This is a genomic window from Spirochaeta lutea, from assembly GCF_000758165.1.
Taxonomy (GTDB): domain Bacteria; phylum Spirochaetota; class Spirochaetia; order DSM-27196; family Salinispiraceae; genus Spirochaeta_D; species Spirochaeta_D lutea.
This window is the reverse complement of sequence record NZ_JNUP01000072.1, coordinates 40,496-155,191: the sequence shown is the minus strand read 5'-3', so window position 1 is coordinate 155,191 and position 114,696 is coordinate 40,496. Positions and strand designations below refer to the sequence as shown.

Annotated in this window: 111 protein-coding genes and 2 tRNA genes (1 of these 113 running past the window's edge); 96 read left to right on the top strand and 17 right to left on the bottom strand. The window is 53.2% G+C overall.

The annotated features are described in order from the left end of the window. Nucleotides 1-550: the start of a polysaccharide biosynthesis/export family protein gene (locus DC28_RS14360; protein WP_081942241.1), read on the bottom strand. It extends 986 nt beyond the left edge of the window; 550 of the gene's 1,536 nt are visible here — the first part of the coding sequence; the start codon lies at nt 548-550; its stop codon lies off the left edge, out of view. 56 nt (nt 551-606) lie between these two features. Between DC28_RS14360 and aroB the strand changes: the two genes are divergently transcribed. Continuing rightward, on the top strand, nt 607-1,671 hold the full coding sequence (gene aroB / locus DC28_RS14355) for a 3-dehydroquinate synthase (protein WP_052078949.1): 1,065 nt from the start codon (nt 607-609) through the stop codon (nt 1,669-1,671). Between the two features lie 57 nt (nt 1,672-1,728). Here aroB and DC28_RS14350 read toward each other — a convergent pair whose 3' ends face one another. The 3 genes from DC28_RS14350 to hisS all read right to left on the bottom strand — a co-directional run bounded on the left by DC28_RS14350 (nt 1,729) and on the right by hisS (nt 7,461). Continuing rightward, nucleotides 1,729-4,233 carry a helicase-related protein gene (locus tag DC28_RS14350; protein ID WP_037550201.1) on the bottom strand — a complete coding sequence of 835 codons (2,505 nt, stop codon included), beginning with the start codon at nt 4,231-4,233 and terminating at the stop codon, nt 1,729-1,731. 5 nt (nt 4,234-4,238) lie between these two features. After that, on the bottom strand, nt 4,239-6,038 hold the full coding sequence (locus DC28_RS15950) for a GGDEF domain-containing protein (protein WP_052078948.1): 1,800 nt from the start codon (nt 6,036-6,038) through the stop codon (nt 4,239-4,241). A 115-nt stretch (nt 6,039-6,153) separates the two neighbouring features. After that, a complete protein-coding gene (gene hisS, locus DC28_RS14340) occupies nt 6,154-7,461 on the bottom strand; it encodes a histidine--tRNA ligase (RefSeq protein WP_037550199.1) in 1,308 nt (435 codons plus the stop codon). A 136-nt stretch (nt 7,462-7,597) separates the two neighbouring features. Here hisS and DC28_RS14335 point away from each other — a divergent pair, with 136 nt between their 5' ends. After that, complete coding sequence (locus DC28_RS14335; protein WP_037550196.1) at nt 7,598-8,140, top strand: peroxiredoxin; 543 nt, start codon at nt 7,598-7,600, stop codon at nt 8,138-8,140. Nucleotides 8,141-8,148: 8 nt separating this feature from the next. Continuing rightward, the gene (locus tag DC28_RS14330) at nt 8,149-8,742 is read left to right on the top strand and encodes a carboxymuconolactone decarboxylase family protein (protein ID WP_202962983.1); all 594 of its coding nucleotides are present in this window, start codon (nt 8,149-8,151) and stop codon (nt 8,740-8,742) included. 2 nt (nt 8,743-8,744) lie between these two features. On the opposite strand, the gene DC28_RS14325 is transcribed toward DC28_RS14330, so the two are convergent. Both DC28_RS14325 and DC28_RS14320 read right to left on the bottom strand, forming a co-directional pair. Then, nucleotides 8,745-9,425: an aminotransferase class IV gene (locus DC28_RS14325; protein ID WP_156104708.1), complete on the bottom strand. Its 681-nt coding sequence runs from the start codon at nt 9,423-9,425 to the stop codon at nt 8,745-8,747. Beyond that, nucleotides 9,388-10,548, bottom strand: a complete 1,161-nt coding sequence (locus tag DC28_RS14320) for a chorismate-binding protein (RefSeq protein ID WP_052078947.1) — start codon at nt 10,546-10,548, stop codon at nt 9,388-9,390. The genes DC28_RS14325 and DC28_RS14320 overlap by 38 nt, the downstream gene beginning before the upstream one ends. A 100-nt stretch (nt 10,549-10,648) precedes the next feature. Between DC28_RS14320 and pcnB the strand changes: the two genes are divergently transcribed. Further along, on the top strand, nt 10,649-11,908 hold the full coding sequence (gene pcnB, locus DC28_RS14315) for a polynucleotide adenylyltransferase PcnB (RefSeq protein ID WP_052078946.1): 1,260 nt from the start codon (nt 10,649-10,651) through the stop codon (nt 11,906-11,908). 343 nt (nt 11,909-12,251) lie between these two features. Here the strand turns inward: pcnB and DC28_RS14310 are convergent, their stop codons facing one another. Together DC28_RS14310 and DC28_RS14305 are read right to left on the bottom strand one after the other, a co-directional pair. Further along, complete coding sequence (locus DC28_RS14310; protein ID WP_037550191.1) at nt 12,252-13,439, bottom strand: tetratricopeptide repeat protein; 1,188 nt, start codon at nt 13,437-13,439, stop codon at nt 12,252-12,254. Between the two features lie 316 nt (nt 13,440-13,755). Further along, nucleotides 13,756-14,646 (bottom strand): peptide ABC transporter ATPase, encoded by an 891-nt coding sequence (locus DC28_RS14305; RefSeq protein WP_052078945.1) that lies wholly within the window; start codon nt 14,644-14,646, stop codon nt 13,756-13,758. 67 nt (nt 14,647-14,713) lie between these two features. On the opposite strand from DC28_RS14305, the gene DC28_RS14300 reads away from it, so the two are divergent. The 8 genes from DC28_RS14300 (at nt 14,714) to DC28_RS14265 (ending at nt 23,096) form a co-directional block, all read left to right on the top strand. Beyond that, entirely contained in the window at nt 14,714-15,193 is a 480-nt protein-coding gene (locus DC28_RS14300) for a divergent PAP2 family protein (RefSeq protein ID WP_037550186.1), read from the top strand. A gap of 12 nt (nt 15,194-15,205) precedes the next feature. Then, nucleotides 15,206-16,747: a hypothetical protein gene (locus DC28_RS14295; protein WP_037550183.1), complete on the top strand. Its 1,542-nt coding sequence runs from the start codon at nt 15,206-15,208 to the stop codon at nt 16,745-16,747. After that, nucleotides 16,748-18,094 carry a 4Fe-4S dicluster domain-containing protein gene (locus tag DC28_RS14290; RefSeq protein WP_037550180.1) on the top strand — a complete coding sequence of 449 codons (1,347 nt, stop codon included), beginning with the start codon at nt 16,748-16,750 and terminating at the stop codon, nt 18,092-18,094. Nucleotides 18,095-18,096: 2 nt separating this feature from the next. Continuing rightward, entirely contained in the window at nt 18,097-19,212 is a 1,116-nt protein-coding gene (locus tag DC28_RS14285) for an RnfABCDGE type electron transport complex subunit D (protein ID WP_037550178.1), read from the top strand. Further along, nucleotides 19,209-19,760 carry a hypothetical protein gene (locus DC28_RS14280; RefSeq protein ID WP_037550176.1) on the top strand — a complete coding sequence of 184 codons (552 nt, stop codon included), beginning with the start codon at nt 19,209-19,211 and terminating at the stop codon, nt 19,758-19,760. The genes DC28_RS14285 and DC28_RS14280 overlap by 4 nt, the downstream gene beginning before the upstream one ends. Continuing rightward, nucleotides 19,760-20,383 (top strand): hypothetical protein, encoded by a 624-nt coding sequence (locus DC28_RS14275; protein ID WP_037550174.1) that lies wholly within the window; start codon nt 19,760-19,762, stop codon nt 20,381-20,383. Before DC28_RS14280 ends, DC28_RS14275 begins: the two co-directional genes overlap by 1 nt. After that, nucleotides 20,380-20,949: a hypothetical protein gene (locus DC28_RS14270; RefSeq protein WP_037550172.1), complete on the top strand. Its 570-nt coding sequence runs from the start codon at nt 20,380-20,382 to the stop codon at nt 20,947-20,949. Before DC28_RS14275 ends, DC28_RS14270 begins: the two co-directional genes overlap by 4 nt. Before the next feature lie 92 nt (nt 20,950-21,041). Continuing rightward, nucleotides 21,042-23,096 carry an alpha-amylase/4-alpha-glucanotransferase domain-containing protein gene (locus DC28_RS14265; RefSeq protein ID WP_081942239.1) on the top strand — a complete coding sequence of 685 codons (2,055 nt, stop codon included), beginning with the start codon at nt 21,042-21,044 and terminating at the stop codon, nt 23,094-23,096. Nucleotides 23,097-23,130: 34 nt separating this feature from the next. Here DC28_RS14265 and DC28_RS14260 read toward each other — a convergent pair whose 3' ends face one another. Next, nucleotides 23,131-24,501 (bottom strand): fibronectin type III domain-containing protein, encoded by a 1,371-nt coding sequence (locus tag DC28_RS14260; RefSeq protein WP_156104707.1) that lies wholly within the window; start codon nt 24,499-24,501, stop codon nt 23,131-23,133. A gap of 37 nt (nt 24,502-24,538) precedes the next feature. Here DC28_RS14260 and DC28_RS16615 point away from each other — a divergent pair, with 37 nt between their 5' ends. The 12 genes from DC28_RS16615 (at nt 24,539) to DC28_RS14205 (ending at nt 37,750) form a co-directional block, all read left to right on the top strand. Next, the gene (locus tag DC28_RS16615) at nt 24,539-24,703 is read left to right on the top strand and encodes a hypothetical protein (RefSeq protein WP_193382283.1); all 165 of its coding nucleotides are present in this window, start codon (nt 24,539-24,541) and stop codon (nt 24,701-24,703) included. Continuing rightward, a protein-coding gene (prfB, locus tag DC28_RS14255) for a peptide chain release factor 2 (RefSeq protein ID WP_408020238.1) occupies nt 24,632-25,760 on the top strand; the annotation gives its coding sequence in 2 pieces (ribosomal slippage) (nt 24,632-24,700 and nt 24,702-25,760; 1,128 coding nt in all). The genes DC28_RS16615 and prfB overlap by 72 nt, the downstream gene beginning before the upstream one ends. 130 nt (nt 25,761-25,890) lie before the next feature. Beyond that, entirely contained in the window at nt 25,891-26,289 is a 399-nt protein-coding gene (locus tag DC28_RS14250) for a response regulator (RefSeq protein WP_037550163.1), read from the top strand. A 53-nt stretch (nt 26,290-26,342) separates the two neighbouring features. Continuing rightward, a complete protein-coding gene (locus DC28_RS14245) occupies nt 26,343-28,028 on the top strand; it encodes a PEGA domain-containing protein (protein WP_162180251.1) in 1,686 nt (561 codons plus the stop codon). Between the two features lie 69 nt (nt 28,029-28,097). Continuing rightward, nucleotides 28,098-29,054 carry a signal recognition particle-docking protein FtsY gene (ftsY, locus tag DC28_RS14240; RefSeq protein ID WP_081942237.1) on the top strand — a complete coding sequence of 319 codons (957 nt, stop codon included), beginning with the start codon at nt 28,098-28,100 and terminating at the stop codon, nt 29,052-29,054. A 6-nt stretch (nt 29,055-29,060) separates the two neighbouring features. Next, nucleotides 29,061-30,266: a hypothetical protein gene (locus DC28_RS14235; RefSeq protein WP_037550157.1), complete on the top strand. Its 1,206-nt coding sequence runs from the start codon at nt 29,061-29,063 to the stop codon at nt 30,264-30,266. Next, the gene (locus tag DC28_RS14230) at nt 30,266-31,537 is read left to right on the top strand and encodes an ABC transporter permease (protein WP_037550154.1); all 1,272 of its coding nucleotides are present in this window, start codon (nt 30,266-30,268) and stop codon (nt 31,535-31,537) included. The genes DC28_RS14235 and DC28_RS14230 overlap by 1 nt, the downstream gene beginning before the upstream one ends. A 34-nt stretch (nt 31,538-31,571) precedes the next feature. Further along, nucleotides 31,572-32,255: an ABC transporter ATP-binding protein gene (locus DC28_RS14225; RefSeq protein WP_037550152.1), complete on the top strand. Its 684-nt coding sequence runs from the start codon at nt 31,572-31,574 to the stop codon at nt 32,253-32,255. Then, nucleotides 32,252-33,574 carry an ABC transporter permease gene (locus DC28_RS14220; RefSeq protein WP_037550149.1) on the top strand — a complete coding sequence of 441 codons (1,323 nt, stop codon included), beginning with the start codon at nt 32,252-32,254 and terminating at the stop codon, nt 33,572-33,574. The genes DC28_RS14225 and DC28_RS14220 overlap by 4 nt, the downstream gene beginning before the upstream one ends. A 9-nt stretch (nt 33,575-33,583) precedes the next feature. Further along, complete coding sequence (locus tag DC28_RS16575) at nt 33,584-34,030, top strand: hypothetical protein (protein WP_037550146.1); 447 nt, start codon at nt 33,584-33,586, stop codon at nt 34,028-34,030. After that, nucleotides 34,017-35,105 carry a hypothetical protein gene (locus tag DC28_RS14210; RefSeq protein ID WP_037550143.1) on the top strand — a complete coding sequence of 363 codons (1,089 nt, stop codon included), beginning with the start codon at nt 34,017-34,019 and terminating at the stop codon, nt 35,103-35,105. The genes DC28_RS16575 and DC28_RS14210 overlap by 14 nt, the downstream gene beginning before the upstream one ends. Nucleotides 35,106-35,107: 2 nt before the next feature. Next, on the top strand, nt 35,108-37,750 hold the full coding sequence (locus DC28_RS14205) for an ATP-dependent Clp protease ATP-binding subunit (RefSeq protein ID WP_081942236.1): 2,643 nt from the start codon (nt 35,108-35,110) through the stop codon (nt 37,748-37,750). An 80-nt stretch (nt 37,751-37,830) separates the two neighbouring features. On the opposite strand, the gene DC28_RS14200 is transcribed toward DC28_RS14205, so the two are convergent. Then, on the bottom strand, nt 37,831-38,814 hold the full coding sequence (locus tag DC28_RS14200) for a hypothetical protein (RefSeq protein ID WP_037550140.1): 984 nt from the start codon (nt 38,812-38,814) through the stop codon (nt 37,831-37,833). 70 nt (nt 38,815-38,884) lie between these two features. Between DC28_RS14200 and DC28_RS14195 the strand changes: the two genes are divergently transcribed. The 4 genes from DC28_RS14195 (at nt 38,885) to DC28_RS14175 (ending at nt 48,084) form a co-directional block, all read left to right on the top strand. Next, nucleotides 38,885-40,684, top strand: coding sequence for a DNA topoisomerase IV subunit B (locus DC28_RS14195; RefSeq protein ID WP_037550518.1), 1,800 nt, complete (start codon nt 38,885-38,887; stop codon nt 40,682-40,684). After that, entirely contained in the window at nt 40,684-42,594 is a 1,911-nt protein-coding gene (locus DC28_RS14190) for a DNA topoisomerase IV subunit A (RefSeq protein ID WP_037550137.1), read from the top strand. Before DC28_RS14195 ends, DC28_RS14190 begins: the two co-directional genes overlap by 1 nt. 505 nt (nt 42,595-43,099) lie before the next feature. Further along, complete coding sequence (locus DC28_RS14180) at nt 43,100-45,673, top strand: GH36-type glycosyl hydrolase domain-containing protein (protein ID WP_037550131.1); 2,574 nt, start codon at nt 43,100-43,102, stop codon at nt 45,671-45,673. Continuing rightward, entirely contained in the window at nt 45,673-48,084 is a 2,412-nt protein-coding gene (locus DC28_RS14175; protein WP_052078943.1) for a GH36-type glycosyl hydrolase domain-containing protein, read from the top strand. The genes DC28_RS14180 and DC28_RS14175 overlap by 1 nt, the downstream gene beginning before the upstream one ends. A 14-nt stretch (nt 48,085-48,098) precedes the next feature. Here DC28_RS14175 and DC28_RS14170 read toward each other — a convergent pair whose 3' ends face one another. Continuing rightward, complete coding sequence (locus DC28_RS14170; protein WP_037550128.1) at nt 48,099-49,289, bottom strand: ROK family transcriptional regulator; 1,191 nt, start codon at nt 49,287-49,289, stop codon at nt 48,099-48,101. A 235-nt stretch (nt 49,290-49,524) separates the two neighbouring features. Here DC28_RS14170 and DC28_RS14165 point away from each other — a divergent pair, with 235 nt between their 5' ends. From DC28_RS14165 to DC28_RS14115, 11 genes are all read left to right on the top strand, one after another. Further along, nucleotides 49,525-51,687: a methyl-accepting chemotaxis protein gene (locus DC28_RS14165; protein WP_037550124.1), complete on the top strand. Its 2,163-nt coding sequence runs from the start codon at nt 49,525-49,527 to the stop codon at nt 51,685-51,687. A gap of 23 nt (nt 51,688-51,710) precedes the next feature. Then, the gene (locus DC28_RS14160; RefSeq protein ID WP_037550122.1) at nt 51,711-53,735 is read left to right on the top strand and encodes a PPC domain-containing protein; all 2,025 of its coding nucleotides are present in this window, start codon (nt 51,711-51,713) and stop codon (nt 53,733-53,735) included. Nucleotides 53,736-53,746: 11 nt separating this feature from the next. Next, a complete protein-coding gene (locus tag DC28_RS14155) occupies nt 53,747-54,496 on the top strand; it encodes an RluA family pseudouridine synthase (RefSeq protein WP_238565830.1) in 750 nt (249 codons plus the stop codon). 12 nt (nt 54,497-54,508) lie between these two features. Beyond that, nucleotides 54,509-54,940, top strand: a complete 432-nt coding sequence (locus tag DC28_RS14150) for a response regulator (protein ID WP_037550119.1) — start codon at nt 54,509-54,511, stop codon at nt 54,938-54,940. Nucleotides 54,941-54,943: 3 nt separating this feature from the next. Further along, nucleotides 54,944-55,153 (top strand): hypothetical protein, encoded by a 210-nt coding sequence (locus tag DC28_RS14145; RefSeq protein WP_037550116.1) that lies wholly within the window; start codon nt 54,944-54,946, stop codon nt 55,151-55,153. Beyond that, entirely contained in the window at nt 55,116-56,696 is a 1,581-nt protein-coding gene (locus tag DC28_RS14140; protein WP_081942234.1) for a bifunctional metallophosphatase/5'-nucleotidase, read from the top strand. The genes DC28_RS14145 and DC28_RS14140 overlap by 38 nt, the downstream gene beginning before the upstream one ends. Further along, nucleotides 56,689-58,938 (top strand): sensor histidine kinase, encoded by a 2,250-nt coding sequence (locus DC28_RS14135; protein ID WP_037550111.1) that lies wholly within the window; start codon nt 56,689-56,691, stop codon nt 58,936-58,938. Before DC28_RS14140 ends, DC28_RS14135 begins: the two co-directional genes overlap by 8 nt. 173 nt (nt 58,939-59,111) lie before the next feature. After that, entirely contained in the window at nt 59,112-59,600 is a 489-nt protein-coding gene (def, locus tag DC28_RS14130) for a peptide deformylase (RefSeq protein ID WP_037550108.1), read from the top strand. Nucleotides 59,601-59,605: 5 nt separating this feature from the next. After that, nucleotides 59,606-60,586, top strand: a complete 981-nt coding sequence (gene fmt / locus DC28_RS14125; RefSeq protein WP_052078942.1) for a methionyl-tRNA formyltransferase — start codon at nt 59,606-59,608, stop codon at nt 60,584-60,586. Next, nucleotides 60,579-61,895 (top strand): PASTA domain-containing protein, encoded by a 1,317-nt coding sequence (locus DC28_RS14120; protein ID WP_052078941.1) that lies wholly within the window; start codon nt 60,579-60,581, stop codon nt 61,893-61,895. The genes fmt and DC28_RS14120 overlap by 8 nt, the downstream gene beginning before the upstream one ends. Continuing rightward, on the top strand, nt 61,896-62,957 hold the full coding sequence (locus DC28_RS14115) for a hypothetical protein (protein ID WP_037550105.1): 1,062 nt from the start codon (nt 61,896-61,898) through the stop codon (nt 62,955-62,957). A gap of 374 nt (nt 62,958-63,331) precedes the next feature. Here the strand turns inward: DC28_RS14115 and topA are convergent, their stop codons facing one another. Then, nucleotides 63,332-65,905, bottom strand: a complete 2,574-nt coding sequence (gene topA / locus DC28_RS14110) for a type I DNA topoisomerase (protein ID WP_037550502.1) — start codon at nt 65,903-65,905, stop codon at nt 63,332-63,334. Nucleotides 65,906-65,978: 73 nt separating this feature from the next. On the opposite strand from topA, the gene DC28_RS14105 reads away from it, so the two are divergent. Beyond that, on the top strand, nt 65,979-66,464 hold the full coding sequence (locus DC28_RS14105; protein WP_081942233.1) for a cytidine deaminase: 486 nt from the start codon (nt 65,979-65,981) through the stop codon (nt 66,462-66,464). Between the two features lie 7 nt (nt 66,465-66,471). Here DC28_RS14105 and DC28_RS15945 read toward each other — a convergent pair whose 3' ends face one another. Continuing rightward, the gene (locus tag DC28_RS15945; RefSeq protein WP_052078940.1) at nt 66,472-66,969 is read right to left on the bottom strand and encodes a SixA phosphatase family protein; all 498 of its coding nucleotides are present in this window, start codon (nt 66,967-66,969) and stop codon (nt 66,472-66,474) included. 2 nt (nt 66,970-66,971) lie between these two features. Beyond that, entirely contained in the window at nt 66,972-67,652 is a 681-nt protein-coding gene (locus tag DC28_RS15940) for an NAD(P)H-dependent oxidoreductase (RefSeq protein ID WP_052078939.1), read from the bottom strand. 284 nt (nt 67,653-67,936) lie between these two features. On the opposite strand from DC28_RS15940, the gene DC28_RS14090 reads away from it, so the two are divergent. The 5 genes from DC28_RS14090 (at nt 67,937) to DC28_RS14070 (ending at nt 72,360) form a co-directional block, all read left to right on the top strand. Then, nucleotides 67,937-68,245 (top strand): metal-sulfur cluster assembly factor, encoded by a 309-nt coding sequence (locus DC28_RS14090; protein ID WP_037550102.1) that lies wholly within the window; start codon nt 67,937-67,939, stop codon nt 68,243-68,245. A 162-nt stretch (nt 68,246-68,407) separates the two neighbouring features. Continuing rightward, nucleotides 68,408-69,202 carry a Fe-S cluster assembly ATPase SufC gene (gene sufC, locus DC28_RS14085; protein ID WP_037550099.1) on the top strand — a complete coding sequence of 265 codons (795 nt, stop codon included), beginning with the start codon at nt 68,408-68,410 and terminating at the stop codon, nt 69,200-69,202. Further along, nucleotides 69,195-70,622 carry a Fe-S cluster assembly protein SufB gene (sufB, locus tag DC28_RS14080; RefSeq protein ID WP_052078938.1) on the top strand — a complete coding sequence of 476 codons (1,428 nt, stop codon included), beginning with the start codon at nt 69,195-69,197 and terminating at the stop codon, nt 70,620-70,622. Before sufC ends, sufB begins: the two co-directional genes overlap by 8 nt. 10 nt (nt 70,623-70,632) lie before the next feature. Next, a complete protein-coding gene (gene sufD / locus DC28_RS14075) occupies nt 70,633-71,994 on the top strand; it encodes a Fe-S cluster assembly protein SufD (RefSeq protein WP_037550097.1) in 1,362 nt (453 codons plus the stop codon). A gap of 30 nt (nt 71,995-72,024) precedes the next feature. Next, entirely contained in the window at nt 72,025-72,360 is a 336-nt protein-coding gene (locus DC28_RS14070; RefSeq protein ID WP_052078937.1) for a non-heme iron oxygenase ferredoxin subunit, read from the top strand. On the opposite strand, the gene DC28_RS14065 is transcribed toward DC28_RS14070, so the two are convergent. Beyond that, nucleotides 72,328-73,314 carry a class I SAM-dependent methyltransferase gene (locus DC28_RS14065; RefSeq protein WP_037550095.1) on the bottom strand — a complete coding sequence of 329 codons (987 nt, stop codon included), beginning with the start codon at nt 73,312-73,314 and terminating at the stop codon, nt 72,328-72,330. The two genes, DC28_RS14070 and DC28_RS14065, sit on opposite strands and share 33 nt — an antisense overlap. 5 nt (nt 73,315-73,319) lie before the next feature. Beyond that, complete coding sequence (locus tag DC28_RS14060; RefSeq protein ID WP_081942231.1) at nt 73,320-75,569, bottom strand: fructose PTS transporter subunit IIA; 2,250 nt, start codon at nt 75,567-75,569, stop codon at nt 73,320-73,322. 66 nt (nt 75,570-75,635) lie between these two features. Between DC28_RS14060 and DC28_RS15935 the strand changes: the two genes are divergently transcribed. From DC28_RS15935 to DC28_RS14020, 8 genes are all read left to right on the top strand, one after another. Continuing rightward, a complete protein-coding gene (locus DC28_RS15935; protein WP_052078935.1) occupies nt 75,636-76,697 on the top strand; it encodes an L-threonylcarbamoyladenylate synthase in 1,062 nt (353 codons plus the stop codon). Nucleotides 76,698-76,860: 163 nt separating this feature from the next. Further along, nucleotides 76,861-78,345, top strand: a complete 1,485-nt coding sequence (murC, locus tag DC28_RS14050; RefSeq protein WP_037550092.1) for a UDP-N-acetylmuramate--L-alanine ligase — start codon at nt 76,861-76,863, stop codon at nt 78,343-78,345. Between the two features lie 51 nt (nt 78,346-78,396). Further along, nucleotides 78,397-79,263, top strand: coding sequence for a YicC/YloC family endoribonuclease (locus DC28_RS14045; protein WP_037550089.1), 867 nt, complete (start codon nt 78,397-78,399; stop codon nt 79,261-79,263). Nucleotides 79,264-79,309: 46 nt separating this feature from the next. Continuing rightward, on the top strand, nt 79,310-79,897 hold the full coding sequence (gene cmk, locus DC28_RS14040) for a (d)CMP kinase (RefSeq protein ID WP_052078934.1): 588 nt from the start codon (nt 79,310-79,312) through the stop codon (nt 79,895-79,897). Between the two features lie 55 nt (nt 79,898-79,952). Continuing rightward, entirely contained in the window at nt 79,953-80,318 is a 366-nt protein-coding gene (locus tag DC28_RS14035) for a response regulator (RefSeq protein WP_037550086.1), read from the top strand. Nucleotides 80,319-80,328: 10 nt separating this feature from the next. Beyond that, entirely contained in the window at nt 80,329-81,078 is a 750-nt protein-coding gene (locus tag DC28_RS14030) for a hypothetical protein (protein ID WP_037550084.1), read from the top strand. A 210-nt stretch (nt 81,079-81,288) separates the two neighbouring features. Then, nucleotides 81,289-81,780 (top strand): low molecular weight protein-tyrosine-phosphatase, encoded by a 492-nt coding sequence (locus DC28_RS14025; RefSeq protein WP_037550478.1) that lies wholly within the window; start codon nt 81,289-81,291, stop codon nt 81,778-81,780. Continuing rightward, nucleotides 81,764-82,729, top strand: coding sequence for a fructosamine kinase family protein (locus tag DC28_RS14020; protein WP_052078933.1), 966 nt, complete (start codon nt 81,764-81,766; stop codon nt 82,727-82,729). The genes DC28_RS14025 and DC28_RS14020 overlap by 17 nt, the downstream gene beginning before the upstream one ends. Before the next feature lie 45 nt (nt 82,730-82,774). On the opposite strand, the gene DC28_RS14015 is transcribed toward DC28_RS14020, so the two are convergent. Then, nucleotides 82,775-84,418 carry an ABC1 kinase family protein gene (locus DC28_RS14015; RefSeq protein ID WP_162180249.1) on the bottom strand — a complete coding sequence of 548 codons (1,644 nt, stop codon included), beginning with the start codon at nt 84,416-84,418 and terminating at the stop codon, nt 82,775-82,777. Nucleotides 84,419-84,568: 150 nt separating this feature from the next. Between DC28_RS14015 and DC28_RS14010 the strand changes: the two genes are divergently transcribed. The 43 genes from DC28_RS14010 to DC28_RS13810 form a co-directional block, all read left to right on the top strand. Beyond that, nucleotides 84,569-85,126 (top strand): hypothetical protein, encoded by a 558-nt coding sequence (locus tag DC28_RS14010; RefSeq protein ID WP_037550078.1) that lies wholly within the window; start codon nt 84,569-84,571, stop codon nt 85,124-85,126. Nucleotides 85,127-85,368: 242 nt separating this feature from the next. Next, on the top strand, nt 85,369-85,779 hold the full coding sequence (locus DC28_RS14005) for a SufE family protein (protein ID WP_238565829.1): 411 nt from the start codon (nt 85,369-85,371) through the stop codon (nt 85,777-85,779). Between the two features lie 54 nt (nt 85,780-85,833). Then, nucleotides 85,834-85,906, top strand: a tRNA-Thr gene (locus DC28_RS14000). A gap of 35 nt (nt 85,907-85,941) precedes the next feature. Beyond that, nucleotides 85,942-86,014 (top strand) — tRNA-Trp (locus DC28_RS13995). Between the two features lie 129 nt (nt 86,015-86,143). Further along, nucleotides 86,144-86,323 carry a preprotein translocase subunit SecE gene (gene secE, locus DC28_RS13990; RefSeq protein WP_037550075.1) on the top strand — a complete coding sequence of 60 codons (180 nt, stop codon included), beginning with the start codon at nt 86,144-86,146 and terminating at the stop codon, nt 86,321-86,323. An 83-nt stretch (nt 86,324-86,406) separates the two neighbouring features. Next, complete coding sequence (gene nusG, locus DC28_RS13985; RefSeq protein ID WP_037550072.1) at nt 86,407-86,961, top strand: transcription termination/antitermination protein NusG; 555 nt, start codon at nt 86,407-86,409, stop codon at nt 86,959-86,961. 169 nt (nt 86,962-87,130) lie between these two features. Continuing rightward, nucleotides 87,131-87,562, top strand: a complete 432-nt coding sequence (gene rplK / locus DC28_RS13980; protein WP_037550070.1) for a 50S ribosomal protein L11 — start codon at nt 87,131-87,133, stop codon at nt 87,560-87,562. A 1-nt stretch (nt 87,563) separates the two neighbouring features. Continuing rightward, on the top strand, nt 87,564-88,241 hold the full coding sequence (rplA, locus tag DC28_RS13975; protein ID WP_037550067.1) for a 50S ribosomal protein L1: 678 nt from the start codon (nt 87,564-87,566) through the stop codon (nt 88,239-88,241). Between the two features lie 18 nt (nt 88,242-88,259). After that, nucleotides 88,260-88,796 carry a 50S ribosomal protein L10 gene (gene rplJ, locus DC28_RS13970; protein ID WP_037550065.1) on the top strand — a complete coding sequence of 179 codons (537 nt, stop codon included), beginning with the start codon at nt 88,260-88,262 and terminating at the stop codon, nt 88,794-88,796. Nucleotides 88,797-88,925: 129 nt separating this feature from the next. Further along, nucleotides 88,926-89,303 carry a 50S ribosomal protein L7/L12 gene (gene rplL / locus DC28_RS13965; protein WP_037550063.1) on the top strand — a complete coding sequence of 126 codons (378 nt, stop codon included), beginning with the start codon at nt 88,926-88,928 and terminating at the stop codon, nt 89,301-89,303. A 148-nt stretch (nt 89,304-89,451) separates the two neighbouring features. Beyond that, nucleotides 89,452-92,937 carry a DNA-directed RNA polymerase subunit beta gene (gene rpoB / locus DC28_RS13960; protein ID WP_037550060.1) on the top strand — a complete coding sequence of 1,162 codons (3,486 nt, stop codon included), beginning with the start codon at nt 89,452-89,454 and terminating at the stop codon, nt 92,935-92,937. 70 nt (nt 92,938-93,007) lie between these two features. Beyond that, on the top strand, nt 93,008-97,240 hold the full coding sequence (gene rpoC, locus DC28_RS13955) for a DNA-directed RNA polymerase subunit beta' (RefSeq protein WP_037550059.1): 4,233 nt from the start codon (nt 93,008-93,010) through the stop codon (nt 97,238-97,240). A gap of 177 nt (nt 97,241-97,417) precedes the next feature. Beyond that, nucleotides 97,418-97,792, top strand: a complete 375-nt coding sequence (gene rpsL, locus DC28_RS13950; RefSeq protein ID WP_037550056.1) for a 30S ribosomal protein S12 — start codon at nt 97,418-97,420, stop codon at nt 97,790-97,792. Nucleotides 97,793-97,806: 14 nt separating this feature from the next. Continuing rightward, a complete protein-coding gene (gene rpsG / locus DC28_RS13945; protein WP_037550053.1) occupies nt 97,807-98,277 on the top strand; it encodes a 30S ribosomal protein S7 in 471 nt (156 codons plus the stop codon). A 457-nt stretch (nt 98,278-98,734) separates the two neighbouring features. After that, nucleotides 98,735-99,925 (top strand): elongation factor Tu, encoded by a 1,191-nt coding sequence (gene tuf / locus DC28_RS13940; protein ID WP_037550051.1) that lies wholly within the window; start codon nt 98,735-98,737, stop codon nt 99,923-99,925. A gap of 63 nt (nt 99,926-99,988) precedes the next feature. After that, nucleotides 99,989-100,297: a 30S ribosomal protein S10 gene (gene rpsJ, locus DC28_RS13935; RefSeq protein WP_037550048.1), complete on the top strand. Its 309-nt coding sequence runs from the start codon at nt 99,989-99,991 to the stop codon at nt 100,295-100,297. 31 nt (nt 100,298-100,328) lie between these two features. Continuing rightward, the gene (gene rplC, locus DC28_RS13930) at nt 100,329-100,952 is read left to right on the top strand and encodes a 50S ribosomal protein L3 (protein ID WP_037550046.1); all 624 of its coding nucleotides are present in this window, start codon (nt 100,329-100,331) and stop codon (nt 100,950-100,952) included. Between the two features lie 11 nt (nt 100,953-100,963). Then, entirely contained in the window at nt 100,964-101,617 is a 654-nt protein-coding gene (gene rplD, locus DC28_RS13925; RefSeq protein WP_037550043.1) for a 50S ribosomal protein L4, read from the top strand. Between the two features lie 17 nt (nt 101,618-101,634). After that, the gene (gene rplW / locus DC28_RS13920) at nt 101,635-101,919 is read left to right on the top strand and encodes a 50S ribosomal protein L23 (protein WP_037550041.1); all 285 of its coding nucleotides are present in this window, start codon (nt 101,635-101,637) and stop codon (nt 101,917-101,919) included. Nucleotides 101,920-101,933: 14 nt separating this feature from the next. Then, nucleotides 101,934-102,758 carry a 50S ribosomal protein L2 gene (gene rplB / locus DC28_RS13915; RefSeq protein ID WP_037550037.1) on the top strand — a complete coding sequence of 275 codons (825 nt, stop codon included), beginning with the start codon at nt 101,934-101,936 and terminating at the stop codon, nt 102,756-102,758. Between the two features lie 9 nt (nt 102,759-102,767). After that, nucleotides 102,768-103,049 (top strand): 30S ribosomal protein S19, encoded by a 282-nt coding sequence (gene rpsS / locus DC28_RS13910; protein ID WP_037550034.1) that lies wholly within the window; start codon nt 102,768-102,770, stop codon nt 103,047-103,049. Nucleotides 103,050-103,056: 7 nt separating this feature from the next. Then, the gene (gene rplV / locus DC28_RS13905; RefSeq protein WP_052078931.1) at nt 103,057-103,425 is read left to right on the top strand and encodes a 50S ribosomal protein L22; all 369 of its coding nucleotides are present in this window, start codon (nt 103,057-103,059) and stop codon (nt 103,423-103,425) included. A gap of 1 nt (nt 103,426) precedes the next feature. Next, nucleotides 103,427-104,128: a 30S ribosomal protein S3 gene (gene rpsC, locus DC28_RS13900; protein WP_037550029.1), complete on the top strand. Its 702-nt coding sequence runs from the start codon at nt 103,427-103,429 to the stop codon at nt 104,126-104,128. A 3-nt stretch (nt 104,129-104,131) separates the two neighbouring features. Beyond that, nucleotides 104,132-104,560, top strand: coding sequence for a 50S ribosomal protein L16 (rplP, locus tag DC28_RS13895; RefSeq protein WP_037550027.1), 429 nt, complete (start codon nt 104,132-104,134; stop codon nt 104,558-104,560). 1 nt (nt 104,561) lies between these two features. Then, nucleotides 104,562-104,777: a 50S ribosomal protein L29 gene (gene rpmC / locus DC28_RS13890; RefSeq protein ID WP_037550025.1), complete on the top strand. Its 216-nt coding sequence runs from the start codon at nt 104,562-104,564 to the stop codon at nt 104,775-104,777. Between the two features lie 3 nt (nt 104,778-104,780). After that, a complete protein-coding gene (gene rpsQ / locus DC28_RS13885) occupies nt 104,781-105,056 on the top strand; it encodes a 30S ribosomal protein S17 (RefSeq protein WP_156104702.1) in 276 nt (91 codons plus the stop codon). A 24-nt stretch (nt 105,057-105,080) separates the two neighbouring features. Continuing rightward, nucleotides 105,081-105,449 (top strand): 50S ribosomal protein L14, encoded by a 369-nt coding sequence (rplN, locus tag DC28_RS13880; RefSeq protein ID WP_037550020.1) that lies wholly within the window; start codon nt 105,081-105,083, stop codon nt 105,447-105,449. 9 nt (nt 105,450-105,458) lie between these two features. Beyond that, nucleotides 105,459-105,785 (top strand): 50S ribosomal protein L24, encoded by a 327-nt coding sequence (rplX, locus tag DC28_RS13875; RefSeq protein WP_037550018.1) that lies wholly within the window; start codon nt 105,459-105,461, stop codon nt 105,783-105,785. Next, entirely contained in the window at nt 105,785-106,336 is a 552-nt protein-coding gene (rplE, locus tag DC28_RS13870) for a 50S ribosomal protein L5 (protein ID WP_037550014.1), read from the top strand. The genes rplX and rplE overlap by 1 nt, the downstream gene beginning before the upstream one ends. Before the next feature lie 11 nt (nt 106,337-106,347). Next, on the top strand, nt 106,348-106,533 hold the full coding sequence (locus DC28_RS16310) for a type Z 30S ribosomal protein S14 (protein ID WP_081942229.1): 186 nt from the start codon (nt 106,348-106,350) through the stop codon (nt 106,531-106,533). 12 nt (nt 106,534-106,545) lie between these two features. Beyond that, nucleotides 106,546-106,944, top strand: a complete 399-nt coding sequence (rpsH, locus tag DC28_RS13865; protein ID WP_037550010.1) for a 30S ribosomal protein S8 — start codon at nt 106,546-106,548, stop codon at nt 106,942-106,944. A gap of 10 nt (nt 106,945-106,954) precedes the next feature. Beyond that, entirely contained in the window at nt 106,955-107,494 is a 540-nt protein-coding gene (gene rplF, locus DC28_RS13860) for a 50S ribosomal protein L6 (RefSeq protein WP_037550007.1), read from the top strand. A gap of 9 nt (nt 107,495-107,503) precedes the next feature. Beyond that, complete coding sequence (gene rplR / locus DC28_RS13855; protein ID WP_037549990.1) at nt 107,504-107,860, top strand: 50S ribosomal protein L18; 357 nt, start codon at nt 107,504-107,506, stop codon at nt 107,858-107,860. 10 nt (nt 107,861-107,870) lie between these two features. Then, nucleotides 107,871-108,377, top strand: coding sequence for a 30S ribosomal protein S5 (gene rpsE, locus DC28_RS13850; protein ID WP_037549987.1), 507 nt, complete (start codon nt 107,871-107,873; stop codon nt 108,375-108,377). 3 nt (nt 108,378-108,380) lie between these two features. Continuing rightward, on the top strand, nt 108,381-108,560 hold the full coding sequence (gene rpmD / locus DC28_RS13845) for a 50S ribosomal protein L30 (protein ID WP_037549985.1): 180 nt from the start codon (nt 108,381-108,383) through the stop codon (nt 108,558-108,560). Beyond that, entirely contained in the window at nt 108,560-109,030 is a 471-nt protein-coding gene (rplO, locus tag DC28_RS13840; RefSeq protein WP_037549982.1) for a 50S ribosomal protein L15, read from the top strand. The genes rpmD and rplO overlap by 1 nt, the downstream gene beginning before the upstream one ends. Further along, nucleotides 109,020-110,342 (top strand): preprotein translocase subunit SecY, encoded by a 1,323-nt coding sequence (gene secY / locus DC28_RS13835; RefSeq protein WP_037549981.1) that lies wholly within the window; start codon nt 109,020-109,022, stop codon nt 110,340-110,342. Before rplO ends, secY begins: the two co-directional genes overlap by 11 nt. 17 nt (nt 110,343-110,359) lie before the next feature. Then, on the top strand, nt 110,360-110,473 hold the full coding sequence (gene rpmJ / locus DC28_RS16305; RefSeq protein WP_081942228.1) for a 50S ribosomal protein L36: 114 nt from the start codon (nt 110,360-110,362) through the stop codon (nt 110,471-110,473). 10 nt (nt 110,474-110,483) lie between these two features. Continuing rightward, a complete protein-coding gene (rpsM, locus tag DC28_RS13830) occupies nt 110,484-110,849 on the top strand; it encodes a 30S ribosomal protein S13 (protein WP_037549979.1) in 366 nt (121 codons plus the stop codon). A gap of 20 nt (nt 110,850-110,869) precedes the next feature. Next, on the top strand, nt 110,870-111,250 hold the full coding sequence (gene rpsK / locus DC28_RS13825; protein ID WP_037549977.1) for a 30S ribosomal protein S11: 381 nt from the start codon (nt 110,870-110,872) through the stop codon (nt 111,248-111,250). A 56-nt stretch (nt 111,251-111,306) separates the two neighbouring features. Continuing rightward, on the top strand, nt 111,307-112,365 hold the full coding sequence (locus tag DC28_RS13820) for a DNA-directed RNA polymerase subunit alpha (RefSeq protein ID WP_037549974.1): 1,059 nt from the start codon (nt 111,307-111,309) through the stop codon (nt 112,363-112,365). After that, nucleotides 112,355-112,813 carry a 50S ribosomal protein L17 gene (gene rplQ / locus DC28_RS13815; protein ID WP_037549971.1) on the top strand — a complete coding sequence of 153 codons (459 nt, stop codon included), beginning with the start codon at nt 112,355-112,357 and terminating at the stop codon, nt 112,811-112,813. Before DC28_RS13820 ends, rplQ begins: the two co-directional genes overlap by 11 nt. 304 nt (nt 112,814-113,117) lie before the next feature. Further along, nucleotides 113,118-114,696: cache domain-containing protein (locus tag DC28_RS13810; protein ID WP_037549969.1), on the top strand; the 1,579-nt coding region annotated here is incomplete at its 3' end.

The following is a 114,696-nucleotide window of genomic DNA, read 5'->3' as shown; positions in this document are numbered from 1 at the left end:
GGTCCAGGGTTTGTTTTTGGCCGTTTCGCTGGAGCTCCAGGGTTCGGGTGGAAGAGGTTCCCGGAATAAGGCCGGCCCGCTGGAGTACCTCGTTGACCCGGGTGAGGGACGAGGCCGGAATCAGGCCCGATTGGCTCACGGCGCCGAAAACAAACACTTCGAAGAGGGCCGGAGCCCGGAGGGCGAAATCAACATGCACCGCAGGAACCTTCTGCTCTATCTGGGTGATTATCCGGCTGCGTATGTCACTGAAGGACCGGCCTTGGACATTCATGGTGCCGATAAAGGGCAGCTTGAGGGTGTGGTCCTCTTGGAGGATTAGATCGTAGGCGGATGAGTTGCTTGCCTCGCCGATGCTGGAACCGAAGTCGATGAGCAGGCGGTAAATATCTCCGGGAACGGGCTCAAAATCCTGGATATGCATGATACGCCGTTCCACAGCGGCGGAGAAGGCGCTCTGAGCATCGGAATCGGCCTGGGCTCCCAGGTGAAGGGAGCTAAGGAGGAGCATTAGAATCCCCCCAAAGACAAGGAAGCGGGTCATTTTCATGGTTGGAATAGTAGCAGACTGGCCCAGGGCGGTCAATTCGGCTATAGTCTTGGGTTATGGAGCATTTAGATTTTAATCTGGCGGGAAAGACCAGCCGGGTAGTATTTACGGATATTGCAGGCTGTTTGGAGGTTCCCGAGGACCTGCCACTGGTGGTAACGGATCAGAATGTCTATGACGTTCTGTCGAGTTCCTTTGATCAGGCGTACCGGGGTCTGGTGGTGAATCGGGGGGCGTATCTGTACCGGGTAGCCAGCGGAGAGAAGGCGAAGGAGTGGCAGAGTATTGCCGGGGTTCTTCAGCGAGGGTTTGATATCGGCCTCGGCCGGGATGCCCTGTTTATCGGTCTCGGAGGCGGGGTGGTTACGGACCTGACCGCCTTTGCAGCCTCGGTGTACATGCGGGGCTGCCGGGTTATTCTGGTTCCCACCACCTTGTTGGCCATGGTGGATGCCGCCTTCGGGGGTAAAACGGGTATGAACTTCGGGGGGTATAAGAACATGGTGGGGACCTTTTATCCCGCCGAAGAGGTACGGATTGCTCCGGAATTTTTACGCACCCTACCCGAGTCCGAATACCGGAGCGGCCTGGCGGAGGTCATTAAGAGCGCCTTACTGGATGATCCCCAGCTGCTGGAGATCCTCGAAGACCGTCATGACCAGGTCATGGCCCGTAATCCCGGGGTTCTTGACGAGCTGGTGCGCCGGAGCATCGCGGTGAAGGGCCGGATAGTGGAAGCAGACCTTACCGAAACGGGTATCCGGGCCTACCTGAATCTGGGTCATACCTTCGGTCATGCCCTGGAGGCGGTGACCGGATTCGGAACCTGGACCCACGGCGAGGCGGTGGCATGGGGGATCCAGCGGGCCATGCGTCTGGGTATCCTGCTGGGGGTCACCGATGAGCAGTACGCTCGGCGGGTGGAGGATGTGTTGAACCGCTACGGGTACCGCCTGGCTGCCCGGGGGGTAGATCCCGCCGCGCTCTTTGAAGCCATGAAACAGGACAAAAAGAAGCAGTCGGGGACGGTGCGGTTCGTTCTCCAGCGGCGGTTGGCCAAGACCATGGTGCAGCCGGTTCCGGATCCGGTGGTCATGCAGTGTCTCCGGGAGGGCTGCTAGGCGCCCCGAGTGTCTCATTTTGTGAAGGTGACGGCCAGTTGCGGATGCTCCTAGTGGTCAGCGCTCCTCCAGGAGGCTGGTGAGCCATCTATACCGGCTGTTGATGGTATCGATGATGGCCCGGTGTTCCCGGGGGTTCAGTTCGTCGGCCAGGGAATCCAGGCTGGCCAGGCTCTCGGTGAGGCCCTGGAGGATGTTCCGGGCCGGTTTGATCCAATAGGCCCCGGCGCCGTTGCTGTAGAGGGCCAGCATGCCCAGATCCTTGGACTTTTTTTTGATCGGCACGAGTTTTCCGATCAGGGCCAGCTGTTTTGCCGTCCGGTTTTGATCGGCGTAGAGCTGGAGATCCCCGGTTCCGTTGGCGCTGGTTAAAATGTCTTTAGGGGGATTCAAACGTCCGGCAATTCCGAGTACGGCAGATAGTTTTTCGGCCTGCATGATGCGGTACCGTCCCCAGGTGAGGGTGGTCCGGAGTGCCTGGTGCTGGGGCGGTAGGGTGTAGTTGGGATTTTCCGCCAGGCGGTGGGCATCTTCCCAGGGCAGAATGAGGATCTTCTTCTTCCCCTTGAGCTGCTGAAGCTGATAGATGCTTCCGCCCAGGACGACCTGCCAGGTGGTGTCACGGCTTTTACGGCTGTCCTGGGATCGGGCGCTCCGGGAATCGACCTGTTTATTTTTTTTGGCCAGGGCGGCCAGGGCCGAGGCCAGGTCGGGGTTGATCTCCGGGAGCCACTGGGCCTCCAGGGGGCTCACGGACCGGGCGAAGGTCCGGCTGGTTTTTACAATCTCCCCCGCCACGATATAGTCCGGGTTCTCCCGGAATAATACCGATCCCGGATGAATATCGATGTGATCCGCCGTAAGGCTGCGGTACCCGGATCGGCCGCTGCGGATACAGATGAATTGGATCAGCCCCTTGGATATTCCGCAGAGATACTGTTTTACCGGCCCTCCCGAGCCGATGGGCACCCCGAAATCGCTGACGATCTGACTCAACTGATCAGCGACATTCAAGATTTCATCCATGGTCTGCTGGTCCAGGTAGTAGCGTTCACAGAAGGTACTACGTTTTTTACTCTCCAGGTAGGCATAGTAGAGCTTGAGGTAGGTGAGAAAATCTCCCCCGGCCACCCGGAAACTGTGGTGTGCCCGGCGGGCCTCCATCTCTTCCCCCTGGGGCAGAAGGAAGGGATTTGAGGTCGTCAAAAAGGATGTGGCAATGATCAGCTCTTCCAGAACCGACGGGTAGCCTAGGATTCCTTCCACCAGGATTCTGCTATGCCGGGGCAGCAGGGGAAACCGGGCCATCATCTGGCCTGTTTTTGAGAGCTCGTTTTCCTCAGTCAGGGCATCCAGGAGGAAGAGGGTTTCAACTGCCCCTGCAATCCCCTGGGAGCCGGGGCTGGAGATAAAATCGAAGGAGGTGAAGTCCCGGATTCCCAGTTCTGCCATCCGGAGGACAACCTCGGATAGGTCGGTGCGGTAGATCTCTTCCTGGGTGTAGAGGGGACGGGATTCAAAATCCTCCCGGGTATACAGGCGGTAGCAGGTGCCCGGTTGGGTGCGGCCTGCCCGGCCCAGGCGCTGATTTGCCGATGCCTTGGATACGGGTTTCTCCACCAGGCTTGAGGTAAAACTGCGGGGGTTATAGTAGTTAATCTTTGCCAGCCCTGAATCGATGATGGTTGTTATGCCGTCGATGGTGATACTCGTTTCAGCGATATTCGTGGCTACCACCACCTTGGTTTTACCCTTGGCGGGAGGCGGAAATACCAGATCCTGTTCCTCCTTGGACAACCGGCCATAGAGGGGAATGATTTCGAGTTTTTTCCTAAAGGTTAGGCCGTACAGACGGTTGATCACATCCTTTATCGTCTTCTCGCCGCTTAGAAAAATCAGAATGTCGCCGTCCCTTCGTTCCTCCAGCACATGGGTAACGATATCCACCACTCGGAGAATGAGGGCTTCGGGGTCGCCGTCGGTTGCCGGAGGGGCGTAGATGGTCTGTACGGGGTAACTAACGGTGTCGATTCGGACAATTGGGCAGTTTTCGAAATAGTCGCTGAATACCTGGGCGTTGATGGTAGCCGAGCTGACTATGACCTTAAAATCCTTCCTGGCCTGAAGGACCCGTTTCAACAGTCCCAGGATGAAATCGATGTTCAGGCTGCGCTCGTGGGCCTCGTCTACCATGATAACCCGGTAGTGGGAGAGCATCGGATCCGCCTTCATCTCCTGAAGCAGAATCCCGTCGGTCATGACCTTTATTTTGGTATCGGGGGTGGTGTGATCCTCAAATCGCATCTTATAGGCGGCAAAGCCCTCCGGCCGGTCGGCAAGTTGTTTTTGGATATAGGTAGAGACCGATACCGCGGCGATCCGCCGGGGCTGGGTTATACCGATGAGTCCTCCCTGATCGTATTCCGCCTCGTGGAGGATGATGGGGAGTTGGGTGGTTTTCCCCGACCCGGTGGGACTTTCGACGACTATGACCTGATGTTCGGATAGGGCTTGAAGAATTTTGGCCCTCTGGGCGTATACGGGCAGCTGTTTAGGATCCATGGTTCTCAGTGTAGCCGGTCATCCCCACATTCGGCAACGATTATCCTGTTTCTGCCCTGTTGTTTGGCCTGGTACATAGCCCTGTCCGCTGCCCCTATGAGTTGCCGGGGGGTGGATCCGCATCCGGGATACCCGGAAACTCCGATGCTGATGGTTATGGGAATGGACTGCTCCTGCCAGAGCACCGGGGAGGCCTCGACCCTGGCGCGGAGGCGTTCTGCAAGGAGACGTCCTCCCTCCAGGGGGGTGCTGGGCAGCATGATTAAAAATTCCTCCCCGCCGATCCGCCCCACCGCATCCTGGGTACGGATCATGGACTGGAAAATGGCTCCTAGTTCCTGGAGCACCTGATCTCCCGCCTGGTGGCCGAGGCTATCGTTGGTGTGTTTGAAATGGTCCAGGTCGATGAGTAGCAGGGACAGGGGTTGTTTCAGGGACACTGCCCCGGCCAGGGAGCGCTCCAGTTGTTCCAGGAAATGGCTGCGTTGGAAGGTTCCGGTGAGTTGGTCCACCCTGGCCAGGTGTCCGAGACGGTGGACCTCCAGCTCCAGCCGGGCGAAGCGGTGGAGCACGATTATCGCGCTGCCGAGGATGAACACCGCAAACCCGTAGGCGCTGAGGTAGGGGAGGGGCTGCAGCAGGGTAATTTCCTGGGCCTTGAGAATGTCAAAGACAATAAAAGGAACGGTGATTAAAAATATCCGGATGAGGGGCCGGGTATCCGGGGAGGAGTACCAGTTTTGGCGGATGGTCCGCAGGATGACCACAATGGGGACAAGCCAGGTTATCTGTACAAACCGGAGATTCACCCAGTTTAGATAGTGAACATCGGGAATCAGGAAGGCCGTCAGTACGGTTAACCCGGAAACACCCAGATACCCGAGGTGGAGTTTGTTTAGTGGGGCGGAAAAATAGGTCAGAATGAAGACCATAAATAGGGGGAAGCTTGCCCAGAGGGAGGCAAACTGCAGGCGCCGCATGAGGTTGTAGTGAGACTGGTAGAGCAGGAATTTTACATCGTAGTTATGAAAAAAGTACACGGTAATCGCCAGGGTAAACAGTCCGAATACCAGTACGCTCAGCTCCTTGGGGTTCTTGAAAAACAGGAGGAGGAAAAAAAATCCCGTGAGCAGGTACATGCTGGTTAGGGCTATCTGGATGATGTCCGCCGGGCTGGTGGTACGGCCGAAGCGGCGCAGGGGGCCGAAGGTGAAGGGGCCGGTTAACAGGCCTCCCCGGCTATGGTTCCCCGAGGACACCTCCAGGGCGATGAGGTTTGGCTCCCCTGGTTTCAGGAAGGCCGGGGGGAGCTCGTAGCGGCGGACCACATCGTAGAGTTCATCTGCCCCGGGATCCTGAAAACCGCCGTTTTCCCCCACCCGATGACCGTTCAGATAGATAGTATCGAAGTCGGCGATTCTACCCAACTCTAAATAGATGGATGCGGTTTGAGGACCCTGAGGAGGGAGGAACCAGAACCGGTACCATGCTGTAGTGCTTTGTTCATCATGGCTGTCCCATTGATGCGGAAGGGTAACGGTCGTCCAGGCGGAATCGTCGTATCCGGGTTGCCGGTACGCCGGTTCATCACCGGTGTTCCAGCGCACTCCCGAAAAGGAACCAAAATCGTAGACCTGATCGTATCCCGAAAGGGTTACGATCTCTGCCCCCCGGGCTTCAGCCCCGTCACCGGCTTGGCCGGCGAGGGGTAGACTGAGGATAATCAGTATCCCCCAGGGCAGCATCAGCCGGAGAGCCCGGATTACCTTCCCCGGGGGGTGAACCCCTGAAACTTTTTTTTCCATTACCTCTACTTTGAGGTGTTCTGAGGCATCCGTCAAGAACTATTAAGAGTATTAGGGTCGAAGCTGCCCTGAAACCGGTGTTTCCGGGGATCTACCGAGGATACCGGGCACCGCCCTAGGAAATAAGCTCCGTTGCCCGGGCTAATGCTTCTTCCAGGGAGAGGCCGGGGATACTCTGGCGCTGTCGCAGATCCCGAAGCTGCAGGGTACCCCGGCTGTGTTCCTCTTCGCCGAGGATTATACCCAGGGGGATGTGTTTCTTTTCTGCGTAGGAAAACTGCGGACCGAGCTTCCGGTTTTCTGGGTATACCTCGGCCCGGAACCCGGCATCCCGAAAGGCCTGAGCCACCCCGAGGTATTGGGCCATCAGGGAATCATCCATGCAGAAGACGATAACATCGGCTGCGCTGCTCTGATCCTCCAGCCGGCCAAGCTCCTCCAGGGCGGCTACCAGGCGGTCCAGGCCGATGCTGCTTCCTACCCCGGGAAGCTGTTCCTTGGTATACAATCCCGCAAGGTTATTGTACCGTCCCCCTGAGCACACCGACCCGATCTCCGGAATCTCCTGGAGGAAGGTCTCGTAGACGATACCGGTGTAATAATCCAGTCCCCGGGTGATGGACGGATCCAGGATGAATGAACTACCCAGGCCGAGGGAATCTGCCCAGGATAGGATGGTCGATACCCGGCCGCTGTCTTCTCCCGGTCCTCCGGCCAGATCCTCCATGGCAGCGAGGGTTTCTGCGTTCGAATCCCGGGGGGTTATAAAGGAAAGGATGGACTCGGCCTGTTCGGCGGAAACCAGGCTCCGGAGCAGGTCCAGGGTCTTTTCCCGGCCGATTTTTTTCAGCTTATCAACGCTGCGAAGGATTTCTACGGAATTTTCCCGGACTCCCAGGTGATCCAGGAACCGGTTGAATATGCCCCGGTGGCTCAGGCGAATCTCCACACCCCGGATACCCAGTTGGGTAAAGGCCCGGTGCATCATCAGGAGAATCTCCATATCCGCTGCAGGGGAATCTACCCCCACACAATCAAAATCGCATTGCATGAATTCCCGGTATCGTCCCTTCTGGGTGTTTTCTCCCCGGTACACCTTGCCAAAGTGGTAGCGTTTAAAGGGAAGATAGAGCTCCCGGCTATGGGCGGCCATGTACCGGGCAAAGGGTACGGTAAGGTCGAACCGTAGGGCCACATCCCTGCCTCCATGATCGCTGAACTGGTACACCTGCTTATCCGTCTCGCCCCCTCCTTTTCCCAGAAGTACTTCGGAGTACTCCAGAGCTGGGGTATCGATGGGAACAAACCCGAAGGTCGTGCAGACCTCCTCGATGGTTTCCAGAATCTTCCGTCGTGCTGCTTCCTGATCGGGAAGAACATCCCTGAATCCCTTTAGTACCCGGGGCTGAATGAGGTCACCCATAATCTACTTCCTTTCGCGTGGAGTTCGGTTTTGTCGGTGCTGGCCATTGTATTAAGATTCCCGGGGCTTGTACAGCTTCGGATGATTTGATAGGCTCCTTGTTAGTAAGAATAATTCTTAATAAAGAGGAGTGGATATGCTAACCATTGGTGACAGCTTTCCTGAGTTTTCTAAATTGGCAACAGTTTCCCTGGAGAAGGGAAAGGAATTCGAAACCGTAACCCATGAGGATCATAAAAAGGACGGTAAGTGGATGGTAATGTTCTGGTATCCCAAGGATTTTACCTTCGTTTGTCCCACAGAGATTGCGGAGTTTAACAGCCAGTACCCGGAATTCCGGGATAGGGATACCGTACTCTATGCGGCTTCCACAGACAGCGAGTTCGTCCACCTCGCCTGGAGAAAGGACCACGACGATCTACGGGGATTACGCTTTCCCATGATTGCCGATACATCCAAGAGTCTGGCTGAATCCCTGGGAATCCTTGAAAAGGAAGAAAAGGTAGCCTACCGTGCCACCTTTATTGTAGATCCCGACGGTATCATTCGCTGGGTTAGTGTTAACGATCTGAATGTGGGCCGGAACGTGGAAGAGGTTCTCCGAACCCTGGACGCCCTGCAAACCGACGAGCTTTGCCCCTGCAACTGGACCAAGGGTGAAGATACCCTCAGCGCCTAGGGGGAGTCATGAGCGAAATGCACGAGACCTTCCAGGATCTGCTCCAGGATCTCGGGGTTAACCAGGGGACTTTCCAATCCATGCCCGTGGCGGAGACCCTGCTATCCGGGGAAAGCAGTTACATCAAGGATCTCCGGATGAACCTCAAGACGGCCCTGAATACCCAGACACTAAGCGCCAAACAGGCTCATCTGCTGGCCTACGCCCTGGCGGTAAACGCGGGAAATCCGGTCCTCATCCGGGCGTTCGAGGACTCATCCGCCGGCCAGGGTGCCGAGCCGGGAGAGATCGCTGAAATGGCTGGCTGTGCCTCCCTGCTCTCGGCGAACAATGTTCTCTACCGCTTCCGGCACTTTGTTGACAAGCCCGATTACGAGAAAAAACCCGCACGGATGCGGATGAATATCATGATGCGCCCGGTAACCGGGAAGATGTTCTTCGAACTGGCGAGTCTGGTAGTGTCAGCGGTGAACGGCTGCGAGATGTGTGTGAAGAGCCATGAAGCCTCGGTGCTTCAAGCCGGCGCGACGGAGGACCAGGTATGGGAGGCCATCCGCCTGGCATCGGTAATAACCTCCCTCGCCAAGGTGGTCAGTCCCTGAATCTAACCCAGGGGCAATACCTGGGCATCCAGAGGATTGAGGGCATTAATCAGGCTGATTCGCTCTGCCAGGGGTAACCATTCCCGGCGCAGGGCGGCCGGTCTGATTTTTTTTTGCTCCAGCAGCCGCCGCCGCATGGTACCCCCCAGGAGCGGGGTTTCCGGGGTGAGCCATTCCCCCTTCACCAACAGGGCGATATTGGCATGCAGGGCATCGGTGAGCCAGCCGTGGCGGCAGATCAGGGGACAGATTCCCGGAGGCACCAGCTCATTCACCCCCTCGAAACAGCTCCGGTCCCGGTACTTCAGGTGGTAATCCAGGGGGTAGGGTGATTCAACGGGCCGGCAAGCCGTGAATTTCCTGGGTTTGTAGACTTCAAACTCTATTTCCTGAATCGACCGGTCGTAGAGCACCCGGCACTTCACGACTCCTCCAGCGGCAAGACCTGCTCCGGCATTCCCGGGATGCCTGTCATCCGACCCTCCGGCCGGTGGATGTTCCCCAGCCTGCCAGGACCGGTAGGCCTCCTGCACCGCCGGCGCGAGGGGCAGGGCTCCGGAAAACCCTAGTTCCCTCCGGCTCCGGTCCAAGCGTTCCTGGTGGTACTCCAGGGCCAGAACCCGGCCGTCCCGAATGCAAATGCTTTCAACTAACAGGGATGGCGATTTTATCGACAAGCTCACGGTATTCCTCCCAGACATCGCTGTAGATCGTAATGCCGCCCCCGGAGCGGAAGGCGTAGGCATCACCCACCTGCTCAATATACCGGATGAGCACCCAACTCTCCAGGCTCGGCCCGGTCCCTTCTCCCTCGGCCGGGGCCAGTCCGCCCCCGGGGCCGGAGCGCCTCCCGGCTCCCCGGTCTGGGGGAAGCCAAACCCCGGCAACCCCGCAGTAGAATCCCCGGTCATCCAGCTCCGCCGCCCGGATGATCTCCAGGGTCTTTGCCTTGGGTGCCCCGGAAACCGAACCCGCGGGCAGCTGACTGGTCAGAATATCCCCCGCCCGGGCGGACCACCCCTCCTCCAGGGCACCGCAGATCCGGGAACTGGTGGTAACCAGCTCGGAATCCCCCGTTCGGATGACCTGGGAGAACCGGTAGGAATCAACCCAAACCCGGTGGGCGGAAATCCCGAGATCGTTGCGGATCAGATCCACCACCGTCCGGTGTTCCGCCTGTTCCTTGGGGCTTGTCATGAGGCTCCCCAGGGCGGAGCACCGCAGGGTGTCCGGATCAGTAATCTGGGGGTCGGCTCCCGGCCCGGGGATTCTGCGGGTACCCTTCATGGGAAAGCTGGATATCCGGTTGCCCCGGATGGTCACGAAGCGTTCGGGGCTGAAAACCGAAAAACTCCGGGAACTAATTCGCAGATCCCCCACCGTCAGCCTGCATGGCGCCCCACTCTGGCGGACCAGGGCATCCAGGGGCCGGGAGGCCCCGGAAAGGGTGATGGGGGTGGGGTAGGTCAAATTTACCAGGAAGCTGTTTCCCCGGCGCAGATGGTCCTGGACGATCTCAAACCCCCGGCTGTATTGGCGGAAGTCTAGGGGGGTTTTTGAGGTGATTCGAATGCCCGGGGCTTCCGGGGCGTTCCGGGGCTGTCCCGGAGAGGCGGGTGCTCCTCCCAGGCTGAGGGGGCCGGTTTCCAGCTGCAATTCAGCCCGGACCTTCCAATCCTTGAGACTATCCAGGGGGCAGATAAACCAGCGGGTGGCATGAAAATCACTTAAAAAAAAGAAGGGACGATCACCCCGTCCGAGAGCATTGAGATAGATTCTTGCCTCTTCTTTACTTCCTACTACCATGGAGCAGTACCATAGCCTGATTTTCAAGGATTGTCAGCGCGGAGTTTTTTCGATACCATGGAATGGTTAATGTATCTCAGAAACAAAAGGCAGAGCAGCATTGTTAATTCGGTATAAAACCGGCCCCCGGGGAAAGCCCGTTCCCCAGGCCAGAATCTATGTAAAAGAAGAGCATTCTATTTCCCGGGACGGCATCGACTTTGATGCGGTAAAGATAATCCGCCGGCTCCAGCGTCAGGGCTACGAGGCCTACGTCGTAGGCGGTGCGGTTCGGGATTTACTGTTCCGGCGTCAACCCAAGGATTTTGATATTGCTACTTCAGCGGAGCCCAACCAGATCCGCAAGTTATTCCGGAACTCCCGGATTATCGGTAAGCGTTTTCGGTTGGTGCATATCTTCTTCCAGAACCAAAAAATTATCGAGGTCGCCACCTTCAGGGCCGCTGAGGCCGAAGGCTTTAATAATGTGTACGGCGATGTAGAGGAAGATGCCTTCCGTCGTGATTTTACCATGAACGGGTTGTACTATGATCCGGTTAAGGAGCAGGTGCTGGATTTTCACACCGGGTTTCAGGATATCCGGAACCGGCGGCTGGTTCCTATTATTCCCCTAAAGCGGATTTTTCGGGAGGATCCGGTGCGGATGATCCGGGCGGTGAAGTATGCCGTTACCACGGGTTGCAGTATCGGCTGGAATCTCGGCCGGCGGATCCGCCGGGAATCCCCCCTGCTTCAGGAGATTTCTGCCAGCAGGCTCTCCGAGGAGTTATTCAAGATCCTCCAGTCGGGAAATTCCCGGGCCATCTTTTCCCGTCTCATGGATTACCGGCTCTTCCAGTACCTCCTTCCGGGGTTTCAGACCCTCTTTGAGGAGCAGGGGGAAGGTGTGCAAACCTCCTTCTTCTCGTTCCTGGATACCCTGGACCAACATGTACAAAACGATGGAGAGGTCCGGCGCAGCCGGTTTATCGCGTTTCTCTGCGCCGATTATTTCTACAATCGCAGCCCCTGGAAGGATGAGGGACGGAACGTGTTTCCCCTGGCATACCAGGGGATCAAGGAATGCATTAAACCCCTCACCCCGGCTAACCGCGATGTAGAACAGGCCGTGGTCTTCCTCATGCGTCAGAAAAAGCGGTACCGCCAGAGTGGCGTCCTGCTCAATACCCTGGAAAAGGCTTCCCGGCCCTCCCGGGGCGGGGGTGCAAAGAACGGTGGAGACCCGGCATCGGGTACCGTATCCAAGGGTTCCGGGGGCCGATCTCGGCGTTCCCGGCGAAAATCCCGGCCGGCATCAGCACCGAAATCCGGCTCGAAGCCCTCCAAACCGGGGAGCCAAAAACCCGATGCGCCATCCTGATGTAGAACGCTTCCCCGGGCGATTGTACAAGCCTTTGCGCACTATCGACTGATCCTAGCCTCGCCCATGGCCCGTGCATAACCTCGGTTTGAACGGGCCTCTTTTTATAGAGCCTCTTTGTAAACGAGCCCCCTGTTGAACGAGCCTCCATAGAGAAAAAACCAGCCCCGGACTTGCAGCCAAGTCCGGGGCTGGTTTAATGATCATTCTTTGCCGGGCTGACCCCGGGCTTTCACCGGTTGTTTCCGGATTCTACTCCGGGCAGGCGCCTGTGGGCTTGGTCGCAGCTGAGCCGCCCCAGGCCAGGGATGCGGGTGCCTCCCGGCGGTATTCCTCTACCGGTTTATCCCTCAATGCGGGCCAGGATTTCTCCTGCCTTGTCGGTGAAGCTGTCGGGGTCCAGGCGTACGGTGGTTTCCAGGTACTCCCGGGCCTCTTCGTACTCCGTTGCTGCGAAGGCATTGACCCCCAGGGCATAGTAGGTTAGAGCCGGGGTTGCGCCTTTTTCCAGGGCTTGTTGGTAATTCAGACCGGCAAGGCTGTGGTTCCCCCGATCATAGTTGATGAGTCCCAGGTAGTAGTAGGGAATATAACTGGTATCACGGCGGTTGATGGCCTGTTGGAAATAGTACTCCGCATCATCCAATGCTTTGCCTTCGTAGGCTGCGACACCACCCTCGATGAGTTCCCGGTAGGTCTTTTTCCCATCAAAGTAGGATAAAAAGCTTTCCAAAAGATCTTCTTCGGGTACCCAGCGGAAGGCTGCCTGTAATACCCGGGCGCTGTTTTCTGCGAGGCTTGCTTCGGGTGACAGGGCGGCGATGGAATCCCAGAGAATCCGGTTATGCGCCTTGATGTCGGTATTCACCAGGTAGTTTACCACTCCCCAGGCCTCGGGGTAGAAGACCTGGATCTGTTCCCGGGCCGCCTCGGTATCGATGGCCAGAATCTGTTCCGGGGTCAGGGCCTCACCGATACGTTCCCCGAACAGGATGGTCTTCAGGGTTTCAAGCCAGCTGAGGTTTTCCTTGGCAACGGCTGCACCGAACCCGGGTTCGTACTGCGCCTCTTCGAAGTACACGGCAAACCCTTCCCGGAGCCAGAGGGGAGGATTGGGTACGAAGGCTCGGATAAACTGAATAAAGGCCTGGTGGGTCATGGACTTCCCCAGCTCCTGGTTCGTACCTAAAAAGCCTACCAACTCGCTTCTGGACGGGTCGCTGTAATGTAGGTATACAAACTCATCCCTGGTCTCACCGATGAGGCGTTCCAGGTAGCGGTCAAACTGGGGCTGTTCCCGGAAGACCTGAACCCGCAAGGGGTTATCCAATTCATCCAAATCAAAGTGGAAGAAATCATTAAAGAGAACGGCCAGTGCCTCCAGTTGATCTGCAGTACTCTGGGCATGGTCCGCACTCACATTCGACCGCACGCGGTAATGCGTGCTTTCGTATACAAATGTATTATCCTGGGCTGCCGCTAACCCTCCCATCAGCAGACAGATTAACGAAAACAACAAAATCCGTTTCATTGGTTCCTTACCTCCATAGATAGTATCCTGGATAACCGTTGTACTGTCAAATTTAACCGATTCCCACTGGGGTAAAACTCCAGAACCGAAACGCAGCTGGACTCGGATCTCGACATCCCCGGCGTTCAACCAGGCGGGGTCATAGGGGGCCGGATAAAGATCGGTTTATGGTAAGGACGGGCTGGGAGGGTTAGGCAGGGTACCAGCCTGCGGTAAGGACGGGCCGGCAGGTCAGCGGATACCCGGTCCTCCTGCACCTCACCGCCGGTACCGAATCCTTCTGCACCCATGACCGAGGGTCTGGACAGGGGGCACCTCATTTATCAATGATCTTATTCACCGTAATGTTCAGCTCGTCCACAATGATTCCCGTGTATTGTTCAAGCTTCTCTATTATGTAGGTATGCAGATCGTGGATGGAGGCAGCCAGTTCACGGCCGAAGGGTACGTCCAGGTGGAGATTCATGGAGTAGCCGGTACCGTCCTGGCGGACCACCAGCTTGTGGATTTTAAAGCCCGGGCTATGTTCGGCCACACAGTGCATGATCATTTGGGAAAGGGCCGCTTCGGATATGTTGATTACACCCCGGTTGCTGAACTCCGGTCGGACAACGGTTTTTTCGTAGAGTTTGCTGCGTTTGAACATCCCGAATCCGCTGCGCAGCATGATCTTCAGGGAATCCGCCATAATTTTCGGGTAGTTTTTTTTCACCTCAATGGCCGGTACGGGGATTACGTGTTTTCCGTGATGTTTGCGGTAGTGGATGGCTGTATTTATCTCGTCGGCGGTGGCGATATCCTCAATTTGAATGATCTTTGTGGGTTTTGGCAGCTGGAGGATCTCGCAGATCTTTTGAATCATCCGGTCGCTGGTTCCAAGGAGCAGGACCCGCTTTATCTTGCTGGATTCCAGGGCTTTTTTGACCTGTGCCCGGTGGTTTGGATCGGTGAAGAGGGCGGTCTTTACCGCAGCCAGATAGGCCGCTTCTTTTTTTGCCGACTTTCCGGCAATGATCTTCTGGTCTTTGATGAGAAGGCCGTCGTCAATAAGGGCGTCAATCTTGAGCTTCTCTGCGAGGAGCCGGGCCCGGAAACTCTTTCCCGTGCCACTTTTTCCCACCAGGGCGTAGACCTTCAACCCCCGCATGTGCCAAACCAACCGAGTCCAATCGCGATTTACCGTCTCAAATAGCTGTCGTATACCCATGGCTGTGATTTACTCTCTTTCTGTTCCTTATTGACAAATACGCGGTAGCATACCATCCTTGGTGATCATGGTTGCTCGAACAGAGGCGAACGCCTTCAGTTTATTCGCAAGTCCAGTCTTCCTCGCTGCCTTCTTCAGCTGGTTCATCGCTCAGCTGCTCAAGACTATTATAGACATATTCCGCCGTAAGCGCACCAGGGGGGGGCTTCTGGTTGAGACCCTTCTGTGGAAAACCGGTGGCATGCCCTCCAGCCATTCCTCCCTTGTTACCGCCCTGGCTGTAGCCATCGGATTTCAGGAGGGGATTAACTCGTCCCTCTTCGGGTTGGCCCTGTTCTACGGCATACTCACCATTCGGGATGCTCTGGGGGTCCGCAGGGCTGCGGGTCTGCAGGCCCGAGCCCTAAATGCCCTGGGACAGCAGCTCCAGGAAGAGGGCCGGGCGGAGTTTGCTCCCGTCAAAGAGGTGCACGGTCATACTGCCCTGGAAGTCATAGTGGGAATGCTCCTGGGATTATTCATCGCTCTGGGCTTCAGTATACTCTAGGATGATGTACCGGTGAATCGCTGCTCCCTGAGGTCTTGCAGTCTCCTGCTTTTACTAACTCTTCTCATCCTACCGGTTTCCGGCATCCGAGCCCAGGAAGCCCCGGAGCTCCAGGGCTGGGAGATGTACCTGGCAGCTGATGCCGAACAGGAGCATGCCATAAACGGGGCCCTTTCCAAGGCAGGACTAGGGAATGTCTTGTCCTATTCCACCGCCCAGGTGTATTTCAATACCTTTACCCAGGTAGGTCTTCGGCCCCTTCGGGAGGTCGCTGTTCTCGGAACCGACGATCCCCGGTGGACACCCTATCTGAGCAAACTCCAAAACCTGTTTGTCCATCCCGCCTCCGGCGTCCGCCGGTTGTTTGTGCCTGAATCGGTCTGGCCCCAGGCCAATCGAATAATTAACCGGACCCTTCCCCGGGAGACCAGGGTTTCCCAGCCCTGGAACGGCTGGGCGCCGGTGATGCCGGGTACAAGCACCCCCGGAGGGGTGCCCATGGTACTGCTGATTCTGGGAGCTGCAGCCGGACTCTGGGGGTTTACCGGGATCGGTAGACCCGAGCCCCTGCTTCCCCTTATCCTGCTTCTGCCCCTATCCGTGGTGGTGGGTGCGTCCGGGCTCCTCAGTCTTGCTGCCGGGGCCTTTTGGCTGGGAGTCTGGATTTCGGGTATTGAACAGGGCTTCTCCCGCGGCAGGGCCTCCCGTTCCTGGTGGAGGAGCCGTCATCGCAGCCCCGGTGTGTTTCTTTTCGGTCTCATCACCCGGATGTCCAGGATGTCCCTGAGCAGCCGGGTGGTGCCCCTGTGGTTCCCCGGGCTTGCCGGGGTGTTGGCCGGGTTGGTTCTGGCTGCCCTGGGCGGGGCAGCCCAGGTCCTGGCGGTGGCAGCCTGGATACTGGTAACCCCCGGCTGCCTGGGGGCGGTGTATCTCCTGCGGTTTCGGATGTGGCAGCGCCGGGAGCACCGGCCCTTTGAGTACCTTCGCCTCGTGCCGGACCGAGGTTCCTGGGGACGGCTGCTTTCAGGAGGCGGAGTGGTGGTGCTTATGGTGTTGGGGGTGATTCTACTGTCCGCGCCTCGGGGGACGGATAGTTCGGCTGAGCCCGAGCTCTCAGGCGGTCAAATCACCCTAGACCAGGATGAAATGGTGGCCCATTACTTCTTTCAGCAGTGGTACCTCTACGGGGCGGATTACCGGGCTGTTACTCCGGGCTACACCCTTACGGTGCCGCGGTTCACCCTGACCGACGAGGGTTACGAGGAAAGGACCCAGGAAATTGACCGGTTTGATGATCAGTGGGTGGTAGCTGCCGAGGGGTTCATCCGTTCGAATCCCCTGATGCCGGGTAATCTGATCCTGCAAAACGGGGGAAGTCTCCGGGTTGTCCTGCCGGGAATGGAGAGGGTATACTCCACGGGAAATCTGTTCAGGATGTGGGGGCTGGTATGGATGACTCTGCTCTGGCTGCCCATGCTCTGGAGGATTGTCAGACGGTTAGCCGAACCTTCCTACAGGTATAGACACGGGTTAGCTGGTCAGGTGAGGGTATAAATGAGTGTGGTTTTAGGAATGGGCTGGCGCGGCCTTTCCGGTACAATATTGCCAGGAGAACATGAGGTGGCTCAGGATTGGGAAACGTCACTTCCCGATCAGGTTGTCGTTCCCCTGTATCAGCTTCATGCTGGACATGCCCGATGCCTGGTCTCCCCGGGAGACCAGGTGCGGGAGGGGGCCATTATCGGTTCGCCCCCGCCGGATGGGGTGGCAGTTCATGCCCCGGTGCCCGGGCGGGTATTGGCGATTACCGAGATCACTCTTCCAGGTAACATTCCCTCCCAGGGTGTGGTTATTAAAACCGGAGGTGAGTTTGATATCCTCGGCAGGGTTCCCGAGCCTGTGGACTGGCAGAGTCTTGAACCAGCAGAGCTGATCAACACCCTGGTTGAAATGGGCGTAGAGGATATACGGGATCAGGACCGGTCGTTCATAACCCGCCTCCGGCATATGAGCGGGTTCCAGGGCCAGGGTGCGGTGATTATCAACTTCAGCCCAAATGAACCGCTTTCCAAAACCCATGAGCAGCTGCTTAAAACGAAGCCCGCAGCCCTGGCCCAGGGATGCAGCATCTTGTCAAAACTCTTTCCCAGGGCGCGGATTCATGCTGCCGTACCCTCGGGGTTGGGGCGGGAACTGCGGTCCTTAAAGGCTGAGCTGAGGGCTCGGGGGCTCGCGGTAAAGATCCGCCGGGTCCGGGAGGATTATCCCCAGGCTGAACCCGTCCTCCTGACCCAGGCGATTCTGGGAAAAGAGTTTCATCGGTCGGTAAACCTTGAGCAACACGGGGTGTTCATTTTGGATGTTCCGGTACTGTTCGGTATTTATGAAGCGGTAGCACTACGAAAACCCATGATCGAGCGGTATGTGACCCTGGCGGGTGACGCCCTTTCAGCCAGCAGGGTAGTAAAAGCTCGGATCGGCACCAGGGTAGGTGATATTGTGGGTGACGCCGGAGGGGTGAAGGAAACTCCCGCCCGGGTGGTGTACGGTGGACCTCTCCGGGGAGTCGGTATGGAAAGCGCAGATACTCCCCTGACCAAGGGCTATGACTCCCTCATCCTATTGACTGAATCACGGCTTTTTCCCCGGCCGGGACAGGCGGAACCCCCGGGTGCCGAGGCTTGTTTTCAATGCGGGTTATGCGCCCTGCACTGCCCGATGCGTCTGAATCCTATGCGGCTGTATAAACTGCTGGACCACGGAAACCCCGAGCGCGCTTGGCGGGAGGGACTTCACGCCTGTACCGGCTGCGGTATCTGTTCCTATATTTGTCCCGCCGACATATCCCTGACCCAAAATCTCATCCGGGGCCGGGACAGTCTGGGTGAAAGGAAGGACTAACAGTGGGCGACATACGACAATCGTTTTTTACCAGCCCCCAAATCAACGGAACCCTGGCAAAGTCCGGACTTTTCCTGACCCGGCTCCTGGTGGCCGGTCTGCTCTCTACCTGGGGGCTTGTCCTGTTTGGATTGCAGGCCCTCTGGGTGCTGGGTGCAGCGGTCCTAGGGTACACGGGTAGCGAGGTGGTCCTAGCTCGGTTACGGAGGGGTTCACCTTCCCGGATAGCATGGATGGAGAGCCTTTCGGGCGGTTTGCTCCTGGGACTGCTCTTTTCCCCGGGGATTCATCCCCTGATTCCCTTGGCTGCCGGGGTGTTCGCCCAGGTTATTATACGCTGGGGCTTCGGCGGCAGCACCGGGATGTGGATGAGTCCCCAACTGGGCGGCCAGGCTATTGCCATGATCGCCTGGCCTCTGGCTTTTTCGCAATGGACCTTCCCGGGCGGAACCATCCTGGGAAGTTCCGGGGGAGTCGATGCCGTGACCGGCGGAACCACCCTTTCGTACCTGAGGCAGGTCGGACTCTCCGGAACGATTAGCCGAAGTCCTCTTCAGGCCATGACGGCCAGCGGTGAAACCCACGGGGTGGATGCCTCGGTGACCGAATGGCTGAACAGGGGATTACTGAATGATCTCGGTATAAACCTGCCTGAAGGGTACGCAGGAAGATTTTTAGGATTCCAGGGCGGAGCCATGGGTGAGATATCCATTCTATTGATACTGGTATGTTCCATACTTCTTATCAGCCGGAGGGCTGTATACGGCAGGGTGTCTGCCTGGTACCTTCTTACCTTCGGCCTTGGCATGTTCGTTTTTGGGGGATTGGAATCCACGGGACGGCTGTTCACCGGGGATGTCCTGTTTCATCTGATAAACGGGGGTGTGCTGTTCATTGGATTCATATTTCTACCGGATTTAACCAGTGCACCCCAGACAAGGTTGGGACAGGTAATCTACGCGGTAGTAGCCGCCGGCCTCACCCTGGTATTCCGGTTATTCGGGAGCCCGGGAGTAGGGGCGGGGTTTGCCGCGTTAGTGGCCATGATTCTGGTTCCGATGCTTGATATTTATGTGGTACCCCGGGTCTTCGGTGTACAAACCCGGAGGATGGTATGAGCGGTTCTACAGGTACCAAGGAAACGGGGAGCGGTGGTTCATCGTCTCCGCCGGGGGTACAGCGGGAGCAGATTTTTCTGGTACTCCGGATTATTTCGGCCGGGGGATTAGGAATCCTCCTGATTATCCTCGCCGGGGTAGTGCTCTTACCCTTGGCTCACCAGAGCAGCCAGGAGCTGGAGCAACAGAGTCTTATGTCCGTAACCGAGGGACAGGCAGTGCAAGAGCTGACCTCCAGCCTTCAGGGATTCGATGATTCCATACAACGGGTGTTCCGCCGAGCCGACGGACAGCTGATTGTCCTAAGCCGGATCCTCTTGAACCGGTACCCGGTCCAGGTATTCCTGGGGTTCACCCCCGAGGGCAGCTTGACTCGGGTTGAATTCCTCGGAGGGGTGGTTCCTCCCCAGATCGATCGGATCCTGGGGCCCCGGGGGCAGCTGCCGGAGCTGCTTCCTGCACTGGCGGAGCGGCCGGTTCAGGTGCTCTATCGGAGGATTGGTATTCTCCGGGATACTGTGGTGTCCCAACTCCGGGAGGTGCGGTAATGGTTTCAATTTCCTGGATAACGGTTCTTCTTCCCATCCTTCTCCTGGAGGTTGGCTTTGGGTACGCCCTCACCCTGAGCCTCGTCATGCTCCTTTCGGGTGTGTTCGGGCTCCTATTGAGTTACCTGTTTTACCGCTTATTTCCCCGACAGAGCGGAATGATCAGCGATTCCATTATTCTGAGTCTCGTCCATGTGCAATGGATGGCGGTGCTCGAGATTGTGAGTCCCGGAATCGTCGGGGGGCTGGGGATCGCCCTTCCCCTCAGCGCTCTGGTAGTGTTGATGCTGTTTCAGCCCCGGGACCGAGGCCCTGGGTGGCAGAACGGATTCATGTCCCGGATCGGGGTAGTGGTTCCTGCCCTGCTCAAGATCAGCGGACTGAGTTTGCTCTTTGGGTTCCTTCGGGAGGTATTGGCCCTGGGGACGATATCGTTTCCCGGGTTGGCTGAGGAGTCCCTGACCGTGATTCCTGAGGCTGTGAATCCCCGGCTCGGAGTCTTTCTAATTCCCGGGAGCATCTTCCTGCTATTGGGGGTCGGACTTGCTCTGCATCGACGGTTCACCACCAGACCAACACCTGCTGACAGCGAAGACCGAAGCGAAAATCAGGAGGAGAAATGAGTTACCTCGCATTATTGCTTTACTTCATCCTCATAGAAAACATCCTGCTCTCCTTCGGCCTGGGGGCGGATTTCGGATTGAGAACAAATTGGAGTCTGCGATCCCTCGCCATCCTGATGGGCTCTGTAACCGTAGTGCTCATAGCCTTCGGGTCCCTATCCTGGGTAATAACCAGTTTGATATTAACACCCCTGGGAATCGGGGGCATGTCCCTGATTGTGTTGCTGCCCGGCGTTACCGGGTTATATGCAGCCCAGACCCGCTGGATAGATGCCCTGCCCCGGATTCTGCGGTATCCCCGAAGTCTTGCCATGCTGGTTCTGGGGTTTTCTCTCCTCGTGCAATACCAGGAGCTAACCTACGGTGGTATGGTAATCGGCGCGGTTTCTACCGCCCTGGGGTTGGGGTTTGTGAATTTTATTCTCCATACGATCAAGGAGCGGATGCGCTTACAGAGACTGCCGTCTTCCATGGCAGGGCTGCCCGGAGAGCTGATCACCCTGGGGCTGCTCTCCCTGGTATTCTCTCTATTAGACTCTCTGGTTTTTGTGCCGCTATTTATGTAAATGATATTTTATGAAGCAATCCAGGGATCTCGAGATTTCTCTGAGGAAAAACCCTGGTTATATTTCTGTAATGAATATACAATCATTGTGATATGAGGAAATCGATTCAGCTACTCATGGGAACCGTAAACACAGTACCGCTTGGTAAGAGTGATTCGGAACTAGAAGAAATATACCAACGCTACTACCGCCCCTTCATCAAGGCTATCTACCGCTTTCCAAGGTTGAAGGCAACCCTGTACTATTCCGGGATCCTGCTAGGCTGGATCGAGAAGAATCATTCCGAGTTCCTAGATGTTCTCGGGGAGCTTGTAAAACGGCGCCAGGTTGAATTGCTGGGGGGTGGATACTACGAACCCATTTACTCCCTCATTCCGAAGACCGATACCATTGGGCAAATCGAGATGCTGACTACCTACATTCGGCGGCAGTTCGGCAGCCGTCCCCGGGGAGTATGGATCCCGGAACAGATTTGGGAACCCGACTATCCATCGGCCTTTCGTTCGGCAGGAATGGAGTTTAGTTTTCTGGGGGAGGAGCAGTTCATCGAAGCCGGAGTTGAGCACCGGGGGATCTATGCGCCTCTGTTAACCGAGTACCAAGGCAAGACCCTATTGGTGTTTCCCCTTCACACCGCTGTTACGAATCAGCTTTTTACTACCGGTGTGGATGAATTCATAGAAACTATGCTGGGATCCTTCCCCTCCTATCTTGATCAGCCCGGGGATCCGGTTATTACCCTGTTATGGGATGGCCAAGCAGGAGATTCCCTGGGGGATGAAGACCGCAGCCGTTGGCTGGAGCAGTTGTTTGAGGGAATCATTGAGGCGCAGAACCGGGGAGATGTATCCACCTGGCACCCCAGCAGGTTATCCCGGCTATCCGAGGCCCGGGGCAGGGTGTATTTTCCTCCCACGGCGTTTAAGACCCTTCTCCGGCGCTATAAGTCTGAGGGTGATTTAGCGGCCTATGAAAACCTCTCCATGCCCGGACTTGGCCGCACCGGTTTTTACTACAGCGGGATGTTCCGCCAGGCCCTGGCACGCTATCAGGAGGGGAATCTCCTCTACGGAAAGATGCAGTTCATTCATAGCCTGGTCAATCAGGTGCGGGGCGACCGATATAGAAAGCAGGCCGCCAAGGAAGAGCTTTGGAAGGGACAGAGCAATGTCCCGTTCTGGTTCGGTCCCAGCGGCGGCATCTACAATCCTTCCTACCGGAAACCCAGTTATGCGGCATTAATCTCAGCCGAGCTCCTGACCCGGGAGCAGGGGATCTTCGCCCCGTCCATCGTCACCAACGACTTAGATATGGACGGCCTGGAGGAATGTCTGTTTCAGGGAAATGACCTCAACGCCTATGTACATCTTCGGGGGGGCATTCTGTTCGAGTTGGATCATCTTCCCGTCCACTGGAACTACCTTGACACCCTCGCTCGCCATCCTGAACCGAACCATACCAGCCAGGATGAACAATTCGGGTACGATGTGTACCCGAAAAAATGTTTCGTAGATCATTTTATTTCCCCGAGCCAGGATTTTGAATCCTTCCGGAACGGCAGCTTCGAACCCAAGTCCCGTCTGATACATCAGATCTTCACCATCCAAGATCGGACCACGGATGTGGCAAAAACCCTCAAGCTTGAGCTTGTTACAGAGGGGCTGGTAGAGTCCTCTTCGGGAGATCAACGGGGGTTAGAAATGCGCAAGAGCTACAGCTTCGAAAAGGGTAAGCTCTCGGTGCAATACAGCCTCACCAACACCGGCACGGATACCTTATCGACGGTGTTCGCTCCGGAGCTCAATCTCGCCTTTGCCTCCCGGGATGTATCGGATCTTCGCATCTTCAGGATTGCAGCCGGTGGTCAGAAAGAAGAGGTCGGCCCGGATCCCATATCTCTGGAACATACCCAGAGCATGGTATTTGACGACCTGCATAACAAGAATTCCATCCGTGTAGAGCTTGATAAGGCAGCCCCGATTTGGAGCTTTCCCTCCTTAACCAGACACCGGGATAAACACGGAACCCATCTCTCCTACCAATCCTCCACCCTGGTTATTCGGACCGAGCTCAACCTACAGGCCGGTGAAACCTGGCAGGGTACCTATGCGCTGCGATTTTCCAGGGACAAACGGGACAAACGGTAGAGCCGACGGCGCGAGGCGCGTGCCACGGAGATGCTCAACTCTCGCTGAGGGTCATGAGAGCCGAGTCGATGAAGGCCGAACTTTCCAGATACAAATCATCACGTACCAACAGGAAATCAAGAATACTAACCTGGAGATTCCCCTGAAAATACCGGGCTTGGGCGCGGTAAAAAAGCGCCTTGGTTCGTTTATCCTGTTCCAGGGGAAGGGTTAACAGGTTGGTAAGCAGTGATTCCGCTTCCTGCCAATCCCGTTGTCTGAAATAGTGATCCAATACGGTTGCCAGTACCCGATCCAAGCCCTTGGACTGCTCGGGCTGTACCTGGAGGTCCTCGGGTAGGATGAGGGGTTCCAGGGGTCTGGTTGGGTTTGGTTTATAGGCCTGGAGCATACTGGTCATGGCGTCTCGGGTGGCAGGGCTGATCGCTAGGGGTTCAGCCAGGGGCATGAGGATGGCTGCGGGATCGGTAAAATCTCCTCCGGTTAAAAACGACTGGCGCGGATTGAGAATGGGCAGGCCCTGTTCCCGTACCGGATCGGCTGATGCAAGACTGAGGCCGGAGATTCTGGTTCCCAGGGGAATGGTCACCGGCTGGGTGATAATAGTTTCTCCGGGCACAAAGGCGATGGTTCCTTGTTGAAGGTCTTGGGTGTTAACCACGGCATAATAGTATGGAATCCCGGGAACTCCGTAGTCGAGGTAGCGTTCGTCCTGGGCCTGGACGGTATCCACCAAGAGCGCCGATTCGCTCATCACCTCCAGGGAGGTGATGGGGGAGGTGGATCGGTAGATTGCGAGCTGCCCGGTCTCCGGATGGGAGAACTCCAGGGTTATAGCGGGCATCTGATCTGAGGGAGCGGCTGCCAGGCTGGGTTTCGGCGGCGCCTCAGGCTCTGCCGGGGGTTCGGGTTGTTCCTCCGGGGTCTCCGGTTCTTGGACGATTTCCGGAACTGGGGCGCTTTCAGGCTCCGGAGCGGCGTAACTGGCTATGGTAATGGGGGTGATGCTCTTATTCCGAAAGGGGATGAACAGCTCGTAGGGCTGGCCCTGGGGCGATTCAGCCAGAACCGCATAGTAGTAGGTGCCGTTTTCCGGTGGGGTGTCAATGTAGGTCTGAACCCCCGGTTCAACGGTTTCTAAATATTCTGCTTGAGGGAAGGTGGAATCCTGAATTTCCTGGGTATGACGGTACACTCGATAGGTGGTGGTAACATCAGGAATATCCTGCCATGTCAGCCGAACCTGAGGATCCCGGATGCCCACCCGAAGTTTACTTACGAAGGGTGCGAAGACCCTGGTTTGGTCGTCTATGCTTCGGGTGCTGCCCGTTTCGGTCTGGGCACCGGCCTGCAGACCAACCAAGAGCACCATGGTAATTACTAATAGGAGAGGTTCCCGCTTCATCATACCCATAATAATCGGCATTTCTCGATTTTTCTACATGTCTTGTCGAGACAAGTTGAGGATTGTATACTACCAGGGCCGGCTCAGTTCAAAATCCGACGCCGAAATCATCACCTACGAGGAGACTACCATGCTTGAGGATCTTCAAGCCCCCATCGCTGAGCTAGACCAGCAGATTACCAGCACCTGGAGGGATCTTTGACCCCGCGGGGATACGGCATACCATTGCAGAGTTAGAATCAAAAACAGCAGATCCCGCATTCTGGGATTCCAGGGAACGGGCAGAAAAAATTCTCCAGGATATAAAGCGTCACCGCGACCGCATTGAACCCTGGGAAGCCCTGACCCGGGATATGGAAGACCTCCGAACCCTCTACGACCTGGCCGTTTCCGAAAATGACCGGGATCAGGAAGAAGAAATCCGGCAGCTCTATGACGAAGCCCGGATGGGCTATGAAAAGCTGCGGATCCTGGAGCTTCTTAACGGCCCCCAGGATGATAATCCAGTATTCCTGACCGTCCATGCGGGTGCAGGCGGAACCGAGGCAAACGATTGGGCAGCCATGCTGCTTCGGATGTACAGCCGGTGGGCAGAACAGCACGGCTATGGAATTCAGACCCTGGATTACCAGGAGGCCGAGGGCGGGGTTAAATCCGTCACCCTCCAGCTTACCGGGAACTACGCCTTCGGCTACCTCCGAGGCGAGACGGGGGTGCATAGACTGGTTCGTATCAGTCCCTTCGACTCCGGGGGACGCAGGCATACCTCCTTTGCATCGGTGTATGTCTCGCCCGTATTGGATGACGACATTGATGTGACTATCAAGCCGGAGGATATCCGGGTTGATACCTACCGGGCCGGAGGAGCCGGAGGACAGCATGTTAATAAAACCGATTCGGCGGTGCGGATAACCCATCTTGAGACGGGAATCGTGGTTCAATGTCAAAACGAACGTAGTCAGCATAAAAACCGCGATTTTGCCATGAAGATGCTCCGCAGCCGGCTGTACGAGTATTACGAGGAGCAGCGGGATAAAGAACGCCAGGAATCCGCCGCAGAGAAGAAGGATATTTCCTGGGGTAACCAAATCCGATCCTATGTGTTTCAACCCTATACCATGGTCAAGGATGCCCGTACCAAGACCGAAACCGGGAACATCCAAGCCGTAATGGACGGGGATCTTGATCCCTTTATCGAGGCATTTCTCAAGCAGGAATGGGCCCGTAAAACCGGCGGAAGCGTTCGATCGAACCAGTAGACCAAGCCCGGTGCCGGACCGGTCAACAATGAACCGGACGGGGAAAGATCTTCAGGGCTTCGCGGTACGGGATTGGGAAAGCGGTACCTAGGGGTCCCGGAAACCTCTCAGGAGAAAGGAACACGCTCAGATGGCAGAAGAGAAGCAACCAGGGGTGCTTATCATTGATGATCTCGGTTTTATGCGTGATTTAATGGCCAAGGCTGCTGAGTCAGGCGGGTTTGCCATAGCCGGAACCGCATCCAACGGTAGGGAAGGCGTGCGAAGTTACGTCATGCTTGAACCGGATTTGGTGCTTCTCGACATTACCATGCCTGTTATGGATGGAATTACCGCCCTGAAGAAAATCCTCGCCTACGATCCCGCCGCCAGGGTGGTCATGTGCTCAACCCTCTCCGAGGAATCCCTCATCATTCGGGCCCTTCAGATAGGAGCCAGGGATTACATCGTAAAACCATTCCGCCCCCAACGGGTCGTCAGTGCCCTGGAGCGGGCTCGAGGGAAAACCGGACCGGGATTGGGGCTATGAGGGTTCGGTATTTCCTATCAGCCCTGTGGGTTTTTGGTGTTATGGTGATTTCAATGCCCCTGGTATCAGCCGACCAGCCGGAAGCGACGGTCCCCGGGGGCTCGGATTCCCCCGGCCTAGCTGAAGCACCGGAAGCCGCACCGCCCCCTCAGGATGTATCCCAAGCCTCTGAGTCCTCCCTTCCACAGAGGTACTACCAGGGAGCCCATCCCGGTGATGAACCCCGGATGGAACAGGCTCGTGCAGCCCTGGAGAAAAGCCTGGCCCAGGAATGGGCAAAACACCCCCTCACCGCCAGCCTGCGTATTCTATCCCTGCCCCTCTTTCAACCCCCGCGGTACCCCGATGAGTGGATGACCCGCACCGCAACCCGGGCATACACCTCCCTGCGCGTTCCAGAGGTACTGCTCTCCGAGGTAGATCAGATCCCCCTGGTTTCGCCCGGGGCCCAGCCCGCCTGGCAGGAAGCTCTGGCAGACCGGCTTTGCGCATCCCTGAGGCGGAGCATTATTGGAAACCTTGACCGCCTGTATTCCCAAACTGAGCAGATCCGTCTCGGAACAGCCCCGGGGAACCAGGAGAACCTGGAAAAGCAGATCCGTGATGCCCTGGCCCAGCTGTGGGTTCTGAACCGGGAGGGGAGGACCATGGCCCGGGATCTGATGAAGGCCATCCCCCTGGTGCAGGGGGAAGCGGACCTGCTTCGGGAGATACCCGGCGACATTGCATCGATTTTGGAGAGCCAGGGATTCTCCCAGGATTCGACCATTCTATTGGATGCCCTTGCCCGATTGTCGGAGAAGCAGGGGGTGTGGTGGATACTGCTAGGAAGCCTTGAACCGTTTTTCAGAGGAAGCCCCTATTACTCCGCCCGGGTGGCCCTGTATAACGCCCTGGAGAACCGGATAGTCTATTACGACGAGATAGACGGATTATTGGATGAGATTCCCAGCCTGGCCAGGGAGCGGGCATACCTGCCGGCGCGGGTAATCAGCGGACTGCCCTGGGCAGGGATCTCCATCCAATCCATTCCCCGGGGGGGGCGTATCAAGATAAACGGCGAGGAGGTGGGTATCGGGTCCTACCAAACCCGGTTTTTACCCCCTGGAACCCACGAAATTGAGGTGTCCCGCCAGGAGTTTCGCCCCAGCCGACGGAGTATCACGGTTCAAGAAGATGGTTTTCCCCAGCTCCGGATCATCCTCCAACCCCGGCTCATTGCCGCCGCCAGGATCGACTCCCTGCCCGGTGAAGCCTGGATTTTGAACAACTCCCACCCCGCAGGAACCGCTCCGGGATACGTTGACCTGCCCTCTCTTCCCAGTGTGCTAACCCTGGGACACCAAGGCTATCACCCCCGGACCCTGGTGCTGACGAGGGATCAGGTAGAACCCCAGAAACCGGTAGATGTTCAGGTGAGCCTCCTGGATGACCGGATAGACTGGGAGGCCCAGGTGAAGTATAAGCGGGACCGTCTCTACGGTGCCCTGGGTTTCACCATTGTCGGGGTGGCGGTACCCCTGATCCTGAACGGCTTCTACGACGAGGCGGCCAGGACCCTCCAGTCCCGGCCAGACACGGGGGCCGCTGATCCCCTTACGACCTCCCTTCGGAACCGGGCAAACAGCCTCTACACCGCAAGAAATTTGGGAATCGGCCTTGCAGGGGCATCAATTGTTAATGCAATCGTGCATATTATAGACTATGGAAATGCCGCCAGGCTGGCTCAGACCCGGTAACCCATCCGGGTTGTGAAGGGCCGGTACTCGATACCGGTACAAGATGTTGGTACGATATAAGGAGAACGAATGTTTGGTTTTGGTAAAAAGGAACGGACCCAGAAGGCTCAGAATGCCGAGGAATCTCCAAACCCCAGGGCCCGCACCTCCCAGCGCAGCAGGGGCTCGCTATTCGCGAAGCTCTTTTCCCTCGGCCCGGACACCGAGCAGTTTTACGAAGACCTGGAAGATATGCTGATCGAGGCCGACCTCGGTCCCCGGTTTGCCGCTGAGTTGGTGGATGAACTCTCCGGGCTTGCAAAAAAACAGCGATTGAAAAACGAAGACGACCTGCGTAGCGCCTTGGTTGAACTGCTCCGGGGCAGTGTGAAAACCGATGGTCTCTCACCCGAGTCCGGCAGCTTGAACTGTTTTTTGGTGCTGGGGGTTAACGGGGTCGGAAAAACCACCTCCATTGCCAAATTGGCCCATTTTTACAAGAGCCGGGGCTACGATAAGGGCATTGTATTGGCAGCCGGAGATACCTTCCGGGCGGCTGCGGTGGAACAGCTGCAAACCCATGGGGAACGCCTGGGCGTACGGTGCGTACGCCAGAACACCGGATCCGACTCCGGGGCGGTCATCTTCGACGGCTTGAACAGCGCTGCCTCCCGGGGTGAGGAGCTGGTGATCGCCGACACCGCAGGACGTCTGCACAATAAGGCCCACCTGGTTAAGGAGCTTCAGAAGGTGGATAAGATCGTCCGCTCCAAGGTTGAGGCCGGGAACTATAAAAAAATCCTTGTAATTGATGCTACCACCGGGCAAAACGGTCTGCAACAGGCTCAGGTGTTCCACGAAGCCCTGGGAATCGACGGAATCATCCTCAGCAAGTACGATTCCACCGCCAAGGGTGGTCTGGCGGTCAGCATTTCCCGGCAGCTGGGTATTCCCTTCTTGTTTCTTGGGACCGGGGAGCGCTATGACGATTTTCACGTGTTTAATCCGGATCAGTTCATCCAGGATCTTGTCGAGAGAATCGGATAGCCCTGTATGAAATCCCGCCCCGGTCCAACCCAGGCATTAGGCTGTATCCTCCTCATCCTATCCGCCGCCCCGGCGCTCCGGGCCCAAACCGAGCCGCCGGAAATCCCCCGGGACCAGGTCCAACTCCTGGATCTCCTGGAGGGACAGCGGAACGCGACCCTGGTGGGATTGTACGGCAGTCAGGGTGATTTCATCGTCTCAGGGACAGTCGAATCACCCCGACAGACCCAACGATTCCCTATCTCCAATCTGCTTACCTGGCGGCCCCGGGACCTGGGCAGCCCGCTTTCGGGCAGCGGGGACTCAGCCCCCCAGCAGGTTGCGCTTTTTTCCCTCCCCCTGGCAGCCCTTGCCGCTGACGCCGCCGCCTCACTCCCGGATGCCCGGGGAATGGAAGCGGGGGGGCGCTATGAGGATGGGGAGCTGCGGGAGCTTCGTATCGAAATCACCGGGCCCCTGGGGGTGTTGGCCCAGTATTTTTTTGACCCCGGGGGTGTCCAAACCTCCCGGCGCATCTTCGGGTACCGGGCCGACGGACGACTGGTTTCTATGGGAGAGTACCGCCGGGAGAACGGCGGCAGCAGCTCAGAGCTCAGGTACCGCTGGCAGGGGGATAGATTGAGCCAGATTGCCGAAGCGTCAGGGGGTGATCTTACCCTGCGCAACTACGATGCTGAGGGCAGGCAGACGGGGCAGCTGTATTACCGCGGTGGTATCCTGGTCTGGCAGGAGACCTGGAGCTATCCCGTACCCGGAAACGACCAGGGATATGAGGTGGAACGGATCTACACCGCCAAGGATGCACCGGTGGACCGGCGGGTGTCCCAGTATTCTGCCCAGGGAGCCCTGGTTTCCCAGGAAGAGTACCGCGGAACCGCGGTTGTTCGGAGGGAGCAGATCCAATACCGGGAAGAAAGCCAGGATATACTGTCCCGCATCATTACCCAGAAGGGGTTTGTCCAGCGTACCGACTATCTATACGCCGGAGATGAGCTCCGGGGAGAAGAGATCCGGGAGAACGGGGAGCTTGTCATGAGGGTGAGCTATCCGGATGGGGAGACATCGGTGCGGATTGAAGAGATTTTCCGCGGATCGGCCCTGGTACTGCGGATCTACTATCGGGACGGGCGCCGATACATGGAGGAGGATATCTCCCAGGGCAGGGTTGTACGGACCCGGAGATACGAGATTTCCTCCGGGGAGCAAAACTGATGGCTGAAAGTTGGGTGCTGTTTATAGCCCGAAGATTTTTACGGACAAGACGCCGGGAGGGGAGCATCAGTACGAGCCTGCTCTCCATCATCGGCATCGCGGTGGGTGTGATGGCCCTGATCGTCGTGCTGGGGGTGATGAACGGGTTTCAGGTTGGGACCATCCAGGATATTCTGGAACTGAGCAGCTTCCATGTTCAAATACGCCGGGCAGGGGGCAGGGCTCAGGTACTGCCCGAATCGGTCCAGGCGGCCTTGGACGAGGATCCCCTGGTTCGTCATTGGTTTCCCTTCACGGACATTCAGGCCCTGGTGCAGGGGAACTTCTCAGACCTCCAGGGAATGCAGATCCGGGGAATTGATCCCCGGGATTTCTGGCAGGACGAGGTGCTCCAGGATATGATTACCCTCCGTCCCGGGTTCCCGGATTTTTCCCGCCCCGGAACCATCGTTCTCGGCAACGAACTGGCCCGCTTCCTGGGGGTGAAAACCGGAGATTCCATCTCGGTGGTCAGCATCAGCGCCGCCGATCTTGATCTGAGAAACCCCCAGGAGGTAACCCTGGAGGTAGCGGGGACCCTGGAAAGCGGGTACTACCAGTATGACCGCAACATAGCCTTGGTGAGTCTGCAAACCATGCGGGATTACCTGGGCTGGGACAGTGCTCTTTCCGTGGGCATAAAACTGCGGGACCGTTATCAGGACCGGGTCTTTATAAACCGGTCTGAGGGGCTTGTTTCCCTGCTCGCGAAACCAGGGGGCACCCCGGAACAAACCCAGATCCTCAGCTGGCGCCAGATGAACAGGGCAATTTTCGGGGCCCTCCGGGTGGAGAAGGGAATAATGTTCCTGTTGGTCAGCCTGATATTTTTAGTGGTCGGGGTCAATATATTCCAGGGCCTCCGACGTATCATCCATGAACGCAGCCTGGATATCGGAATGTTCAAGGCCATGGGAGCCCGGCCCAGGCAGATCCGACGGATCTTTGTTCTGGAGGGGGCGGCCATTGGTGTGCTGGGCAGTTCCGCTGGGACGGCATTGGGGTTGCTCCTGGGCTACCATATCAATACCATCGTCTCGGGTATTTCCGCCCTCTTCGGCGGAGGAATTTCTCCCCAGATGTTCTTTGTCACCCGGATTCCCGTCCACATCATCCCCCAGGAGGTTGTATGGGTAGCCCTCTTCGGGCTATGGTCGGCGGTGTTCGCAGGTCTGGCAGCCTCCCGGTCGGTGCTGCAAATAAATCCCCTGGAAGCCCTGGGGCGGGAATAACGGGAGTAGCGGGAATAGGAATGAAGGAATAACCATGGAGTCCAGTACGATCGACCTAATTCAGGTTCAAAAGGAATACCGCAACGGCTCGGAGACCCTGGAGGTAATCCGGGAGGTCAGTCTGAGTATTAGCCCGGGCATCGTGGTGATCACCGGGGAGAGCGGCTCGGGTAAAAGTACCCTGCTGAATCTCTTGGGTGGCATGGACCGCCCGAGCCGGGGACGGGTCATGGTGGCCGGCGTGGAGGTTTCACGGTTGTCTGAAACCGAGCTGGGCCCCTTCCGAACCTCCACCGTGGGATTCATCTTCCAGTTTCACCATTTACTGCGTGATTTTACTGCCCTGGAAAACGTTATGCTGCCCTGTTACATGGCAAGGGGTGATAAACGGGGCGCCCTCGACCGGGCCCGGGAGCTGCTTGAACGGGTCGGGGTCGCCCACCGGATGAACGCCTTTCCCGGCCAAATGTCCGGAGGTGAACGCCAACGGACCGCGGTAGCCCGGGCGCTGGTAAACAACCCCCAGGTTGTCCTCGCCGATGAGCCCACGGGAAATCTCGATGAGTACCATTCCCGGGAGGTTGAGGAACTGCTGTTTTCCCTTGCCAGGGATCTGGGTAAGACCCTGGTGTTGGTAACCCACAACCCAAAACTCGCCGGATTCGGCGATCTGCACCTGGAGTTGAGTAAGGGTGTCATCCGCCAGGAGGTGCCATGAGGGCCCGGCTCGGCAGGTTGTTCGCCTTCTCGTTTACCGCCCTGCGAATCACCCTGGGAAGCGGGGCCAGGAGGAAGGGCAGCCTCACCCGGCTCCGGGGCGGGGTTATCGGGGTAGGGCTGAGTATTGTACCCCTGATTGTGGTCCTGCACGTTTCAGATGGGATGATTCAGGGCATCACCGCCCGGTACATTGAGGTGGGATCCGGGCATATCCAGCTCCAGTCGCGATTCGCCGTGGAACCCCAGGAACTCTCCGCTACCCTGGATTCTCTTGCCGGGATTCCGGGGGTGGTTCGTGCCCAGCCCGAGCGTAGGGGGCTTGGTCTTCTCCGGGGGGATCTGGGCAATAGCGGTGTCCAGATCCGGGGAGTTGAACCCGAGTGGTACCGGGATGACCCCGGGGTCCGCCAGTACTTGAGTCTCGAAGAGGGGGAGTTCCGTCTCGGCGAGGATGACCTGCTCATAGGTACCGCCCTGGCCCGGGAACTCGGCGTGGGGGTTGGAGACGAGGTCCGGCTTCTGACGGTCCGGCGGGGAGCTACGGGGGCGTTGTTGCCCCGGGTCAGCCGGTTCGTGGTCCGGGGGCTGGTTTCCAGCGGATATCGGGAGCTGGACAGACTTTGGGTATTCATCCAACGCCAGCGGGGGTTAGAAATCCTCCATGAGAGCAGTAGCAGCGATCAAATCACCCTGAAAATTGATGATCCCTTTACCCTCCCTAATCCCCTGTTGAGCCGGAATAGCCAGGCCGGGCAGAGTGTGTTGGAGGAGATTGCCCGGGTACTGTCCCCCCAATGGCGGATGGTCACCTGGTACGATGCCGAGAGGGCGCAGATTATGAACTTCATCGCAACCAAAAACATGCTCCTGGTGATCATGGTGGTCATTCTTCTGGTTGCGGCAGTTAATGTCAGTTCCACCATGATCAACCTGGTGGAAGAACGGAGGAAGGAGCTGATTACCCTCAAATCCCTGGGAGCCTCCCCGGCCTGGGTTATGGGGGTGGTGCTCCTCGGCGGCGGGGTTTCGGGTGGTCTGGGCATCATTCTGGGCGGAACGGCGGGAATGTTGTGCTCCCTCTGGATCAACGAAATTCTCCGGGGAATTGAATGGGTTATCAATACCGCCCTGTTCTGGCAGGAGAGCATTCAGATTATCAACCCCGAGTTCTACCTCGAACGTATTCCGGTAACGCCCTTGGTGGGGGATACCCTTCTGCTGCTGGCTGCGGCCCTGGGAGTTTCGGTCCTGGCCTCGCTGTTTCCTGCCCTGCGGGCTGCCCGGCTCCGCCCTGCCGAGGTCTTTCAAAAACCCTAGGAGAAAACCATGAACCAAGAACACGAGAACCGGTCCCGGGTCTGCGAGCATTGTCAAGCAGCTCCGGCGGTGCGGATCATCCATATAGTTGAGGGAACAGCCCGCAGGGAGATTCATCTCTGTGAGGCCTGTAGCATCAGGGCAGGTGCCGTGCCTGAGGATAGCGCCGTTATTCCCCGGGTGGGCGATCTCTTCGGTGATCTTCTCAACCCCGAAGAGGAACAGGATCTGGATCGTCAATGTCCGGGATGCGGAACCACCCTGCTGCATCTCCGGGCGACGGGGTTGGCAGGATGCCAGGGCTGTTACCATGAATTCGGCCCCCTTATTCAGCGACTCATCCACGGGGTGGACAGGGGTTCAGTGCACCGGGGAGCCTATCCGGCCCGATTGCAGATGGTTCTGGATATTTTTAGGGCCCACGATCTGCCAGGAGACGACCATGACAGTCCTTGAGAACCAATTGCGCCGGCCCGGTGCACCCGGGGTGTGGATTTCCGGGGCGGGACCGGAGTCAGATATCGTTATTTCCACCCGTCTCCGGCTGTCGCGAAACCTGGAGGCCTATCCCTTTCCGGGTTCCATGGATCCGGAACAGCGGCGGACCTTTCTGTCTGAGATGGATATTGAACTGCGGGGTATGTTTTCCGGTATGACCTGGCAGCCCCTGGGTTCCCCAGGGCGGGAACGGGAATGGCTTGCCATGCTGGGTTGGCTTCCCAGGAAGACTGGAGCAGCGGAATCGCTTCTCCTCCGGGAGGAGGCTGGAGACGCCGGGCTGGTGGTGAACCATGTGGACCATCTGGAGCCCTTCGCCCTTGAGCCGGGGCTGCAGATCCAGGGGGCGTTTTCCCGGATTAAGGCCCTGGAATCGACCCTGGATAGCCGCTTTCGCCTCGCCGCTAACTCCCCCTTCGGTTTTTTGACAACCCGGGTGCGGGAGGCGGGGTTGGGAATGCGCTGCAGCCTTCTGCTGCATTTACCCGCAATGAGCCGTATGAGGGGATTCGAAGAGCTCCTGCCGGTGCTGCGTTCCCGGACTCTCGACTTCCGGATTTTTTCCCAGGATTTGCCCTCCGGGGTGTATAGACTCACCGGTCAGGCCCTCCATGGTCAGAAGGAGGAGGAGTTTCTGGAAATCCTTGCTGATCTAGCATTGGAATTGGTACATTATGAGAGACGGATGCGGGAAGAGTGGCATGATCAGGGAGCCCTGGAGTTTGATGACCAGGTTTGGAGATCCCTGGGAACAATTTCTCAAAGCCGTTGTATGACCTTAGCCGAGAGTTTATCCCTGCTTTCTTGGGTGCGGATGGGCTCGGGAATGCGTATTCTGGATGTTCCCCTGGGAAGGATTGGCGCGGCGTTTTTTCAAACCCAGGATGCGGTATTATCGTGGATGTCCGGGATGCCGGTGTCGGAGGGCGTCTCCGGTGCGGATGGAGAAAAACCATCGACAGGCCGGGCTAAGGTGACGATACTGGAAGAAGAGCGGTCCCGGCTGTTGCGCCGGATTTTTTCTGGAGGTTGAATATGTTTAAGGGACTCACCCAACGAGCCCAGAAGGTACTAACCATACTTGCCCAAGATGAGGCGAAACGCTTTCATAGCGATCAACTATTACCCGAGCACATTATGCTAGCCCTGCTCAAGGAAGGGGGCGGGATAGGGTATAAAGCCTTGGTGAAGTCTATGATTGACCCTTCCCGAATGCAGATAGAGCTTGAAAAGGCCATTCCGCGGAAACGCGGGGGATTCAGTTTTGGAGATGTTCCACCCTCCCCGCGGGGTAAGAAGGTCCTCGAAGACAGCTCCGAGGAGGCCAAGAGCCTTGGCCATGAGTTCATCGGAACCGAACATCTGCTGTTGGCCTGTGCCAAGGAACCCGGGGGAGAAACAAACCGTTTTCTCGAAGAGTACGATGTAAGCGTTGAAAACCTGCGGCAGATCGTCTTAGAACTCTCCGGGTCGGGTTTTGCGTCCGAGTCTGCGGGAACCTCTCCCCAGGGACGCCGCCGTAGCGGTGGAACTGCCACGGTAGGCAAACGAACCACGCCGACCCTGGATGAATTTAGCCGGGATCTAACCATGATGGCCAAGAGTAATACCCTTGATCCCGTGGTGGGCCGGGAACGGGAGATTGAGCGGGTAGTGCAGATTCTTGCCCGGCGGACCAAAAATAATCCGGTTCTTATCGGCGAGCCCGGGGTGGGTAAAACCGCTATTGTAGAGGGGCTTGCCCAGCGAATTATTGACGGCCAAGCCCCGGATGTGCTCATGGATAAGCGGGTGCTCACCCTGGATCTGGCCAGTGTTATTGCCGGAACCAAGTACCGGGGTGAGTTTGAGGAGCGCCTTAAGCGTGTAATGAAGGAAATTCAGGCAGCGGGCAACATCATCCTGTTCATCGATGAACTTCATACCATCATCGGGGCAGGGGGAGCCGAGGGTGCCATTGATGCCTCCAATATGCTCAAACCGGCCCTGAGCCGGGGAGAAATCCAGTGTATCGGCGCTACCACCCTGAACGAGTATAAGAAGTACGTAGAACGGGATGCAGCCCTGGAGCGGCGGTTTCAGACCGTTATTGTGGACGAGCCGACGGTGGAACAGACCATTCAGATTCTCCAGGGAATCAAGGACCGCTACGAGGAACACCATAATGTAAGCTATACCCCCGGCAGCATTGAGGTAGCAGCCATGCTTTCCTACCGCTACATTGCCGACCGGTTTTTACCCGACAAAGCCATTGATCTCATCGATGAGGCTGGAGCCAGGAAGCGGATTAAAAACAGCGTACGCCCCACGGAGATTCAGGATCTGGAAAAACAGATCGACTCACTGGTGCAGGAGAAGGTCACCCTGGTTAATTCCCAGAACTACGAGCGGGCTGCCGCGGTGAGGGATGAGGTGCAGAAGCTGAAAAAACGGGTGGATGAAATCAAAACCGCTTGGAAAACCACCCTGAAGACCGAAGAAAATATAGTGGATGCTGAGGATATTCAGGTGGTGATCTCGGATATTACCGGCATTCCCATGACCCGGATTGCCCAGACCGAGAGCGAAAAACTTCTGCATATCAACAAGGAGCTTGATAAGAAGATTATTGCCCAGGATGAGGCTATTTCGGTCATCGCTTCCGCTATCCGTCGGAGCCGGACCGGTCTATCCAGTCCCAACCGGCCCATGGGGTCCTTCATTTTTATGGGACCCACCGGGGTAGGGAAAACCCTGTTGGCGAAAACCTTGGCAGAATTTCTCTTCGGGAACAGCGATGCGTTAATACGGATCGATATGTCCGATTTTATGGAAAAACATAACGTCAGCCGGCTGACAGGAGCCCCTCCGGGGTATGTCGGCTATGAGGAGGGGGGACTTCTCACAGAGAAAATCCGGAGAAAACCCTATTCGGTGGTTCTCTTCGACGAGATCGAGAAGGCCCATCCCGATGTCTTTAATATCCTGCTCCAGGTTCTGGAGGAGGGTGAGCTCCAGGACAATCTGGGACACAAGGTCAGTTTTCGAAACACCATTCTTATCATGACCAGCAATGCCGGAGCCCGGGAGATTACCCGGGAGACTTCTCTGGGATTTCAGCCCATGGGGAATGTGCTTTCCTACACGGAGATAAAAAACAGCGCCTTGAACGAGCTCCGACGTCAATTTAGACCCGAGTTCATCAACCGGGTAGATGAGGTGGTGGTCTTCCAAAGCCTTACGAGGGAACATCTCACAAGTATCCTGGAAATCCATTTAGCAGAGGTGCAAAAACGGATGGCTGAACGGGAGATGATTCTGGAGGTGAGTAAAAAGGCTAAGGCCTTCCTGGTGGAAGAGGGCTACGACGTGAAGTACGGAGCCCGGCCCCTCCGGCGGACAATCCAGCGTCAGATTGAAGATCCCTTGGCCACGGAAATCCTCAAGGGCAGGTTCGGACCGGACAGCCATATTTTCGTAACCCTCCGTCAGGGGAGTATTCTCTTCCAGGAGCGGAATAAGCAGCGTAACGCCGAAGCCAAGGATGAATCGGGTTCTGCCTCGGGTTCGAGTAAACAGACGGCCAAGAAGACGGCTAAGAATTCCAGTCATCCCTCCGGCCGGGAGGATGAGGGCGGCGCTTCGGGTTCTTCATCAGATCCGGAGGTTGTATCCTCCAGCACCTCCTCGGATAGCTAGACCCGGAACGCAGAGCCGGAGACGGGATGGCATAGGAAGGGAGCTCCGAGGAGCTCAGGAAGGTTGAGAAACGGGGCGGGTCAGAATTGGCCGCCCCGTTCTTTGTATATACGCACAAACTGGAGGATGGCTCTCCGGGCATTCTCGGATATATCCAGGTACACCAGGCCTCCCGAGGCGGTGCCTCCCCCTATCCGGGGTGCCCCGGAGATGATCTGCTCAAGAAGGGTTTCTCCCCCGGTCCCGGAGATCGGAACATACAAGCGCTCAAGCCGGGTGGTGTCGTCATGGTACACCCGGCTATCCTCTACCGGAAGGCTTTCATCCCATACATCCCGGGGTCGGAGCTCAGCTATGTTCAGCGGGCTTCCCGAACGGGGGCTTGAAACCTGGAGTACCAGGTAGAGGGTTCCGGGGCCCGGGGCGGCGCGGTCGAATCGAATTTCAGGGTAGACCGTCTCTCGGGTGCCGTAGTATGCGCTCTGGTGGTAGAGGAAGGAGAGGGAACCCTGCTCTTCCTGGAAAACCGAGTCTGAGGGCGTGGCGCGGCGGTTTCGGCGGTCCGGAAGCCGGGAGGGAAAGAGCTCGGAAACCTGCTGACCCTCGGTGGAATTCGCGGCTGGCGGTGAGGTGAGTCCGGTTTCGGGCAGGGGGGTGTCCGGGGAAAGGCTTGAAACCTGGTCAATGAGAGGATCTTCCGGGGAGATCGAGCCGAGACTAAGGGCAAAACTCAGGCGTTGAAGCAGCTCCTCCAGTTTTGACGCCCTGGTACGCCAGGTGTCCCCTTCCTGGCGGGCCCGGGTTAATTCTTCCTCCAACAGGCGGTTGGCCCTGGAGCCCTCGGCGAGTTGGGCTTCCAGGTCGGTTATGGTCTCCGTTTTTTCTTGGATATCTTGTTGTAATGATTCGATTCTGGACTCCAGGAGCTGGCGGGTTTCTTCGGCCTGGGCCAACATGGTTTCATGGTCGGGGCCGGGCTCCCCAGGGGGAGGAGCATCGGATTGGGTAGTGGCGCAGCCCGTTACAATCACCATAACAAAAGCCAGAATTGGAAAGCGTTTCATAGCCTATACATCGGCCGGGGGGGTAAAAAACTATATGATGACTACACAGAAGTATGGTAGTATGTCGGCCATGGCGACATCGAAAACGGTTTACGACGAAAGTAAAATAAAGACCCTTAGTTCCCTGGAGCATATACGGTTACGCAGCGGGATGTACATCGGCCGGTTGGGCGATGGGACGAATCCTGACGACGGGATTTACATCCTGTTGAAAGAGGTGATTGATAATAGCATCGATGAGTTCATCATGGGACACGGAAACAAGATAAAGATTAGTCTTGAAGACAAGCGGATCCGTGTCCGGGACTACGGCCGCGGGATTCCCCTGGGGAAGCTGGTAGAGTGTGTTTCCATTATCAATACCGGCGCGAAGTATAATACCGAGGTATTCCAATTCAGTGTGGGGCTCAACGGGGTGGGTACCAAGGCCGTTAACGCCCTGTCGTGCTTTTTCCGGGTGGTTGCCTTCCGGGAGGGTCGTTACGCCGAGGCCGTCTTTGCCAAGGGGGTGCTTCAAAGCGAAAAAAAGGGAAAGGCGCCCAAGGAAGCGGACGGCACCTATGTGGAGTTTGAGCCGGACCCGGAGATTTTCGGCGACTACACCTACAATCGCGAATTTATAGAAGAACGCCTGTGGAACTATGCCTATTTGAATACCGGCCTTACCCTCTACCTGGGGAAGGAGGCCTTTAAAAGTGAGAACGGCCTGAGAGATCTACTCGACGGCGAGGTAGGGGAAGACGGGTTGTATGAGACGGTTCACCATAAGGACCAGCGTTTGGAGTTTGCCTTTACTCATACGGCGGGTAATTACGGCGAGAACTACTGGAGTTTCGTGAACGGTCAGTATACCAGCGACGGGGGGACCCATTTATCCGCCTTCCGGGAGGGGATTCTTAAGGGAATTAACGAATTCTATAAGAAAAACTTTACCGGGCAGGATGTCCGGGAGGGTATCGCCGGAGCGGTTAGTGTGAAACTCGAGAATCCCATCTTCGAAAGTCAGACCAAGAATAAACTGGGCAATACCGAGGTGCGTAGCTGGATCGTAGCCGAAACCCGCCAGGCTGTGGACGATTTTCTCCACAAGAACACTACTGCCAGCAAAAAACTCCTGGATAAGATTGTACAAAACGAAAAGCTCAGGAAAGAGCTGGCGGTGGTTAAAAAAGAGGCCAAAGAGGCTGCAAAAAAAATCGCCCTGAAGATTCCAAATCTCAGAGACTGTAAATTCCACTTCGGGGATAAGAAGGGCAGCGACGAGAGTACCATCTTTATTACCGAGGGACAGTCTGCCTCGGGCTCCATGGTTTCAAGCCGGGATGTCTACACCCAGGCGGTTTTCAGCCTCAGGGGTAAACCCCAGAATATGTTTGGTCGTAAACGGGCGGAGATCTACAAAAACGAAGAATTATACAACATGATGATGGCCCTCGGGATTGAGAACGATATTGAGGGCCTGCGGTACAACCGGATTGTTATTGCCACCGATGCCGACCACGACGGGTTTCATATCCGGAATCTTATGCTGACCTTCTTTCTGAGTTACTTCGAGGAACTGGTAGTGCAGGGGCACGTCTATTTGCTGGAGACCCCGTTGTTCCGGGTCCGCAATAAGAAGGAAACCCGGTACTGCTATAACCCCAAGGAGCGGGACCAGGCCATCGGTGAATTAACCAGCCCGGAGGTAACCCGGTTCAAGGGCCTGGGTGAGATCAGCCCCAAGGAGTTCGGACAGTTTATCGGTCCGGACATCCGGTTGATTAAGGTGGATATCAAGAGCCTCAAGGCGATCCATGAGACCCTGGAGTTCTTTATGGGGAAGAACACCCCAACCCGGCGCAGCTTTATTATGGAGAATTTGATTTAATGGCCTACGTAAATAACCTTTTCAATACGAATTTTCTGGAATACGCAAGCTATGTTATTAAGGACCGGGCGATTCCCCACATCGATGACGGTCTTAAACCCGTACAGCGCCGGATCTTGCATAGTCTCATAGAGATGGATGACGGCAAGTTTCATAAGGTGGCGAATGTTGTCGGCCACTGTATGAAGTACCATCCCCATGGTGATCAATCCATAAACAGCGCCTTGGTTGTTCTGGCAAACAAAGAAATTTTCATCGATAAGCAGGGAAACTTCGGGAATATCCTGACGGGGGATGAGGCCAGCGCGGCGCGGTACATCGAGTGCCGGATTCTGCCCTTCGCAAAAAAGGTGCTGCACAACCCGGAGCTAACCCAGTATGAGGACAGCTACGACGGTAGAAATAAGGAACCGGTGGTATTCCCGGCGAAGATTCCCCTCATTCTGGTTATGGGTGCTGAGGGCATCGCGGTCGGGATGTCTACCAAGATCCTTCCCCATAATCTCATTGAGGTGTTAAAGGCTGTGAAGGCTCAGCTTCAGGGCCAGGCGTTCACCCTGCTTCCGGACTTTCCTACCGGCGGAGTTCTGGATGCTTCGGGCTATGACGGAGGTATGGGAAAGGTGCTGGTGCGGGCCACCCTGGATACCTCGGATCCCAAACGCATCATCATCCGGGAACTGCCCTTCGGCACCACCACCGAGAGTCTCATCGCGAGCATCGAAAACGCTGCCCGGAAGGGAAAGCTGAAGATTGCCGGCATTAACGACTTTACCACCGACCAGGTAGAGATTGAGGTCTCCCTCGCCCGGGGTGTTTACACCCAGGAAACCGTGGATGCGCTTTACGCCTTTACCGACTGTGAGGTGAGCATCTCGGTGAACCTCCTGGTGATCCGGGATAACATGCCGGTGAGCATGAGGGTGGAGGATGTAATTGCCTACCATGCTGAAAAGCTCATGGTAATCCTGAAGAGGGAGTTGGAGCTTGAAGCGGGGCATCTGGAGGATAAACTTCACGCCAGGACCCTGGAACGTATCTTCATTGAGGAGCGGATCTACAAACGGATTGAGGAAATGGAAACCGCCGCCAAGGTCAGCCAGGCGGTTCGTACCGGATTTGAGCCTTTTATGGCGGAAATTCGGCGGCCCATTACCGATGAAGATATTGAGCGGCTCTTGAAAATCCCCATTAGGCGGATTTCTCTCTACGATATCAACAAGGCACGGAAGGAGATGGAGGAGATGGAAGGCCGGCTCAAGGAAATCCGTCATCACCTTAAACATCTCCGAGAGTATGCCCTGGGGTATCTGGACGGACTGATCCAGAGTGAAGAAAAGCGGTTTCCCCGACTAACCAAGATACAGCGGTTTGACAAGGTGGATGTCCGCGAGGCAGCTGCCCGAACCCTGAAACTGCGGTACGACGGGTCATCCGGATACCTGGGAACCGAGGTGCCGGGCGGTGATGAGTTATTCGCAGTGAATGAGTTTGACCGGCTGTTAGTAATTCGCAGTCAGGGTGATTACTCCGTGATTCCGGTTCCGCATAAAACCCATGTGGGAGCAGACATGCGGCATTGCTGTATTGCCGACAAGGACGAGCTGGGTACGTTCATCTATACCGTCGTCTACAAGAATACGGAAACCGGACACTTCTACGTTAAGCGTACCACCATCACGCAGTTTATAATTGAAAAAACCTACACCCTGCTGCCCGATGCGGCAAAATTGATAGCCTTTACCACCCAGGAGAAGGGCAGAATAATCCTCAAGTATAAGAAAAAACCGAATCTCAGGGTATTGGAAGAAGAATTCCAGATCGGGGATTTTCTCGTAAAGGGGGTCAATGCCCAAGGGGTCCGGCTCACCACCAAGGATGTATCCAGCCTTCGAATCACTAAAACCTGATCCTCCGAGCTGATTTCTCCAGGCATGTACGAAGCCCCGGGCCGTAATCCCCGGGGCTTTGTTTTTGTAGTGTGCAAAAGGTTGTAAACGACACCGGATATAGCGGTGCAATCTATAAGGCCACACATGGGTGGTGTCGCCGGGGTGCAATGTTACAACCTTTTGCGCACTATTCTTTGCTTTCTTTCCTTGGTATTCCGCGGATTGGTTTCCTTCCGTATTTTCCCTTGGTCTCACCCGTATCCTGCGCTCCGTGAAGGTCCGGCTGGAGGCCGCTGTTTATCCGGTTTATTCCGGTTCCCGGGTGAACCGGTTTATCCTCCCTCTGTGGATTAAATTAATTCGACTTTCCAATAAACTCCTTGACAATTCAGAAAACCGGTCGTAGTGTGAAACTATGTTGGTTGTTTAGTACAACCAAGAAGGGACGTGCAACCCTGCAGGCGGCCGGTGTTCCGGTCGGAGAGCCTGCGACTATAGAATAACCCCCTTAGATGGAGGACCAATGAAGTACGGTTTTTTTGATGATTCAGCGCGGGAGTATGTGATTACCACCCCCCGGACACCCTTTCCGTGGATAAATTACCTCGGAAATGATGGTTTTTTTGGATTGGTGAGCAACACCGCTGGCGGCTACAGTTTTTACCGGGATGCGACCTATCGGCGGATCACTCGGTACCGGTATAATAATATCCCCACCGATGAGGGGGGACGGTACTACTTTATTAAAGACGGCGATACGGTGTGGAATCCCGGCTGGGCACCCAGCCGAACCGAACTTGATTCCTACGAGTGCCGTCATGGTTTAGGATACACCCGGATCTCCTCTGCCAAAAACGGCATTGAGGCCCAATTAACCCTCCTGGTTCCCCTGGAAACCAAGGCGGAGGTTCATGCCCTGCGGCTTACCAATACCACTAATACTCCCCGCACCCTGGGGCTGGCCAGTTTTGCCGAGTTCGCCCTCTGGAACGCTCAGGACGATACCACCAATTTCCAGCGGAATTTATCTACCGGAGAGGTTGAGGTGGAGGTAAATGGTCAGGGTAGTGCGGTGTACCATCGCACGGAGTACCGAGAACGGCGAAATCACTACTCCTACCTCTGGGCGAATTTCCAGGCGGACAGCTTTGATACAGACCGTGCCAGTTTTGTCGGGCAGTACAATCACCTAGGAGATCCTCAAGCATTAGCAGGCCAGGGATTCGGTGAAAAGAAGTCCTCGGTGGCCAACGGCTGGTCTCCCATAGCAAGTTTACAGAAAGAGCTTACCCTCAAACCCGGGGAGAGCCGAGATTTTGTATTTGTCCTTGGATACGTGGAGGTTCCCGAAGCCGAAAAATTCGAATCGACCATTCCCGCGGGGCAGACCCTGCCCGAGGGTTTTTGGATGTCCGGGTTGGGAACTACAGACCGGCATTTGGTGAATAAGGCGCCTGCCCGAGAGGTTCAGAACCGGTTTTCCCAGGACGGTTCCGTGCAGAAGGCCTTTGACGAGCTTGCTGCATTCTGGAAGGGTCTGCTAGAGACCTATCAGGCCACCACCCCGGAAGAACAGACAAACCGGATGGTGAATATCTGGAATCAATACCAGTGTATGGTCACCTACAACCTGGCCCGGAGCGCTAGCTATTTTGAGTCGGGTATCGGCCGTGGACTCGGATTCCGGGACACCAATCAGGACCTTTTGGGATTCGTCCACCAGATTCCCCAGCGTGCCCGGGAGCGTATTCTCGATGTGGCCGCGACCCAGTTTGAGGATGGGGGCTGTTACCACCAGTTCCAGCCCCTTACCAAGAAGGGTAATAATGCCATCGGCGGCAATTTCCACGATGATCCGCTGTGGCTCATTCTTTCTGTCAGCGCCTACGTAAAAGAAACGGGAGACTGGTCTATTTTGGACGAGTCCGTACCCTTCGATCATAAGCCTGAGACGGCGGCACCCCTCTTCGACCACCTGGTACGGAGCTGGGAGCACGTTATCAACAACCGCGGTCCCCATGACCTTCCCCTCATTGGCCGAGCGGATTGGAACGATTGTCTGAATCTGAACTGTTTCTCCAAGGAGCCTAACGAGAGCTTCCAGACCACCGGAGACGGCACCGGAAAGGTTGCAGAGAGTCTCTTTATTGCAGGACTCTTCTGCTACGCGGCTCCGGAGTTGGAAGAACTTGCCAAACGCCGGGGAGACACAACCCTGGCGGATCAGGTTGCCGAGAGTCGAACGGCTATGGAAAAGGCTATCGAAGCCAGCGGTTGGGACGGTCAGTGGTTTCTCCGGGCCTACGACGCCCAGGGGAATCCGGTTGGAAGCCGTCAAAATAAAGAAGGAAAAATTTTCATCGAGTCCCAGGGAATCTGCGGAATGGCCAGGGTCGGTGCGGAATCCAAATACCCCCGTCAGGCCTTGGACAGTGTCCGGGCTTGGCTCAATACCCCCTATGGAATCGTGCTGCAACAGCCTGCCTATTCCCAGTACTACCTGGAACTCGGTGAAATCTCTACCTATCCCCCGGGTTACAAGGAGAACGCCGGAATATTCTGTCATAACAATCCATGGATCATGATTGCAGAGGCCCTGGAGGGCCGAGGTGACCGGGTATTCGAGTATTATAAGGCGATTTGTCCTGCCTACCTGGAGGATCAGAGTGAAATCCGAAAGCTGGAGCCCTATGTATACGCCCAAATGGTGGCGGGAAAAGACGCTCCGAGCCATGGTGAGGCAAAAAACTCCTGGCTTACCGGTACGGCAGCGTGGAACTTTGTGGTGGTTAGCCAGCATATTCTGGGTGTGCAGCCCCATTTCGACGGCCTGCGCTTTGCACCCATTCTGCCCAGCCATTGGAATTCCACCAGCATCAGCCGGGTTTTCCGGGGAGTACGGTACAATATTTCCGTCACCAAGGCGAAGACGTCTTGGGAATCGGGGAAGACACCTACTGGTACCCTCTGCAGTCTTACGGTGGATGGTAAGTCCCTAGCCGTTGACGATTCGGGTGAACAGTATCCCCTGCCCTGGGCACTGCTGCCCCTGGGCAAGGAAGGGCAGACCGTGGAAGTGGTTGCGGAGGTCCGATAATGAAGTTAGGTCATTTTGATGATGAAGCCCGGGAATATGTGATTACCGATCCCCGCACCCCGGTGCGGTGGATCAATTACCTGGGTGACCTTGAATTCGGCGGTTTTGTGGACCACACCGGGGGCAGTGTCCTGTGCAAACAGGATCCTGCCCTCAATAGGATCACGCGGTACATCGCCCAGCTGCCCCCGTCATCATTTAACGGAGAGACCGCTTATGTGAAGGTGATGCAGGGGGATGGATCGGTACGGATTACCAGTCCCTTTTGGGTACCTACCCTTGAGCCCCTGGAAGATATGGTTTCCTACGAGTGTAGGGTCGGACTGGGATACACCCAATGGACCCACAGGGCTCACACGGTATTAACCCGGGTACGAGCGTTTGTACCACAAGATGGCAAGGTCATGCTACGGCACTACCGGATCACAAACCAGGGTACCCAACCGGTGCAGATCCAGGTATATCCTGTGGTGGAGTTCAGCCATTTTGATGCCTTAAAGCAGTTTACCAACGCTGATTGGGTGCCCCAGACGATGCAGGCCCAGGTCCGCCAGGATAGTAAACGCCGAAAGGCCGTCTTCCAGTACGCCTTCATGAATAAAGAACGGGCCATGAACGTATTTGGCTCCTCAATTGCTCCCTCGAGTTTTGAGACCGACCGTGCCAAGTTTTTAGGAGGTGCCGGATGGGGCACCTGGCAGCACCCTGAAGGGGTTACCTCGGCCACATTAGCCGATACCCAGGCTCTCCGGGGGGATACCATCGCAGCTCTGCAGGTTGCCCTCGGCACCTTGCAGCCCGGCGAAACCCGGGAATTTGTAACGGTGCTGAGTCAGGCAGCCTCCTGGCAGGAAGGGCTCGCCGCGATTGAGACCTGGGCCGATCCCCAAAAAGCCGAGGAGGCCTTTGAGGATTTGAAGCAGTCCTGGAACCGGTACCTGGGGACTTTCCAGGTAGAAACCCCGGATCCCGCCTTCAACTCCATGGTCAATATTCATAACCCCCGACAGTGCCGGGTTACCAAGGACTGGAGCCGCTACCTATCCCTCTACCAGTTAGGGTTCGGAAGCCGGGGCATCGGATGCCGGGATACCGCCCAGGACATTCTTGCGATCACCCCCTTTGATCCCATGGAGAACAGAAGACTGCTGAGTCTACTGCTCTCTATCCAGCGCAGGGATGGATCGGCCATGCATCAGGTGAATCCCCTTTCCCTTCAGGCATCCATCGGGGATGCCGCTGAGATGGAGGATAGGCCTGACTACTACGGCGATGACCACCTATGGCTGGTGCTGGCCGCCGAGAAGTATATAAAAGAGACCGGAGACACCGGATTCCTCCAGGATACGATTCCCTTCTACGAAAAACAGAAGGGCGGCGTTCCCCAGGAAGAGGCTTCGGTTTATGAGCATCTGACCCGGGCTGTCCAGTTTACCCTGACTCACTGCGGTGAATCCGGCCTGCCGCTTCTGGGATTTGCAGACTGGAACGATACCGTGAATCTACCGACAGGTGCGGAGAGCGTGTTCATCGCCGCACTTTTGGGTAAGGCCCTCAAGGCTATGGAATGGCTTGCTTCCTATATTGGGAAGGCCGATGATGCAAAAACCTTCGCCTCCCAGCACGCCGAAATGGCAAAGGTAGTGAACACCCAGGCATGGGACGGCGAGTGGTACATCAGATACCGGGACCATCAAGGCAAGCCTATGGGCAGCTCGAAGAACCCCGCCGGAGCATTGTATGCCAATGCTCAATCTTGGCCCATCATGGCCGGATTTGTAGACCCTGAGCGGCAGCGCAGCGCCCTGAATGCAGTAAACGGCAAACTGGCCTCGGAGCACGGAATCGTCCTGAGCGCTCCCGGATACAATGGTTACGACCCGGTTATCGGAGGTGTTACCACCTATCCCCCGGGGGCAAAAGAGAACGGGGGAATATTTCTCCATGCAAATCCCTGGGTCATTATCGCCGAGGTAATAGCCGGAAACCCGGACCGGGCCTTCGATTATTACAGCCGGATCAACCCGGCTGCAAAGAATGACAGCATTGAGGTCTACGAATGTGAGCCCTACGTATTCGCGCAAAACATTCTCGGTCCCGAGCATCCCCAGTTCGGCCTAGGACGGAACAGCTGGCTTACCGGTACCTCTTCCTGGATGTACCAGGCGGCCACGGAGTACATTCTGGGAATCCGGGCAGACGGAGATGCCCTGGTTATTGATCCTGCTATTCCGAGTCACTGGCAGGGCTTTACAGCCCGGCGGGTATTCCAATCTGTGGAGTATTCCATCCGTGTAACTCGAACCGGAACCAGGAGGCTTCGTGCCGGGGGTAGAGAGCTCACCTCACCGCGGGTACCCCTCGCTCTGGCAGCAGGTTCGGGCGCCATCACGGTAGAGGTGGAAGTTTAGCGGACAATGATTGTTCAATCAGCCGCTCCGGTCTTACAGACCTCTCCTATGTATTGAAACAGTTCGATTCCGGATCGGCACGGGGCACTACAGTCCGTGCCGATCTGGGGAACTGCAAAGAGATTCTCTAATACCACCGCCCCTGCACCGTAGGCCACCGCCCATTTTCCGAAACTGGTTACCCCGACCTCAATCTTCGACTGATTCGGGTAGACCCAGTTCTCTTGAATCTCTCGGTGGAAGGCCCTGATTAGCTCATCCCGGTACTCCTCCAGGTCCCCGGCCAGACCGATCCACCCCAGATTCAGCATATTGAACAAAAACGCCCCGTTGCGGGCCAGCTCATCTAATACATGTTCATGGACTGCCGGGTCGGCCTCAAATCGTTCACCTTCATCGATGGTGGAAGCGGAAAACTGGGTATGGTGGCGGTCCCGCTTCAGAATGCTTCTAAACTCACCGGTGGTGAAGTTTTCTCCGTAGAGAATGCTTCCGTTGATCACAAAACTGAATCCTACACTCAGGGTGCGGATCGGCAAGGACTCGCTGATGCGACGGAACTCCCCGAGAATGTACATGAAACTTCGGGGCGGATCCCGTCTCGTTTTTACCATTTCGGCCCAGCAACAGCATTTCGTATCGTTTTCTATAAATACCGGTAATCCGAAGCTATCCTCGAGTTCCTGTTTAAGATTCATCGGATGTTTTATTCCCAGGGGATTCGAACGCAATACGGTTCCGTTACCTGGATCTATCAGTCCCGAAATGCCTATACCCAGGGCTATCAGGGGAATTCCTCGATTCTCCAATAAGATTTTTCTTCGCCGGATACACTGGGAAAGTGCGGGAAAAATCCCCAGGCCGTCCAGCTCCAAGGCCTCGGTATCCTGTTCCCGAATGGCGCCGGTGAGGTCCACCAGGGTGCTTCGGATGCCCTCCGTTTGGATCTCCATACCGAGAATAAACCCGTAGTCCGGATTCATACTCAAATTCACCGCCTTACGTCCCCCGGCCGGCCCGGAATCCCGGAGGCTGGTTTCTACAATGATACCCTGCTCCATGAGGTTGCTGACAATTTTGGTAACAGTGGATTTATCCAGATCAAGTATACGGGCAATTTCTATTCGGCTGATAGGCGCCTGTTCCCAAAGGACCCGGAGAACCCGGTTGATGGTAATGTTACTGGTAGCGGCTGTGGGAGGCATGGCGGCTCCTGACGGTAAACTGGTTGTGCCAACTGTATTAGTCATTCGCAATTGACATGCCAGGTAATTGGAAATGAGTTTCTTCACAGGCTCTTGAACACTGGGTTTGCATGAACCTCGGTTAGTTGTAACAATAAACTATAACCGGCTCTGTGGTCAAAGGGCGGGCTTCAGGTGTGTCAAAGATTACCCATGGAGTAAATGCAATGTACTATACTAGCCAACGAGGTACGGTATGAAATTAACAACACGGTTTTTTTTAATTGTTCTGGTACTACCCATGGTAATTCTCTTGGTGAGCACGGTGATCAGTGTCCGACAGCAGCAGGGTATCATCTCCAGTCTCATTGAGGATATTCAACAACGAACGGTTGCAGAGGCAGGGAATGCTGTTGCTGCTGAAATCAGCCGCTTAGAAGGGAGGCTGTTCGCCATGGCCCGTCTGCCCCAGGTTCGGCGGGTGATCGGATCCTTTCCGGGGGTATACGACCAGGAACTCTTTGAGGCGGTACCCGGATACCTTGACTACCGAGAAACCCTTCAGGCCTTCGTTGATGATGGAGTGAGTCTGGCCTACACCGTGTCTGCCGTCAACGGCACCCTGGGGCTCAATTCATGGATCCAGCTCCCCGAGGATTATGACGGCAGACAGAATGATTATTATACCCAGCCGGTTGCCCTGAATCGGGTTTATCTCACCGATCCCTACCTGAATCCCGAAGGGGTAGAGAATACCGACCCCACAGCGGTTACCATTTCTAGACCCGTCCGGTCCGCGTCCGGAGAACTTTTGGGGGTGGCAGCCTTCGATATCGGACTCAACCCGGTGGTTCAAATCATCAGCCAAATCGCCCAGGAAAACCAAGCGAATATCAGCCTGTACACCAGCTCGGGCCTGTATATCAGCCATCCAACCCTGGATACCACGACGGAGTTGCAATCCGTTTTGCAACAGCTTGAGCGGGAGGAGATACAAGATCCCCAGGCGGCCTTTGCGCAACTCATTGAACCCGGGGAGCACGCCTTCACCATTCAGGCTGGGGGAGAAGCATATCTCTATGTTACCGGCCAGGTGCCCGGAACCAATTGGCGGATTGCCGCAAGTCTGCGGGAAGCGGATGTTTTCGGTCCCCTCACGGCGCAAATCCTGGGTCTCAACAGTCTCACTGCCCTGGTCCTTCTCGGCGTGCTTGTTATTGTACTCATTACCCTCCAGCGCACTGTGGTAGCAAACATTCTCAGGGCCTCGGGGCGGCTCAATGAGATAGCATCCGGAGACGGCGACCTGACCCAGCGGATTATGATTTCCCGGAAGGACGAGATCGGAGTTCTGGCTAGCAACTTCAATAAATTCGTAGATACCCTGGGCGGAATCATCACCCAGATTAAGGAGAATCTCCAGGAAGGTACCCGGGTACGCCAAGAACTGACCGCATCTACCGAGGAAACCACCTCAGCGATGAACCAGATTGCAGCCAATGTGGCATCCATAAAAGAGCAGATCCGGAGCCTGGACCGGGCGATTGAGATAAACACCGGGGCGGTACATTCCATGAGCGAAGAGGCAAGGCTCGTCACGGAACAACTGGATGAACAGGGTTCCATGGTGGAAGAGTCCACCGCATCGGTGAACCAGATGCTATCCAGCCTGGAATCCGTGGCGTCCATAACCCGGCAGCGCCGGGAAATAACCACCCAACTGGCGGAGAATTCCCAGGCAGCCAACGAGCAGTTGGACATGACCAACGACATTTTCAAAACCGGGGTGGCCGCTAATATTGATCAAATAAAGGAGATGGTAGAAACTATTCAGGGAATTGCCAGCCAAACGAATCTTCTGGCCATGAATGCTGCCATTGAAGCAGCCCATGCCGGTGAGGCTGGTAAGGGATTCGCCGTGGTATCCGACGAAATTCGGAAATTGGCCGAGAATTCCGCCGAGAGTTCAAATACCATTTCGACCACCATCGGTCTGATTATCGAGAATATCGAAAAGACCGGGCAGATGGTAAATCAGGTTTCGGAGTATTTTTCTACGGTAATCCGGGAGGTCAACGAGACGGTGAATGCCTTCTCTGAGATTGAGTCTTCTACCATGGAGCTTACCGAGGGGGGACGGCAGATTCTCCAGGCAATGACGGCTCTGCAGGAGGCCTCTCTCAAAATAAAACAGGGTGCCCAGGGAATGACCGGGAGTATCCAGGAAATAACCAGAAATCAGGAGCAGATCACCCATTCCTCCAGTGAATCATCCAATGGTATGAGCGAAATAACCATTGGAGTACAGGAGATCAATGAGGCGATGAATCATATTCAAACCCTGAACACTAATCTCAGCGGGGTCATTGACACCCTGGGACAGCTTGTTCATACCTTTAAAACAGAAACGGACCGCTAACCGGGCCGGTTCGGAGGGACTAGATGAAGATTTTTCAACGAAATACCGGGCTTGGGATCATAGCCGGCCTGCTGGTCATGTGGCCGGCCCTGGTCGGTGCACAAGCTCAAGAGTTGGTGAGAGAAAACGTGGTTCTTGAGGCGGGATTAAGGACCCCAACCCGGGTTCAGTTCCAGGTTGAATCTCCAGGGCTGCTTCTATTCGATGCCGGGAGCATTGATCTACAGCCCATACTCAGCCTAGAAGGCCCAGGGGGATTTTCTGCCCAAGCGGAAGAGAGTCAAGGGAGGAGTCAGGGATTGGTATATGCCCCCCAGGGGGATTACCGGCTGCTAATCGAGTCCGCTGACAGACAGGGCTCGCCGCCCCGGGAGGTACAAGTCCGGGTGACCCTTCTGCAACCCGAAAACCGCCTGGGAATGGGCGAGGGGGTAGAGGGCCGGCTTACGCCGGATTCATTTATGCTTCCGGGATCAAACCGATCTGAATGGTACCTGGTTGAGATCCCTGAAACCGGCACCGCTGTCATTAGTATGCATAGCTCCGATGTGGATACCCTGCTGACCGTCTACTATCCCGATGGAAGGATAGACAGCAACGATGACTACGGTTCAGGCACGGATTCCCGAATTACCCTGAGGGGTGAGCCGGGGGTGTCGGTGCTCCTGGGGGCAAGCGCTCTCTTCGGGGAGGAGGGAGCCTATAGCCTAGATGCTCGGATACCCGAGCCGCCCCCGGCTCTCCGGCTTGGAGAGCTTCTTCGTGGACAGGTCTTTTCCTCGGGCAGCGGCGATGAGCTGCGCTATGAATTCACCGCGCCGAAAAGCGGGTATTACCGGTTTAGCCTATCCAGCTCGGATTTTGATACCCTCCTCGAGGCTTCATTAGCCGGCGGTACCCGGTTATCCGATGATGATGGAGGAGAGGGCAGTAACTCAATGCTAACCGTACCCCTGGATGAGGGAGAAAACGCAGAAATCATCGTAAAATCCTACTCCGGTTCGGGGTCCTTTGAGCTGGTTACCGCTCTTATTCCCGATCCCCCGGCCTTGGAACTCGGTACTGCAGTTTCCGGCGAACTTTCTCCGGGGGGGATAAACCGCTACTCTTTCCGGGGGAGGGCGGGTCAACTCGTTTCCGTTCAGCTGGTGAGCCAGGATTTTGATACCCTGCTGTTCGTCACCACCCCCGAGGGAACATCAATTGAGAACGATGATGCCTCCCAGCCCCGGGGCGGCTCGTCTGCCTGGGATTATGTTTCGAGGGTGGAGTACCAATTCACCGGTGATGCTCCCCTGTTCATTGAGGTACGGGGATACTCCCAGGAGGATTCAGGAGCCTACGAACTCCTGGTTACAGAGCTGGATTCCGATTCAATTGTCCCCTACCGGGAGGGTGCACGCCTCGAATTAGGAGAACCGGTCACGTCCTTTTTATCCGCCATGGGTATTGAGGCTTCCTCGGATGATTGGTACGGGGAATCCCGGGTCGGCCAGGTGTATACCATCGGCTTGACAGAAGGCAGGGCCTATCAGATCACCCTGGAGTCTGATAGCTTCGATACCTTCCTTCAGATAGACGGTCCGCAAGGGGAGGCTTGGGAGAACGATGACGGTCCCGAGGATACCAACTCATTATTAGTGCTTACGGCGCCCGCCTCCGGGCAGTACCGGCTTACTGCCTCCAGCTATTCCGGTGATGCCCAGGGAATATACACCTTGAAGGTTGAGGAGTTTGAACTTGGTGAATTAGTGCTGGATCAGCGGGGTGCTATCGGCGCGGCCCAGGTGGAGCAGGAATATGTCCTGACCGTATCCCAACCCGGAACTGTCCGGATTAACCTTCAAAGTCAGGATTTTGATACGAGGTTGAGTCTTTTGGATCCCCGGGGGATTATTATGGCCGAGGATGATGATGGCGGGAGCGGTACTGATTCCATGATTGTGCATGATCTCAACGAGCCTGGCATATACACCATTCGGGTGATGTCCTTCAGTTCCGATGCTGCGGGCGAGTTTCATCTCCAGGTTTACCGGAAGGATCTCTAGGCTTGGGAGGTGTGAAGGATCTGCGGCAGGGTGAGACTCCCCCCTTAGCCCAACGGATTTTATACGAAGATAACCATCTCCTGATTGTGAACAAGACCTGCTCGGAATTAGTGCAGGGAGACAAGACCGGAGATGTCTCACTCTTGGAGAACCTCAAGGAGTTTATAAAGGTTCGGGACCACAAACCGGGGAATGTATTTCTCGGCCTGGTTCACCGCCTGGATAGACCCACCAGCGGATGTGTTGTATACGCTAAAACATCCAAGGCCCTCTCCCGATTGACGGAGAGCTTTCGAGACCGGAGTGTACAAAAACACTACTGGGCCATTACTGATATCCAAGCTACGGAGGTATTGGGTGAGGGGGGAGAGATGTCGGATTGGCTCCGGCGCAATCCCAAGGTCAATAAAAGCGTCACCGTACCCCAGGGAACCCGGGGGGCGAAGCATGGGGTGTTGCGGTACTCCCTAGGGCTGCGCCTGGATCGCTATGCCCTCTGGGAGGTTCAGCTGGAAACCGGACGGCATCACCAGATTCGCGTGCAGTTCGCTGCCCGGGGGTTTCCTCTCCGGGGGGATCTGAAATACGGGGCGGCCCGGAGTATTCCTGGAGGGGGCATAGCCCTCCATGCGCGGTACCTCTCTGTACCCCATCCCACGGGCCAGCGGGAAGTTCAGGTCTGGGCTGATCCCCGGCAGGTTCAAGGGGATACCCTTTGGGTTCAGGTCGGAGAATTACTTGAAAATCTATCCGCCGGGTAATACACTTTCTCTATGACAAAAGTATTAATAGTTGACGATCTGGAGTCTAACCGGTACGTCTTAAAGACCCTCTTTAAACTTTTTGGTCCGAAGGCTGACATCTCGGTTCTGGAGGCGAGTTCCGGTGTGACGTCGGTGGAGATTATCCGCAATGAGAAACCGGATCTCATTCTCATGGATATTAAGATGGAGCGGGAGGACTCAGGCATTGAGGTTGTAAAGCTGATCCGCAGCATTCCCGAGTTTCGGGATACACCGATTTGGGCGGTAACCGCTCAGGCCATGGCTGCCCATGACGGTAATGACAGTGATCGTGACCGCTGTTTAAAAGCCGGGTTTACCAAGTATATAACAAAGCCTATAAATCAAGCCGAAATGATTCAGGATATCTCCAGAACCCTGGGGGTTGCTATTCCCGATCGGCTCCGGGAACGGTTAGGATAGCCTATGGCCGATTCAGAACAATTCTATAAAGCCGAGGCGGATTTCCTGCTTCGTGAGAACATGAATAAGCTAAAGGGACTCATAGATCTGTTAGGCTTAGGCGTCATGGAGACCATGACCGAGCAGGAGCGGGCGGAGTTTATAAAAAAAATTCAGCACAATATGGACAGTCTCTATGAAAAACTTGAAGCCAGCATCACCAAGCCTCAGTAATGTAGCTTCCTGGAAGCTGGGACTGCCGGGTGTGCTGCTCATCCTCATATCGGGACTGCTCCTGGTTTCCGGTTGTTCCTCCCAGGATTCGGAACCAGTGGTACGGTGGATCGGCATCCACTCTCTCAAGGGGGGCCTGTTTCCCGAGGAGGTCGGGGATGAGAAACGGGGAGGACTGAGTCTCATTTCCGGTTACATTCGGCAGTATGATGATCCCCTGGTATTCGCCACCAACGGAACTATTCATGGCAGTCCCCATGCCTACCTATCCAAGGGACAGATTATCATTGAGGGTCTCAATTCCATGGGGTTGGATGCCCTGTTTGTCGACTCCCGGGAGCTTTACTTTGGCGCCCGGCGCTTATCGGATCTCGCCGTCATTGCAAACTTCCCCCTGGTTGCTTCAAATATTGTTATTTCAGAGACCGGAGAGATTCCCCCGTACCTGGAGCCCTATTTTTACCATGAGCAGTCTGCAACCCTCTTTGTTGGACTGGGGAGTCCCCTGTTGGAGGAGAGAAATCTGCCGGAAAATATCCGGGGTCTGGGGCTTATACCTCTGGAGCAGGCAGTCACCGGCGCAATTGAGACGGCCCGGAATAGGTCCTTGCCCTTCAAACATGTAGTGGTTATGGCTGTGGGGTATAAGGCGGACCGCCAGAGCACGAATCAGTTCATCGATGAGGCTATTCGGATTCCTGAGGTTTCCATGCTGGTCATAGGGAACCGTGATCTCCAGGCACCGACCCTCCAGCGCCTTACCCGGAACGGTCGGACGAAACATCTGCTGATGGTTGATGATACCATATTTGATGGTGCGAAAACCGTGGATTACCTGGAGGTGCATCAGGATTTCTCACGGGTGTCCCAGGAGCACTTGCCGGTACGGTCTAGGGTAATCGAACCGGATCCGGTGATCGGCGAGGCGATTTTTCGTTCCTCCGCTGCGGTGGAAGAGCTCCTGCGCGATCAAATCACCCTAAGTTCTGAGCGGATAAGCCATAATCCCCGGGGTGAAAGTCCCTTAGCCAATGTTATTTTGGATGCATGCCGGTCGTATTGGAACACTGATGTTGCCTTGATTAACAGCGGTGCGGTTCGCGGTTCCCTTGGGCCGGGAGCCGTGACCCTGGCGGACCTGTATGCCAGTTTGCCCTTTGAAGGAACGGTGGTTTTGCTGGGAATGACGGGCCGGGAGTTAATTCAGGTGCTGCAGAAAAGCGGAGAGTTCTGGGGCGACCCCCAGCGGGAGAACGGCTTTCTCCAGGTTTCTGGTCTGCAGGTGGCGTACCAGCGTACCGGCTCCCATCTGCTGCTCGACAGTCAGGATGTCCGGGTAGGGGGCCGGCCGGTGGATCCCCACCGAGAGTATACCGTGGCGGTGGAGCGGTATCTCTATGCCGGCGGGGATGGGTACACCAATTTTCGGGATGCACGGTTGATTTCCGATACCATGGTATCCAGCTTATCGGTGATGCTTCAGCATCTGCGGAATATGGCATCTCTTGATTCGGCGGTCGACGGGAGAATCACCATTGAGTAACCATAGTTACGGATCCACCCGCACCCCCCTCATGCTCAAAATCGGTATGATCATCACCCTGGTAATGATAGTGCCGACCATTGCCTTGATCACCTTCCTCTCCAACCAGGCCTTAGGGGTTTCTCAGACGCGGTTGCTTGAGAGCCTTAACTACGGTAAGAAGACCCTGGAGGCAAACCTGGGCTACAAGCTCCAGCAGCTTAGGGGCACCGCTATCCGCCTGAGTGGTGATCCCTACTTTTTAGCAGCGGTAAACGAGCCCAACTCCCAGCCCGCACCGGTGGATGTGGCGCCCAGTGTGGGGGTGCAGATGTGGAGTCGCGACCAAAGCCTGGTCTATAACCGGCCGATCAGGGCCATGAATCCCTTTGTATCCGGCTTAGTGAGCTTTGAATCTGTGCTTGAGGGAAGGACCCAGGTTGTCCATGTGAGCGAAGAGGGCTTACTGGTTTTTCAGTTTCTGGTGTTGAACAGGGGAGAAGCAGCGGCGAATACAGGGGGGCTGACGGAGAACGGGGGGGCTCTGGTTCTTGGGTTGCATACCCGGATCAGCCATGAGGTGTTTGATATTGTTACCTTCTCTCTGGGGCAGGAGACCTCCATCTACCGCGTTCCTGGAACGGTGCTTGAAGAATTGGAAACCACCCCGCAATCGGTACTGTGGAACCGCTACGGCAGCCAGGGCCGGATACCCTCAGAGCTAGTGTTTACCACCCGGTTCGATTCCTACGGACGTCGGCTGGAACGGCTTCCTGCTACTATACCCTGGTTCGCCGGGCTACCATCTTCTCAGCAATCCGACCTTCGGGTTGATGCTGTCCAGGAAGAGGTGCTGGAGGGGGTAGAACAGTACAGTGTCTATGCTCCACTGCCCATAGGAGAACCCGGGGAGTATGTGGGGCATATTAGTATCCCTAAGAGCAGATTCCGTAGCTCCGAAGGGCCGAACTACCTTTGGATTGTGGCAGCCGCTGTACTGTTTCTCATTATTATTATGACGGTGCTCATTGCCCGGTTTCTTATTCGTCCCGTGGTAGATCTCTCCGACGGGGTGGAAAATCTCCGGCGCCATCTCCGGGAGCAGGGACCGCTCCTACAGATCGGGATAAAAAGTGATGATGAAATTGGGGATCTTTCCCGGAGTTTTAATCAACTCGGCGCTGAACTGAAGGCAAGTTTTTCTCAAATTCGATCCCAACGGGAGGAAATTCTCAACTACGCCCAGACCCTGGAAGAACGGGTTCAGGAACGTACCAGGGAGCTGGAAGAGGCGCGGATTCGGGCGGAAATCGCTAACACCCATAAATCACGGTTCCTGGTTAACATGAACCACGAGCTGCGGACCCCCCTCAACTCCATTAGCGGAATAACCGACCTTCTGCGCTTTGGTGCCTACGATAAAACGGAGGACCTTATCCATGCTCTGGAGCAGTATTTGGAATTGCATCAAAGCCCCGATGACGATCCCCTCTCTCCGGAAGAAGCCAGGGCACTAGACCATTTGGATGCGTATCTCGGCCACCTGATTCTACGCGGAAACGGCATCGCCGCCTTTGTATCCTATCTGGAGGACGCCCTGCCAGCCCTCCCGGACTATCCCCAATTGACGGAACGGGTTAAGCAGCTCTTAGCCGAACAGGACCGGAGCTACCTAAAGGCATACTCGACCATCAGGGAGGCCGGGGAGGTTCTCATAAATATTATTGATGAGGTAATAAATCTGTCCCGCATCGAGTCGGGAGTGATTGAGATATCCAAGGGGCCCCAGCGGTTAAGCGAGATTATCAATTATGCCCTGGTTCATAGCGAGAGCTACGCCCGGAGTAAGGGGAAGATCAATACCCTGTCTATCGTGAAAACCATCCATCCAGACTGCCCGGAAGATATTATGGCGGATGGCCAGAAGGTAAAGCAGGTACTGCTTAATCTGATGACCAACGGTGTGAAGTACACCAACCAAGGGCGGGTCGACCTGGAGGTAAAGCCGGGGAACAGTGGGCGGGAGCTCGTTTTTTCGGTTCGGGACACGGGGATCGGAATCGCCGACTCGGATAAAAAGGTGATTTTCACAGAGTTCGGCCGGGCGTTCGCGGTGCGGGATATCGAGGGTACGGGTCTCGGATTAGCCCTTTCTAAAAAACTGGTCGTTGCCCATGGCGGCAAGATTGGGTTTGAGAGCGAGCTGGGTTCGGGCAGTGTATTCTGGTTTACCCTTCCCCTGGAGAATCCAGGGCAGAACTAATTCTACCGTCCCCGAGGATGGCGGCCCGGAGAGTACCCGGCACCCCCCAATTCCGGGGCTGTTCTTTTGCTGGGATGCCACTATTCATCTTCCGCCTGGGACCGGGCATGAATGCCCCTGGATTGACTTTTCCGGTATAGTTCCCTACATTTTCCTTCCAAGAGGAGAACAGAATGTTAGATTTGGTTACCCTGCCGGATGATAGGCTTCACGAGGTATCAAACCCGGTGGCGAATATTGACGGAACCCTAGAGAAACTTGTCCATGATATGATCGAAACCATGCAGCTTTCCAAAGGAATCGGGTTGGCAGGGGTTCAGATCGGCCGTATGGACCGGTTGTTTGTCGTAGGCGTTCCCGATGATAAGCCCAGGGCCTTTATAAATCCCATCATTACTGCCCGCTCCTCGGAACTCAGCGATTACGAGGAGGGGTGTCTGAGTATACCCGGGGTATACGCCGATGTCACTCGGCCGGAATCGGTACAGGTAACCGCTTGGGACGAACAGGGCAGAGAATTTTCCCTAGAGGCTAGCGGTCTATTAGCCCGAGTCATCCAGCATGAATACGACCATCTGGATGGTACGCTCTTTTATGAGTACCTTCGTCCCGGCAGTCAAAAACGTCTGCTGCGTTTGTATGAGAAACGGATGCGCGCCTGAGTACCATGAACAACAAGTTGTCCCCCCTGAGAGTTCTTTTCGCCGGAACCCCGGATTTCTCCGTACCGACCCTGGCCGCCATGGTTAACAATCCTGAGACTATCCGGCTGGTCGGTGTGCTCACAAACCCCGATGCTCCGGGGAAACGGGGGAAAACCCTGAAACCCAGTCCAGTGTCTCAATTTGTGCAGGAGCATGCCGAAGGCGTGGCGGTACTAAAACCCCAGCGTCTGGATCAGGCTGTCCGGGATGCTGTGGCGGAGTTACAGCCGGATATCCTGGTCTGTGTCGCCTACGGTCGAATCTTCGGCCCCAAATTTCTCGCCCTGTTTCCTCGGGGAGGAATCAACCTGCACCCGAGTCTCCTTCCCCAATTCCGCGGCCCCTCGCCCCTTCAGGCTGCGATTCTGGCCGGGCTCCATCAAACGGGCATCACGGTGCAATACCTATCCCAGAAGATGGACGCCGGAGATATCCTGCTTCAGGAACCCTTAGCCCTTGTCGGGGATGAATACGCCCATGAGCTGCTCGAGAGCACGGCGTCCAGGGGAGCTGAAATGGTGCTCCAGGTTTTGCAGGACCTGCAGGCCGGCCTAGCCCGGCCCGAGCCTCAAGATCATTCCAAGGCTACCTATTGCCGGATTATCACGAAGGAAGACGGACTGATAACCTGGTCGGATTCCAGCATTGAAATTCACCGTAGGGTTCGGGCCTACCGTCCCTGGCCGGGTGCCTACACCTATTGGAAGGGTCTCAAGCTTACAATCCATGCCGCAGTGGTTTATAATGAGGCCCAGTCCTCCCAACAACCTCCGGGTTCCGTACTAGGCATAGACAAAAAATCCGGTATTTTGGTACAAACGGGGGATGGTCAAATAGCCCTGCAGAGCCTGCAATTGCAATCCAAGAAGCAAATGGATTTTAAGAGCTTTGTAAACGGGGTACAGGATTTTCTTGGATCACACCTTGGAGGAATACATGAGTAAAAAACAGCAAAAGCCAGCCATCTCCGAAGAGAGCCAGGAGATAGACGGTTCCGATGAAACCCGGAACATTCAAGAAGATCAGCCCCTAGCCCCAGACCCTCAGCCCGGCCAGGCGGAATTGGGTACCCATCCCCCCCGGGATTCCCAGGAGTCCCCCCAACCGGAAGCGCCAGCCTCCCCTGAAACTACCCCAGCCGGCGACGCTGATGACGGAAACGCATCTGGTCCCGCGGCCCGCCGATTCAGGCTGCCCTTCTTCAAGGGCAAATCCGGCTCCAGAAAAGGCCGTGGACCATCCGGCTGGTTTCCGCGAAAGGATGATCCCCCGGAAAACCGGTATTTTAAGATCCTGGTATGGAGTTTTGTCGGTATCGCAGTGCTGGTAGTGCTCTCAGCGGTTACCGCCTTCATTGTAGCGCTCCAAGGAGCGGAAACCATAACCGTGCCTGCTCTGACGGACGAGGAGCTTGGTAACGCCATGGAGCAGCTTCAAGCCCGGGGACTCTACGCCCAGATAGAGCAGCGGTTCTTCTCCGACCCCTCACTCAAGGGCAGGGTTGTGGAACAAAAACCCGGTCCGGGCAGCCGGTTAAAGGCCGGCCGATCGGTGCTGCTCACCGTCAGCAAGGGGGCGGTGGTTGACCGGGTTGATGACTATATCGGCCGCCAGCTCCAGGAGGTGGAACAGGAACTCCAGGTGCTCTTCGCCACCTACAAGCCCCTGCTCCAGATAACCGGAAATTCAGTAAACTACGTATTCGACGATTCAGAACCGGGTACCATCCTAGACCAGGATCCAGCGCCGGGCGCGGAACTCACGGGCCTAACGCCCTTGAACCTCCTGGTTTCCCGAGGTCCCGAGGTGCAGACCTTCTCGGTTCCGAATTACGTCAATTTGGATTACAACCGCGCTATGAGTCTGTTGGCCGGTCAAAATCAACCCTTTACCTTCACCCTCGCCGATGTGGATGAAACCACGGCCGGGGGTATCGTGGTGAGTCAGGAGCCTCAGCCGGGAGCAGTGGTTGAACAAAGCACCCCGGTAAGCCTGGAGATTCAGCCCATTCGAAGGGTAGGGGCACGGCAGGTTTTCGGCCTGTTTACCCGGACACTGCCCAGGTATGCGGTACCCGTGGAGTTATTCGTGGAGGTTATCGAACCGAGCGGGGAGCGCAGGGAGCTGTTTACCACCCAACATCCCGGAGGGCAGATTAGTTTTCCCTACCTCCTGGAAGAGGGTGCCCAGATCGTCGTTTCTGCCTTCGGAGGGGAGTTATTACGGTACCTGGTTGTTAAGGAAGAAGAGTAAATGGGGGTTCGGCGTATCATCCCCGTTTTGGGGGTGATTGTATTGCTTATGGCTCCAGGGCTGGGGGGCGCACAGGCCACCGACGGGCTTCAGGATGACCAGCAATTGGGTCAACGGTTTTCCGGGTTGTTACGGACCATTGATGATCTCCTGGTTACAAGCCAGCCAGGGGAGGGGGACGAGGTGCGAAAGATGTATCAACAGGTGCGGCCCGCCCTACGATCCCGGGATATCCTCATCCTCTTTTCCCGCGACCAGTTGGAGGGTATTGATAAGTTATCCAGCGTCTATTTCAGTTACCATGAGAATCAGGCCTATCTGGTGATTAACCCCAGCCTATTCGATCTCTCCGATCGCTATCCGAGTCTTGCCCTGTCCCTGGTGGTGGAGGCCCTGGTGCATGCACGGAACTATTTGGAATTGGGTGAACAGTTTCAGACCTCCTATTCCCAGCCGGTAGAACGCTACTTGTACAGTATGGATGCCCTGTACATCCAGACCCTGTTTATCTCCCGGTATCTGGCAGGGGGATACAGCCTCAGCGGGTATGAGGAATACCTGGTACAGGCCCTGGAGGTTGATAAGCTTGCCTCAGCCTCGCTATTTCTCCGGGGAGTTGATCAGGACATTGTGTATTCTCTCATCGAACATAATTCCCTTGTCAGGGACAATGAAATCACCCTGGCAGAGTATCTGACGAAGATAGGGGATTTACTCACCCGGCTGCAGAAGAACTTCCAGGATTCCCAAGCAGCATACCAGGAGCTGAAGGCGGACGCAGAGAGCCAAGTTCCGGATGCCGGAGACGATCTGGCCTTCGCAGCGCGCCAGCGCTACATTACCACCGTGAGCACCGGTACCTTCCTGAAATACGGTGTGGGTGTAATAAATCAGCTGCTTGTCTCCCTGCAGGACCGGATCACCGCCCAGGAAACCCTGGGGCAGGCTGTGGATGCCATTAACCACCAGGCTTCCGTACTGTACCAGGAATTCAGCCGGGAGCAGCGGGATGTGAGCCCCTACCGCCGGTACTTCATCAACGATCTTATCGACCTCGATTAATATCGATTAATTTCTCCGCGTTTCTCATCCAGGGGGCGAAGGTTCGTAGTGTGTGAAGGAATTATCGTGCGTAAAAGGTTGTAAACGACACCGGATATAGAGGAGCAACCGATAGGTCCTCCCATGGGTGGTGTCGCCGGGGTACTATATTAAGAATGCGCCTATCCCGGCTGCGATACCATCTCTGCACCGGTACTTCTCTGCACCGGCACCATTTCTGGATGCGGACCGCGGGGAACGCCTCTTGGTCCGATGTAGTGTACACCCTGTTACGCATTATCAAAGCCCGTAGCCAGAAAGCCAGGGGCGGGGCATCGTCTACCCCCGGCCCTCCGGATCCCCTTGATTCGAAGCGCCGAGGATGAACCCTGTTGTCAGGACTTGCCGCCCTTCTGGGTTTTGGGCGAAATAAATACCATGGCCTGTTCCAGGGTGAGGTTTTGGAGAAAGGACTCCTGGCGTTTATCCTCGGGAATACCGATGTTTTTTGTTCCGTATTTCAGGAAGGGACCGTATTTTCCCTCGTACAACCCCACCTTTTTACCGGCCTCATCCCTGCCGAGATCCTTCACCAGTTTCGATCCTCGGCCCCCCGTTTTTGGTTCACTGAGGATCTCCAAGGCGCGGTCCAAGCCGACGGTGTAGACATCATCATCCTTTTTGAGGCTCCTAAAATCCCCGTCATGAACCACGAAGGGGCCGAAACGTCCTACATTGGCCGAGATCTCCTTACCCGTTTCGGGATGCAGTCCCAGAACCCGGGGCAGGCTTAACAGTTTTACCGCCAGTTCCATACTGACATCCTTCGGCGAGACATCCCGGGGCAGGCCTGCTCTCCGGGGTTTGGGGGTCTCCTCGGTGGCCTCGCCAAGCTGTACATAGGGCCCGTACCGCCCTACCAGGCAGAAGATTGGTTCCTGGGTGTCGGGATGATATCCGATGGGTTTAGGACCGTTTTTCTGCAGTTCAATGAGATCATTAATATCGTCCTTGGATAGATCCCCGGGAGCGATGTCCTCGGGAATGGAGGCGTGTATCTCTTCACCGCTTTCTGCTTCATTACAGACGATGTAGGGTCCGAAACGGCCGATCTTAACCGCCACGGCGTGCTCCAGCTGGGGTAGATCGATGGTTCGGGATTCCTCCGGCTTGATCTGTCCCTCCCGGGATTCCACCTTATGGAGTAGCCCGTCCTCTCCCAGGTAGAACTGTTTTAGGTACTCAAGCCGGTCTTTTTTCCCCTCGGCGATCTCATCCAGGCTCTGTTCCATCTCCGAGGTGAAGCTGTATTTTACCAGCTGGTGAAAGTTCTTTTCTAGGAATTGAACCACGCCGAATCCGGTAAAGGTTGGAACCAGGGCGGTGCCGAGCTTCCGAACGTACCCCCGGTCATAGAGGGTGCTCAGGATACTTGCATAGGTGCTCGGTCTTCCGATGCCCTCCTTCTCCAGGCGCTGGATGAGGCTTGCTTCGGTAAACCGGGCGGGTGGCTTGGTTTCATGGTAGAGGGTTTCGAGGCTCTGGGGAAGGCAGAGGGTTCCCTCCTTCAGGGGGGGGAGAAGCACCTCTTTGTCCTCCAATGCTGCTTCCGGATCGTCCTTGCCTTCCACATAGACCCTCAGAAATCCGGGGAAGAGAATTCGGGTTCCATTTGCCTGGAACACCCCCTCACCAACCCCGATCTTGGCGGAGACGCTGAGTTTTTTAGCCTCAGCCATTTGGGTCGCCAGGGTTCGTTTCCAAATGAGCTCGTAGAGGGCTTTTTCCCGCCCTGAGAGACCCGTCTGATCCGGATGGAGAAAGGAAGATCCCGCTGGGCGGATTGCCTCGTGGGCCTCCTGGGCACCCTTGGATTTTGATGCATACTGCCGAACCTCGGCGCTGAGGTAATCCTGACCGTACTGATCCGAAATAGTAGCCCTGGCTCCTTCGATAGCCTCGTTGGATAGAGTGGGGCTGTCGGTTCTCATGTAGGTGATCAGCCCCTCCTCGTAGAGCCGCTGGGCGGTACGCATGGTCTCCCGGGAACTCATGCCAAGTTTCCTGTTTCCCTCCTGCTGAAGGGTGGAGGTTATGAAGGGTGGAGCTGGGCGGCTGGTGGTCTGCTTCTCCGAGAGCTCCAGGACCTTCCAGGCCTCAGATTCCAAAGACGCAGCCAGGTTAACCGCCTGGTCTTCGGTTAGAACGATGATGTCCTTGCCCTGGACTACCTCCCCGGTGGTCGAATCGAAATCCTTGCCGGATGCTACGCGTTTTCCGTAGGCCTGTAGCAGCTTAGCCTCGAACACCTGGGTGCTGCCGGTGTCAGGAGCTGTCAGGGTTGCTTTGAGATCCCAATACACGGATTTTTTAAACCGAATCCGTTCACGCTCCCGTTCTACAATCATCCGCAGACCGGAACTCTGAACCCGACCCGCAGATAACCCGTAGGCAATCTTTTTCCAGATCAGCGGCGAGAGGGTGAACCCGTACAACCGATCCAGGATACGGCGGGTCTCCTGCGCCCGGACCAGGTTCATATCAATGTCCCGGGGATTCTCTATGGCCTTGGCTATAGCCTGCTTGGTTATCTCGTGGAATACCATTCGCCGTACCGGCTGCTTAGGCTTAAGCAAATCAACCAGATGCCAAGAAATACTCTCTCCCTCCCGGTCCTCGTCAGTCGCCAGGAACAGGGCATCGGCGTCCTTTAATTTACGCTTGAGCTCATTAATTACCTTGGTTTTACCCTTGGGGGTAATGTAGAGCGGAGTAAAGTCGTGCTCCACATCAATGCCAAGTCGCGCCCAGGACTCCCCCTTGTACTTCTTCGGAACATCCGAGGCGGTCTGGGGAAGATCACGTATATGTCCCACACTCGCCTCAACGATGAAATTCTTGGGGAGAAACCTGCTGATAGTCCGCGCCTTGGTGGGGGACTCTACAATTACCAGTACCTTTTCTGCCATAAAAACCTCGAGTCTATGGTTGTTGCAAAAATCATGTTCTCTGTCAATGCCGGCTATGCTATCATTATTACCGATGAAAGGAAAAAATGTGAAGAAAAAAAACACCCTTAGTCCCGTTGAAGCCGGTTTGTTACCCCGAGGATGGCAGGATGGCTTTGCCATGGCCTCGGAGGCACGTCAACATGCCTATGTGCCCTATTCCGGTTTTGCAGTGGGCTTTGCTTTGCATCTTGGTGATTCTGACGGCATCCACCAGTTTATGCCGGGGGTGAACGTAGAAAATATTAGCTATGGGGCCACCATCTGCGCGGAGCGATCAGCCCTGGTTGCCGCCATATCGCGCTTCGGTTCCAGGAGCTTTGATTACGGCGTATTGGTTACCGATGCCGACCCTCCGGCTCTTCCCTGTGCCCTCTGTCTCCAGGTTATCAGTGAACTATGCGGTCCCGCCTTCCGGCTCGTAATATGCGACCTGACAGGACCGCGAAACATCTACCGCCTGGAAGAATTGCTCCCCCATCGGTTTGAGACCTTTCCGGGGGCTCCCACGACCTCCTAGGTCCTTCCTAATGGGGGTGGATGACCAACTCCGGTTCATGGTTCTTTCCGACGAGAGATTCACTATCCGCAGTATCTAGGGAAAACACCACCACCGATCCGGGATGCATGGCCAGGGGGCTGCCGGAAAGACTCTCCGCGCACTGTCCTATGGCCGGATTATGCCCCACCACCATGGTAACCCCGGTTTCCGCTGACAAGATGAGTTTGAGGAGATGGTCCTGATCCGCCTGATAGAGTTCTGGATCGTTTTCCAGCTCCCCGGCAATGCCTGCCCGGGATAACACAGCGGCGATTTCTTCGGCGGTCTGGGTCGTTCTCAGGGCGTTGGAGTGAATGATCCGTACCCGCTTTGCGGTGGCTACGGATCGAGAACCTTGAAGCAGCAAGGCGGCTGCCCGGGAGATCCACTCGGTTCCTTCGGGGGTCAGGGGACGATCAAAGTCGTCCATGTTCCAGCTGCCGGCCTCTGCTCGGCCGTGGCGAATCAGGATGATGTGTTGCACTGTCAAGAGCCTCCGGGATGTTGTAGTATCTCTCCGATCTGGGAGAGCCAACTGATACGCGTGGTATATTCGGAATTGCGAACGGGGCCGAGAATGTAGAACCCAGCCATGGTCAATCCGGTAAAATTCCCAACGGATTCCTGCCATATCCGGGCAAGAGGATGGTGGCCGCTCTGGTCTCGAAGCCGGTCTACCAGATTAGCCCGCCGATGTAAGACCCTCGTTAACCTGCCTTGAGCATCCGCCCCGGTCTGGTCGATGGGGGGCGGAGGGCTTTGATCGCTGGTCATAAACACCGTGCCAGTTTTTCCCGCAAACCGCTGAATCCGCCGTCTGGTATCCTCGAAGTCCCCCTGATAATCAAAGGCAACCCCGGGGCGCAGTACTCGGTCCAGCCATCCCTTCAGGCGGGCTGGGGGAAGTCCCCACCACTCCGGAAAGATCCAGATGATCTGCTGGGATTGCTCTGCTTCCCGGGCGTACCCTTGTATGAGAGCGTCCAGGCTGGTCTTCTGCCGTTCCTCATCCAGGGACAATACCGGATCAAAGTTCTGGCTGTAGAGATCCTGCACATGTACGGTCCGTCCCCGGTCTGTAAGCGCCTCTGTCACCTTCCGGGCGATAGCGTGGCAATAGCTCCGGGGATCGGGGTGGCAGAGCACAACCAGCGATGTTGGGTCCATGGCGATAGTGTATGAAATACCCCCGGGAGTTTCTACCCTATTTAGATGAGTAGATACAAGTTAGAATAGACTAACAAATATTAATTTGTCGTACATTTCCCCTTTTCCCCCGAAGAACAACTTGGTATATTGGGATAACAACACCGTACAAGACTGGCAACCCTCCGCTACTATGATATTCCGCTGAATCAGAGTTGAAGCGTTCTTAGAGGAGAACCCGGGGGTAAAGGACTTGAAGAATTACAAATACCTTATTATTTTAGTAATGTATTAGGAGGATACCAATGCCCACAAAACGGGAAGTATTAGACTCTCTCCGCAAGGTAATTGACCCGGAAATCGGCTTGAATATTGTGGACCTCGGCTTGGTCTACCGGGTGGAGGTTTCTGAAGAGACAGGTTCCCTGGATATAGATTTCACCCTAACCTCGCCAGGTTGTCCTCTGGCGGATGTCATTGAGAATGATATGCTGCGGGTGCTTAAGGATGATCACGGCCTAGATGCTGTGAATACCAACCTGGTGTGGAGCCCGCCCTGGAACCTTGATTTCATGAGCGAGGAAGCCCGGCTAGAGCTGGGATACCCCATATAGCACATAGGAGCCTGATGCCCCCGGTGGAGACGGTGGGACATCGTCAGCAAGAAATGGACTCTTTTCATGAAAGCAGGAATAAAATTCTGTAGGGATAACCGTTACCGGTGCCAAGGGAGCCCAATAATAGATAGATAGATACCATGCTAAGGAGCAGAGAGAATGAAGCTTGAGGTTAAAGATTTACATGCCAGAGTTGAGGACAAGGAAATCCTCAAGGGAATCAACCTTACCATCGAATCCGGTCAGGTCCATGCAATCATGGGACCCAACGGTTCTGGGAAGAGTACCTTATCGAATGTTATTATGGGACATCCCAACTACGAAGTAACCCAGGGGCAAATTCTTCTGGATGGTGAGGATGTTCTGGAGATGGAGGTGAGCGAACGGGCTCAGAAGGGACTGTTTATGGCCTTTCAGTATCCCGTTGAAATTCCCGGAATAACCGTAGGCCGTTTCCTCAAGCGGGTTACCGAGGTTCACCGAGCGGCTCAGGCCCGGCTCCGCGGGGAGGAAGAAGAGAAGGCTCCCAAAGCCAGCGGGTTTGTCCGCGAGCTTCGGGCGGGTATGGACTTCCTGGAAATGGACCAGGCGTTTATCAACCGGTACTTGAATGATGGTTTTTCCGGTGGTGAGAAAAAGCGGATGGAAATTCTGCAGATGATGATGCTCAAACCAGGGCTTGCAATTTTGGATGAGACGGATTCAGGTTTGGATATTGATGCCCTCCAGGTGGTTGCCAAGGGGGTAAATCACCTCAAAGGCCCAGATTTTGGAGCAATTATTATCACCCACTACCAGCGGATCCTGAATTACATAAAGCCGGATTTCGTACATATCTTGTACAAAGGAAAGATCGTAACCTCCGGGGATCAGAAATTGGTAGAGACCCTGGAAGAGAAGGGGTACGACTGGATTAAGAAGCAGTACGGCATACAGGAGGATGAGAATGAGTAACGAAGCAATTCAAAAACCTCAAAGCCAAGAAGAGGCACTGGAATTCGGAGACTATAAATACGGATTTTCTTTTCCCGATAAGAGTATTTTTAAAACCCGTAAGGGGCTGGATGAGGCGGTGGTCACCGCAATTTCTCAGCACAAGAACGAACCCCAATGGATGCTGGACTTTCGTCTGAAGAGTCTTCAGGCTTTTCGGGAGAAGGACATGCCGAACTGGGGCGGAGATCTTTCCGCCCTGGATTTTGATGATATCTACTACTATGCAAAACCCACGGATGAACAGAAACGAACCTGGGAGGATCTTCCTCAGGAGATCCGGGAAACCTATGACCGCTTGGGAATACCCGAGGCGGAAAAAAAGTTCCTTGCCGGCGTAGGGGCCCAGTATGATTCCGAGATGGTTTACCATAGCATCAGGGAGGATCTGGAACAGCAGGGTGTGGTATTCACATCCCCGGAAGAAGCGGTTCAGAAGTATCCGGACCTGGTTAAAAAGTATTTTGGCACCATCATCCCGTATAACGACAATAAGTTCGCGGCCTTAAACTCTGCGGTTTGGAGCGGCGGTTCCTTTGTGTATGTCCCCAAGGGTGTCCGGGTTGAGATCCCTATTCAGGCCTACTTTCGGATAAACTCAGAAAACTTCGGCCAGTTTGAACGGACTCTCATAATCGCCGATGAGGGAAGCTTTGTTCACTACGTAGAGGGCTGTACAGCGCCGATCTATTCTACCGATAGCTTGCATTCGGCGGTGGTTGAAATAATAGCCTTAGAAGGCGCCCGGGTTCGGTACTCCACCATTCAGAACTGGTCAAATGACGTGTATAACCTGGTAACCAAGCGGGCAGTAGCCCACAGGAATGCCACGGTCGAGTGGGTGGATGGAAATCTCGGTTCCAAGCGTACCATGAAATATCCTGCGGTCTACTTGATGGATGAGGGCGCCCACGGCGAGGTATTGTCCATCGCCTTCGCCCGGGACGGTCAGGAACAGGATACCGGGGGTAAGATTGTCCATGCAGCTAACAATACGAGTTCGGTGATAACCTCAAAGTCCATCAGCAAGGAAGGGGGAGTCAGCAGCTACCGGGGATTGATCAAGGTGAATCCCGGGTTGACCCATATCAAGAGCCACGTTGTATGTGATGCCTTGCTATTGGATGAGGAGTCGGTGTCCAATACCTACCCGTATATGGAGATTGATTCCACCGATGTCTCCATGGAGCATGAGGCCAGGGTGAGCAAGATAAGCGAAGATCAGCTTTTTTACCTGATGAGCCGCGGGCTTAGCGAGGATGAGGCGTCAATGATGATTGTTAACGGCTTTTTGGATCCCTTGGTTAAAGAATTACCCATGGAGTACGCTGTTGAGCTGAACAAGCTCATCGAGCTTGAGATGGAAGGATCCGTCGGATAAGGGGACATTAGTGAAATACTACGAATCAAGTGCAGCATTACCGGAATTTGTCAGCCGACGGGCCGGTACAGTGGGAGAGCCTCAATGGTTCGGCGACATTCGTCTCAAGGCTTTGGAGGCCTTTCAGGGATCAGCCTGGCCGACCCAGAAAGATGAAGAGTGGAGAAGAACCAGCATTCGGGAGTTCGATCTGGATGCCCTGGGTTTTCACGAAAACGACCTGAGCTCCCGGGATGGCCATCGGAGTGTGGACGATGAGGAGTTGGAGCGGCATGAACAGGCAGGTGTATTGGGGTTCCAAAATGGACGCCTGACCTCCCGGGGATTGTTGTCCAGCCTTGTCCGCCGCGGGGTCTATCTGAATGATCTGGCGGGGTTTTTCACCGATATCGCCGAGGGGCGGTCTTTTCCCGAGGGTCTACCGGGGAAGATTGAGGAAGCCTACCAGGAGGCGCAGAACACCGCGGATAATAAGGTGTTCCAATGGGGGTTGGCCGCTCTTGGCTACGGGGCGGTGCTCTATGTTCCCCGGGGGGTGGAGGTGGAGGATATCGTTAGAATCACCCTATCCCATGAGGGAGAGGATGAGGCGTGTTTCCCTGGGTTATTCGTGGTCCTGGAGGATGAAGCCAAGGCAGGAGTGCATGTAACCTGGGCCGGTTCCGGCGGATTTCTGGTGAATCAATCCAATGTATTCCTGGTCGGGGAGGCTGCAAACCTGTCGGTTGCTCAGGTACAACGCAGCGACGATGAGGTGGTGATCTTCACTAATGGCCGCTCGGTGATCCGCAGGGATGGACGGTTCCGGCATTTCGAAGCCCTATTGGGGGGCGGATTTATTAAAAACCGGGTGGATTCAACCCTGGCGGGGCCGGGAAGCGATCTTGAACTGGACGGGGTATATTATGCCGATGACGAACGCCACATGGACATGAGAACGGTTCAGCACCATCTGGCTCCTCATGCGGTGAGCAATGCGGTATACCGCGGAGCGGTCAATTCCGGGGCCCGGACCATTTATCAGGGCCTGATCGAGGTAGCACCCCAGGCAAAGCAAACCGATGCCTACTTGTCTAACAAAAACTTGGTGCTTTCCGACGGAGCGAAGGCGGATTCCATCCCCTGTCTCCAGATAGATACCAACGATGTACGGTGCAGCCATGGATCAACCACCGGAAAGCTCAATCCCGAACAGGTTTTCTACCTCGAAAGCCGCGGATTCCCCCGGGAGGAAGCTATTCAAAGCTTGATACTTGCGTACTATGAGGATGTACTGGGCAGAGCCCATGAGCACGTAGCCCATGAGGTTCGAGAGCTTCTGGAGGAGCAGCTGGCGGGTTCGGTTCACGAGCTTGCCCTCAATTACCGATAGAGAGCTGGAAGTCTGCAGGAGGATAGTGAAATGGGATTACTGGGTAAAAAGAAAAAACCTGAATGGGTGCGGGTTGCTTCGGTGGATGATTTTCATCGTTCTACCATGGTAAAGGTAGGAAAGCACGAGTACGCCTTGTACAAGCTCGATGATGGTTTTTTTTGTACCCAGAATTCCTGTTCCCATGAATACTCCCCCCTGTCTGAGGGGATTGTCATGGGGGATGAGGTGTTTTGCGAGAAGCACGGCTCACGGTTTAATATCAAGTCAGGCCGTGTGGTCAATCTTCCCGCCACCGAGGATATTAAAACCTTCGATGTAAAGCTGGAAGGCTCAGACATCTTCATTTTTGTTCCCCCGGCCTGATTTCTGAAAGACCAGGGTACTCCAGCCGGAAGGGATGTCACTCCGGGAGCCGTCATCCCGGGGCGGGGTTTGCCCGAAGCTGCCGGACTCTGTTGTGCAGTGAAGAAAACCCCTGGAGCGGTATCTGGTGCGGTACTCCTGGGGGGTGTAGGGGCGTTTCCAGGTTAAGAAGCGCTGCTTGGCCACTGAATAGTCCTCACAGTAGAGATTCTCCGTTGGATAGTACCAGGTTGATTCTATAACCCTTTTAGGAAGAGCCCCCCAGAATCCCAGCCAAGGGGAGAGGTAGGTTTTCTGGTCGAGGAGAAGGGCGCCTGATGTGTGGCCGCCTTCCGGGTCATCCCCATCCCTGATTAGTTCTTCCAGGGATGGTTGCCGGGGTGACGAAAAGTACTCTGGCGTGATGATATCAAGCATCCAGAGTCCCCCGGGTTTTAGGGACTCCCAGGCAAACCGCGTGATCCGGTCCACCGTTCCGGGGGGTAGGGTACAGATGGTTCCGTAACACATTAGTACGAGATCGGCCTTGTGGTGAGGAGCGGGCAGGGTTGTGCCTAGGGCATTCAAATCACCCTGAACCGCCTCTATTAGCCCCCGCCGTCCAGCCTGGGAGGAAAGAATCCCCTTGATGCTGATGGGGTTAATGTCAACGCCCCATCCAGACCATCCCGAATCCGCAAAGATCTGAAGGTGAGCCCCGTTTCCGCAGGCGAGGTCAAAAACAGTCCGGGCATTCCCGGCGGTGTGAACCGGGCTCAGGGCCCTGTGTCGGTGGAGCATCCACTGAACTTGGAGGGTTTGCAGGTGGCGGGGCAGGGCGCCCTCCAGGGTCTCTTGATCGTCCAGGATTTCGGCGCTGTGTTGGGCGGTGCTCGGCGCGCTGTAGACCGAGGATGCTTCCTGCCAGGGGCGGGGAGGGGAGAGTCCGGCGGCGGGAGATTTAGGCCAGAACACGGCGATTATTGTTCATGGCCTATCCCGCCTGGGTTCTGCAAGATCCGTATGACCTCATACCCGGTCTCGGCGTTGAGTAAGGCGGTACGGATCGTCTCGGTATTGAGGCTTCCGGCGATGGCAGCGAGGAGCTGCAGGTGGGGGCCGTATCCCTGTTTCGGCGACAGAATCATGAAAAATAGTTGGCTGGGTTTTCCGTCCAGGCTTGTAAAATCAATCCCCTCGGGTATGAAACCAATGGCTACTTGCATGGTCTGCACTCCCTTGGTTTTAGCGTGGGGGATGGCAATACCGTTCTGCATACCCGTGGACATGGACTTTTCTCGTTCCAGCACGTCGGATAGGACCTCCTGCTCGTTCTGTACCTGGCCTTGGGCTATAAATAGATCAATGAGTTCCTGTATGACCCCCTCCTTATCCCGGGCTTCCAGGCGGAGTTTTATGAGCTTGGGATCCAGGTAGGGAGTCATATCAAAACCGGGTTTACCGGAAGAGGTGCCTTGTGCGCTAATGGATTGAGCCATTTCTTTGGGCTTGAAGCGTTTTTTCATTTCAGCTGCTGCATCCGATATACTCAAAAGACTCTCGTACAGGGCGGTCTGAAAAAGACCGATGTGCTGTTCCTCGGAAATGAACCGGGCCTCTCCCGATGGATCCACCGTTAGGGTGATGAATACGGTATCCTTCCGGAGTTGGTACATATCTTCGCCGTGATCCATCTTGTTGACGAAGAATCCTTCTTTTTCGATCTCGCCCAGGAATTTACTCACCAAGAGGTCTGCGAATTCCGGGGTCTGGAAATTGACGGTTGTTTCGGTGCGTTCCGAGGTCTCGGTGATTTTGCGCTGGCTCGGTTTTTTTATCTTGAGAGCCCGGTTCAGGGCCATAGGCGCGATGATGGTGGTTGCGATGGTCATCAGCAGTGCTACGCCGAATACCGATTCGCCGATGATACCGGATGTGACCCCAATGCTGGCTATGATGAGGGCTACCTCACCCCGGGGGACCATCCCCCATCCGATTCGGACGGCTCCGGTGAGGGTGAAATTCATAAACAATGAAGGCAGACCGCTGCCCAAGAGTTTGGCCGCAATGGCCACAAGGGTGAATACAAAACCGAAGAGCAGAACATTCCAATGGGCTATGGCCTCCAGGTTGATCATCATCCCGCTTAAGGCAAAAAAGATCGGGACAAAAAAATCGTGAAGAGTTTTGAGCCGGCTCTGGATGACATAGGTAAGGTCGGTGTTTGAGAGACTGAGTCCCATGATGTACGCACCGATGATCATCGATAGTCCCACCTGCTCGAAGAGGCCTGCTAAAAGCAGAGCAAGGCCGAAGGCCATTACCGTCATGGTGCTTCTGTCCTTGAAGGTGATTTTTAAGAACCGCCCGAGCTGGCGGGAGTAGCGAAGCCCGAGGATGGTAACTACCAGCCATACACCGATGGCGCGGAGGGCAATCCAGAGGATATTCCAAACCAGGGAACCCTGTCCCGCCTGGGGTTGTGCAGCCTGGGTACCATGGCTCACCCCGAAAAAGCTTGCGATCCCCAGGACGATGGCGAGGATGATTATCCCCAGGATATCGTCGATAACGGCGGCCGAGAGTATGACCGTTCCTTCGGGACTGTCGATTTTCCGTTTTTCCGATAGGATTGTTGCCGTTATGCCTACGCTGGTAGCAACACTGAGGCTGCCCATGAAGAGGGCCCGGGGATCGGTGATGGGCACCGCCATAAAAACGGAGGCGACAGCAGCACCGGAAACGAGGGAAACGATAACTCCGCCGATCCCGATTATACCGCCTTTAAGGGCGTACCGGAGGAAGAGGCTGAGATCGGTTTCCAACCCCGATATGAACAGCAGAATTATCGCCGCCAGGGTTGAAATACTGTACAGCAGGGGAGATACGGGTATGGGGCCCGAGACCACGGGGAACAATCCCTCGGGAAATCCGGGTAGGCTGATACCTCCCAGAAGGAATGGGCCGATGATAATCCCGGATAAAATCTGGCCCACCACCCCGGGCAGGTGGAGCAGCTTGGCGGCCTTTCCGCCGATCCAGGTGGCAAAGAGTAATATGGCTAATTGTATAACCAGTTCCGTCATCTGATGGGTTAGGGAGCTGGATTGTACCGGGAGTTCCTCGGTTGCAGCCTGGGACCCCTGGGTGGAAGCAAACACCGAGGGGCTGAGGAGTACCATAGCCAATCCAAGAACGCAGAGTATAAGAAAGCCGCGGAAGTACTTCATAGTCGGGAGTATAAACCTTGAGGTGCAGTATTTACCAGTCTGATACCTCCCTGTAGAATAAACTCCATGGAAACCCGAATCTTTTTACCTGGGCAGCTCCAGGAGGCCGGCCGTTTGATTCGATCCGGGGGGCTTGTGGCCTTTCCGACCGAGACGGTGTATGGATTAGGAGGAAATGCGTTTCTTCACGATTCAGCCCGGGCTATTTATGCCGCCAAGGGAAGGCCATCGGATAATCCCCTGATTGTCCACATTCCGTCCCTGGATCGTATGTCCCAGGTCTGCGGCGGGGTGGATCCGGTGAGCCAGATCCTGGCGGAAGCTCTTTGGCCCGGGCCGTTGACCCTTATACTACCTAAATCGCCGTCAATTCCCGGCTCGGTAACCGGGGGATTAGCCACAGTGGGGGTGCGGATTCCCGATGATCCCACGGCCATGGAGCTCCTCAGGTTTGCAGATGTACCGGTAGCCGCTCCCAGCGCCAACACCTCCGGTCGGCCGAGCCCTACCGCCTTCTGGATGGTGCAGAGGGATCTCTCCGGCCGTATTGATGGTATCGTTAAGGGACCTGATACACGAATCGGATTGGAGTCCACCATTCTCCGGGTTGATCAGGGCAGTGTTTTCATCCTTCGTCCCGGAGCCATCGGGATTGAGCAGATTCGTCAGGTGCTGGATGAAGCCGGCATGTCCGCCATACCCTTGTACTCTCCAATGGAGGGCACTGCCGAGCATCCTGAGGGGACAGATGCTGCCCACCACCAGGTTCCCGGCAGCCGCTACCGTCATTACAGTCCGTCTATCAGGGTGCGCCGCTTTTCTGATGGTGCGTCCCTGACTGCCCTGCTGCAGGACGAACTAAACGAGAATCCGGATCTACGATTCGCAATCCTCACAACCCAGCGATTCTCCACCCTGCCTCTGGATGGACAGTCCCAGCGGGTGGTGGTATATGCAGACCTCGATCATTACGCTCGTCAACTGTACAAGGACATGGTCCAGCTGGAGTCCGAGGATTATCAGCTGATCATTCTCCACTACCCATCCTCGACGGTCTTTTCCCCCCAGGAGGGGGGAATTCGATCTGCCCTCCAAGACCGTATCCGAAGGGCCTGCGGGGATGAATAAGAAGCCCGAGGGGATGCTGCGCATAAGGCTGTACCATTTTACCGGGACAGCCCATCCCCGGGTAGAATGCCGTATTGTTCCGCTCTTTTTGACGTGCTTTACAACCTGTTGCCTACAAAGCAATTGATTGCAAAAAATCTGCCCTGCCCGTATAGTGACTACTATGAAGTATTTCCCTGAAGACCTTCGGGATTTCCCGATCTACTGCGTTGGCATTAAGGGCACCGGTATGACCGCTCTGGCAGAACTGCTCCTCCATCGAGGTGCCCAGATCTCCGGTTCAGATACCCCCGACATCTTCTATACCGACCAGATCCTAAAGGAATTAGGAATACCAGTCTTTGAGGGGTTCAGCGCCGATAACCTTCCCCCGGAGGCATCCCTGGTGATCTACTCAGCTGCCTACGATCCTGCCAACCACCCAGAGCTCCTTCGGGCAAAGGAATTAGGCATTCCCTGCATAGGGTACACCCAAGCCCTGGGTGATTTTTCAAGTCTGGGAGATTCCAGCGCAGTAGCCGGAGTTCACGGGAAGACCACCACCGCTGGGATGGTAGGAAGCATAATAAAGGGCTTGGGGTTGGATGGGTCCGTATTGGTAGGCAGCGGTGTTTCCAGCTTCGGGGGCCGGTCAACCTGGGCCGGAGGCGAGGGATTCTTTGTAGCCGAAACCTGCGAATACCGCCGGCATTTTCTGCACTTTTCCCCCAGGCGAATTCTGTTAACCAGCGCGGAACTCGACCATCCGGATTATTTCCGCGACCTGGAAGATCTGTATCAAGCCTTCTTGGAATTTATTCAACGGCTACCCGAAGGCGGGCAGCTCATCTACTGTACTGACGATCCCGGCGCCCTCGAAATTGCTCGACGGGCAGCGGAATTACGGCATGATATCGCCAGTATTCCCTACGGCTTCACCGCTGAGGGGCCCTTCAGGATTACCGACCATGAGGTTTCTCAGGGATTTCAACGCTTCAACCTCTCCGGGATGCCTCTCTCTGCTTCCAGGGGACAGGGGCCCCGGCACTATTCCATCCGGATACCCGGAAAACACTCGGTACTGAACGCTGCGGGGGCGCTTGCCCTTATTTTCGGCATCTACGCAGACTTGTACGGCAATTTATCCCCGGATCTGCTCTCCAGCGCCGCCGTCGCCCTAAGCACCTTCGGGGGCACAACGCGCAGGAGCGAGGTGATTGGAGAAGCCCAGGGCATCCTTGTGCTGGATGATTACGGCCATCATCCCAGTGCCATCCGGAGCACCCTCCAGGGATTCAAGGAGTTCTACCCTGGCCGCCGCCTGGTAGTCAGCTTTATGCCTCATACCTATTCCCGGACCGCAGCGCTTTTCCAAGAGTTTGCCCGCTGTTTTGAATCGGCGGATCGGCTGATTCTTCATGACGTGTACGCATCAGCCCGGGAGACGCCCCTGCAGGATTATTCGGGGCGGGCCTTATTCGAGGCGGTACAAAACCATCACCCGGATGTCATATACCTGCCGCGTATAGAGGAGGCCTTCCTCCCGGTGCGTAGTATGCTTACCCCCGGGGATGTCCTGGTGACCATGGGTGCCGGGGATAATTGGAAGTTGGGCCGGCGTATCTACGATTCTCTCGTCTCAGACGGGACCAAAAACGGCCGTGGGTAGCTGTCGTTTTTAGATGCACCTATTCAATCAGGTAAGGAGATTCTTAACCCTATGAAGAGTATGACAGGCTTTGGTACCGGCGAATTCCAGGACCAACGGGTTGCTATCGTTCTCGAATTAAAAAGCTATAATAACCGGTACCTTGATATCGTGGTAAACGTCCCCCAGAGTCTGGGAATCCTGGAGCAACGTATCCGGGAGTACCTAAAGGATCGTATTACCCGGGGGCGGGTGGAGGTCTATCTTCGGGTCCGGGAATTGATCAGTACCTTAGAGCCCCGGGTGGACCACCACTTGGTAGAAGCCTATGCACAGGCATTAAAATCCATCCAAAAAACCGCCGGTATACGAAAACCCCCGGGACTTGAGCATCTGCTTCAGCTTGACGGGGTTGTCCGGCTGGAGCGTACCGGAGATCCCGAAGATCTCTGGCCTGGTATCAATAGTTCTCTGGAGCAGGCATACCTGCAATTTGATAAAGCCAGGGTAAAGGAGGGCAATGCTACCCTTGTCGATATTAAAACCCAGACAGCCCGGATTCACCACGGTCTTGGTGTCATTACCGGGCAGATCCCCCAAATAGAGGATGCGGTCAGCCGAGGTCTCAGGGAACGGTTTTCCCAGGTGCTGGGCGATCAGGTGGAAGAGCAGCGGCTCCTGGCGGAAACAGCATCCCTGCTGGTAAAGCACTCTATTAATGAAGAGGTTGCCAGAATCGAGTCCCATCTCTCAAGCATGGAGGAGCTTCTCGCTGCCCGGGAACCCGCCGGTAAGCGCCTGGATTTTATCTGCCAGGAACTCAATAGAGAGATTAATACCATCGGGTCAAAGAGCTTTCTTATTGAAATTAGCCAGACGGTAGTCCAGATGAAGGATGCCCTGGAGAATATCCGGGAGCAGTTGCGGAATCTCGAATAACCTACCGGAACCAGACCGGCACTGCCGAATTGAGGAGTACAAAACCATGAAGCACCCCCTGAGCGAAGAGTTGCTTTCTTCCCTAAAAAGCCGGACGCCAAAGATTGCCATTTCCGGGAAAAGTGGCTGCGGCAATACCACGGTGAGCGGTTTGGTAGCCCGAACACTGGGCTTCCAGGTCATTAATTATACCTTCCGTAACCTGGCCCGGGACCGGGGCATGAGCTTTCAGGAGCTGCATACCAAGGCGGGGCAGGACCCTGCATGGGACCGGTATCTGGATGCAAAACAGGTCGAGCTTGCTGGTCCGGGCAATTGTGTGTTGGGGTCCCGACTGGCCATCTGGATTCTTGAAGATGCCGATCTCAGGGTCTACCTTACCGCCAGCCCCGATGTACGGGCCGAACGGATTCGCCAGCGGGAGGGTGGATCCTTACAGGAGGTTCTGGAAGCGACCCGAATCAGGGATCAGGAGGATCATAGGCGATATCAGGATCTCTATACGATAGATAACAATGATTACGCGTTTTCAGATCTCATCATTAACACCGACGGCTTATTGCCTGGAGCTATTGCAGGCATCATCTCCCAGGCTCTTATCGAAAAGCTTGATCTTCCATCGGAAGATTCTTGATTGAATTATAGATGGGATCATTCCATAATGAAGAAGGTTAAAAGGAGAGTGCATTGTGGCTAAAACAATCTTAGTTGTCGATGATTCATCGGCTGTTCGACAGAGTGTCTCATTTATTTTAGAGCAGGCAGGGTATGAGGTGATTCAAGCTATAGACGGATTAGATGGGGTGACCAAAACCAAATCTCGGAAGTTTGATCTCATTATTACCGATGTGAATATGCCGAATCTCGATGGTATCGGTTTGGTTCGTCAGGTACGGGAAAATCCCTCCAACAAATTCCTCCCCATTGTTGTCCTTACCACAGAGGCTCAGAAGGATAAGATGGAAGAGGGAAAGGCTGCAGGTGCTACAGGATGGATTGTTAAGCCCTTCGATGCTGACAAGCTCTTGGGCGTTGTGAAGAAGCTCATAGCCTAGGCCGTAGTCTATGTCTTCTCTCTGGTTCATTATAACCTGCGCGATCTACCTACTTAATTCTGCCGTACCGGATTTATCTCAGATCGAGGGAGAGCTCTACGCCGAGGGAGTTCCCGTCTATCGGATAGCTGGAAGTATGGATCAGCGTCAAATCACCATCCACGGCACATCGATACTCAGGGCAAATCCTGCTCAGGACGCTACTGATTCTCCGGGTCCTGAGGGCCTCAGAAACGACGATCAACACACTTCCGTACTCCTGGGGAGGATTGAGGGCTCCCGCCGCTACTCCCATATTTTCACTGTCTTTCAGAATACCCCGGGGGTTTCATCCCTTGAGCAGGCCATGTCATTGGTTACAACCGGCGTTCCGTCCCTGACCGGGGAGGACAGCGAGTACCGATCCGCCGAGGGGCCGATAACCCGAGATCCTTCTTTGGCTCCGATCCAGACCCTCTCGCCCGGTCAGTCTCCGACGTCATCCCAGTCCTTGACCCAGCCCCAAGGGGGAGAGCAGGACCTGGTACAGCCGGGTATCTCCGTATCAATCTCCGATCTCAGCGAGGTACTGATACAGCTTCCCCCAAACGGTCCCTCCTCCGGCGCCTCGAGCTCCCCGGATACATCAGGGGATCCGCCGGAAACCCTGAGGATTACCTACCGAGGTCAGCCTCTCTTCATAACCCGTGAGCCCGCCGGCATTCGGGTGGTATTACCCGGGAACGGGTTAGGGGTGTTTCTGACAAGCCGGAAGCCCTGATGCCGGGATCTCCGGGCGGAACAGCAGTGTCGTGCCCAGCGGGATAGGGAGTTGCCCGCCACAATCTGTCGTTGCCAGTCGTTGCCCGCCGCAACCCGCCGCCCCACACGATACTCATCAAGATGAATGAGATCGGAACCGGGAGATCTGTCAGGCCTTCCAGCAAGCAACCCTTGTCATAAACCCCGCACCTGCCCCATACTAGTACCCATGAACCATAACCCCAGGGCGGTGCTCTTTGTGTGCACCGGAAATATTTGCAGGTCACCCCTGGCCCATGCTCTCTTTCAATCCAAGGTGGATGAGCAGGACCTCCAGGCTGATTTTTATGTAGAATCCGCAGGAACCCACGGCTACCACATAGGGGAGGATGCCGATCCGCGGATGCGCTCTACCGCCGCGCAACGGGGGGTTCCCTTTCATCACCGGGCGCGCCAGTTTTCTATAGCGGATTTTGATACCTACCATACCATCTTCGTAATGGATCGGGGGCATCTGAGGCATCTCCGCTCCCTGGCGCGTACCCCGGCGGACAAGGAGAAGATCCGGATGTTCCGGGAATTCGATCCCCAGGGCGGCCCCGATGATGACGTACCGGATCCCTATTATGGCGGCCAGGCGGGATTCGATCTTGTCTACGACATTACTGACCGCACCACCCGGGCGATCTTGGAGGCGTACCTGGATGGACGATTGGCCTGACACCTGCCCGCCCCCGCTAATCTCCCTGAACCAAGCGGAAGATGTTCTGGGCAGTCCCATTCGGTACCGCCGTTCCCTGGGGGGCGGTTCGATAAACCAGGCCTATGAACTCGAATGCCAGAACCATACCCGGTTTTTCATGAAGAGGTATCCGTCGACAGATCCCGGCCATTTTGTCTCGGAGTTTGACGGCCTGCTAACCCTCTCCGAACGGGCTGGAGAAATTACCGCCACCTTCGGATCAGGGGTGCTCCGGGTTCCCAAACCCCTCTGCTGGGGAGTGGAAGCCCGGGCGAGTTTTTTCATAATGGAGTACATCCCCCGGGCAGGCTCTGGGGGTTCCTCTGCTGCCCGGCAGGCTGCTGCAGGAACGGCCCTCGCGCTGCTTCATGGCTTCGGCGACCCTCCCGAGCCGGGCCAGCCCGCAAATCCCCAGAAACCCTACGGGTACCATATCACAAACCGGATCGGTTCATCCCCGCAACAGAATACCCCGACCTCCCGCTGGCCTGATTTTTTCGCCTACCAGCGCCTGGCACCCCAGCTTGAACAGGCAGCCCGTTCCGGGGCGCTCCCGCGGCGATGGGCGGATAAAGCGGAAACCCTTATTTCATCCATGGCGGACTTCCTGCCGGCCAGTCCGAAGGCCTCTCTCCTCCACGGCGATCTATGGGGCGGTAATATGATGTGGGATGACCGGGGAACCCCTGTGCTCATCGACCCGGCGGTGTATTACGGGCACCATGAGGCTGACCTGGCAATGACCGAGCTTTTCGGGGGCTTCACCCGGGAATTCTACCGGAGTTATCAGGAGCTCTCGGGCCCCATCCCTCGGGAATACCACCGGCGGAAAACGATCTACAATCTTTACCACATGCTGAACCACCTCAACCTCTTCGGGGCGTCCTACCTGGGGTCCGTCACTTCGCTGCTTCAGGATATAGGGTGATTCCCATGCCCCGTCAACCCTCAGGGCCCCTCAAACCCGGCAGGGTCATCGGTCTTTGCGCAGTACCCTGGTAATGGTAGAGAATAAAAAACCCAAACTCATAATTCCCGCAATACCGTAGCCGATGAGCCCGATTATCGGTATGCCCCACACCAGGGGTGGAATACCCGCGTGGACAATCAGGGATGAGCTGATCATCACCGAGGCGAGTACCAGGCCGAAGATCAGCCGGGTTCCTACAGCATCAATGGTGGTTCGTATAGGCTCAATGTTCTGAATGGAGAATTCGATTCGCAGTTTTCCCTTCCGAAGATTCTGGAGAATCAGCAGTTCTTCCTTCGGCAGTTCCTGGACGAGTTTGAGATAGTCCAAGCTGCTTTCCAGGGCCTTTTTTTTCAAATTCTCAGGGTCGATCTGCCGGCGTGCGATTTTTTTAGTAAGCGGTCTCATCAAGCTGAGAAGGTTAAACTCCGGATACAGCTGCCGGCCCACTCCCTCAATGGTAGTAAGAGCCTTGCTCATATACAGGTACTTGGCTGGAATTCTCAGGTTGTTACTGGTAATGAGCTGAAGAACCTGCTGGATGTAGATACCGATATTAATGTACTTCAGGGGAAGGTCGACATATTCATCCACCAGCTCTTCAAGGTCGTGCTCCAGGGCTTGGGTTTGCACCTGACCGGGCTTATGGGGAATTATCGTCAATACGGCATGGGTAACCCGTTCTATATCCCGGTCCAATATCCCGACCAGGATATCGATAATTTCCCGTTGCTCCCGGGCATGGAGGGTTCCAACCATACCGAAATCCAGGAGACATACCCGTTGATCCGCCAGCACCAGTACGTTCCCCGGATGGGGATCCGCATGGAAAATACCATAGACCAAAATCTGGTCCAGAATAGACTCCGCTCCTACCCGGCCGATTCTCCGTCTGTTAATCCGGTCGTTGAGCATCCGGGGATCCTGGGAGAGGATGGAGCTTAATTTGGTGCCGTTCACAAATTCCATCACCAGCACCTTGGAGGTACTGATATCCTCGTAGGCAGCCGGAATGTAAAGATCTTGGTTGTGCTTAAACAGCTCCCGGAAACGCAGAATATTCTGAAGTTCTCGAGTGAAATCAAGCTCCCGCTTTATCTGTTTGGCAAACTCTTCCACCAATCCGGGAGCATCCAGCAAATGAAACTCAGCCACATAATGATCCGCCAGCCCCGCCAGGAACCGTAGAATCTCGATATCCTGATCAATTGTTTTTTTGATCCCCGGGCGCTGGATTTTTACGGCAACCCGCTGACCCGAAATGAGCACACCATCATACACCTGGGCAATGGAAGCCGATGCAATAGGCGTGGGATGTATCGTTGCAAAGGTTGTTTTATAGGGCTGGGGTAGCTCGGAGATCAGTACCGGTTCCATCAGCTCCCAATCCAAGGGGGCAACCTGATCCTGGAGTTTCTGAAGCTCGCGGATGAGCTCAGGAGGTAAGATATCGCTTCTACTGGAAAGTACCTGCCCGAATTTAATAAAGGTGGGACCCAGCTTCTCAATGGTGATCCGCAGGAGTTCCCAGCGATTCATGTGCAGATACTGTTTTTCAGGACGGGGGAGTATCAATCTCGCTATTCCCCGGTACTGCCGTTTGATCCGCAGCGCCCGGACCCAGTCGTGAAGACCGAATCGCGCCATAGTGGTAACAATATCCTTCAGACGTCGGGTACTGAGGTGACCACGTTTCTTTTGCTGGATGTGAAGCATACTAACCCTTTTTTTAAGGAACACTTTTTGAGGCTGTTCCTGTTATATAGGATAACAGAAAGCAGCATAGGAGGCTATTCCATGAATAAAATAAAACAGTTCGCCTTTGTAACGGCCATGATGCTCCTGGCGGCGTCTCCCCTTATTGCTAAGGGAGGCGGCGGCACAATCTGGGGAACAAACATGACCTGGATCGGTGAGGAAAACCTAGGGGTCTCGAACCTGGGGATGACATTTACCGGAGGATTCGGCTACGGGGTTGCCCGGGGTGGCGCCAAGATCGGAGGATTCGGACTCGCAGTCCATAATTCCGAAGACGGTAGTACCAGCGATCCCTTCATCGCGGGGGGCTTCGGGGGAATGCTTCTGGGAACCTACGGTTCAACCGGACGGGTAAGTGTGGCGACCAACCTCTGGCTTGGGGTAGGCGGCTATACCTACGATTACACCGGAGGACATTTCGGCGGCTTTGGTCAGGCAGATATCGAGGTTGGTCTGGCTGTGCTTCGCTGGTTTCAGATCAGCGGATATGCCGGATACGCTTCATTCTTTCCTATCACCGGTTCTCCGGGTCGGCTCATAGAGCAGGCGAAATACACCCCGGTTCTGGGACTTCGCTTCACCTGGGGAAGCTTCTAATTATATAGGTAGTGCGTGGTGGGTTGTAGACGATGCCGGGTGCGCGGGGATGTCCTGCGGCCGGCCCCATGGAGAGATCCGTCCATGGGCAGGGGTACAACCATTTGCGCCTAAGCTAATCAATAGAACCCAACTCTACCGGCTGTATCTTCTTCTTACACCTTGCCGATACAGCCGGTTTTCTTCATACTGTCCCCATGCAAACCAAAGACATTTCCGAATGCCGACAATACCTTCAAGATATGGCTGATGAACTAACGGTTCTCTCCTCCATGGACCAGATGGAGATGTACCGGTTCCTCACGGAACAGGGTGGCAACCTGCCGGCCCTGGAAGAATCGGAACGAACCGATGAGAACTTCGTTCAGGGTTGTGTAAGCAATGTCTATGTCTCTCACGGGGTGCAGGATGGACGGATTCGGTACCGGGGTTCCTCAGATTCTCTCATTGTAAGAGGGTATCTGGCGATCCTTATCGAAGCCTTGAGCGGCCTGACATTGGACGACGTGCTCGAGCAGAGCAGGGTATTGGTTGAAGAATTTGCGGAGAAAACAAACATTCGCGCCACCCTGACACCCAACCGGGCCAATGCCTTCGGTAATATCTACCAACTCATGTATGATAAGGCCGAAGGGGCAAAAAAAACTGCCTAGGCGTTGACAACTCAGAACCTATCTGGTACATTCAGCGAGCAAATTAGCGATATTGCCCTTGTAGCTCAGTCGGTAGAGCACCACCATGGTAAGGTGGGGGTCACCGGTTCAAGTCCGGTCGAGGGCTCGTTTGGTACGGAATGGTGAGTTCGGTATCAACCTAGGCCTATAGCTCAATTGGTAGAGTATCGGTCTCCAAAACCGAGGGTTGTAGGTTCGAGTCCTACTGGGCCTGACAGATGCATAACAGCGTTTAAATCATCTTACAGGTTTTGGGAATGCTGAAACACTATGATTGGACACCCCGGGTTTCGGGGTCTTTTTGTAGTGTGAAGCACACACTAACCATGAAGGAGTGCCTTTCATGAAGAAGCTGATTCAGTTCTTCAAAGACAGTGCAGCTGAGCTCAAGAAGGTAATTTGGCCCACCCGAGATGAGGTGAGCACAAGTACCGTTGTTGTTCTAGTTTCTGTTGTAATTTTTGCTGCCTTACTTGGGTTTGTTGACTTCTTACTGGCAAACGTCATTGAGTTGTTGTTCTAGGCTACGGGTTAGGTGAGGTTGCGGGCTTTGGTGAAGGATTACGGTTGTTCACCTAAGCCTTGTTTTGTTAACAAGGGGCGAGTATGGCAAAGGGCTGGTATGTTTTGCATACCTATTCGGGCTACGAAAACAAGATTGAAAAAACAATCCGAATAATGATTGATCAGGGTGAGCTGGGGTCGGTGGTTTCCGATATCAAGGTTCCCTCTGAGAAGGTCGTGGATGTAAAAGATGGAAAGCGGAAGGAGCGTATGCAGCGCGTACTTCCCGGGTATGTATTAATCGAAATGGATCTGCCTTCCATTGGTTGGAAGGAGCCTTGTTCTAAGATTCGACGGATTCAGGGTGTTACTGGTTTTGTGGGAGCAGGCTCTAATATGAAGCCGAACCCAATCTCGTCCGAAGAGGCGAAATCTCTACTGGCACGTATGGGAGAGATCAAGGGTGATGCGAGCTACCGGCCTAAGCAAACCTTTGTTGAGGGCGAAAGCGTCAGAATTATTGACGGGCCGTTCGAGTCCTTCACCGGTACTATTGAAGAGGTTCATGCGGAAAAATCACGTCTAAAGGTAATGGTCGGAATTTTTGGTCGGAATACGCCGGTGGATGTTGAATTCCTTCAGGTTGAAAAGATATAAAGTTCCATCATTGCGGTGGGGTTGAAAGCAAAGAGTATTCGCCCAGGGGGCGGAAGTTGGGAGTTTGGTCCGGTGCGCCACATCGAGGCTGAACGATAATTTCTGGATCAGTAGAATTGCTGATACAGAAAGAGTCCCTAGGGACTCAATTACCACAGAGGAGAAAGCTATGGCGAAAAAGAAAGTGACTGCGCAGATCAAGTTGCAGGTGCCGGCTCAGAAGGCCACCCCTGCACCGCCGGTAGGTCCGGCCCTTGGTCCTCATGGGGTTAGCGCTCCCCAATTTGTTCAGCAATTCAATGATGCGTCTAAGCATATTGAGGCTGGTCTCACCGTTCCGGTAATCATTACCGTCTATCAGGATCGTTCCTTCACCTTCGAGTTGAAGAGTCCGCCGGCGGCAGTGCTCATCAAGAAGGCGTTGAACCTCGCTAGTGGTTCGGCTGAGCCCCATAAGGTGAAGGTGGGGAAGATTACCAGGGATCAACTAAAACAGATCGCAGAGGTAAAGTTCCAAGACTTGAATGCGAATGACATGGATGCAGCTATTAATATTATTGCTGGAACAGCCCGCAGTATGGGCGTAGAGGTGGAGGGATAATATGAAGCACGGAAAAAAGTATCGAGAAGCCCTCAAGAATGTTGACCGATTTCAGACCTATACCACTGATCAGGCTATCGAACTGGTTAAGAAGCTTTCATTTGCGAAGTTTGATGAAACCGTCGAGCTGTCAATGAATCTAAATGTTAAAAAATCCACTACCATCAGAGATACCCTGGTTTTACCCCATCAGTTTAAGAGTGAAAAAAAGATTCTGGTGTTTGCCAAGGGCGATAAGGCCGAGGAGGCTCGGAAAGCCGGCGCTGCGTATGTTGGGGATGATGATCTTGTAGAAAAGATTCGTGGTGGCTGGCTGGATTTTGATGTGGCGGTGGCTACACCCGACATGATGAAGGATGTCGGTAAGCTCGGTCCGATTCTCGGGCGCCGGGGTCTGATGCCGAACCCAAAAACCCAGACGGTAACCTTCGATGTAACGGCGGCTATCAATGAGCTCAAGAAGGGACGGGTGGAGTTTCGTTCGGATAAAACCGGTGTTGTTCACCTGGCGGTCGGAAAGGTTTCTATGGAGCCTGCACAGCTGAAGGAAAACATTAGCGCCGTAATTGGAGAGGTTGAGCGGAAGCGTCCCTCGGATACCAAGGGTGAGTTTGTTAAAACTATCGCTGTTTCATCAACCATGGGCCCTGGGATAAAGATCGCCCGGGACGGCGAATAAACAGGAAGGATCATAAAGATGTCTGATTATGTAACTAAGATTAATCAAAACAAGAAAGAAGCTGTCAGCGCAATAAAAGATAGTTTCTCCGAGGTTAAGGATTTTATCTTCACCGACTACCGGGGTCTTTCTGTTGATCAAATTACAACCCTCCGAGCCAAGCTGCGCGAGGTACATGCTGAGTACCATGTTGTAAAGAATAATTATGCCAAGATAGCATTTAAAGATCTTGAATACCCCTTGGTGGATGAGTATCTTGTCGGTCCCACGGCGATTGCATTAGCCCGGGATGAATCCGGTCCCGTCGCCAAGGCTCTCATGGAGCTGACCAAGGACTGGCCTCTCCAGGTGAAGGGTGGAATTATTAACGGCAGCGTTTTTGATGCCGTACAAGTTGACGCCTATAGTAAGCTGCCTGGAAGACTTGAGCTTCTTGCTTCTCTCATGGGTACAATGAACGCCCCGCTGCAGAATTTTGTTTACGCCCTCAATGGTGTGACTACTAAGCTGGTGCGGACTGTCCAAGCTGTGGCTGATCAAAAGGCGCAGGGTTGAGTATTAGAAGGTAACCGGAATAAGGCAGGGAGTTCTCTGTCTCCGTAGAACCGAAGGCAGTGTTAGTCTTCCGTAATTGGGAGTGCCTGCTATCACTGTTTATACATTAAATTGAAAGGAGAAGATAATATGGCACTTACTAAAGATGATATTCTCGAGGCAATCGCAAACATGACTGTCCTTGAGGTGAGCGAGCTTGTGAAAGCTATGGAAGAGAAGTTCGGTGTAACCGCTGCTGCTCCGGTAGCTGTGGCTGCGGCTGGTCCCGCTGCTGCTGCTGAGGAAGCTGAAGAGCAGACTGAGTTCACAGTGAAGCTCTCCGACTCAGGTGCGAAGAAAATCGACGTTATTAAGGCCGTACGGACTATTGTTAGTGGTCTGGGTCTTAAGGAAGCTAAAGAGCTCGTCGAGGGGCTTGGTGTTGTTAAGGAAAATGTTTCCAAAGATGAAGCAGCAGAAATCAAGAAAACCCTTGAGGATGCTGGTGCGAAGGTTGAAGTCAAGTAAGTTGCTTGCTTCCGCAGCGCAAAAATTAATCTTTTGTAACTCATTTCACCATGCGCAGTTCAGCGACTGTGCATGGTGTATCTATGTCTAATAATGTGTATACTGTATTCCAGAGTCCTCTGGTCCTGACATTCTTGGAGGGATGTTCATGTTCGATAGAAACCAAACTATTATGCGTATCAATGTGGGTACAAACCCCAGGGAGGTCATGGCGCTCCCTGATCTAGTTGATATCCAGTTATCTTCATACGAACGATTTTTGCAGCGGGAGCGTCTGCGTCGTAGTGAATCCCTGAATGTACAGGGACTTGAAGAGGTGTTTCAGTCTATTTTCCCTATAGAAAGTCAGGCTGGAGATATGCGCCTTGAGTATGATCATTATACTCTTGATGAAGAGGGTATAAAATTCTCTGAACAGGATTGTAAGCTCAAGGGGCATACCTACGCCCTGCCAATTAAGGCTAGAATAAATCTGCTGTTCAACGAAACCGGTGAGATCCGTCAGAAAGATATCTACATGGGGGATATACCGATAATGACCGACCGCGGTACCTTCATTATTAACGGTGCTGAACGTGTTGTGGTTAGTCAAATTCACAGGTCTCCCGGTGTCATTTTCTCCCATGAAAAAGGCGTTTACAGCTCGCGGATTATCCCCTACCGCGGTAGCTGGTTGGAATTTGAAATCGATCAGAAAAAAGAGCTGATCTACGCAAAGATTGATAGGAAAAAACGCATATTGGGTACGCTTTTTCTGCGTGCATTGGGATTTGATACCCGTGAAAAGATTATCAATCTGTTTTACAAAACCGCAAAAACCGTTATCGAGGATTCCCGGGAATACAAGGAATCTATCACCGGCCGGGTATTTGGTAAAAACGTGTTCGTCGAACAGGATGGCGAACAGCGGAAACTCTACCGGGCGGGAGATAAAATACATCCCCATGATATTGACGAATTGATCCACTCAGGCATAACCGAAATAGAGATAATAGATGATAATAATAGCGAAAGCCTTCACTCTGACATTATTCTCAATTGTTTCGAGCGGGAAGAGTCCAAATACAGCAAGGGTGATGAGCATGACGAGCCGACGAAAGAAGCGGCCCTATCTGCGGTGTACGCCATCATTATGCCGGGTGAGCCGATCACCTTAGAGGCGGCGGAAAAGGATTTTAATTCCATGTTTTTTACCGCCCGGCGATATGATCTCGGTAGGGTTGGACGGTATAAGCTCAATAAGAAGTTCGATTACCCAGAACCTCCCCAGGACCATATCCTTACCAAAGACGATATCGTTAATACCATGATGTATCTCATCAAGGTTTACATTAGTGAGGCTTCTATTGATGATATAGACCACCTGGGCAACCGCCGTGTCCGTTCCGTGGGTGAGCTTATGGCGAATCAGCTAAAAACTGCCTTCAGCAGAATGGAAAGAATCGCTAAGGAGCGGATGAGTCTGAAGGAAACCGATACTATTAAGCCCCAGGATCTTATTTCCATTAAGCCGGTAGTGGCGGCCATCAAGGAATTCTTCGGATCAAGTCAGCTTTCGCAGTTCATGGACCAGGTGAATCCCCTTTCTGAATTGACCCATAAGCGGCGGCTGAACGCCCTTGGTCCTGGTGGATTGTCCAGAGATCGTGCGGGGTTTGAGGTGCGGGATGTTCACCATACCCACTACGGTCGGATGTGTCCTATTGAAACTCCTGAAGGGCCAAATATCGGACTCATTGTAAGCCTTTCTAACTACACGCAGATTAATGACTACGGTTTCCTCGAGACCCCCTATCGGAAGGTACGGGACGGGAAGGTTACGGATGATATTGAGTACTTATCTGCGATGGATGAGGAAAAGTATTTCATTGCACAGGCGAACGCCGAGTTGAATGACGATGGTACCTTCGCATCAGATCTTATCTCTGTACGCAAGAATGGCGACTATACGACGAAACCTGCTCAGGATATCCAGTACATGGATGTTTCTCCCATGCAGGTTATATCTGTTTCAGCATCACTCATTCCGTTTTTGGAGCATGACGATGCTAACCGTGCCTTGATGGGATCCAACATGCAGCGTCAGGCTGTTCCTTTGGTGTTCCCCGAACCTCCCCGGATTGGTACCGGGTTGGAGGGCAAGACTGCCTACGATTCCGGTGTATTGGTTAAATCAAAACACTCCGGGACCATTACCTATGTGAGCAACCGAAAGGTGATTATCACCGATGATTCGGGGAACGCTCATGAGTATCCCATGTTGAAGTATCAAAGGACTAACCAGGATACCTGCTACGTGCAGAAGCCTATTGTTTCTCAGGGACAAAAAATTGCGACCGGGGATGTTTTGGCTGATGGGCCCTCAACCTACAATGGTGAGCTTGCCTTGGGCAGAAACATGCTCGTAGGGTTTGTTCCGTGGAACGGTTATAACTACGAAGATGCCGTATTAATCTCCGAAAAGGTGGTTAAATGGGATGTGTTCACCTCCGTTCACATTAAGGAGTTTCAGATTGAGGTTCGGGAAACCAAACTCGGTCCTGAGAAAATTACGCGTGATATTCCCAATACCAGTGAAAAGGTTCTTGATCAGCTGGATGAAGAGGGGATTGTGCGGGTAGGTGCTAAAATCGGCTCCGGAGATATTCTCGTCGGGAAGGTGACTCCCAAAACCGATACAGAAACAACCCCTGAATTCAAATTATTAAACTCAATATTCGGTGAGAAGGCCAAAGAAGTCCGAGACACCTCCCTTCGGGTGCCTCATGGGGCAGAGGGCACCGTAATAGATGTGCAGAGGTTGAAGCGCTCTGAGGGTGATGATCTTCCCCCAGGGGTGGATGAGGTTGTGAAGGTACTCATGGCAACCAAGCGGAAGATGCAGGAAGGTGACAAAATTGCCGGAAGGCATGGAAACAAGGGTATTATTGCCCGGGTGCTTCCTGAAGAAGACATGCCCTTTCTTGAGGACGGTACACCCCTGGAGGTTTGTCTGAATCCCCTTGGGGTTCCTTCCCGTATGAATATCGGACAGCTTTTAGAGACCATGCTCGGATGGGGTGCGGTTAAGAATGATGAGTGGTATGCGACCCCGGTCTTTGAATCCATCACGGTAGAGGGAATCAAAGAGCGACTTGAAAAAGCAGGGTTGCCTGCTGAAGGCAAGGCAGTGCTCCGCGACGGTAGAACCGGTGTTCCCTTCGAAAACCCTGTTATGGTGGGCTACATGTATATCCTTAAGCTGCACCACCTGGTGGATGATAAGATGCATGCACGATCTACCGGCCCTTACAGCTTGGTCACCCAGCAGCCCCTAGGGGGAAAAGCACAGTTCGGTGGGCAGCGCCTTGGAGAGATGGAGGTTTGGGCACTGGAAGCTTACGGTGCTGCAAATACATTGCAGGAGCTTCTTACCATAAAGTCGGACGACATGAACGGGCGCGCTAAGGTCTATGAGAGTATCGTGAAGGGAGAGCCGGGAACAACTGCTGGAATCCCAGAAAGCTTCAATGTCCTTGTTCAAGAGTTGCGTGGACTTGCCCTTGATCTTTCAATCTACGATTCCAAGGGTAAGCAGGTTCCGTTGACCGAGCGGGATGAAGAATTGATAAATAGGCAAGGCACTAACTTTTAATACGCCGGATATTTGGCCGGTGGGTAGTTTTGAAACCACCGGCGTTTTTCTTACCAATTAGGGAGGATACATGAGGGAAATTCAGGATTTCGACAGTATAATGATAAAACTGGCCTCTCCGGATCAGATCCGGTCATGGAGTTATGGAGAGGTTAAGAAGCCTGAGACGATTAACTACCGTACGCTGCGGCCAGAAAAAGATGGTCTTTTTTGTGAGAGAATCTTTGGTACCACCAAGGAATGGGAGTGCTATTGCGGGAAGTTCAAATCCATCAGATATAAAGGTGTCATTTGTGATCGTTGTGGGGTAGAGGTGACCCACCCCAAGGTTCGGCGTGAACGCATGGGTCATATCGAGCTGGCTTCACCGGTAAGCCATATCTGGTATTACCGTTCAGTCCCGAGCCGTATGGGATTGTTGCTTGATCTTACCATTGCAGCGCTGCGCTCAATTCTGTACTACGAAAAGTACATCGTAATCGATCCAGGTGATACTGACCTTAAGCAGATGCAGCTTCTGACGGAGGAAGAATACGCCGAGGCCAAGGAACGCTATGGAATGTCCTTCTCCGCAGGTATCGGAGCAGAGGCCATCAAGACTCTATTAGAAAACCTTGATCTGGAAGGCCTCTCAGCTGAGCTGCGATCCACTATGATAGAAAAGGGTGCCAAGGCTGATAAGCGATTACTGAAGCGAATTGAAATTGTTGAGAACTTTAGGGACTCCAAGAATAGACCCGATTGGATGATCTTGAGCGTAATTCCGGTAATTCCTCCCGAATTACGCCCTATGGTTCAGTTGGACGGGGGGCGTTTCGCCACATCCGATTTGAACGACCTCTACCGACGAGTTATCAACCGGAATAACCGGTTAAAGCGTCTGATGAATCTAAACGCACCGGACATTATCATCCGCAACGAAAAGCGAATGCTCCAGGAAGCGGTTGATGCCTTATTTGATAATAGTAAAAAGAAAAGGGTTGTGAAGGGTGCATCCAACCGTCCATTGAAATCCCTCTCCGATATGCTGAAGGGTAAGCAAGGACGGTTCCGGCAAAATCTGTTGGGGAAACGGGTGGATTATTCCGGCCGTTCTGTAATCGTTGTTGGGCCCGACCTAAAACTGCATCAATGTGGTCTTCCCACCAAGATGGCTCTTGAGCTGTATAAGCCCTTTATTATGAAGAAACTCGTAGAGAAGGACGTAGTATACAATATCAAGAGAGCTAAAACCCTGGTCGAGCAAGAAACGCCGGAGGTGTGGGCTGTTTTAGATGAGGTTGTAAAGGAGCATCCCGTCCTTCTGAACCGTGCACCGACTCTTCACCGTCTCGGGATCCAGGCATTTGAACCGGTGCTTGTGGGAGGTAAGGCAATAAAGCTTCACCCTCTGGTGTGTCATGCCTACAATGCCGACTTTGATGGCGACCAGATGGCTGTTCACGTTCCCTTGACGCAAGCGGCTCAGATTGAGTGCTGGACCCTCATGCTCTCAAGCCGGAACCTTTTGAATCCTGCGAATGGAAAACCAATCGTTTTCCCCTCCCAGGACATGGTTCTCGGAATTTATTACCTGACCCGTTCCAGGGAAGGTGTAAAGGGTGAGGGTAAGCGCTTTGCCAGTATCGATGAGGTCATTTATGCCCTGGAAATCGGTGCTGTGGATTACCATGCTCTCGTTAAGCTTACCCATAACGGTGAGCTGATTGAAACTACCCCAGGAAGGGTGATTCTAAATGAAGGATTACCCCCGGAGGTTGAGTATGTGAACTACCAAATGGGTGATAAAGAACTCCGTGGATTGATCTCCGAGGTATACGAGAAAAAAGGGCCGGCGGTTACCGTACGAATGCTTGATGCTGTAAAAGATCTCGGATTCCGGTATGCCACAGTATTCGGGGCAACTATTGGTGTAGAAGACATAATGGTGCCTGACTCGAAGCCCGCCATGATTGATCGCGCTAATAACGAGGTTCTTGCAATTCAGAACCAGTATCTCCAGGGACATATAACCCAGGATGAGCGCTATAACCGGGTCGTAGAGGTTTGGTCAAAAACCAATGAAGAGTTAACCAATGAAATGATGGACCATTTGAAAAAGGATCGCCAAGGATTCAATCCGGTCTTTATGATGGCTAACTCAGGTGCACGTGGTTCACGAAGCCAGATTCGACAGCTGGCTGGTATGCGCGGATTGATGGCTAAGCCGAACGGGGAGATTATTGAGCTTCCCATCCGATCAAACTTTAAAGAAGGCCTTTCAGTAATTGAGTTCTTTATTTCTACCAACGGTGCTCGTAAGGGATTGGCTGATACCGCGTTGAAAACAGCTGATGCCGGATACCTGACCCGAAGATTGGTTGATATAGCCCAGGATGTCGTTGTAAATGAAGAAGACTGTGGAACCATTAACGGTATCCAGTACACCGCGTTAAAAGACGGAGAAGAGGTGGTTGAATCCCTCCGGGAACGAATTGTAGGACGTTTCACCATTGAGCGGGTTAAACATCCCATTAGCGGCGATATTCTGGTAGATGTAAACGAGGAAATCACCGAGGACATCGCGGACGCCATCGAGGAAGCGGGGATTGAATCGGTCCGTATCCGAACCGTTTTGACCTGCGAATCCAAGTACGGGGTGTGTCAGAAGTGTTATGGTCGAAATCTCGCCACCAACAAAACGGTAAACATTGGAGAGGCTGTAGGCATAATCGCTGCTCAATCGATTGGTCAGCCGGGTACCCAGCTTACCATGCGTACCTTCCATATCGGTGGTGCCGCAACCAAGGCATCTGAAGAAAACAGAACCTACCTCAAGTATCCGGTTGTAATTCGAGAAGTGCAAGGGAGTACGGTTGTTCTTGACAACGGTGACCGCTTGTTCACCCGGAAGGGCTTTATCCTGGTTAGCAAGGTATTGGAAACCATCGATATAAAAGATGGTGACAAAGCCTTGGTAAAAGATGGTGACAAGGTCATAAAAGGACAGGAAATACTCGAGCGTAAGGGCGATAAGATTCTCTCCAAAGACAATGCGTATGCCATGCTGAGGGGAAAACTCCTGTACCTAATCGGCCAGGAGCAGCGTCATGAAATTAGAAACGGAGCAGAGCTCCTGGTGTCTGAGGGGGATATTGTTCCAGCTGATCAGTCCATAGCTACCTTCGACCCCTTCTCCGAGCCGATCTTGGCCGAGCATGCTGGTACTGTTCACTTCGAGGATATTGACAAAAATACCCTCAAGGAAGAGGTGAACGAGGATACCGGAAGGATCGAAAAAAAGATCGCTGAGAACACCGTGGAAAGCTTACAGCCTCGCATTGTTCTTAGGAATGAAGAGGGCGAAGATCTTGTTACCTACTTCCTTCCCGGCGGTGCTTACCTCAGTGTAGATGAGGGTGATGATATTAAGGCCGGTCGAGTCTTGGCCAAGCTGCTCAAAGAATCTGTGAAAACAAGCGATATTACCGGAGGATTGCCGAGAATCGGTGAGCTTTTTGAAGCCCGGCGCCCTAAGGTCGCAGCGGTACTTTCTGCTGTTTCTGGGGAGGTTAAGTTTAACGGTATTGTTAAGTCAAAACGGGATATCAGGGTTGTAGACGCCCATGGGAAAGAGCATAAACATCTCATTCCAATGGGGCGTCACCTTCTGGTTCGTCAAGGTGACCTTGTAGAAGCCGGTGAGCCCTTGAGTGATGGTGCCCGTGATCCTCATGACATCCTTCAGATTCTTGGAGAGAATGCTCTACAGCGATTCTTGATGAATGAGGTCCAGGAGGTTTACCGTCTACAGGGCGTAGATATCAATGACAAACATATCGGTGTTATCATTCGCCAGATGATGAGAAAGGTTGAGATCGTCAAGGTCGGAGATACCAATTTCATCTTTGGGCAACAGGTTGATAAGTCCAAGTTCCTTGAAGAAAACCGGCGCGTTGAACGTGAGGGTGGTCTCCCGGCCGTTGCGAAGCCCTTACTCCTTGGAATCACACGGGCCAGTTTAAATATTGATAGCTTCTTCTCGGCTGCATCCTTCCAAGAGACGACCAGGGTACTTACCAATGCTGCCATCGCGGGATCTGTGGATCATCTCCGGGGATTGAAGGAGAATGTCATTATTGGTCGATTAATTCCCGCCGGTACCGGAATGCGTGCATACAAGAATATTAAGCTCTATGACGAGCAGCGGGAGGATTTAGATGCCCACGTTGCACAGATTGTCGAGGCGCGGGAGCGAGAGAAGGTAACTGCTCAACCCGGTGAGGTGAACAGCCAAGACGATGAAGATGATGATGAATCATAGGGTCTAACCCTCGGGGGGTTCCCTATGCTTGACAGGACAGTATGATGCCTGCTACATTGCAGGCTCATATCAATTTAATCAAATAAACGTGCTGACTCGAGGGTAGTTTATATATTCCGGGGTTTATTTGAAAAACAGCCTTGCTAAGGCAATTAGTAAAGAGGGAGTTGTATACTCATGCCTACAATTAATCAGTTGATTCGAAAGGGTAGAAAGACCTTGGTCAAGAAGACAAAGTCTCCGGCCTTGCAGTCCTGCCCTCAGAAACGAGGTGTTTGTACCCGTGTAATGACCGTTACGCCTAAGAAGCCGAATTCAGCGCTTCGGAAAGTAGCGCGTGTTCGTTTGACAAACGGAATAGAGGTTACGGCTTACATTCCTGGTATTGGTCACAATCTACAGGAGCACTCCGTTGTATTACTTCGCGGCGGGCGTGTTAAGGACCTTCCTGGGGTGCGCTATCACATTGTTCGTGGTGCAAAAGATACCCTTGGGGTGAATGATCGGCGAAAAGGTCGTTCCAAGTATGGAACAAAGCGGCCAAAGGCCTAGGGAGGTTACGTAGAATGCCAAGAAGAAGAATACCAGAACGGAAGGTTGTACTACCCGACCCCCGTTTTAATAGTGTTATTGTAACTAAGTTCATCAAGCGGATGATGCTGGATGGCAAAAAATCCGTTGCGAACCGGGTTATGTATGGGGCGTTTGATCTAATTGAACAGAAGGGTGATGACAAACCCTTGGATGTATTCCTGAAAGCCCTGGAAAATGTGAAGCCGGTGGTGGAGGTTAAATCACGGCGTGTTGGTGGTTCAACCTATCAGGTCCCGGTGGAAATACGCGAGAGTCGTCGGGAAGCGCTGGCTATGCGCTGGATCATTCAGGCTGCACGTTCACGGAGCGGTAAGTCTATGAGTCAGAAGCTCAGCTCTGAACTCATGGATGCCTTTAATAATACCGGAACTGCATTTAAGAAGAAGGAAGATACCCATCGAATGGCAGAGGCAAACAAGGCTTTTGCTCATTATCGTTGGTAGATTCTACTGTAAAGGATTGACAAGGCAGGAGCCCTTTGGTATCCTGCCTGACATATTGGTCTCAGCATGAAGCTGAGGACGATCGCCAGGGCATATTGCCTTTAGATCAACCAAACCAATCATCCTAAAGGCCAAAGTCGAACCAATCGGTGTTACTGATCAGGCGCTTGGCGGTACTGATTATAAAGGGTGGTAAGGTGGTTGCCGTGTGAACCAACTGTCAGTTTCGGCTGCGCGGATAACAAAGAACGCTGGTTATTATCAGACGTTCCTCTGGTTACTATGGTGATTATCTTGACAGACAAAGCTCTGATTATAATATCGGAACGGGTTGTCTGCGTTTACCCACCTGTATATTAATCATTATTCGACAAAGTAGCCTATATCAGACCCGTGGGGCTCCTGGTTTTAGGTTCAAAATATTACATTTTCGTTACGATTCTGTGAGGAGGGCGTAATGGCTAAGGAAAAGTTCGAGAGGACGAAGCCTCATATCAACGTAGGAACCATTGGTCACGTAGACCATGGTAAGACTACGCTTACTGCTGCTATCACTATGCTGAGTGCAAAGGCTCAGGGTGGTAAGGCGTTCAAGTATGAGGATATTGACAATGCACCGGAAGAAAAGCAGCGAGGTATTACTATAAATACTCGGCACGTTGAGTACCAGTCTGCTGCACGGCACTATGCTCACGTAGACTGTCCTGGGCACGCCGACTACATCAAGAACATGATTACTGGGGCGGCTCAGATGGACGGCGCTGTTCTTGTTGTATCTGCTACTGATGGACCGATGAGTCAGACCCGGGAGCATATTCTGCTTGCTCGGCAGGTAGGTGTACCTGCTCTTATCGTATTCATCAACAAGGTTGACCTGGTAGATGATGAAGAGTTGGTTGAACTGGTTGAGGAAGAGGTTCGCGACCTGCTGAAATCTTATGAGTTCCCTGGCGACGATATTCCTTTCATTAAGGGATCCGCCTTCGAAGCTATGGAAAACCCCGAGGACGATGCAAAGACTAAGTGTGTTACTGATCTTCTCGAGGCTATGGACTCTTACTTCCCACTGCCTGAGCGTGCTGTTGATAAGCCTTTCTTGATGCCCATTGAGGATGTTTTCTCTATTCAGGGTCGAGGAACGGTTGTTACCGGTCGTGTTGAGCGCGGGATTGTAAAGGTCGGTGAAGAAGTTGAAATTGTTGGTATCCGTGATACCAAGAAGACGACTGTTACCGGTGTTGAGATGTTCAACAAGCTTCTTGATCAGGGTGAAGCCGGCGATAATATCGGTGCGCTTCTGCGTGGTGTGGATAAGAAAGAGGTTGAGCGTGGACAGGTTCTCGCCAAGCCCGGAACTATTACACCGCACCATAAGTTCAAGGGTACGATTTACTGCCTCAGCAAAGAAGAAGGTGGACGACACTCTCCTTTCTTCTCTGGTTATCGTCCTCAGTTTTACTTCCGAACCACGGATATTACCGGTACTGTGACCCTTCCTGATGGAAAGGAAATGGTTATGCCCGGTGATAATACTGAAATCAACGTTGAGCTGATTCACCCAATTGCGATGGACAAGGGTCTGCGCTTCGCTATCCGCGAAGGTGGTCGTACCGTTGCATCTGGTCAGGTAATTGACATCGTCGAATAATAACGATTGTTGTGAGTGGGGATTTCTTCCCGGTGAAGAAATCCCCCCTTTTTTGGAGGAATAATGTCTAAGGAAAAGATTCGGGTGCGGCTTCGTGGCTTTGATGTCGAGTTAATTGATCAGAGTGCGAAATCAATCGTACAAACCGTTCAGAAGTCTGGTGCAAAGGTATCAGGCCCTATTCCATTACCTACCCGGATAAACAAGTTTACTGTCCTCCGGTCGCCGCACGTAAATAAGAAGTCCCGTGAGCAGTTCGAGATGCGAACCCATAAGCGGCTGATTGATATCATTGAGCCGACTTCTGCGGTAATGGATGCGCTCATGAAGCTTGAACTTCCAGCTGGTGTGGACGTAGAGATCAAGCAGTAAAGCATACATACGTAAGATATTGAGGAAAAGAATGATAGGGCTTATTGGAAAAAAGGTCGGAATGACCCAAGTTTTTGATGAAAAGGGAAAGGTTACTCCCGTTACCGTTGTGCGTGTAGAGCCCAACCTGGTTATTGGGCACCGTGTACCCGATAGGGACGGATACAGCGCAGTCATTCTTGGTACTGACGAAATGAAGGAATCACGTGCAGCAAAGCCGTATTCAGGTCAGTTCAAGGATGGAGCAAAACCTCAGAAATGCCTTATCGAGATGCGTGACTTTGAGAAGGATACAAATCCTGGTGATGTACTTGGAGTTGAGCTCTTTGAAGATGTTTCATTTATCGACGTGACCGGTACCTCTAAAGGTAAGGGCACTCAAGGGGTGATGAAGCGATGGGGATTCGGCGGTGGTCGTAAGACCCATGGATCAAAGTTTCATAGAGAAAACGGTTCAACCGGACAGTCAGCCTATCCAAGCAAGACTATTAAAGGTCTTAAGATGTCAGGACGCATGGGATTTGATCGCGTCACCGTACAGAACCTGCGCGTAGTCAAGGTTGATGCTGAGAAACAGGTCATTCTTGTTAAAGGCGCAGTTCCTGGGCGCAAAAACACGTATCTGGTTTTAGCAAAGGCTAAGAAGAAAGGTTAAGGTAGGAGATCATGGACAAGAAGGTCCTTTCTAAAGAAGGAAAAGAAGTTAAGACCATCCAGCTCGATGACTCGGTATTTAACCGCGAAGTTAGTGACGGATCGATATATCACGCTATCCGGAATGAACTTGCTAACCTGCGTGTTGGTAATGCGAGTACAAAGACTAGAAGCCAGGTTGCTGGAAGTCATAAAAAACCTTGGAAACAAAAAGGTACAGGAAGAGCCCGCGCAGGTAGAAAACAATCACCTGTATGGGTGGGTGGAGGTATTTCCCATGGTCCGCAACCACGTGACTACGGATACTCACTTCCTCGGAAAATTAAGCGTCTTGCTATGAAGTCTCTTCTTAGTCTCAAGACGAAGAATGATACATTAATTGTGCTTGAGGATCTGCAGGTTGGTAAAGGTAAAACCAAGACTCTTAATGAGATTTTAAAGAATATCATTCCTGCGGAGAGGGCGGTTTTGATTATCCGTGATGAGGATCAGATGGTTAAGCGAGCTGGAAGAAATATTCCTTGGCTGAAATCATTATCCTACAATCGGCTGCGGGCTCATGATTTATTTTATGCTAAGCAGGTTGTGGTTCTTGAAAGTGCTGCCCTAAAGCTGAATGAGTTTTACGGTGATGCAAAAAAAAGCACTACAACGGCTTCCGCCTAATGTAGAGGAGTATGAAAATGAGACCCGATCAGATAATAATCGCACCGATTGTAACTGAAAAATCCTCAGCGGAGCGTGAGCTTGGTAAGTACACCTTTGTTGTTGATAAGAGAGCGAACAAAATACAGGTTGAAGAGGCAATCAAATCACTTTTTAAAGTTAATCCTATTGCCTGTAATGTTGTTAATGTGAAGGGAAAACCCAAAAGATTGCGTCAAGCAGCGGGTAAAACTTCTTCGTGGAAAAAAGCAGTGGTTACCCTCAAAGAGGGAGAAACCATTAGTGTCTTTGAAGGCGCATAGGCTGGGAGTTTAAGATGGGAATTAAAACCTATAATCCGATTACACCTGGAATGCGGGAAAAAACAGCCTTGGATTTTTCGGAGATTACTAAACGTAGCCCCGAAAAAAACCTTACAAAAGGTAAGTCCCAAAAAGCAGGAAGAGGCGCCAGTGGCAGAATTTCTGTGCGGCGACGAGGTGGCGGGCATAAGCAAAGATACAGATCTATTGATTTTGCTCGTCAGAAATTTGATGTGCCTGGTAAAATCGCTGCGATCGAATATGATCCGAACCGCTCCGCTAATATCGCACTTGTGAATTACGCCGACGGCGAGAAGCGTTACATACTCGCCCCAAAGGGAATGGTTCCTGGGGATCAGATAATCAGTGGTGTTTCTGTTGAGCCGAAGGTTGGAAATTCTATGCAGCTTGAGTTTATACCTCTTGGTTCTCAGGTGCATAATATCGAATTGCAGCTCGGTCGCGGGGGACAAATGGCACGATCCGCAGGCGCTTATGCCACGATTGTAGCAAAAGAAAAAGACTATGTTACTCTTCGACTGCCATCGGGGGAAACTCGTCTTGTATTTAAAAAGTGTTTTGCGACTCTTGGAGTTGTTGGCAATGCAGACCACATGAACGTTTCTATCGGCAAAGCCGGGCGTTCACGCTGGCTTGGTCATAGACCTAAGGTTCGTGGTGTTGTTATGAACCCTGTTGACCATCCCCATGGTGGTGGTGAAGGGCGGACGTCTGGTGGCCGACATCCTGTTAGTCCTTGGGGTGTACCTACAAAGGGATATAAAACCAGAAAGAAGCGGAAGCAGTCTAGTCGTTTCATAGTGAAACGAAGAAAGTAGGAGTTCAATGTGTCTAGGTCAATAAAAAAAGGACCCTTCATAGCAAAGAGTCTATATAAAAAAGTTACCGAAATGAGTAAGTCCGGTGATAAAAAGATGATCAAGACCTTTAGTCGATCATCTACCATTATCCCTGACATGGTTGGTATGACTGTATCAGTGTATAACGGGAAGACTTGGGTCCCTGTTTATGTCACGGAGAATCTTGTTGGGCACAAGCTTGGTGAGTTTGCTCCTACGAGAATCTTCCGTGGTCACGCTGGTTCGGATAAGAAAGCCGGAAAGCGGTAAAAGGGAGATGGAAATGGCAGAAAAAAAAGCTTACCGTGCCCATGCTAAATACGTACTTATTTCTCCTTCAAAAATTCGTCGTGTGGCAAACGAGGTTCGTCGCAAACCCTATTCAGAGGTTATGGCTATACTAGATCATTTACCCCATAAGGGCGCAAAGCTTCTGAAGAAGGTGGTCCATTCGGCTGCATCTAACGCTTTATACCAGGATAAAAACCTGGATGAAGACATGCTCTACGTCAATGAATTGTACATCGATGAGGGACCGAGGATGAAGCGCATATGGCGACGGGGACGAGGTCGTGCTGACATATTACAAAAGCGAATGAGTCATATTACTGCTGTAGTCGGTGAAAAAACAGGAAGGGGAGAATAACGTGGGACAGAAAGTTAATCCTATCGGCCTACGTCTTGGAATTAATCAGACTTGGCGATCAAAATGGTATGTTGACCCCCGGGAGTATGCTGATACACTGCACGAAGATCTAAAGATCAGGCGGTTATTGAAGAAGATTCCTGAGAGCAAAAACGCTGAGATTTCCGATGTGGAACTCATAAGGCATCCTCAAAGAGTTACCCTGGTGATTCATACCTCTCGCCCCGGCGTACTGATCGGTACGAAGGGTGCAACAATTGAGAAGATCGGATCTATCTTGCAAAAAGAAATTGATAAGAAGATCCAAATTAAAATAAAAGAGATTAAAAAGCCTGAAGTCGATGCACAGATCATTGCATTGAACGTTGCCAGGCAATTGAAATCCCGAGCATCATTTCGAAGAACCCTAAAAATGTCTGTTGGCAATGCTATGCGCCATGGGGCACAGGGAGTGAAGATTCTGATAGCTGGTCGTTTGGGTGGTGCGGAAATGAGCCGTAGCGAAAGCCAAATGGCAGGAAGAGTGCCGTTGCATACCTTGCGAGCGAACATCGATTATGGATTTGCAGAAGCAGAAACTACCTTCGGTGTGATTGGCGTAAAGGTATGGGTCTTCAAGGGTGAAGTCCTCAAAAAGGAAACCAAAGAAGATGCAGGCGAAGTTGTACGCAAGAAGCGTGAACGAAGTGGATCGAGGAGTTAGAGCATGCTAAGCCCAAAGAGAACTAAATATCGGAAACGTCAGCGAAAGGTTGGCACATCCTTACTGGGTAAGGCAACTAGAGGGAATTCTGTTTCATATGGTGAGTTCGGTTTAGTGAGTCTTGAAAATAAATGGATTACGAATCGCCAAATTGAAGCTGCCCGTATTGCTATGACCCGGCACATCAAGCGTGGTGGTAAGGTGTACATCAGAATTTTCCCCGATGTACCGTATACAAGGAAGCCTGCTGAAACCCGAATGGGTAAGGGAAAGGGTAGTCCGGAGACGTGGGTTGCCGTGGTTAAGCCTGGCACCGTGATGTTCGAAATAGCTGGTGTAGATCCGCGCCTCGCCCAAGAAGCGATGGCCCGGGCTGGTTCGAAGCTGCCGATTAAGACCAAGTTCGTAATGCGGCCTGATATGGAGCAGTAAGATGAAGGATTCATACAAAGATTTGACCCTGGAAGAATTAATTCAGAAGAAGGATGAGCTTCAGAAGAAATACTTCGATCTTAGATTTAATTCAGTGATTGGGTATCTTGATAATCCACTTGAGAAGCGTGTTATCAAGCGAAAGATTGCACGGGTAAATACCCTTATTCATAACTTTGATAACGCAGCCGAAAGTGCAAAGGCAAGTAGAAAGTAGGAGATCCCAGTGGAAGCTATTGAGACGGTTAAAAAGAATAAGCGTTCATATACCGGGATAGTGGTCAGTGATAAAATGGATAAAACCATTGTTGTGAAGGTAACCACTAAAACACTTCATGGCTTGTACAAGAAGTATATAACCCGGTCTAAGAAACTAAAGGCTCACGATGAGGCAAATGATGCTCATGTTGGAGATACTGTTCGTGTCGAGGAGTGTCGACCCGTGAGTAAGGACAAGGTTTGGCGTTTGACTCAAGTTGTTGAGCGTGCCAAATAACGCCGCAAAGCGAGAGGAATAAACATGGTTCAGATGCAAACCTTTTTGAATGTGGCAGATAATAGTGGGGCTAAACGAGTACAGTGTATCAAGGTTCTCGGCGGCTCTAAACGTAAAACTGCTGGAGTAGGTGATATTATCGTTGTCGCGGTTAAAGATGCTATTCCTAATGCGCCTGTAAAAAAAGGTAAGGTCGAGAAGGCTGTTATTGTGAGAACAAAACAGGCATTTCGCCGTGAGGATGGCACGTATATCCGGTTCGATGATAATGCGTGTGTAATAATCGATGCCAATCATAACCCCAAGGGAAAGCGTATCTTTGGGCCGGTTGCTAGGGAGTTAAGGGATTTAGATTATATGAAAATCGTTTCGCTTGCTCCGGAAGTTCTGTAGGAGAAGGTCATGCAGAATAAAACTACGGTTAACACAAAGTTGAAGAAAAACGACCTCGTGATGGTCGTTTCTGGAAAAGAAAAGGGAAAGACTGGTCGTATTTTGAAGCTGGATCTAAATAAGGGTCGAGTTATCGTTGAGGGCGTCAACATGGTTAAAAAGGCCGTGAGACGGAAGGACCAGAATGACCGCGGTGGTATTATGGAGATAGAGGGTAGTATCCACATCTCCAACGTAATGGCCGTTGATAAAAGTGGTAAGCCCACTCGGTTAACCTTCACCCTTGATAATGGTAAGAAGGTCAGAACATCTGTCCGAACAGGAGAAGCGTTGTAATGGCTGCATATATTCCCGTTTTAAAGAAAGCCTACGTAGAAAATGTACGGAAGGAACTCAAAGAAGAGTTTGGATATAAGAGCCCAATGCAAATACCAAAGCTTGAGAAAGTCATTGTAAGTATGGGTATTGGTGATGCGGTAGCTAATAAAAAACTCTTGGAATCTGCGGTTAATGAATTGGCGCTAATTACCGGTCAAAGACCGATAAAAACCCGTGCGCGAAAATCTATTGCCAATTTTAAGCTACGTGAGGGTATGGAAGTTGGTGCAAAGGTTACACTTCGCGGTAATAGAATGTACGAATTCTTAGACAGGCTCATGAGTATTGCCCTTCCTCGGGTTAAAGACTTTCGCGGAGTAAATCCTAACGCCTTTGATGGTCATGGGAATTTTTCCCTGGGAGTAACCGAGCAAATCATTTTCCCTGAAATTGATTACGATAAGATCGAACGAATTTCTGGAATGAACGTTGCAGTAGTTACCACTGCTGAAACCGATCAAGAAGCAAAGAGCCTATTAACTAAGCTCGGTATGCCGTTCAGGAAGTAAGGGGTTAATTCATGGCAAAAAAATCAATGATTATTAAAGCACAGCGGAAACCAAAGTTCATGACCCGGAGAGTCAACCGATGCCGGGTTTGTGGAAGACCTAGAGGTTATATGAGGAAGTTCCAGATGTGCCGTGTTTGTTTCCGCAAGTTCGCCAGTGAAGGTCTAATCCCTGGCGTAACCAAATCCAGCTGGTAGGAGAGAGGTAGTATGAGTCTTTCTGATCCTGTAGCAGATATGCTTACCAAGATTCGAAATGCGAGCCAAGCAAAGTTTGAGAAGGTTGATGTTAACACCTCAAAACTTAAGCTCGAAATTATTAAAATCTTGAAGAATGAAGGCTACATTAAAAACTTTAAGAAGGTTACCCAGGATAATTTGAATATCATTCGTGTTTTCCTGAAGTATGATGAAAATGAAAATCCAGTAATCCATGGTATTTCTAAGATTTCTACCCCCGGCCGAAGAGTTTATTCCGGGTATAAAGAAATGCCCCGTGTGTTAAACGGCTATGGTATGTTAATTGTATCCACCTCCGCAGGGGTTACTACGGGTAAAAAAGCTGCTGAGAAAAAAGTCGGCGGCGAACTCATTTGTTCAGTTTGGTAAGAGGTAAATTATGTCACGTGTAGGAAAAATGCCTGTGGTTATACCGCAGGGTGTAAAAGTAACCGTTACAGATGATCTTATCAGCGTTGAAGGCCCTAAGGGAAAACTCGAGCAGGATTATAAGCCTTTGGTAGTGATTTCGGTGGAAGGCCAAACTGCAACTGTTACTCGCAAGGACGATAGTAAGCCCGCAAAATCATACCATGGTTTGTATCGGAATCTTCTTAATAACATGGTTACTGGTGTTACAAGCGGTTTTTCAAAAACTCTGGTCATCAATGGTGTAGGGTATCGTGCAGAGCTGAAGGGTAAGATCTTGGCATTAAACCTCGGGTATTCTAATTCAGTCGAATATGTTGTGCCTGAAGGGGTGACCGTTGAGGTTGAGGGCCAGAATAAGGTGACTGTTAAGGGCATTGATAAGGTTCTTGTAGGCAGAGTAGCCTCTGAGATTCGCTCCATTCGGCCGCCTGAACCCTACAAGGGTAAGGGTGTGAAGTACGAGAACGAGTACGTGCGACGCAAGGTCGGAAAATCAGGTATTAAATAAGGTATCGATATGAAGAGAATACAAGAAAAGCTGCAACGACGGGCTCGAAGGAAACTGCGAGTTCGTAAAAACCTGAAGGGTACAGCGCAAAAGCCTAGGATTTCGGTTTATAAGAGTAATAAGAATCTTTATATTCAGGTTATTGATGATCTGAATGGGCACACCATCACTTCAGCATCAACGGTTGGCGAGTTTAAAGATTTGAAAGTTTCTGCAGCCGATGCTGAAAAGTTGGGTGAAGCTCTTGGTAAAAAAATGCTGGACCTAAAAATCCAAACAGCTGTATTTGATAGAAACGGCTATTTATACCATGGTGTAGTAAAGGCTGTAGCTGAAGGCACCCGCAAAGCCGGGATTAAGATTTAAGGGGGAGTACGTGGATCATCGATCTGATAGAGAACGAGATAAAGAGTTTACTGAAAAACTCATAACCCTTAACCGAGTTGCCAAAGTTGTTAAGGGTGGTCGGAGATTCAGTTTCTCTGCACTAGTGGTTGTTGGAGATAAGAATGGCCGTGTAGGATATGGGTTTGGCAAGGCCAATGACGTATCTGAAGCAATTAGAAAGAGTGTAGAGAAAGCAAAAAAGAATCTCATCCATATTCCGGTTAAGAAGACTACTATACCTCATGAGATTGTTGGAAAATACAAAAGTGCCAGTGTTCTAATGAAACCTGCCGCTCCGGGTACAGGGGTTATTGCTGGTGGACCGGTTCGGGCGATTCTCGAAGTCGGTGGTGTAAATGATGTCCTTAGCAAGAGCTTAGGTTCACAGAATGCCATCAACGTCGTAAAGGCAGTGTTTAATGGCCTTGAGTCATTGTTCAACGCAAGAGCAGTGGCTAAGAACCGCGGTAAATCATTGCACGAGATGTGGGGTTAACCAATGAGAGTTCGGATTAAATTGGTAAAAAGCAGTATTGGAAGGAAGCCGAAGCATAGAGCTACGGTTTCGGCTCTTGGGCTCAAAAAGCTCAATCAAGTTGTAGAAAAGGAATTAAATCCCATGATACAGGGGATGATAACCTCCATTTCTTACTTGCTGGAAGTTGAGGAGATTAAATAATGGATGCGCTTCGAAAACCAGTTGGTGCAACTAAGCAAAAAAAGAGAGTTGGTAGGGGAGCCGGATCCGGTAATGGCTGTACCGCAGGTCGGGGGATGAACGGACAGAATTCCCGATCAGGCGGTGGTGTTCGCCCGGGCTTTGAAGGCGGCCAGATGCCTCTGTATCGTAGAATTGCGCGCAGAGGTTTCAGCAACTATCCCTTCAAGGTTAATTTTACCGTTATTAACCTGTCTGATCTGGAGAGGGTTTTTGAATCAGGCGATGTAGTTTCTATAGATACCCTGAGAGAAAAAAACCTAATTAAGAATTCTGAACTTGAGGTTAAGGTGCTCGGTAATGGAACTATTACGAAGAGATTAACCCTTGAATTTGTTGCTGTTTCGGGGGCTGCGAAATCGAAGATTGAAGCCGCTGGCGGAACTGTAAAAGAAATCGAATTAGTACAGGACCAGAACAATGGCGAATAACGCATTAGTAGACATCTTTAAGATTAAGGATCTGAGGGAGAGAATATTTTTTACCCTTGGCGTTCTAATTATCTTTCGGATTGGTACGGTTGTCCCTATCCCGGGGATCAATGTAACTGCTCTGAAGGCTTATTTTGCAACTCAGCAGACCGCAGGTGGCGTTTCTATAGAGGGCTTCCTTGATTTCTTCTCAGGTGGAGCCTTTACAAACTTCTCTGTCTTCATGCTGGGAATTATGCCGTATATTTCTATGTCTATTATTATGCAGTTGATGTTGTTGGTATTCCCAAGCCTGAAAAAGATTTCTGAAGAAGACGGTGGTAGAAAGAAAGTACAGCGATGGATTCGTTACGGTACCGTGGGGGTTGCATTAATTCAATCAGTCACCGTTACGGTTTATGCGAATAGTATTCCAGATGCCATTGCCATAAATCGTACTGCTTACACAATCCTTGCGATGTTGACCGTAACAGCCGGTACAGTATTTCTTATGTGGCTCGGTGAACAAATAAATCAGCGTGGTATTGGCAATGGTATATCCTTGATTATCTTTGCTGGTATTGTGGCTAGGATGCCTAATGCACTTTGGCAATTGTTCACCGCGATACAGAATGATCAGTTGAATCCGGTTTTCGTAATTGTTGCAGCGGTAATGTTTGTTGGAGTAGTGGTCCTTGTGATTTATGAGCAGAGGGGTCAAAGAAAAATTCCCGTTAACTACGCCAAGCGTGTTGTGGGAAGACGGATGTACGGTGCCCAAAACACATATATCCCTTTCAAGATAAATCCTTCTGGAGTTATACCTGTTATCTTTGCCTCATCAATTCTGACGTTCCCCCTGCAGATAGCGCAATCACTGGGGCCAAATGTCCGTTGGTTGCAAAACCTGGCAAACGCATTAAATCCAGGCGGGCCATTATATATAATACTTTACACGGTATTAATTATCTTCTTTGCTTTTTTCTACACACAGGTTTCTCTGAATCCTATTGAAATTTCAAAGAATATAAGAGAGAATGGCGGCTCCATACCGGGGATCCGGTCTGAAAAAATGGAAGAGTACCTAACAAGGGTATTAAACAGAATTATCCTTCCAGGCTCGATATTCCTCGCTTTTATAGCGGTAATACCGACAATAGTTCAGTCCGTTTTTAACTTCCCTGCTCAGGTTGCTTACTTGATGGGTGGAACAAGTCTTTTGATTTTGGTTGGAGTCGATTTAGATTTAATGAGCCAGATTGAAGGGCAATTGCGTATGCACCACCATGGTGGATTCAGCAAAAAAGGTAAGATTAGATCTAGGAATCTCTAGAAAAAGGAAGATGAACAATGAAGGTTCGAGTAAGTGTTAAACCAATTTGTGACAAATGTAAGGTTATCAAGAGACGCGGTGTAGTGCGTATTATCTGCGAAAACCCTAAGCACAAGCAGAGACAACGATAGGAGGACATGAATGGCACGTATTGCCGGTGTGGACCTTCCGAACAAGCATGTAGAGATCGCGCTGACATATATCTACGGTATCGGAAGAACTTCAGCAAAACAGATCTGTGAAAAAACAGGTATTGATGGTGGTAAACGAATCAACGATCTAACCGGTGAAGAGGTTAACGAGATTCGTACCGTGATAGAAAGTGACTTCAAGGTTGAGGGTCGACTACGAACAGAGGTTTCCCTAAACATTAAACGGCTTATGGATATTGGCTGCTATAGAGGCCTCAGACACAGAAGGGGACTGCCGGTTCGGGGACAACAGACCCAAACCAACGCACGTACCAGAAAAGGTAAGCGTAAGACCGTTGCCGGTAAGAAGAAGTAAGAAGGTGGAGGGAATATACCTTGGCTAAAACAAAGAAGAAACGAGAGAAAAAATCGGTTACTGAGGGTATGGTCTATATTCAGGCTACCTTCAATAACACCATCGTTACTGTAACCGATATGCGAGGAAATGCATTATCATGGGCCAGTGCAGGTGGTCTTGGTTTTAAAGGCGCAAAAAAGTCTACACCCTTCGCCGCTCAGAGTACAGCAGAAAGCGCGGCACAGAAGGCAATGGACTTTGGTTTGCAGGATGTTCATGTACTTGTAAAAGGACCCGGTGTCGGTCGTGAATCGGCCATACGGTCCCTAGGAGCCTTGGGGTTGCGGGTGCGCAGTATAAAGGATGTTACTCCTATTCCTCATAACGGATGTCGTCCCAGGAAGAGCCGAAGAGTATAAACTTCGGCCCTTTTTACGGGATCGATGAAAATGGAAGAAAACGTCAAGGAGATCAAATGGCGCGTAAAAGCCTTCTGAAAGGTTTTAAACGACCCAGTGGAATACAGTTCGAGCATGGAGAGGTACAAAGTCAATATGGTAGGTTTATCGCCTACCCCTTCGAAAGGGGCTTTGGGACATCGGTAGGAAACACGTTACGACGAGTACTACTGTCCAGCATCCAGGGTTACGCAGTGACCTCGATGAGAATTACTTCTTTTGATGCAGAGGGGACCGCACATGTCCTCTCCAGTGAGTTTGAATCAATTCCTGAGGTTGTAGAAGACACATCGGATTTTATTAATAGCCTGAAACAGCTGAGAGTAAAACTGCCAGAGGATGTTGAACAGAAGATTGTAACCCTTGAATTAAAAGGTCCAGGTGAGATCACTGGTGCATTAATCGAAGAGCATTCTGATGTCGAAGTAATGAACAAGGATCTTCATCTTTTGACTCTTATGGAAGGTGCCCATTTAGAGATTGAACTTGAAATTGATTTGGGACGAGGATACGTACCTTCCGAACAATCAGAAAAGTTAATAGAGCATGTCGGTACGATCGCCATCGATGCTTTGTTTTCTCCGATACGGAGGGTAACCTATACCGTGGAGAATACCCGTGTGGGGCATCGAACGGATTACGATCGACTTACACTTGATGTATGGACTGATGGTAGTATACGACCTGAGGATGCACTAGCTGAGGCTGCTAAAATCGCAAAGGATCATTTTACCATTTTTATTAACTTTGATGAAAACCATATTTTAAGTGATGACGATGTTGATGAGGATTCCGAGCGTGTTAAGTCCTTACTTGAAACACCAGTAGATGAGTTAGAACTTTCCGTACGGTCAAGCAACTGTCTAAAAAATGCAAATATAAAAACGATAGGTGATCTAACATCGAAAACCGAAGATGAGATAGCAAAAACTAGAAACTTTGGTAAAAAGTCACTACAAGAGATTAAGGAAAAACTAAAAGAGTGGAATCTTAGCTTAGGTATGACTGATTATAGTTCACTAAAGAGTGCTGCAAGGTTTCCAGAGAAAAAGGATGATGTAAACGATGAAACATAAGATTGGTTTTAATCGGCTGGGGAGAAAAGCAAGCCATCGAGAGTCAATGCTGCGGAATATGATAACATCATTAATTCAGCATGAAAGAATAACAACTACTCATACCAAAGCGCTTGCTGTTAGATCTCAGATTGAAAAGATAATTACTCGTGCAAAGGTTGATTCTGTCCATAATAGAAGAATGGTAGGAAGAAGAATTAAGGACGATGCAGCCATTCGAAAGGTTTTTGAGAAGATTGGCCCATTATTCGAAAAACGACCCGGGGGCTATACTCGTATCCTGAAATTGGGGAAACGGCAGGGTGATGCTGCTGAGATGGTTATTCTTGAATTGGTAGAGAAGACTACTGTTTCAGAAAGTAAGGAAAAACCTAAAAATAGTAAAACTACCACAGAAAAAAAAGAAAAAAAACCTACAGCGAAGAAGGCTGAAAAGGCAAAAGAGTAAGGGTTTATTCCATAGTGAAATGAAACAGAAGGCTTGAAAGCCTTCTGTTTTTTTTTTACGAGAATGTCTAGTATAGTGAGCAAGAAAACCTGCAATGAATACCGGATATGTGGTGCCATCACGGATACATCGCGCATTTCGGTGAAAACTGCAATTAATACCACTTGGTTTAGTAAAACGGTACCTTTTTCCAGCCTATTTCGATGCCGTGCACCGACGAAGTGTTGGTTGTTTTTCTCCAGGACTTGTGTAAAATTGCCGAAAATAGATACAGAAAACCAGTGTTTCCGAAAAAGTAAGGTGAATGCGAACAAGTCAAAAAATTCTTATTAGTTTAATCGTTTCTCTTACATGTGCAGGTTTGTTAGCCGGTGTTGGTTTTCTGAATTTATTCACAACCTTAGACTCATTATTTTACGAAACAAGGGTACAACAGATTGTGGATAATAGGCTGGTAGGTGTCGCCAATACCCTCGATTCTTATTTGGAGACCGTTCTATCCTCTCTCAACAATTATTTGCAATCAAACGCCGTTCAGCTTGCTAGCAGGATAAATCAGCCCGTGGAATTGATCCGCGAGAGGGAAGCCCTTACTACGCAACTTTTCTCTGAGGTGCAAGGGCTGGGAAGTATACGGTTTATTGCACAAGACAGTGGTAATTTGTTTTACAGCACCAAGCTCAGCGATATTGCTGAACGTTCAGCAAATAGAATTGTTTATAAGCCTATTGAGGATATAGAAGACGGTTCTGAGATACAAACCTACCTACTGAAAGAAGAACAAGGACTTGCTATCTCTCTCCTAGAGAATAATTCGCTGACGATTTCACTTCCAATAATGGACAACTATGAATTATTCACGGGTACAGCAGTTTTCACCATCAGCCTGTCCGCTCTTAATAATCAACTTATACAAAAGCAATTTGTTGATATCGAGAAGCGTTTAATCACCATAAATAAAGATACCCTGGCCGTGAATATTCCGACCCCACTCATTGGAAGTATAAAAGCTCATGATTGGAAAGAAACCATCGAACCGGTTAACGAGTATACAATTCTGGGGCAGGTCGGAATTAATTCGCAGATCCAAATAGCTGTTGGAATTAACGGCCCGTACAATTTTAATATAATAACTCTTGTATCAAAGGCGGAGACGTACCTAGGGGACCATTTAAAGGTCATTCTCATAGTGGCTACATGGATAATTAGCTATCTGTTTACGTTCCTCCTATTGAATCTCAAACAGGATCCTTCGGTGATTGTTGCCGATCGCTTGAGGAGATTCCAGCTTAGTTTAGTTCAGGAGTATCTAGAGAATAAGGAGTCTCTTGATCTAAAAAGATGGAAAACTGAGCTTCATCTCCGTAAACAGGATGTGCATAAACAGTTATTGCGCGGAGTTCATTCGAAGGATAAGGAAAAACAGAAGAACTTAGACTCTCTTATTGAACAGAAGTGGGATGAATTAGAAAACATCTTTGGAGGCAATAAGGTAATTTCAGACCAGCGCCCCATGGATATTAGAAGAATTGAGGAAGCAGTTGAACGGGTGTTAAGTACCCTACAGAACTCTACCCCACAGAAACCATCTACCGCGCTGAAGAGGGCGAAAAAAGTAACCTCCAGTGGAAGCCTGGGGGGCATAGCTGATGACGGGAATACGCATCCCGAAGAGTTAGAAGAAGCCGAAGAGTTAGAAGAAGCCGAAGAGTTAGAAGAGGCCGAAGAGTTAGAAGAGGCCGAAGAGTTAGAAGAGGCCGAAGAGTTAGAAGAGGCTGAAGAGTTAGAAGAAGCCGAAGAGTTAGAAGAAGCCGAAGAGTTAGAAGAAGCCGAAGAGTTAGAAGAGGCTGAAGAGTTAGAAGAGGCCGAAGAGTTAGAAGAGG

What these genes read in the sequence shown, in the direction of transcription:
- aroB (WP_052078949.1), top strand. Translation starts at nt 607, where the DNA reads ATGGAGCATTTAGATTTTAATCTGGCGGGAAAGACCAGCCGGGTAGTA.
- DC28_RS14350 (WP_037550201.1), bottom strand. Translation starts at nt 4,233, where the DNA reads ATGGATCCTAAACAGCTGCCCGTATACGCCCAGAGGGCCAAAATTCTT.
- DC28_RS15950 (WP_052078948.1), bottom strand. Translation starts at nt 6,038, where the DNA reads ATGGAAAAAAAAGTTTCAGGGGTTCACCCCCCGGGGAAGGTAATCCGG.
- hisS (WP_037550199.1), bottom strand. Translation starts at nt 7,461, where the DNA reads ATGGGTGACCTCATTCAGCCCCGGGTACTAAAGGGATTCAGGGATGTT.
- DC28_RS14335 (WP_037550196.1), top strand. Translation starts at nt 7,598, where the DNA reads ATGCTAACCATTGGTGACAGCTTTCCTGAGTTTTCTAAATTGGCAACA.
- DC28_RS14330 (WP_202962983.1), top strand. Translation starts at nt 8,149, where the DNA reads ATGAGCGAAATGCACGAGACCTTCCAGGATCTGCTCCAGGATCTCGGG.
- DC28_RS14320 (WP_052078947.1), bottom strand. Translation starts at nt 10,548, where the DNA reads ATGGTAGTAGGAAGTAAAGAAGAGGCAAGAATCTATCTCAATGCTCTC.
- DC28_RS14310 (WP_037550191.1), bottom strand. Translation starts at nt 13,439, where the DNA reads ATGAAACGGATTTTGTTGTTTTCGTTAATCTGTCTGCTGATGGGAGGG.
- DC28_RS14305 (WP_052078945.1), bottom strand. Translation starts at nt 14,646, where the DNA reads ATGGGTATACGACAGCTATTTGAGACGGTAAATCGCGATTGGACTCGG.
- DC28_RS14300 (WP_037550186.1), top strand. Translation starts at nt 14,714, where the DNA reads ATGGTTGCTCGAACAGAGGCGAACGCCTTCAGTTTATTCGCAAGTCCA.
- DC28_RS14290 (WP_037550180.1), top strand. Translation starts at nt 16,748, where the DNA reads ATGAGTGTGGTTTTAGGAATGGGCTGGCGCGGCCTTTCCGGTACAATA.
- DC28_RS14280 (WP_037550176.1), top strand. Translation starts at nt 19,209, where the DNA reads ATGAGCGGTTCTACAGGTACCAAGGAAACGGGGAGCGGTGGTTCATCG.
- DC28_RS14275 (WP_037550174.1), top strand. Translation starts at nt 19,760, where the DNA reads ATGGTTTCAATTTCCTGGATAACGGTTCTTCTTCCCATCCTTCTCCTG.
- DC28_RS14270 (WP_037550172.1), top strand. Translation starts at nt 20,380, where the DNA reads ATGAGTTACCTCGCATTATTGCTTTACTTCATCCTCATAGAAAACATC.
- DC28_RS14265 (WP_081942239.1), top strand. Translation starts at nt 21,042, where the DNA reads ATGAGGAAATCGATTCAGCTACTCATGGGAACCGTAAACACAGTACCG.
- DC28_RS14260 (WP_156104707.1), bottom strand. Translation starts at nt 24,501, where the DNA reads ATGAAGCGGGAACCTCTCCTATTAGTAATTACCATGGTGCTCTTGGTT.
- DC28_RS16615 (WP_193382283.1), top strand. Translation starts at nt 24,539, where the DNA reads ATGTCTTGTCGAGACAAGTTGAGGATTGTATACTACCAGGGCCGGCTC.
- DC28_RS14250 (WP_037550163.1), top strand. Translation starts at nt 25,891, where the DNA reads ATGGCAGAAGAGAAGCAACCAGGGGTGCTTATCATTGATGATCTCGGT.
- DC28_RS14245 (WP_162180251.1), top strand. Translation starts at nt 26,343, where the DNA reads ATGCCCCTGGTATCAGCCGACCAGCCGGAAGCGACGGTCCCCGGGGGC.
- ftsY (WP_081942237.1), top strand. Translation starts at nt 28,098, where the DNA reads ATGTTTGGTTTTGGTAAAAAGGAACGGACCCAGAAGGCTCAGAATGCC.
- DC28_RS14235 (WP_037550157.1), top strand. Translation starts at nt 29,061, where the DNA reads ATGAAATCCCGCCCCGGTCCAACCCAGGCATTAGGCTGTATCCTCCTC.
- DC28_RS14230 (WP_037550154.1), top strand. Translation starts at nt 30,266, where the DNA reads ATGGCTGAAAGTTGGGTGCTGTTTATAGCCCGAAGATTTTTACGGACA.
- DC28_RS14225 (WP_037550152.1), top strand. Translation starts at nt 31,572, where the DNA reads ATGGAGTCCAGTACGATCGACCTAATTCAGGTTCAAAAGGAATACCGC.
- DC28_RS14220 (WP_037550149.1), top strand. Translation starts at nt 32,252, where the DNA reads ATGAGGGCCCGGCTCGGCAGGTTGTTCGCCTTCTCGTTTACCGCCCTG.
- DC28_RS16575 (WP_037550146.1), top strand. Translation starts at nt 33,584, where the DNA reads ATGAACCAAGAACACGAGAACCGGTCCCGGGTCTGCGAGCATTGTCAA.
- DC28_RS14210 (WP_037550143.1), top strand. Translation starts at nt 34,017, where the DNA reads ATGACAGTCCTTGAGAACCAATTGCGCCGGCCCGGTGCACCCGGGGTG.
- DC28_RS14205 (WP_081942236.1), top strand. Translation starts at nt 35,108, where the DNA reads ATGTTTAAGGGACTCACCCAACGAGCCCAGAAGGTACTAACCATACTT.
- DC28_RS14200 (WP_037550140.1), bottom strand. Translation starts at nt 38,814, where the DNA reads ATGAAACGCTTTCCAATTCTGGCTTTTGTTATGGTGATTGTAACGGGC.
- DC28_RS14195 (WP_037550518.1), top strand. Translation starts at nt 38,885, where the DNA reads ATGGCGACATCGAAAACGGTTTACGACGAAAGTAAAATAAAGACCCTT.
- DC28_RS14190 (WP_037550137.1), top strand. Translation starts at nt 40,684, where the DNA reads ATGGCCTACGTAAATAACCTTTTCAATACGAATTTTCTGGAATACGCA.
- DC28_RS14180 (WP_037550131.1), top strand. Translation starts at nt 43,100, where the DNA reads ATGAAGTACGGTTTTTTTGATGATTCAGCGCGGGAGTATGTGATTACC.
- DC28_RS14175 (WP_052078943.1), top strand. Translation starts at nt 45,673, where the DNA reads ATGAAGTTAGGTCATTTTGATGATGAAGCCCGGGAATATGTGATTACC.
- DC28_RS14170 (WP_037550128.1), bottom strand. Translation starts at nt 49,289, where the DNA reads ATGCCTCCCACAGCCGCTACCAGTAACATTACCATCAACCGGGTTCTC.
- DC28_RS14165 (WP_037550124.1), top strand. Translation starts at nt 49,525, where the DNA reads ATGAAATTAACAACACGGTTTTTTTTAATTGTTCTGGTACTACCCATG.
- DC28_RS14160 (WP_037550122.1), top strand. Translation starts at nt 51,711, where the DNA reads ATGAAGATTTTTCAACGAAATACCGGGCTTGGGATCATAGCCGGCCTG.
- DC28_RS14150 (WP_037550119.1), top strand. Translation starts at nt 54,509, where the DNA reads ATGACAAAAGTATTAATAGTTGACGATCTGGAGTCTAACCGGTACGTC.
- DC28_RS14145 (WP_037550116.1), top strand. Translation starts at nt 54,944, where the DNA reads ATGGCCGATTCAGAACAATTCTATAAAGCCGAGGCGGATTTCCTGCTT.
- DC28_RS14140 (WP_081942234.1), top strand. Translation starts at nt 55,116, where the DNA reads ATGAAAAACTTGAAGCCAGCATCACCAAGCCTCAGTAATGTAGCTTCC.
- def (WP_037550108.1), top strand. Translation starts at nt 59,112, where the DNA reads ATGTTAGATTTGGTTACCCTGCCGGATGATAGGCTTCACGAGGTATCA.
- fmt (WP_052078942.1), top strand. Translation starts at nt 59,606, where the DNA reads ATGAACAACAAGTTGTCCCCCCTGAGAGTTCTTTTCGCCGGAACCCCG.
- DC28_RS14120 (WP_052078941.1), top strand. Translation starts at nt 60,579, where the DNA reads ATGAGTAAAAAACAGCAAAAGCCAGCCATCTCCGAAGAGAGCCAGGAG.
- DC28_RS14115 (WP_037550105.1), top strand. Translation starts at nt 61,896, where the DNA reads ATGGGGGTTCGGCGTATCATCCCCGTTTTGGGGGTGATTGTATTGCTT.
- topA (WP_037550502.1), bottom strand. Translation starts at nt 65,905, where the DNA reads ATGGCAGAAAAGGTACTGGTAATTGTAGAGTCCCCCACCAAGGCGCGG.
- DC28_RS14105 (WP_081942233.1), top strand. Translation starts at nt 65,979, where the DNA reads ATGAAAGGAAAAAATGTGAAGAAAAAAAACACCCTTAGTCCCGTTGAA.
- DC28_RS15940 (WP_052078939.1), bottom strand. Translation starts at nt 67,652, where the DNA reads ATGGACCCAACATCGCTGGTTGTGCTCTGCCACCCCGATCCCCGGAGC.
- DC28_RS14090 (WP_037550102.1), top strand. Translation starts at nt 67,937, where the DNA reads ATGCCCACAAAACGGGAAGTATTAGACTCTCTCCGCAAGGTAATTGAC.
- sufC (WP_037550099.1), top strand. Translation starts at nt 68,408, where the DNA reads ATGAAGCTTGAGGTTAAAGATTTACATGCCAGAGTTGAGGACAAGGAA.
- sufB (WP_052078938.1), top strand. Translation starts at nt 69,195, where the DNA reads ATGAGTAACGAAGCAATTCAAAAACCTCAAAGCCAAGAAGAGGCACTG.
- DC28_RS14070 (WP_052078937.1), top strand. Translation starts at nt 72,025, where the DNA reads ATGGGATTACTGGGTAAAAAGAAAAAACCTGAATGGGTGCGGGTTGCT.
- DC28_RS14060 (WP_081942231.1), bottom strand. Translation starts at nt 75,569, where the DNA reads ATGAAGTACTTCCGCGGCTTTCTTATACTCTGCGTTCTTGGATTGGCT.
- DC28_RS15935 (WP_052078935.1), top strand. Translation starts at nt 75,636, where the DNA reads ATGGAAACCCGAATCTTTTTACCTGGGCAGCTCCAGGAGGCCGGCCGT.
- murC (WP_037550092.1), top strand. Translation starts at nt 76,861, where the DNA reads ATGAAGTATTTCCCTGAAGACCTTCGGGATTTCCCGATCTACTGCGTT.
- DC28_RS14045 (WP_037550089.1), top strand. Translation starts at nt 78,397, where the DNA reads ATGAAGAGTATGACAGGCTTTGGTACCGGCGAATTCCAGGACCAACGG.
- cmk (WP_052078934.1), top strand. Translation starts at nt 79,310, where the DNA reads ATGAAGCACCCCCTGAGCGAAGAGTTGCTTTCTTCCCTAAAAAGCCGG.
- DC28_RS14030 (WP_037550084.1), top strand. Translation starts at nt 80,329, where the DNA reads ATGTCTTCTCTCTGGTTCATTATAACCTGCGCGATCTACCTACTTAAT.
- DC28_RS14025 (WP_037550478.1), top strand. Translation starts at nt 81,289, where the DNA reads ATGAACCATAACCCCAGGGCGGTGCTCTTTGTGTGCACCGGAAATATT.
- DC28_RS14020 (WP_052078933.1), top strand. Translation starts at nt 81,764, where the DNA reads ATGGACGATTGGCCTGACACCTGCCCGCCCCCGCTAATCTCCCTGAAC.
- DC28_RS14015 (WP_162180249.1), bottom strand. Translation starts at nt 84,418, where the DNA reads ATGGCGCGATTCGGTCTTCACGACTGGGTCCGGGCGCTGCGGATCAAA.
- DC28_RS14010 (WP_037550078.1), top strand. Translation starts at nt 84,569, where the DNA reads ATGAATAAAATAAAACAGTTCGCCTTTGTAACGGCCATGATGCTCCTG.
- DC28_RS14005 (WP_238565829.1), top strand. Translation starts at nt 85,369, where the DNA reads ATGGCTGATGAACTAACGGTTCTCTCCTCCATGGACCAGATGGAGATG.
- secE (WP_037550075.1), top strand. Translation starts at nt 86,144, where the DNA reads ATGAAGAAGCTGATTCAGTTCTTCAAAGACAGTGCAGCTGAGCTCAAG.
- nusG (WP_037550072.1), top strand. Translation starts at nt 86,407, where the DNA reads ATGGCAAAGGGCTGGTATGTTTTGCATACCTATTCGGGCTACGAAAAC.
- rplK (WP_037550070.1), top strand. Translation starts at nt 87,131, where the DNA reads ATGGCGAAAAAGAAAGTGACTGCGCAGATCAAGTTGCAGGTGCCGGCT.
- rplA (WP_037550067.1), top strand. Translation starts at nt 87,564, where the DNA reads ATGAAGCACGGAAAAAAGTATCGAGAAGCCCTCAAGAATGTTGACCGA.
- rplJ (WP_037550065.1), top strand. Translation starts at nt 88,260, where the DNA reads ATGTCTGATTATGTAACTAAGATTAATCAAAACAAGAAAGAAGCTGTC.
- rplL (WP_037550063.1), top strand. Translation starts at nt 88,926, where the DNA reads ATGGCACTTACTAAAGATGATATTCTCGAGGCAATCGCAAACATGACT.
- rpoB (WP_037550060.1), top strand. Translation starts at nt 89,452, where the DNA reads ATGTTCGATAGAAACCAAACTATTATGCGTATCAATGTGGGTACAAAC.
- rpoC (WP_037550059.1), top strand. Translation starts at nt 93,008, where the DNA reads ATGAGGGAAATTCAGGATTTCGACAGTATAATGATAAAACTGGCCTCT.
- rpsL (WP_037550056.1), top strand. Translation starts at nt 97,418, where the DNA reads ATGCCTACAATTAATCAGTTGATTCGAAAGGGTAGAAAGACCTTGGTC.
- rpsG (WP_037550053.1), top strand. Translation starts at nt 97,807, where the DNA reads ATGCCAAGAAGAAGAATACCAGAACGGAAGGTTGTACTACCCGACCCC.
- tuf (WP_037550051.1), top strand. Translation starts at nt 98,735, where the DNA reads ATGGCTAAGGAAAAGTTCGAGAGGACGAAGCCTCATATCAACGTAGGA.
- rpsJ (WP_037550048.1), top strand. Translation starts at nt 99,989, where the DNA reads ATGTCTAAGGAAAAGATTCGGGTGCGGCTTCGTGGCTTTGATGTCGAG.
- rplC (WP_037550046.1), top strand. Translation starts at nt 100,329, where the DNA reads ATGATAGGGCTTATTGGAAAAAAGGTCGGAATGACCCAAGTTTTTGAT.
- rplD (WP_037550043.1), top strand. Translation starts at nt 100,964, where the DNA reads ATGGACAAGAAGGTCCTTTCTAAAGAAGGAAAAGAAGTTAAGACCATC.
- rplW (WP_037550041.1), top strand. Translation starts at nt 101,635, where the DNA reads ATGAGACCCGATCAGATAATAATCGCACCGATTGTAACTGAAAAATCC.
- rplB (WP_037550037.1), top strand. Translation starts at nt 101,934, where the DNA reads ATGGGAATTAAAACCTATAATCCGATTACACCTGGAATGCGGGAAAAA.
- rplV (WP_052078931.1), top strand. Translation starts at nt 103,057, where the DNA reads ATGGAAATGGCAGAAAAAAAAGCTTACCGTGCCCATGCTAAATACGTA.
- rplP (WP_037550027.1), top strand. Translation starts at nt 104,132, where the DNA reads ATGCTAAGCCCAAAGAGAACTAAATATCGGAAACGTCAGCGAAAGGTT.
- rpmC (WP_037550025.1), top strand. Translation starts at nt 104,562, where the DNA reads ATGAAGGATTCATACAAAGATTTGACCCTGGAAGAATTAATTCAGAAG.
- rplN (WP_037550020.1), top strand. Translation starts at nt 105,081, where the DNA reads ATGGTTCAGATGCAAACCTTTTTGAATGTGGCAGATAATAGTGGGGCT.
- rplX (WP_037550018.1), top strand. Translation starts at nt 105,459, where the DNA reads ATGCAGAATAAAACTACGGTTAACACAAAGTTGAAGAAAAACGACCTC.
- rplE (WP_037550014.1), top strand. Translation starts at nt 105,785, where the DNA reads ATGGCTGCATATATTCCCGTTTTAAAGAAAGCCTACGTAGAAAATGTA.
- DC28_RS16310 (WP_081942229.1), top strand. Translation starts at nt 106,348, where the DNA reads ATGGCAAAAAAATCAATGATTATTAAAGCACAGCGGAAACCAAAGTTC.
- rpsH (WP_037550010.1), top strand. Translation starts at nt 106,546, where the DNA reads ATGAGTCTTTCTGATCCTGTAGCAGATATGCTTACCAAGATTCGAAAT.
- rplF (WP_037550007.1), top strand. Translation starts at nt 106,955, where the DNA reads ATGTCACGTGTAGGAAAAATGCCTGTGGTTATACCGCAGGGTGTAAAA.
- rplR (WP_037549990.1), top strand. Translation starts at nt 107,504, where the DNA reads ATGAAGAGAATACAAGAAAAGCTGCAACGACGGGCTCGAAGGAAACTG.
- rpmD (WP_037549985.1), top strand. Translation starts at nt 108,381, where the DNA reads ATGAGAGTTCGGATTAAATTGGTAAAAAGCAGTATTGGAAGGAAGCCG.
- rplO (WP_037549982.1), top strand. Translation starts at nt 108,560, where the DNA reads ATGGATGCGCTTCGAAAACCAGTTGGTGCAACTAAGCAAAAAAAGAGA.
- secY (WP_037549981.1), top strand. Translation starts at nt 109,020, where the DNA reads ATGGCGAATAACGCATTAGTAGACATCTTTAAGATTAAGGATCTGAGG.
- rpmJ (WP_081942228.1), top strand. Translation starts at nt 110,360, where the DNA reads ATGAAGGTTCGAGTAAGTGTTAAACCAATTTGTGACAAATGTAAGGTT.
- rpsM (WP_037549979.1), top strand. Translation starts at nt 110,484, where the DNA reads ATGGCACGTATTGCCGGTGTGGACCTTCCGAACAAGCATGTAGAGATC.
- DC28_RS13820 (WP_037549974.1), top strand. Translation starts at nt 111,307, where the DNA reads ATGGCGCGTAAAAGCCTTCTGAAAGGTTTTAAACGACCCAGTGGAATA.
- rplQ (WP_037549971.1), top strand. Translation starts at nt 112,355, where the DNA reads ATGAAACATAAGATTGGTTTTAATCGGCTGGGGAGAAAAGCAAGCCAT.